This is a genomic window from Kouleothrix sp. 19917, assembly GCF_057073505.1.
Genome location: NZ_CP097099.1, coordinates 2,364,411 through 2,479,753 on the forward strand (window position 1 = coordinate 2,364,411; position 115,343 = coordinate 2,479,753).

The 115,343-nt window shown below is 62.0% G+C and carries 88 protein-coding genes and 1 pseudogene (2 of these 89 cut by a window edge); 39 read left to right on the forward strand and 50 right to left on the reverse strand.

Annotated elements, in window-relative coordinates; translation table 11 throughout:
* From ptsP to M1P90_RS09830, 13 genes are all read right to left on the reverse strand, one after another.
* Nucleotides 1-1,338: the 5' portion of a phosphoenolpyruvate--protein phosphotransferase gene (gene ptsP / locus M1P90_RS09770; protein ID WP_483702427.1), read on the reverse strand. The gene continues 717 nt to the left of window position 1, outside the view; 1,338 of the gene's 2,055 nt are visible here — the first part of the coding sequence; the start codon lies at nucleotides 1,336-1,338; the stop codon falls past the left edge of the window.
* A 161-nt stretch (nucleotides 1,339-1,499) separates the two neighbouring features.
* Nucleotides 1,500-1,943 carry a PTS mannitol transporter subunit IIA gene (locus M1P90_RS09775; RefSeq protein WP_483702428.1) on the reverse strand — a complete coding sequence of 148 codons (444 nt, stop codon included), beginning with the start codon at nucleotides 1,941-1,943 and terminating at the stop codon, nucleotides 1,500-1,502.
* A 2-nt stretch (nucleotides 1,944-1,945) separates the two neighbouring features.
* A complete protein-coding gene (locus M1P90_RS09780; protein ID WP_483702429.1) occupies nucleotides 1,946-2,269 on the reverse strand; it encodes a hypothetical protein in 324 nt (107 codons plus the stop codon).
* 66 nt (nucleotides 2,270-2,335) lie between these two features.
* Nucleotides 2,336-3,409: a mannitol-specific PTS transporter subunit IIC gene (gene mtlA / locus M1P90_RS09785; RefSeq protein WP_483702430.1), complete on the reverse strand. Its 1,074-nt coding sequence runs from the start codon at nucleotides 3,407-3,409 to the stop codon at nucleotides 2,336-2,338.
* A gap of 563 nt (nucleotides 3,410-3,972) precedes the next feature.
* Nucleotides 3,973-5,517 carry a BglG family transcription antiterminator gene (locus M1P90_RS09790; RefSeq protein WP_483702431.1) on the reverse strand — a complete coding sequence of 515 codons (1,545 nt, stop codon included), beginning with the start codon at nucleotides 5,515-5,517 and terminating at the stop codon, nucleotides 3,973-3,975.
* Nucleotides 5,518-5,903: 386 nt separating this feature from the next.
* Nucleotides 5,904-7,310 carry a phosphotransferase family protein gene (locus M1P90_RS09795; RefSeq protein WP_483702432.1) on the reverse strand — a complete coding sequence of 469 codons (1,407 nt, stop codon included), beginning with the start codon at nucleotides 7,308-7,310 and terminating at the stop codon, nucleotides 5,904-5,906.
* Between the two features lie 49 nt (nucleotides 7,311-7,359).
* The gene (locus M1P90_RS09800) at nucleotides 7,360-8,988 is read right to left on the reverse strand and encodes a phosphotransferase (protein WP_483702433.1); all 1,629 of its coding nucleotides are present in this window, start codon (nucleotides 8,986-8,988) and stop codon (nucleotides 7,360-7,362) included.
* Between the two features lie 45 nt (nucleotides 8,989-9,033).
* Nucleotides 9,034-10,500, reverse strand: coding sequence for an aminoglycoside phosphotransferase/kinase family protein (locus M1P90_RS09805; RefSeq protein WP_483702434.1), 1,467 nt, complete (start codon nucleotides 10,498-10,500; stop codon nucleotides 9,034-9,036).
* Nucleotides 10,476-14,588, reverse strand: coding sequence for an ATP-binding cassette domain-containing protein (locus tag M1P90_RS09810; RefSeq protein WP_483702435.1), 4,113 nt, complete (start codon nucleotides 14,586-14,588; stop codon nucleotides 10,476-10,478). Before M1P90_RS09810 ends, M1P90_RS09805 begins: the two co-directional genes overlap by 25 nt.
* Nucleotides 14,589-14,643: 55 nt before the next feature.
* Nucleotides 14,644-16,011, reverse strand: a complete 1,368-nt coding sequence (locus tag M1P90_RS09815) for a phosphotransferase family protein (RefSeq protein ID WP_483702436.1) — start codon at nucleotides 16,009-16,011, stop codon at nucleotides 14,644-14,646.
* A gap of 91 nt (nucleotides 16,012-16,102) precedes the next feature.
* Nucleotides 16,103-17,500, reverse strand: coding sequence for a glycosyltransferase (locus M1P90_RS09820; protein WP_483702437.1), 1,398 nt, complete (start codon nucleotides 17,498-17,500; stop codon nucleotides 16,103-16,105).
* Between the two features lie 14 nt (nucleotides 17,501-17,514).
* Nucleotides 17,515-18,687 carry a phosphotransferase family protein gene (locus M1P90_RS09825; protein ID WP_483702438.1) on the reverse strand — a complete coding sequence of 391 codons (1,173 nt, stop codon included), beginning with the start codon at nucleotides 18,685-18,687 and terminating at the stop codon, nucleotides 17,515-17,517.
* Between the two features lie 271 nt (nucleotides 18,688-18,958).
* A complete protein-coding gene (locus M1P90_RS09830; RefSeq protein ID WP_483702439.1) occupies nucleotides 18,959-19,660 on the reverse strand; it encodes an FHA domain-containing protein in 702 nt (233 codons plus the stop codon).
* 283 nt (nucleotides 19,661-19,943) lie between these two features.
* Between M1P90_RS09830 and M1P90_RS09835 the strand changes: the two genes are divergently transcribed.
* From M1P90_RS09835 to acpS, 13 genes are all read left to right on the forward strand, one after another.
* Complete coding sequence (locus M1P90_RS09835) at nucleotides 19,944-21,326, forward strand: protein kinase domain-containing protein (protein WP_483702440.1); 1,383 nt, start codon at nucleotides 19,944-19,946, stop codon at nucleotides 21,324-21,326.
* 165 nt (nucleotides 21,327-21,491) lie between these two features.
* On the forward strand, nucleotides 21,492-24,269 hold the full coding sequence (locus M1P90_RS09840) for a bifunctional serine/threonine-protein kinase/formylglycine-generating enzyme family protein (protein ID WP_483702441.1): 2,778 nt from the start codon (nucleotides 21,492-21,494) through the stop codon (nucleotides 24,267-24,269).
* A gap of 48 nt (nucleotides 24,270-24,317) precedes the next feature.
* Entirely contained in the window at nucleotides 24,318-25,133 is an 816-nt protein-coding gene (locus M1P90_RS09845; RefSeq protein WP_483702442.1) for a hypothetical protein, read from the forward strand.
* Between the two features lie 796 nt (nucleotides 25,134-25,929).
* Nucleotides 25,930-27,537, forward strand: a complete 1,608-nt coding sequence (locus M1P90_RS09850; protein ID WP_483702443.1) for an NAD(P)H-hydrate dehydratase — start codon at nucleotides 25,930-25,932, stop codon at nucleotides 27,535-27,537.
* A gap of 28 nt (nucleotides 27,538-27,565) precedes the next feature.
* Nucleotides 27,566-28,162: a GNAT family N-acetyltransferase gene (locus M1P90_RS09855; RefSeq protein WP_483702444.1), complete on the forward strand. Its 597-nt coding sequence runs from the start codon at nucleotides 27,566-27,568 to the stop codon at nucleotides 28,160-28,162.
* Nucleotides 28,163-28,358: 196 nt separating this feature from the next.
* Nucleotides 28,359-28,754, forward strand: a complete 396-nt coding sequence (locus tag M1P90_RS09860; protein WP_483702445.1) for an FmdB family zinc ribbon protein — start codon at nucleotides 28,359-28,361, stop codon at nucleotides 28,752-28,754.
* A gap of 78 nt (nucleotides 28,755-28,832) precedes the next feature.
* A complete protein-coding gene (locus tag M1P90_RS09865) occupies nucleotides 28,833-29,549 on the forward strand; it encodes a GIDE domain-containing protein (RefSeq protein WP_483702446.1) in 717 nt (238 codons plus the stop codon).
* A gap of 99 nt (nucleotides 29,550-29,648) precedes the next feature.
* A complete protein-coding gene (ftsY, locus tag M1P90_RS09870) occupies nucleotides 29,649-30,614 on the forward strand; it encodes a signal recognition particle-docking protein FtsY (protein ID WP_483702447.1) in 966 nt (321 codons plus the stop codon).
* 179 nt (nucleotides 30,615-30,793) lie between these two features.
* Nucleotides 30,794-30,991: a hypothetical protein gene (locus M1P90_RS09875; protein WP_483702448.1), complete on the forward strand. Its 198-nt coding sequence runs from the start codon at nucleotides 30,794-30,796 to the stop codon at nucleotides 30,989-30,991.
* Entirely contained in the window at nucleotides 30,984-31,415 is a 432-nt protein-coding gene (locus M1P90_RS09880; RefSeq protein ID WP_483702449.1) for a hypothetical protein, read from the forward strand. The genes M1P90_RS09875 and M1P90_RS09880 overlap by 8 nt, the downstream gene beginning before the upstream one ends.
* Before the next feature lie 46 nt (nucleotides 31,416-31,461).
* Nucleotides 31,462-32,796, forward strand: coding sequence for a glutamine synthetase family protein (locus M1P90_RS09885; protein ID WP_483702450.1), 1,335 nt, complete (start codon nucleotides 31,462-31,464; stop codon nucleotides 32,794-32,796).
* Nucleotides 32,797-32,838: 42 nt separating this feature from the next.
* Nucleotides 32,839-34,290 (forward strand): hypothetical protein, encoded by a 1,452-nt coding sequence (locus M1P90_RS09890; RefSeq protein WP_483702451.1) that lies wholly within the window; start codon nucleotides 32,839-32,841, stop codon nucleotides 34,288-34,290.
* Nucleotides 34,291-34,301: 11 nt separating this feature from the next.
* Nucleotides 34,302-34,703 (forward strand): holo-ACP synthase, encoded by a 402-nt coding sequence (gene acpS, locus M1P90_RS09895; protein WP_483702452.1) that lies wholly within the window; start codon nucleotides 34,302-34,304, stop codon nucleotides 34,701-34,703.
* Nucleotides 34,704-34,923: 220 nt separating this feature from the next.
* Here acpS and M1P90_RS09900 read toward each other — a convergent pair whose 3' ends face one another.
* Entirely contained in the window at nucleotides 34,924-35,850 is a 927-nt protein-coding gene (locus M1P90_RS09900; protein ID WP_483702453.1) for an alpha/beta fold hydrolase, read from the reverse strand.
* Between the two features lie 414 nt (nucleotides 35,851-36,264).
* On the opposite strand from M1P90_RS09900, the gene lpdA reads away from it, so the two are divergent.
* The 5 genes from lpdA (at nucleotide 36,265) to M1P90_RS09925 (ending at nucleotide 43,053) form a co-directional block, all read left to right on the forward strand.
* Nucleotides 36,265-37,680: a dihydrolipoyl dehydrogenase gene (gene lpdA / locus M1P90_RS09905; protein WP_483702454.1), complete on the forward strand. Its 1,416-nt coding sequence runs from the start codon at nucleotides 36,265-36,267 to the stop codon at nucleotides 37,678-37,680.
* A 168-nt stretch (nucleotides 37,681-37,848) separates the two neighbouring features.
* Nucleotides 37,849-38,208, forward strand: a complete 360-nt coding sequence (locus M1P90_RS09910) for a hypothetical protein (RefSeq protein ID WP_483702455.1) — start codon at nucleotides 37,849-37,851, stop codon at nucleotides 38,206-38,208.
* A gap of 305 nt (nucleotides 38,209-38,513) precedes the next feature.
* Nucleotides 38,514-38,969, forward strand: a complete 456-nt coding sequence (locus tag M1P90_RS09915) for a MarR family winged helix-turn-helix transcriptional regulator (protein WP_483702456.1) — start codon at nucleotides 38,514-38,516, stop codon at nucleotides 38,967-38,969.
* A gap of 185 nt (nucleotides 38,970-39,154) precedes the next feature.
* Nucleotides 39,155-41,056 carry an ABC transporter ATP-binding protein gene (locus tag M1P90_RS09920; RefSeq protein WP_483702457.1) on the forward strand — a complete coding sequence of 634 codons (1,902 nt, stop codon included), beginning with the start codon at nucleotides 39,155-39,157 and terminating at the stop codon, nucleotides 41,054-41,056.
* Between the two features lie 68 nt (nucleotides 41,057-41,124).
* Entirely contained in the window at nucleotides 41,125-43,053 is a 1,929-nt protein-coding gene (locus M1P90_RS09925) for an ABC transporter ATP-binding protein (protein ID WP_483702458.1), read from the forward strand.
* Between the two features lie 117 nt (nucleotides 43,054-43,170).
* On the opposite strand, the gene M1P90_RS09930 is transcribed toward M1P90_RS09925, so the two are convergent.
* Complete coding sequence (locus M1P90_RS09930; protein WP_483702459.1) at nucleotides 43,171-43,881, reverse strand: NADPH-dependent F420 reductase; 711 nt, start codon at nucleotides 43,879-43,881, stop codon at nucleotides 43,171-43,173.
* Between the two features lie 781 nt (nucleotides 43,882-44,662).
* Here M1P90_RS09930 and M1P90_RS09935 point away from each other — a divergent pair.
* Nucleotides 44,663-45,184: a DinB family protein gene (locus M1P90_RS09935; RefSeq protein ID WP_483702460.1), complete on the forward strand. Its 522-nt coding sequence runs from the start codon at nucleotides 44,663-44,665 to the stop codon at nucleotides 45,182-45,184.
* A 74-nt stretch (nucleotides 45,185-45,258) separates the two neighbouring features.
* On the opposite strand, the gene M1P90_RS09940 is transcribed toward M1P90_RS09935, so the two are convergent.
* The 5 genes from M1P90_RS09940 to M1P90_RS09960 form a co-directional block, all read right to left on the reverse strand.
* Entirely contained in the window at nucleotides 45,259-45,594 is a 336-nt protein-coding gene (locus M1P90_RS09940) for a hypothetical protein (protein ID WP_483702461.1), read from the reverse strand.
* Between the two features lie 417 nt (nucleotides 45,595-46,011).
* Entirely contained in the window at nucleotides 46,012-46,419 is a 408-nt protein-coding gene (locus tag M1P90_RS09945) for a hypothetical protein (RefSeq protein ID WP_483702462.1), read from the reverse strand.
* A gap of 408 nt (nucleotides 46,420-46,827) precedes the next feature.
* Nucleotides 46,828-48,324 (reverse strand): xylulokinase, encoded by a 1,497-nt coding sequence (gene xylB / locus M1P90_RS09950; RefSeq protein ID WP_483702463.1) that lies wholly within the window; start codon nucleotides 48,322-48,324, stop codon nucleotides 46,828-46,830.
* Between the two features lie 139 nt (nucleotides 48,325-48,463).
* Nucleotides 48,464-49,036 carry a DinB family protein gene (locus M1P90_RS09955; RefSeq protein ID WP_483702464.1) on the reverse strand — a complete coding sequence of 191 codons (573 nt, stop codon included), beginning with the start codon at nucleotides 49,034-49,036 and terminating at the stop codon, nucleotides 48,464-48,466.
* A 219-nt stretch (nucleotides 49,037-49,255) separates the two neighbouring features.
* Nucleotides 49,256-50,263: a helix-turn-helix transcriptional regulator gene (locus tag M1P90_RS09960; RefSeq protein ID WP_483702465.1), complete on the reverse strand. Its 1,008-nt coding sequence runs from the start codon at nucleotides 50,261-50,263 to the stop codon at nucleotides 49,256-49,258.
* A gap of 367 nt (nucleotides 50,264-50,630) precedes the next feature.
* Between M1P90_RS09960 and M1P90_RS09965 the strand changes: the two genes are divergently transcribed.
* The 4 genes from M1P90_RS09965 (at nucleotide 50,631) to M1P90_RS09980 (ending at nucleotide 54,289) form a co-directional block, all read left to right on the forward strand.
* The gene (locus M1P90_RS09965) at nucleotides 50,631-51,896 is read left to right on the forward strand and encodes an MFS transporter (RefSeq protein WP_483702466.1); all 1,266 of its coding nucleotides are present in this window, start codon (nucleotides 50,631-50,633) and stop codon (nucleotides 51,894-51,896) included.
* A 389-nt stretch (nucleotides 51,897-52,285) separates the two neighbouring features.
* Complete coding sequence (locus M1P90_RS09970; RefSeq protein WP_483702467.1) at nucleotides 52,286-53,362, forward strand: L-threonylcarbamoyladenylate synthase; 1,077 nt, start codon at nucleotides 52,286-52,288, stop codon at nucleotides 53,360-53,362.
* A gap of 1 nt (nucleotide 53,363) precedes the next feature.
* Nucleotides 53,364-53,837: a GNAT family N-acetyltransferase gene (locus M1P90_RS09975; RefSeq protein WP_483702468.1), complete on the forward strand. Its 474-nt coding sequence runs from the start codon at nucleotides 53,364-53,366 to the stop codon at nucleotides 53,835-53,837.
* 110 nt (nucleotides 53,838-53,947) lie between these two features.
* A complete protein-coding gene (locus M1P90_RS09980; RefSeq protein WP_483702469.1) occupies nucleotides 53,948-54,289 on the forward strand; it encodes a hypothetical protein in 342 nt (113 codons plus the stop codon).
* Nucleotides 54,290-54,563: 274 nt separating this feature from the next.
* On the opposite strand, the gene M1P90_RS09985 is transcribed toward M1P90_RS09980, so the two are convergent.
* The 5 genes from M1P90_RS09985 to M1P90_RS10005 all read right to left on the reverse strand — a co-directional run bounded on the left by M1P90_RS09985 (nucleotide 54,564) and on the right by M1P90_RS10005 (nucleotide 59,839).
* A complete protein-coding gene (locus M1P90_RS09985) occupies nucleotides 54,564-55,244 on the reverse strand; it encodes an IS630 family transposase (protein ID WP_483704598.1) in 681 nt (226 codons plus the stop codon).
* Between the two features lie 26 nt (nucleotides 55,245-55,270).
* Nucleotides 55,271-55,693 carry a helix-turn-helix domain-containing protein gene (locus M1P90_RS09990; RefSeq protein ID WP_483698560.1) on the reverse strand — a complete coding sequence of 141 codons (423 nt, stop codon included), beginning with the start codon at nucleotides 55,691-55,693 and terminating at the stop codon, nucleotides 55,271-55,273.
* A 222-nt stretch (nucleotides 55,694-55,915) separates the two neighbouring features.
* Nucleotides 55,916-56,848, reverse strand: coding sequence for a hypothetical protein (locus M1P90_RS09995; RefSeq protein WP_483702470.1), 933 nt, complete (start codon nucleotides 56,846-56,848; stop codon nucleotides 55,916-55,918).
* 211 nt (nucleotides 56,849-57,059) lie between these two features.
* The gene (locus tag M1P90_RS10000; RefSeq protein ID WP_483702471.1) at nucleotides 57,060-57,524 is read right to left on the reverse strand and encodes a hypothetical protein; all 465 of its coding nucleotides are present in this window, start codon (nucleotides 57,522-57,524) and stop codon (nucleotides 57,060-57,062) included.
* Nucleotides 57,525-57,973: 449 nt separating this feature from the next.
* Nucleotides 57,974-59,839: an AfsR/SARP family transcriptional regulator gene (locus M1P90_RS10005; protein WP_483702472.1), complete on the reverse strand. Its 1,866-nt coding sequence runs from the start codon at nucleotides 59,837-59,839 to the stop codon at nucleotides 57,974-57,976.
* A 500-nt stretch (nucleotides 59,840-60,339) separates the two neighbouring features.
* On the opposite strand from M1P90_RS10005, the gene M1P90_RS10010 reads away from it, so the two are divergent.
* On the forward strand, nucleotides 60,340-63,630 hold the full coding sequence (locus tag M1P90_RS10010) for a CHAT domain-containing protein (protein ID WP_483702473.1): 3,291 nt from the start codon (nucleotides 60,340-60,342) through the stop codon (nucleotides 63,628-63,630).
* Nucleotides 63,631-63,962: 332 nt separating this feature from the next.
* Here the strand turns inward: M1P90_RS10010 and pyrE are convergent, their stop codons facing one another.
* Complete coding sequence (pyrE, locus tag M1P90_RS10015; RefSeq protein ID WP_483702474.1) at nucleotides 63,963-64,592, reverse strand: orotate phosphoribosyltransferase; 630 nt, start codon at nucleotides 64,590-64,592, stop codon at nucleotides 63,963-63,965.
* A 13-nt stretch (nucleotides 64,593-64,605) separates the two neighbouring features.
* On the reverse strand, nucleotides 64,606-65,091 hold the full coding sequence (locus tag M1P90_RS10020; protein ID WP_483702475.1) for a DUF6174 domain-containing protein: 486 nt from the start codon (nucleotides 65,089-65,091) through the stop codon (nucleotides 64,606-64,608).
* A gap of 178 nt (nucleotides 65,092-65,269) precedes the next feature.
* Between M1P90_RS10020 and M1P90_RS10025 the strand changes: the two genes are divergently transcribed.
* Entirely contained in the window at nucleotides 65,270-66,631 is a 1,362-nt protein-coding gene (locus tag M1P90_RS10025; RefSeq protein WP_483702476.1) for an Hsp70 family protein, read from the forward strand.
* Nucleotides 66,632-67,004: 373 nt separating this feature from the next.
* The gene (locus tag M1P90_RS10030) at nucleotides 67,005-69,191 is read left to right on the forward strand and encodes a Calx-beta domain-containing protein (protein ID WP_483702477.1); all 2,187 of its coding nucleotides are present in this window, start codon (nucleotides 67,005-67,007) and stop codon (nucleotides 69,189-69,191) included.
* A 67-nt stretch (nucleotides 69,192-69,258) separates the two neighbouring features.
* On the opposite strand, the gene M1P90_RS10035 is transcribed toward M1P90_RS10030, so the two are convergent.
* The gene (locus M1P90_RS10035) at nucleotides 69,259-69,753 is read right to left on the reverse strand and encodes a 6-pyruvoyl trahydropterin synthase family protein (RefSeq protein ID WP_483702478.1); all 495 of its coding nucleotides are present in this window, start codon (nucleotides 69,751-69,753) and stop codon (nucleotides 69,259-69,261) included.
* A 152-nt stretch (nucleotides 69,754-69,905) separates the two neighbouring features.
* On the opposite strand from M1P90_RS10035, the gene M1P90_RS10040 reads away from it, so the two are divergent.
* The 8 genes from M1P90_RS10040 (at nucleotide 69,906) to hutH (ending at nucleotide 79,814) form a co-directional block, all read left to right on the forward strand.
* Nucleotides 69,906-70,220 carry a DUF4177 domain-containing protein gene (locus M1P90_RS10040; protein WP_483702479.1) on the forward strand — a complete coding sequence of 105 codons (315 nt, stop codon included), beginning with the start codon at nucleotides 69,906-69,908 and terminating at the stop codon, nucleotides 70,218-70,220.
* Nucleotides 70,221-70,609: 389 nt separating this feature from the next.
* Entirely contained in the window at nucleotides 70,610-71,920 is a 1,311-nt protein-coding gene (locus M1P90_RS10045; protein WP_483702480.1) for a hypothetical protein, read from the forward strand.
* Between the two features lie 276 nt (nucleotides 71,921-72,196).
* Nucleotides 72,197-72,913: a GntR family transcriptional regulator gene (locus M1P90_RS10050; RefSeq protein WP_483702481.1), complete on the forward strand. Its 717-nt coding sequence runs from the start codon at nucleotides 72,197-72,199 to the stop codon at nucleotides 72,911-72,913.
* A 273-nt stretch (nucleotides 72,914-73,186) separates the two neighbouring features.
* On the forward strand, nucleotides 73,187-73,972 hold the full coding sequence (locus M1P90_RS10055; RefSeq protein WP_483702482.1) for a GNAT family N-acetyltransferase: 786 nt from the start codon (nucleotides 73,187-73,189) through the stop codon (nucleotides 73,970-73,972).
* 244 nt (nucleotides 73,973-74,216) lie between these two features.
* Nucleotides 74,217-75,887, forward strand: coding sequence for a urocanate hydratase (hutU, locus tag M1P90_RS10060; protein ID WP_483702483.1), 1,671 nt, complete (start codon nucleotides 74,217-74,219; stop codon nucleotides 75,885-75,887).
* 190 nt (nucleotides 75,888-76,077) lie between these two features.
* A complete protein-coding gene (gene hutI / locus M1P90_RS10065) occupies nucleotides 76,078-77,346 on the forward strand; it encodes an imidazolonepropionase (protein WP_483702484.1) in 1,269 nt (422 codons plus the stop codon).
* Nucleotides 77,347-77,420: 74 nt separating this feature from the next.
* Nucleotides 77,421-77,939, forward strand: coding sequence for an OsmC family protein (locus tag M1P90_RS10070; protein WP_483702485.1), 519 nt, complete (start codon nucleotides 77,421-77,423; stop codon nucleotides 77,937-77,939).
* Between the two features lie 300 nt (nucleotides 77,940-78,239).
* Nucleotides 78,240-79,814, forward strand: a complete 1,575-nt coding sequence (gene hutH / locus M1P90_RS10075) for a histidine ammonia-lyase (RefSeq protein WP_483702486.1) — start codon at nucleotides 78,240-78,242, stop codon at nucleotides 79,812-79,814.
* A gap of 683 nt (nucleotides 79,815-80,497) precedes the next feature.
* Here the strand turns inward: hutH and M1P90_RS10080 are convergent.
* The 9 genes from M1P90_RS10080 to M1P90_RS10120 all read right to left on the reverse strand — a co-directional run bounded on the left by M1P90_RS10080 (nucleotide 80,498) and on the right by M1P90_RS10120 (nucleotide 90,905).
* Nucleotides 80,498-81,973, reverse strand: a complete 1,476-nt coding sequence (locus M1P90_RS10080) for an RICIN domain-containing protein (protein ID WP_483702487.1) — start codon at nucleotides 81,971-81,973, stop codon at nucleotides 80,498-80,500.
* A gap of 1,121 nt (nucleotides 81,974-83,094) precedes the next feature.
* Nucleotides 83,095-84,681, reverse strand: coding sequence for an aldehyde dehydrogenase family protein (locus tag M1P90_RS10085; RefSeq protein WP_483702488.1), 1,587 nt, complete (start codon nucleotides 84,679-84,681; stop codon nucleotides 83,095-83,097).
* A gap of 355 nt (nucleotides 84,682-85,036) precedes the next feature.
* Entirely contained in the window at nucleotides 85,037-85,549 is a 513-nt protein-coding gene (locus M1P90_RS10090; RefSeq protein WP_483702489.1) for an STAS domain-containing protein, read from the reverse strand.
* A 104-nt stretch (nucleotides 85,550-85,653) separates the two neighbouring features.
* Nucleotides 85,654-85,854: a hypothetical protein gene (locus M1P90_RS10095; protein ID WP_483702490.1), complete on the reverse strand. Its 201-nt coding sequence runs from the start codon at nucleotides 85,852-85,854 to the stop codon at nucleotides 85,654-85,656.
* A gap of 375 nt (nucleotides 85,855-86,229) precedes the next feature.
* Nucleotides 86,230-86,988, reverse strand: a complete 759-nt coding sequence (locus tag M1P90_RS10100; RefSeq protein ID WP_483702491.1) for a sulfite exporter TauE/SafE family protein — start codon at nucleotides 86,986-86,988, stop codon at nucleotides 86,230-86,232.
* A 2-nt stretch (nucleotides 86,989-86,990) separates the two neighbouring features.
* Complete coding sequence (locus tag M1P90_RS10105; RefSeq protein ID WP_483702492.1) at nucleotides 86,991-87,338, reverse strand: rhodanese-like domain-containing protein; 348 nt, start codon at nucleotides 87,336-87,338, stop codon at nucleotides 86,991-86,993.
* Nucleotides 87,339-87,458: 120 nt separating this feature from the next.
* Nucleotides 87,459-88,880 (reverse strand): rhodanese-like domain-containing protein, encoded by a 1,422-nt coding sequence (locus tag M1P90_RS10110; protein ID WP_483702493.1) that lies wholly within the window; start codon nucleotides 88,878-88,880, stop codon nucleotides 87,459-87,461.
* A gap of 280 nt (nucleotides 88,881-89,160) precedes the next feature.
* A complete protein-coding gene (locus tag M1P90_RS10115) occupies nucleotides 89,161-89,583 on the reverse strand; it encodes an OsmC family protein (RefSeq protein WP_483702494.1) in 423 nt (140 codons plus the stop codon).
* A gap of 125 nt (nucleotides 89,584-89,708) precedes the next feature.
* Nucleotides 89,709-90,905 carry an NAD(P)/FAD-dependent oxidoreductase gene (locus M1P90_RS10120; protein WP_483702495.1) on the reverse strand — a complete coding sequence of 399 codons (1,197 nt, stop codon included), beginning with the start codon at nucleotides 90,903-90,905 and terminating at the stop codon, nucleotides 89,709-89,711.
* Nucleotides 90,906-91,372: 467 nt separating this feature from the next.
* Between M1P90_RS10120 and M1P90_RS10125 the strand changes: the two genes are divergently transcribed.
* The 3 genes from M1P90_RS10125 to M1P90_RS10135 are packed head-to-tail and all read left to right on the forward strand — an operon-like array spanning nucleotide 91,373 to nucleotide 94,083.
* Nucleotides 91,373-91,987, forward strand: coding sequence for an RNA polymerase sigma factor (locus M1P90_RS10125; protein ID WP_483702496.1), 615 nt, complete (start codon nucleotides 91,373-91,375; stop codon nucleotides 91,985-91,987).
* Nucleotides 91,984-92,268, forward strand: coding sequence for an anti-sigma factor family protein (locus M1P90_RS10130; RefSeq protein ID WP_483702497.1), 285 nt, complete (start codon nucleotides 91,984-91,986; stop codon nucleotides 92,266-92,268). The genes M1P90_RS10125 and M1P90_RS10130 overlap by 4 nt, the downstream gene beginning before the upstream one ends.
* Nucleotides 92,269-92,283: 15 nt before the next feature.
* Nucleotides 92,284-94,083, forward strand: a complete 1,800-nt coding sequence (locus M1P90_RS10135; RefSeq protein ID WP_483702498.1) for an SLC13 family permease — start codon at nucleotides 92,284-92,286, stop codon at nucleotides 94,081-94,083.
* Between the two features lie 372 nt (nucleotides 94,084-94,455).
* Here the strand turns inward: M1P90_RS10135 and M1P90_RS10140 are convergent, their stop codons facing one another.
* Both M1P90_RS10140 and M1P90_RS10145 read right to left on the reverse strand, forming a co-directional pair.
* A complete protein-coding gene (locus M1P90_RS10140) occupies nucleotides 94,456-97,731 on the reverse strand; it encodes a hypothetical protein (RefSeq protein ID WP_483702499.1) in 3,276 nt (1,091 codons plus the stop codon).
* Between the two features lie 1,369 nt (nucleotides 97,732-99,100).
* A complete protein-coding gene (locus M1P90_RS10145) occupies nucleotides 99,101-99,247 on the reverse strand; it encodes a hypothetical protein (protein WP_483702500.1) in 147 nt (48 codons plus the stop codon).
* Nucleotides 99,248-99,420: 173 nt separating this feature from the next.
* Here M1P90_RS10145 and M1P90_RS10150 point away from each other — a divergent pair.
* A pseudogene (locus tag M1P90_RS10150) lies at nucleotides 99,421-100,636 on the forward strand (IS701 family transposase).
* Here the strand turns inward: M1P90_RS10150 and M1P90_RS10155 are convergent.
* From M1P90_RS10155 to M1P90_RS10165, 3 genes are all read right to left on the reverse strand, one after another.
* The gene (locus M1P90_RS10155; RefSeq protein ID WP_483702501.1) at nucleotides 100,611-101,225 is read right to left on the reverse strand and encodes a PQLLE family protein; all 615 of its coding nucleotides are present in this window, start codon (nucleotides 101,223-101,225) and stop codon (nucleotides 100,611-100,613) included. The pseudogene M1P90_RS10150 and the gene M1P90_RS10155 sit on opposite strands and share 26 nt — an antisense overlap.
* A gap of 247 nt (nucleotides 101,226-101,472) precedes the next feature.
* Entirely contained in the window at nucleotides 101,473-102,885 is a 1,413-nt protein-coding gene (locus M1P90_RS10160; RefSeq protein ID WP_483702502.1) for a DNA-processing protein DprA, read from the reverse strand.
* Between the two features lie 12 nt (nucleotides 102,886-102,897).
* Nucleotides 102,898-104,298 (reverse strand): helicase-related protein, encoded by a 1,401-nt coding sequence (locus M1P90_RS10165; RefSeq protein ID WP_483702503.1) that lies wholly within the window; start codon nucleotides 104,296-104,298, stop codon nucleotides 102,898-102,900.
* A 187-nt stretch (nucleotides 104,299-104,485) separates the two neighbouring features.
* Between M1P90_RS10165 and M1P90_RS10170 the strand changes: the two genes are divergently transcribed.
* Entirely contained in the window at nucleotides 104,486-105,988 is a 1,503-nt protein-coding gene (locus M1P90_RS10170; RefSeq protein WP_483698632.1) for a hypothetical protein, read from the forward strand.
* 18 nt (nucleotides 105,989-106,006) lie between these two features.
* Here M1P90_RS10170 and M1P90_RS10175 read toward each other — a convergent pair whose 3' ends face one another.
* The 8 genes from M1P90_RS10175 to M1P90_RS10210 all read right to left on the reverse strand — a co-directional run.
* Nucleotides 106,007-106,645, reverse strand: coding sequence for a DEAD/DEAH box helicase (locus tag M1P90_RS10175; RefSeq protein ID WP_483702504.1), 639 nt, complete (start codon nucleotides 106,643-106,645; stop codon nucleotides 106,007-106,009).
* A 942-nt stretch (nucleotides 106,646-107,587) separates the two neighbouring features.
* Nucleotides 107,588-107,926, reverse strand: a complete 339-nt coding sequence (locus tag M1P90_RS10180) for a hypothetical protein (RefSeq protein ID WP_483702505.1) — start codon at nucleotides 107,924-107,926, stop codon at nucleotides 107,588-107,590.
* 15 nt (nucleotides 107,927-107,941) lie between these two features.
* Nucleotides 107,942-108,898: a hypothetical protein gene (locus tag M1P90_RS10185; protein WP_483702506.1), complete on the reverse strand. Its 957-nt coding sequence runs from the start codon at nucleotides 108,896-108,898 to the stop codon at nucleotides 107,942-107,944.
* Between the two features lie 7 nt (nucleotides 108,899-108,905).
* A complete protein-coding gene (locus M1P90_RS10190) occupies nucleotides 108,906-110,126 on the reverse strand; it encodes an AAA family ATPase (protein ID WP_483702507.1) in 1,221 nt (406 codons plus the stop codon).
* The gene (locus M1P90_RS10195; RefSeq protein ID WP_483702508.1) at nucleotides 110,126-111,508 is read right to left on the reverse strand and encodes a DUF262 domain-containing protein; all 1,383 of its coding nucleotides are present in this window, start codon (nucleotides 111,506-111,508) and stop codon (nucleotides 110,126-110,128) included. The genes M1P90_RS10190 and M1P90_RS10195 overlap by 1 nt, the downstream gene beginning before the upstream one ends.
* A gap of 67 nt (nucleotides 111,509-111,575) precedes the next feature.
* Nucleotides 111,576-112,625 carry a DUF262 domain-containing protein gene (locus M1P90_RS10200; protein ID WP_483702509.1) on the reverse strand — a complete coding sequence of 350 codons (1,050 nt, stop codon included), beginning with the start codon at nucleotides 112,623-112,625 and terminating at the stop codon, nucleotides 111,576-111,578.
* Nucleotides 112,626-112,896: 271 nt separating this feature from the next.
* A complete protein-coding gene (locus M1P90_RS10205; protein WP_483702510.1) occupies nucleotides 112,897-113,283 on the reverse strand; it encodes an endonuclease domain-containing protein in 387 nt (128 codons plus the stop codon).
* Between the two features lie 483 nt (nucleotides 113,284-113,766).
* A protein-coding gene (locus M1P90_RS10210; RefSeq protein WP_483702511.1) for an Eco57I restriction-modification methylase domain-containing protein crosses the window boundary here: on the reverse strand, nucleotides 113,767-115,343 show its 3' portion. The gene runs 1,459 nt beyond the window's last position; 1,577 of the gene's 3,036 nt are visible here — the last part of the coding sequence; the start codon falls outside the window, past its right edge; its stop codon occupies nucleotides 113,767-113,769.

Consider the following 115,343-nt stretch of genomic DNA (forward strand, 5'->3'; position numbering starts at 1 on the left):
CGCCACGTCGCGGTAGATCGCGAACTGCTCTTCTTCGGTTGGCGCGGTTTTGGTTTCGAGGAAAATAAACTCGGTGCGGAACAGGCCCACGCCCTCCGCGCCATTATCGACCGCCGGCTTGGCTTCTTTCACGCCACCAATATTGGCCACGATCTCAACGCGGTGGCCATCGCTGGTGACGGCTGGCTCGCGCGCGGCCTGCGTGGCAGTGGCGCGGCGCTCGCGCTCTTCCTGCTGGGCCTTGCGCGCAGCATCCAGCACACCCGCGTCGGGCTCAACCGTCAGCGTGCCGGCGCTGCCGTCGAGAATGACCTCGGTGCCGACCGCAAGCTCCAGCACGCCCTGGCCGGCGCTCACCACAGCCGGCAGGCCCAGCGCGCGCGCCAGAATGGCAGTGTGGGCATTCGGACCACCGACGGCGGTGCAGAAGCCCAGCACGCGCTTGGGATCGAGCGACACCGTTTCCGAGGGCGTCAGGTCTGTGGCGACGATCACAACCGGGTGATCGGGCAGGGTTGGCGCGGGCGGGGCCTCGCCCACCAGCAGGCGCAGCACGCGCGCGCCCACGTCGCGAATATCGGCGGCGCGCTCGGCCAGCAGCGCATTCGAAAGCTCGGCCAGCTCGGCAGCCTGCTCGGCAGTTGCGTCCTTCCAGGCCACGGCGGCGCTGCGGCCCTCGGCAATCGACGAGCGGACATTATCGATCAACGCTTCGTCGGCCAGGATCTCGCGGTGGACGTGGAAAATCTCGGCTTCGCTGGCGTCGGCGCGCTGCGCAACCTCGGAGTGGAGCTTGTTCAGCTGCTGGCGCGCGGCGTCGATGGCTGCCTGCAAGCGCGCGTGCTCAAAATCGATGCCGCCAAAGCGCTCGTTCACCATCACCTCGGCGCGCTCGAAGCGGAACACCGGGCCGATTGCAATGCCGGGCGCGCCAGCAATGCCCTGCACCACACCGCCAGCGGATGGCGCATGGGCGGGCGGGGCAGCGTGTGGAACGGTGGCAGGAAGGGCATGGGCGGCAGAAGCAGTAGCCGGCGCGGCCTCGGCAGGCGCGGCGTGCGCGCCAGTATCGGGGCCTTCGCCCAGGCCATCGCGCACGGCATCAACAATCGCCGCAGCGGCGCTTTCCTCGTCCTCACCGTTCACTTCAACCTGAATTTGCTGGCCACGCGCTACGCCGAGCGTGAGTACTGAAATCAGGCTCTTGGCATTAACGAACTTACCGTTATAGCGAATTTTGATCGACGACTGATATTGCTTGGCGATATCAACAAAAACGCGCGCCGGCCGCGCGTGCAGCCCCGTCGCATTATGAATCACGAGATCAAGCTGTTGCATCTCACACTTCCTTGTGGCACTGCCTGCCGCGTGGCGAGGAAACGAGCAGCCGGCCCAGAGGCAGTGAACGAAAAAGCCACAGCGGCGCCACGAACACAAAGGGCTCGTTCCGCAAATCCTTCGTGCCCGGGCGCCGCTGTGGCTGAAAAATCACACGTTCGCTAGACTTCGGCCTCGCGGGCGCGGCCCAGGCGCTCGATAATCAGCGCCGGGTCGGAGGTGCGGGCCAGTTCGGCGGCGGCGTCCTCATCCTCGATCACCTCGGCCAGGTTCGCCAGCACGCCCACATGCTCGTCGGCGTTGGCGGCAATGCCGATCACAAGGTAGGCTTTCTCGCCCTCTTCCCACTCCACACCGTCGGGAATTTGCAGGACCGAGATGCCAGTGCGGATGACCTCGCTCAGGTTTTCGTGCTGGCCATGCGGGATGGCCACGCCATTGCCCAGGTAGGTCGACATGGTCATTTCGCGGTTGAGCATGCCCTGAACATAGTTGGGCTGCACACAGCCACCCTGCACCAGCAGCTCGCCAGCCTGGCGAATGGCATCCTGCTTGCTGCTGGCCGTCGCGCCCAGGCGCACCGTATCGCTCGATACAATTGCCATGGCTAGCGCGCCTCCATCAGATCGCCACCCGTCTTCAGCGACTCAACGATCTTATCAAACACCGGGTCGTTCAGAAACTGCGAAAAAGCAATAACCACAGCGTTAGGCGCCTGTTTACGCGCAAAATCGGCCAAACCCTTGTGCGCGACGACCACTTTGGCGCTGGCAGGCACCGCCCGCACGGGCTTGTGGATGACGTTCACGCTCAGGCCAGCCGCTTTGAGCTTCTTCTTCAGGGCGTTCACACCCATAATGCTGGAACCGATGCCGGCCTCACACGCGAAGATAATCGTGTCGACACTCGCTGCGGGGATAGATGTAGCCATACCAGACTCCTTTCATGGAGCGCGGGTGGCGCCGACATCCCTGAGGGCGCCACCCGCCAGCTTGTACTAGTTCGCGGCGGTAGCCGGAACCGGCGTGCCCTCGGCCTCAGCGATCTCGTCCTCATCCTCGGAGCGCACCGGGAAGACGCGCAGGATGAACGAGCCGACCAGGAACGACGCCACGACGCCGATCAGCACGCCACCGAGCACGGGGATGTGCTGGCCGAGCGGGATAACCGCCAGGTAAGCAAAGATCGAGCCAGGGGCGGGCGAAGCAACCACGCCAGCGCCAGTGATCACGAACCACAGGTCGGCCAGGATACCACCGGCCCACATCGCAACGATCATAATCGGGTGCGCCAGGATGTAGGGGAAGTAGATCTCGTGGATGCCGCCCAGGAAGTGGATGATCGCCGCGCCCGGGGCCGACAGCTTCAGCATGCCCTTGCCCGAGAACCAGTAGGCCAGCAGCAGGCCCAGGCCAGGCCCAGGGTTGCTTTCCAGCATGAAGTGGATGGCCTTGCCGTTCTTGGCAACTTCGGCCACACCCAGCGGAGCCAGAATGCCGTGGTTGATTGCGTTGTTGAGGAACAGCACCTTGGCCGGCTCAATCAGGATATCGGCCAGCGGCAGCAAGCGCGAAGCAATCAGGAAATCGACGCCAGCGCCCAGCGCATTGCTGAAAGCCTGAACGATCGGGCCAATGATGACATTCGCGATCAGCACCAGCGCCAGGATCAGGAAGCCGGCCGAGAAGTTGTTGAACAGCAGCTCAAAGCCAACCGGGATCTTGTCCTCAAGCGCCTCGTCGATTTTCTTCATCAGGTAGCCGCCGAGCGGGCCCATGATCATGCCGCCGAGGAACATTGGGATGTCGGCGCCGACAATCACGCCCATGGTGGCTGCTGCGCCTACCACACCACCGCGATGATCATAGATCATCTTGCCGCCAGTGTAGCCAATCAGGATGGGCAGCAGGTAGGTAATCATCGGGCCGACGAGCTTGGCGAAGCCTTCGTTGGGAATCCAGCCAACCGGGATGAAGAGGGCGGTAATCAGGCCCCAGGCAATGAATGCGCCAATGTTCGGGACCACCATCGCAGCCAGGAAGCTGCCGAAGCTCTGGATCCGCTGTCGCATGATGCGTTTCTCCTTTGAAGATCGTTTGTCGAACCTATCGCCGTTGATGGTGCAAGCCTTGCCGCATATTCGCGCCAGCGCCCCCGGGTAAGCCCTGGCGAATCAATGCGATGTGATCCCGAAATCCGGCCACGAGTATCCGACGCAGCGCATCACAGAGCGGTTTGCGGCTCTGCCGCAGTGCCCTGCCCGCCAAACGTTCGAGCGACGTGGATGAGAGTCTGTATTGCTTGCACCGTGTGTGATATGTATAGTATATGGGCTTTTACTAATTGTCAATAATGAAACGGCGCTTAAATCATATACCTTTTAGTACACCACTTATGACAAAAGTGTACTATTTGAAATGAACTCTTATGACGAGAACTACTGGCAACATGAGATGAAAAGGCGCAGAAATACCGTATCAATAGCATTCATGCTAAAGACACCGAATTGTTCGCTAATTCACAATTCCTCGAATAGAATCAGTTACTTCGTAAAGAAAACTATTAGCGCGGACTTTACACGTTCACTTGTGAGAAAATGCACGTTCCTTACCAAGCGAATATATTCGCGCCCAATTATGCCATCCATTGTGTCAAGCGCACAATATCGTCGGCACGAAGCATTGGGTGCACCTGAATGACATCAATATAGGCGTCGTCGGGCAGTATCAGCGGCACAGTCGAAATAATCAGGTCGGCGTTAGCCACGCGCGATGTTGTGATTTCACGCATTGGCAGCACTTCAAAGGTACCCAGGCGCGGGAAGCGCGCGCGCAAACGCGCCACCAGCAGCTGCGTGGTGGCCATGCCGCTCGGGCACACCACCAGAATATGGCGTGCGCGCTCGGGCCGGGCGCGCACAATCGCGGCGCGCAGAAGCAGGATCAGGTCGTCGTAGACGGCTGCGGGCAGTGGCAGGCCAGTAGCATCCTCAGCGTCGGCGGCGAGCTGGGCGGCTACAGTGCGCTCGGCAGTATAGCGATCGCCGTGCAGGTCGGCGCTATCGTTTGGCGGCGACCACAAACCGAAACGCTGGCGCACATAGGCTGGCAGCACATGCGCCTCGAGCCCGTGCTGCAACAGCGGGTCGGCGGCCAGCTCGGGCACACGGTAGGCTGCGGCAACCTGCGCCAGCATGCGGTTGATCAAGGGTGCAAACTGGGCTGCCACACCAGCCGTGCTTTGCCACGGCTCGTCGCGGGCACCTGCGGCAAGCTGCATTGCCAGCATGGCAGATTCGGCAGTGCGCGAAGGCGCGGGAAGGGCTGGCCAGAGGTCGGCGGCAAGCTGGGCCGCCACCGGCCACTCGGCCTGCGCCTGCGCCCATTCCAGCGTTGCAGCATTCAGCACTGCATATTGCCCGGCCTGAATGCGCTGCTGCTGCACAGCCCCGGTAACCGCCAACGCCGCCGCCGCAATATCGGAAAAGCGGCCACCAAGCGCTGTTTCGGCCAGCCCAACGATCTGCTGCGCGGTTGCGAGATCCCAACGCCGCACCAGATCGTTGACGCGCTGCACAATTGGCAGCAAGGCCTCGTCGCGCGCAAGCACAAACTCGAGGCGGCTGCCCTGGCGCACGCCCATAATCGGCCAGGGGAAGGGCACATCGCCCCATAGCAGCGCCGCCAGCGCCTGCCGCTGCGCCAGTTCCGCCCCATCGATCCAGCAGCCACGATGCTGACGCCGCGCAATCTCCAGGCCAAAGCTCGCCAGCCAGGGCTCGATCGCTTCGAGATCCTTCAGGATCGTCGCGCGCGCAACGCCAAGGTCGTTCTGAAACTGGCCAAGCGTCAGGGCAGAGTTGGAGGCAAGCAACTGAAGCGCCAGAAGCTGCTGGCGTTGCTCGGGCGTCAGCACCAGCTGAAAGCGCGCGTAGACATCAAGCTCGCGCAGCAGGCGCTGGCGCTGGTCGGCGGTGCAAACGATCTGCACGCCAACGCCGGGCGTGTGGCGCAGCATAATCAGCCGGCGATCCAGCCAGCCTTTTACATCGCGCAGCCCATATTGAACCTGGCGTTGGGTCAGGTGAAGCTGCTCGCCAAGCGCAGTCGCGCTGATCGGCGTTTCTAGCACCAGCAGGTGCTGAAGCAGATCGCGCTGCGCTGTCGTCAACGGCATCATACGCGCCACCGCGTCGTGGGGCATTCATTCCCCAAACTGAGCCAATACGAGCGACATGCCATTCACGCCCAGCCAAGCGGGGCTTGGCTGGAAGCAATGAACGCACTACGAGGCGAATTTATTCAATGAAGTGTAATGATTGCCGCTTGCCACTGTATGGTAGCGCCGCGATAGCGCAGAGTCAAGCGATGCGCGGCGAAACATTGATCCGACTTTCAGCAAGGAGGTTATGACAAAAGTAGATCATTTTTGTGAAGGCTGGCACATGCTATCAGCGCGTTGCGCCGACACAGCGCTGGGATGGGGTTTGAGATTTGTGTGCAGTTTTCTTCGTGGGGCGAAGAAAACTGCACACATGCAGAAGAGATACTGCTGCGAATACAGCGTTAGGCGTTTTGCGCCAGCGTTTGTGCTGGTGCGCTGGCCTCGGCCTGCGTAATCGCGCCTGCCGCCTGCGCAATCAGGTCGCTTACGCGCGCGGCCCACGCCGGGTCGAACAGCTTGACGCGCCGCACCGTCGATTTGGTGAGCACCAGCCCTTCGTACAGGCGCGCGCGGGTGATCTGCTCATCGCTGAGGTCGCCATAGCCAGCCAGAAATGCACGCTGCGCGTCTTCCGCGCCGGGCTGGCCGTAGCCCGCATACCAGAAGCGAATATCGGCCAGGAACTTACCCAGGTCGATCATCGGGTCGGAAAGGTAGCAGGTGTCGAAGTCGATCAGCGTCAGGCCGTCGGGCGTGATCCACAGGTGGTCGGCCTTGAAGTCGCCATAGGCGAAGGAGGGCGTCACTGCTGGCAAGCGCTCGTGCAGGGCCTGGGCGCGCGTCACCAGGTCTTTGATCGCCGCGCCGGTGTCGGGCAGCAGCGGGTGGACATACTCGGCCGCGCTGAGAATGCTTTTCACTTCTTTGGCGAAGCTGTGCGGCTGCAAGGCCACCAGCGACTCGGGCGTGGCGTGGAGGGCGCGAATCGCCGCGCCGGCCGAGCGCAAATGCGCATCGGTGGCCGGGCCGGGCGTGCGCAGCAGGTCGGAGAGCGGCGTGCCGGTGACACGCGGGTAGATCACCAGGTTGTCGGCGGGCAGGTAGGCCAGCGGGCGGGCCGCACCAATGCCAATATTCTGCTGCGCCAGCCAGTCGGAAACGGTGGTGGCGGTGCCAAAGGTGCGCGCGCCCTTGTCGCTGTTGTAGGTTTTGGCGAACAGCGTGCCGGCCGGGTCGCTCCCGCCATTCGCGTCGAGCGGGTCGTAGCGCAGGACATGGCGCTGGCCGGGCCGGTAGCGAATCGGCGTGATGCGGTAGCCCGCCGCATCGGATTGAACTGTTGGATCAGCCGCCAGCAGATCGCGCACATACGCCGGGTCGGCGAGGCGGGCGAGCTGCGGGTACTCGGCATCCAGCGGCGACACCTGCACCCAGATGCCCCATTCGGCATTTTCCCCTGCCAGCGCGCGAAATGGCGCGGCCAGCCCGCGCTCAGCGATCTCGCTCTGCATGGCTGGGCTCGTTTCGGGCGCGCCGCGTGGGTCGGGCTTGCCGGGCGGCAGCCAGTTCACCTCGATCAGGCGCGTGCGCGTGCCGGAAACATCAGTCAGTTCAACCGCGTAGTAGGCCTGCATGTAGCGGCCGGGCTTGTATTTGGCGCGGTCGAGCTTCATTGCGCCGATTTCTGCGCCCGGTTCGAGCATGCCGGCCAGGGTTGCGCGCAGCGCCTCGCGGGCGGGCGGCTCGTTCAGCAGCCACTGCACGCCCGCCAGCCCGCCCTGCCCCGAAAGCGCCGTCGTTATGTCCATGAGCCGCCCTCACCTTCTCGTCAAAGAAACGTTCCAGCGCATGCTGCGCCTACACAAACGGCAGCACCGCGCCCAGCAGCTCGGCCAGCTCGTCGGCCTTGACGGCAATGCCGGCCAGCAGCGCGGAAGCAAATGCCTGGTAGCGCGCGCTTGGGATGGCGGCACGGCGGCGCACGCGCTCGGCGTTAACCGCCACCTCGCGCAGATCGTTGGCCGGGAGCAGAGCCATGCCCTGCAGCTGGCCCACCAGCATAAGCAGACCGTTGTCGGGCTCGGCGGGCTTGGCCTTGATCCAGAAATGGAGTGTATCGCGCAGGTAGCTCCAGGCCTGCCACAGCGCCACGCGCTCGCGCGAGATCGGCGCGAGGCGCTCGTAGAAGGTCAGGAACACATCGCCGATCTGCTCAAGGCGGGCCAGCCGAGTGCGCCGCGCCGTCAGGTCGTGCGCCTGCTCATTGCTCAGCGCGTTCATGCCAATATCTTTAATCGCGGCGATAAACAGGCCCACATCCAGCGCGGGCTCGGCCATGCTGAAATCGTCGAAGTCGATAAAGCCGACATGCGGGCCGTCAATCAGCACCTGCTCGGGGTTGAACGTGCCGTGGGTTGGCACGGGCGCATCGGCGGCGCTGGCAGCGGAGCGCGCTTCGAGCGCGGCCAGCAGCGGCGCAAGCGCGCCGCTCAGATCGGGCACAGCCGTGCCGAGGCGGGCTTGCAAGTCGTGCAGCTCAGCCCACCGCTCGTCCAGCGTCACGGCTGGACCGTGAACAACGCCGGACTGATGGAAGGCGGCCAGGCCAGCAGCAGCGCGAATCATATACATGCTCAGCTGCGCATAGCTGTCGGGCGTGTCGTCGGCCAGTGCAGCTTTCAGCATATCTTCGAGCGACTCGTCGCCAGCGATTGGCCCCTGCACCATGACTTTGTGCTCGGGGATGTAGGCCAGCGGCTCGGCCATGCGTACAACCGTGCCCTCGGCCAGGTGTGTGCGCCACAGCGCCAGCATGCCTTCATAGGCATTGCGGCCCTTGCTGTCTTTGCGGTAGGTTTTGGCGATCACAGTGTCGGGCCAGCCGCGCGCAGCCTGCTCGGCCGGGTAGGAAAGATGGTAGCGCAGTGTGCAGCGGCTGCCGGGCTTGTAGCTCAGCACCTCGGGGCGGCTGCTCACGATCTGCATATCGGGGTGCGTGGAGGCGCGGATGCCGGCTTCGAGCATGGCGCGTGAGGCTTCGGCATCGGTCAGGAGCGGCATTGCGGCCAGCTCGCTCTCGGGCGGCTCGGGCACGAACTCCAGCCCAAGCGCGGGCAGCGCCAGCCGCCAGCCATCGGCCGCGAACGGCGTTGTTGGCGCCTGGGCTGGTGCAGGTTCGCCGCGCAATGCGGGTGGCGTAAAGGTGCCGCGCAGCGCCACCGACTGTGTGCCCTGTGGGCCTGCGGTGCTGAGCGTGTAGGTGCCAGCCCAGCGGCCATCGTCCTTCAGCAGCATGCGCTTGATTTTGCAGCTTTTCAGCTCCAGCGCGCCGCTGGCGAATTCGGGCACGGCGGCGCGCAGCGCGGCAGCCACGGGCTTGGCCTGCAGCGGGGCCAGCAGCCAGTCGGGCAGGGCCGCCAGCGCATGGAGGCCATCAACTGTGGGCGAGGCGGGCAGGCCGTCAAGGGTGCGGGATGTGGTTGCCATAGAATGCTCCTTCACGGGCAGGCTGCTGCGGGCAAGCACGGCTCGTTAGCTGTTCAGTAAGCCGCTCACCTCAAGGTGGCGTTCAAGCAGCGCCATGTTGGCAGGCAGGCGCTCGGGTTCGATCTTGGTCCAGCAGTACAGCACCAGCGTCAGCAGATCGAGCGTTTCCCACAGCGCGATGCGCTGGCGCGATGCCGGCGCATGGGTTTCGTAGCGCTGCAAAAAGCTTTCGCAGATCGCTTCCATCTGCTGCTGGCGGGCCGCGCCTTCCGGGCTGTTCGGGTCGACTTTGGCGGCATCCATGCCCAGCGCGCGGGTTTTGCGCGTGTAGCGCGACAGGTCGAGCGCCGGCTCGGACTGGCCGAAGCCGTCGAAGTCGATAAAGCCAATTGTGTCGTTGAACAAGAGCACCTGCGCCGGGCGGAACGCGCGATGCGCCGGCAAAATCGCGTCGGCGGGCGAAACTGCGGCGACGGCTTCAAGATGCTGCAGCAGCGGCTCGGCAGCGTCGGCCAGCTCGGGCACCATGCCAGCCAGGCGCGCGATCACCTCGCGCACCTCGGCCAGCTCGTCTTCCCAGGTGATCGTTTCGCCGTAGCGCACGCCCGAGGTGTGCAGCGCAGCCAGGCCGTCGGCAGTTTTGTTCATGAACCGCTCAAGCTCGCTCAGCATGGCGGGCGTGTTGGCAGAAACCGCCGACTTGAGCATGTCTTCCAGCGTCTGGTCTTCGTAGATCGGGCCCTGCACCAGCACCTTGTGCTCGGGCAGGTAGGCCAGCGGCTCGGCCAGCGTCACAATGTCGCCTTTGGAAAGGCCGGAATTCCACAGCGCAGCCATGCCCTCGTAGGCGTTTTTGCCCTTGCTGCCGCTATAGGTCTTCGCCACCATAATTGGCGGCCAGCCGCGTCCGGCGTGCTCGGGCGCATACTCAACGTCATAGACCACCGTGGCGCGGCTGCCGGGCTTGTAGCGCAGGTGGCGGATGGTCACACCGGCGATGCTGATATCGGCGTAGCTGGGCGAGCAGGCGCGCACACCATTTTCGAGCAGCTCACGCGCCTGAGCCGGGTCGGTTAGCAGCGGCAGTGCCGGCAGCGCCGGGTCGGCTGGCTGGTGCTGCAGCTCCAGGCGCAGCGCCGGCAGGTAGACATGCCAGTTCGGGCTGCTGAACGATGCGTCGGGCTCTGCAATAGCTGGCTCGGCAAAGCCCGGCGGCACCAGGCGGCCGGCCAGCAGGCTGGTGCGCGGCTCGGCGTCGCCCTGGCCCTGCACAACAATCTCGTACTGGCCGGTCCAGCCGTCCTGGCCCTTCTTCAGGCGCATGCGCTTGACGCTGAGCTTGCGGATCTGCGTGCTGCCATCGGCAAAAGCCGGCGTTGCGGCCAGCGCGGCGCGCACAGTATCGGCGTGGCCAGCTGGCCCAAGCCAGGCTGGCGCGTCCATAAAGCGGCGCAGACCCTCGAAGATTGCGCGCCGCTGGTCGGCAGCTAGTAGTCGAGCTGTGGTAGACACGCCATTTCCTCCTCAATGATTTCGAGCGCACTTTCCAGGCGGCTGCCCTTGAACTTCTGCCAGCTTCGCAGCGCGCGCCGCAGCAGGCTGATCATCTGGTAGATGGCGACCCGCACACGCAATCGCTCGATATCCTCAACGCGGGCGCCCATGGTGCGAATATAGGTTTGCAGGAACTGCTCGCGCAGATCTTCGACCAGGGTGTTGGGCGCGCTCGACGATGCCAGTGCCTGCGCCTTGCTGCCAGCCACGCGCAGGTAGGCCAGGAAGTGGCCCAGGTCGAGCGCGGGTTCGCCCTGGCAGACCGAGTCGAAATCGACCAGGCCAGCCTGTGTGCCTTCGAAAATAACCTGCGTGTACGTGTAATCGCCGTGGCAGAAGCCGGTTGGCAGCGCGTCGGACTGCTCGGCGTAGGTGCTGAGCTGATCGAGCCAGCCATTCAGGCGGCCAGCCAATTCGGGCGAATAGCGTTCCATGTCGGCGAAGCCCGCGCGCAGGCTGGTTAGCTCGTCGTCCAGCGAGCGGCGGCGGCCCAGCTTGATCGGCGCGGTGTGCATGGTCACGGCGATCTGGGCGCAAGCAGCGATCATTTCTTCCAGCGAAAGCATGCCCTGCGCCAGTGGTTTGCCGCGCAGGCGCGCTTTCAGCTGATCGGAAATCACCGGCTTGCCAGGGATGGCTTCCAGCAGCGACAGCTGCATGTCGGGGCGCCAGGCCAGCGCGTGCGGCACCGCGAACTTATAGCTGTTGCGCGGGTCGTTGGTCGCATCACGCAGCGCGCTCGTCACCGGGCCAGCCAGCGAGCCAATCGTGTCGTTGAAGACTTTGCCATACACGAGCTGGCGTTCGGCTCGGGCGCCGCCAGCGCGCTTGCCCTCGACGGTGTAGCGCAGCACCGAGCGGAAGCGGCGTGCATAATCAACCAGCTCGACCTTGCAGCGCTCGATTTCAAGACCGTTGTCGGTGGCTTCGGGCAGGGTCTCGCGAAACAATTCGGCCATGCGCTGCGGGTCGGTGGCAGGCACCAGCGCGGGCAGCTCGCCGTCGATCGGGAAGACGTGCAGGATCATATGCAGCGGCTCGATGATCGCGGCGGGCGTGCTGAACGGCGTGATCTCGGGGCGGCCGCGCATCAGTTCCACCAGCGGGGCCAGCTTATCGCGCATATACAGCGCGCAGGCGAGCTGGTTCGGGAAGACCATGCCAATCACAATCGGCTCGATGGTTTGCAGCGTAATGCGATCTTTCGCGCTCACTTCATAGCGCAGCGCCACGCCCTCGCCGGGCAGGTAGGTCGCCTGATCGAGCTCGCACTTCTCGATCACATAGTTCGTATGGCCTTTGCCAAACAGCGTGCCCTGGATCTGGTCGCGCATGCTCTGGGCGTCGAAGGCAGTGCGGATGCTCGGGAACTCTTCCTGAAAGGCCGGGCTTTGCAGCAGATCGAGCCGTTCGCCGCGCAGGCCTGAGCGCCCGGCCTGGCCGGCCTGCACTGCTGGCGTGTTCGGGCGCAAACCGGCGCGCAGGTCGCGCAGCTCTTCTTCGCCAAAGCGCATGGTCGAGCGGCCATCGACGCTGATCGCGGGCTGCAGCTCGGTGCGGCCCGTGGCGGCGGCTGGCGCGGCGGGTTTCGCTGGCGCGGCGGCCGGCTTGGGCGGCGCAACTGGCGGCTGCGCCACGGGCGGCTTGGTGTCGACCGGAGCCGCACCGGCCGCAAAGTTCACTTCTTTAGAAGCAGGCTCGGGAGCAGCCTCGGGGGCGCGGGCTGCCGGCGCGCTGCTGGCGGGCGTTTCGGGCTTGGCAGGCGCGGGTGCGCCAGGCGCGGGCGGCGGCGTAACCATGCGCATCACCTGGGCGTGGCGCGCCGAGGCGGGCGCAGCCGCTTGCTCGTTCGCGGCAGGCTTGGGCGCGGCAGGCGCGCTCGCCGCCGAGGCCACAGGTGCAGCCACAACAGCCGGCGCGCTCGCGGCAGGCGCGGCAGCAGCAGTTGCGGGTGGCGGCGGAACCACGGCCTGCATCATCAGGGTTTGGAAGGCTTTTTGCGACACCGGGGCCGGCAGGGCCTTGCCAATCAGTGTCTGGAAGGCTTTAGGCGTTACCTGCGGCATGTCGTCGTCATCGTCGTCTTCAAGCACTGCGGCGACCGCAGCGGGCAGCGGCGTTGGCGGTGGTACCGGCGTGGCCTTCATCTGGCCGCCTTGCTCCTGCACTACCTGACCGAACTGCTTGTTATACAGATCGGCATACAGGCCGCCGCGCTTCAGCAGCTCCTTGTGCGAGCCAACCTGCACGATCTCGCCGTCCTTGATCGCAATGATCTTATCGGCCTGGCGGATCAGGTTCAGATCGTGCGAAATAATCACCGTCGCCTTGCCGCGCATCAGCGAGCGCAGCGCCAGTTGCACCAGCTCGGTCGACTCCGCGTCGAGGCCGGTGGTTGGCTCATCGAGGATGAGGATGGGCGTGTTGCGAATAAAGGCGCGGGCAATGGCGATGCGCTGGCGCTGGCCGCCCGACAGGTTGCTGGCGCGTTCGCTCAGCACGGTGTCATAGCCGTCGGGCATTTTCTGAATGAAATCGTGGGCGCTGGCCTGCATGGCTGCCGCAATAATTTCCTCGCGCGTGGCGTTTTCGCGGCCATAGGCAATATTCTCAGCGACGGTGCCGGTAAAGAGAATCGCCTCTTGCAGCACCATACTCATCTGGCCGCGCAGCGAGTCGAGCCCAAACGAGCGAATATCCTGCCCATCAAACGTAATTGTGCCAGCGTGCGGGTCGTAGAGGCGCGGCAGCAATTGCACAATCGTGCTCTTGCCCGCGCCCGAGCCGCCCACCAGCGCCACCACCTCGCCCGGCGCAACCGTGAAGTTCACATCGCGCAGCGCCAGCCGCGGCTGCGGCGCCTTGCCGTCCTTCACATCTTCCGGCTCGGGCACATATGCAAAGCTCACGTGGCTGAACTCGATATAGCCCTGGAAGCGCGGCGCTGCCTGAGCATCCGGCCGGTCTTCCACTGCCGGCTTGCGATCCAGCACGTCGCCAATGCGCTCGACGCTGGCGATGATCTTGCCGACCTCATTCCACTGCTTGATCAGGCGCTTGGTTGGCTTGAAGGTGTTGGTAATGATGCCAACAAAGGTCAGCAACTGGGCCGGCGCAAACGACTGCGTACCCATCATGGTGGTGAAAATCACCGCCACCAGCACAATCGTCACGGCCTGCATCACGCCAAACACGCCGCTGAACACGGCTTGCAGGCGGGCGGCCTGCAGTGCCGTATCCATAGTCTGCCTGCTGATGTCGGCAAACTGCTTGAGCTGGTTACCGCCGCTGCCATAGGTCTGGATCACGCGAATCGAGGTGAGCATTTCCTGCGTGCTGGCGGCCAGTTCGCCTTCACGGGCGCGCACTTTCTTGGAAAGCGATTTAATGCGGTCGGCAAAATAGTTCGAAATGAGCGACAGCACCGGCACCATCAGCAGGGCCACAAACGCCACCAGCGGCGAGCCAAGCAGCAGCAGGCCTAGTGCCGAGATCAGCGTAAACACGCTGCCAGCGATATCTTTCAGCGAGTCGATCGCAAAGATTTCGATTGCGGCCACGTCGCTGGTGACGCGTGTGAGCAGATCACCAGTGCGCTGGCGGCCAAAGAAGGCCAGCGACAGCTTTTGCAGGTGGCCGAACAGCGAAGCACGCAGGTTGTAGCCAAGCTGGCGGCCGCCTTTGGAAAGGTAGATTTCCGAAAGCGAGTCGGTGACGCTGGAAAGAAAGGCCAGCAAAATCACCAGCGCGGCGATAAATGCCAGCGCGCTGTACCTGCTGGAAAATAGCCCGGCTATCAGCTGGCCGTTGAATGGCGCAGGCGGCACGCCTTTATCAAGAAACGCCACAAACAGCGGCAGCGGGTAGGCCGCCAGGTTATCCAGCAGCGAGTTCAGCGCCAGCATAACCATCGCAATCACGAATGTGACGCGATTACCGGCCAGAAAGCGGTTCAGCATCGACAGCACGCGCCGCAGATCGCTCTGCTGCTTGGCTGGTTTCTCGGGTTTGGCCTTGGCGGCCGGAAGTGCTTTGGCGTCGCTCATGGTCTATCTCTCTATCCCTTGTCGGCACGTGGCAGGCGCGGCGCAGAACGCGAGCCTACGCATTCCCCAGCTCGTGCAAAATCTGCCAGCCGGCATCGACCTGCGCCAGCGGCATGGGCGAGCGCGGCGCGCGCGAAAAGGCCCGCAGCGCCTTGCGCATCAGGGCCACGGCTTCGTACCAGCGGGCGCGGAAGTAGAACCCTTCGCCAAAGCCGCTGGCCGCAACATATTCATCCAGAAACGCGTCTTCCAGCCCGCGCAGCCAGGTCGCGCGCGCCGCCGCCGCCGCCGAGCCACGCGCCTTGAGCGACTGGTGGATGGCCATCTGGCGGAACGTCGCCAGATAGGTGCCAATGTCGGTGGCCGGGTCGGCCATGCCGCAGTGGTCCCAATCGAGGATCGCCACGCCCGCGTCGGTGAGCAGGCACTGGCTGTGCTTGCAATCGCCATGCACCAGCGTGATCTGTTCGCCCCATTCGGGCATGTGGTCGCGCCAGGCGGGCAGCGCCTCGGCCAGCGCCAGCAAGCGCCCGCCAGCGTCGGCGTCCACCGTGGCGGCCTGGCTGGCGCGCTTCACAAAACGCTTCAGCTCTTTGTCGATCGGGCGCTCGCGGTCGGTGGCGACGCCCGAGGTGTGCACCGCAGCCAGCGCCCCGGCCGAGCGCACCACGCCCGCCCATCCGCGCGGGTCGCCAGCCGTCACCGTGCCTTGCAGACCTTCGAGCAGCATCTCCAGCGATTCGCCTTCGATCGGGCCTTGCATCACCAGCATCAGGTCGGGCAGAAATGCCACTACCGGCGCAAGGATCACCCGGCCCGAGCGCACCGCGTCGGTGTCCGAAAGCATCTGCATCTCATGGAATACCGAGCTGGCCTTGCCAAGCTGGTGGTAGGCTTTGCCGTAGAGGGTGCGGCGGGCCAGCGCGCCAGCGGCATCGCGCTCCAGCAGGTCGAAGCGCATGGTGCAGCGCTTGCCGGGCCGGTAGCGCAGCGGCCGTGCGCGCACGCTCAGCAGCTCGCGTTCGCCGTCGCGATATTCTGGCAGGGCCTCGGCCAGCGCAGCGCGGATGCGGCGCGGATCGAGCGCCGTGGCCAGCCCGGGCAGCGCGGGGTCTTGCTCGAAGCTATACACCTGCATGCCCAGCGGCTCGATCAGGCGCGCGCTGGCGGGCAGTTCGCCCTCGACCTCGCCCCAGCGGAACGTGCCGATGACCATGCGCGGCCCAAGCTGGTAGAGCAGCGTGCAGTACTCGCCAACCTCATATTTCATATCAAGGATGCGGCAATCAGCGACATGGTCGGGGTGGTCGGGGAAGAAGATTGGCGTGAGATACTCCGCCATCTGCTGTGTGTTCTGGGCGATCTGCACCAGCCGATGCGTGTCGGCGCTGGTTGCAATCGGTTCGGTCTGCACGGATTGCATGGCGTCTCCCTCTCGCTGCCAGGCAACCCGGGCGGGCTGGCCGGCAAACGATTCAGGCAATCTTGCTACGAGTTTCTGGAACAACCGAACACTAAACGTTTGCGTGAGCTATTTTTGACGGGCTGGCCACGGCTTTTTCGAACAATTTAGCGATCTGCTGCGCGGCAGCTTGCAGATCGAAGTGCTCAACCACGGTGCTGCGGGCGGCACGGGCCATGCGCGCGCGCTCGGCCGGGTTGCGCAACAATTCGGCCAGGGCATCGGCCAGCGCTGCGACATCGCGCGGCGGCACTAACAGGCCATTCTCGCCGGTTTTGACAAGCTCAGGGATGCCCGCCACCGTGGTGCTCACCACGGGCAGGCCGCAGGCCATTGCCTCAACCAGCACATTCGGCACGCCATCGCGGTCGCCGTCGTCGGTCACAAACGAGGCCAGCGCAAACAGGTCGGCGCGCTGCAACTCGGGAATCAGCTCCTGCTGGCTGCATGCGCCCGGCAGCGTCACCACATCGGCCAGGCCGAGTGTGTCGATCAACGCGCGCAATTCGCCTTCCAGCGGGCCTTCGCCATAGATCGCGCATGTAAACGCCAGGCCAGAATCGCGCACGCGCGCGCAGGCGTTGATCAGGTCGGGAAAGCCCTTCTTTTCGACAAGACGACCAACCGACAGGATCCGTGGCACCGAATTCGACGCCGCCGAAATTTCCTGGCCCGCGCCAACCTCGGCCACTTGCGCCGCGCCGGTCCCTTCGCTCAGGCGGCCGGGAAGCGGCTGGAAGCCCGCCAGATTGACGCCATGATGGATGAGGCGCACTTTGGCCTGAAGTTCCGCCGGCATCACCTGATCGATATACGCAAGATTGGTGGCCGAGCAGGTGAGCATGGCAGTCGCACGCGCGGTGCGCTCGTTCAGCAGGTGCGCCGGGATCTGCACAAGGTCGCGGGCGTGCGCAGTAAACGAAAACGAAATGCCAGTCAGCTGCTGCGTCAGCAGCGCAATCAGGGCTGGGTCGTGCGCGAAGTGGGCGTGCAGGTGGCCGATTGGCCTGCCGGCGCGCGCCTCGCGCCGCAGCAGTGCGGCCAGGTACACCGCCATGTCGAAGCACTCGGCGCGGCTGGCCGACGTGTAGCCCTGGTCGAGATCGGCGCGGCGGGCAGCATAGGTGCGGGCGCGGGCATAGCGCGCGGGCGCGGCCCGCATGGCCGCCAGATGATCGGCCGCCAACGCAATCCGGCCGCGCCCACGCGCCTGCTCAAGGTAATCGACCGGCGCGTGCACCTGCCCCACCTGCGCCTGCACAATCGGCTCGTGCGGGTCGGTGATTGGGAAGAGATGCAAGGCGACACCCTGCTGCTCAAGCGCCAGGATCTCGTTCACAATGAACGTTTGCGATAGCCGCGGATAGCTGCGGATGATATAGCCGATACGCTGCATAGTTCCCAGGCCCAGGCGCTGCCGCCCAGGCGAAGCGCCGGGCGCAACACCCACGGCGCACTACCACACTACTTCCGCTCGGTATCGTTCATAATCATCGTGGCGAACTTGCTCGACAGCTTCTGGCGCGTGGCGTTGGGCAGCGAGCCAATGCCCTGGTCGAGCATCAGCTTGACCTGCTTGTGCTGCTCGTCGCCTTCGGGCCGGGGCCGCAAGCCGCGCACGCTGCACAGCTGCTTCATGATCTTCAGGCAGGTGTAGGCGTAGAAATACACAAAGCGCTCGTTCGGCTCCCAGTCGGCCACGCGGGCGTAGGCGCGCAGAAACGCACTTTGCAGCGTTGAGAACTGGTAGGGCGATTCTTTCACGCGGTAGGCCAGCAGGTGCAGGTTTGCGCAGAAGTGCGCCAGGTCGAAGTTCGGGTCGCCCAGGCGCATCTCGTCGAAGTCGATCACCTTCAGGCCGCGGTCGACCAGAATGTGCCCGTAGTGAAAATCCTTGTGAATGGGCGAGCGTGTTTCAAAGGCCATCTCGCTGGCGTGATCCTGCAGGTGCTTGGCGATATGCATGGCTTCGTCGGCAAACTCGGGGTATTTATGGCCCACCAGCACCGCCCAGGCCTGCACGTTCACCAGCTCGGTGGCAAGGCGGAAATGCTTTTCGATCTTCAGCGGGTAGGTGTGCAGTGTGCCTAACCACTCGCCGGCCAGATCGACATAGCGCAGTGCATTGTCGGCGCCAAACACATCGCCCAGCATCTCGCCTTCGGCCGGCACATACACCAGCATCGACATTTCGGGGATGCAGCCCAGCGCGCGCGGCACGCCCAGCAGCGGCGATTTTTTGAAGCAATCGTCGTGGAGCGATTGCATCGTTTGGCAGACGCGCTGCGCCTGGCTTAGCTCGGGGTAGAGCTTGCCATACACAATGCATGTGTCGCCATACTCGGTGCCGCTCACCTCGTAGTGGATGAGGCCGCGATTGCCCTGCTTGTAGGCCAGCAGCTTGGCATAGGTGACTGCCGGCTGCTGCCCAGGCCGCGCCAGTGCCGCCAGCAGCGGCTCAAGCTGTGCCGTCATCTTGTCGCAGTCGAGCGCAACTTCAAGCACTGGCAGGCGCGTTTTGATGAACGCCGTGGGGTGCTTGTGCATGCTCGTCGAGGTCATCACATTGACGATGCCGGTTTCACGCATGTTGTCGGCGCTGGATGGCTGCTTGGCGTCGTTCTGATCGTCTGACATAGCTTCCCGCTTCTCTGCTGGCGAGCCGACCGAGATCGGGCTCTGGCACGACTGCGGCAAAGGTCGCCGCTCCTGAGGCCGCTGCCACCGTATACTAAACGGGGCAGGCGGGCGTTTTTCTAGTCTGGTGGCTGGTATAGGTGCCACTATACCCGAAACGCATGTGAAACGAAATGCCCCCGCGCCGGGCAAAGTGATCGCTTATCCAACCATTGCCTAACTATATGCAAAAGACAGGTGGCAAGCCTGTCCTCGTGGGCCGACTATTGAGCTAGCTGACACTGCGCGCGATTGCGGGCCGCCCGCTGCCGGGCGCAAAACCGACTTCGGCATCGAGCCGAAAGCCCACGCGCTGCACCGTAGTGATCAATGGCGGCTCGTGCCCGGCGGACTCGGCCACGCTGCGCAGGTTGCGCCGCAGCTTGGCAATACACGCGTTCAGCGCGTCTTCGCAGGTGGCGTGGTCGTAGGGCTGCCCCCACACCGCCAGAAACGTGCCTTCGCGCGTACACACCGTGCCGGGGTTGTGCGCCAGATGCAGCAGCAGGCCGTATTCGAGCGGGCTGAGCTGGAGCGGCGCGCCATACACCAGCACAGTGCGCGCGTCTTCGTCGATAAACAGCGGCGCGGGCAGCGGGCTCGACTGCATCACCAGGGTTTCTTCCGGGTCGGAAAAGCGCAGAGCGACGTCATTCGAGCCAAGCCAGATTTCGTCGCTGGTGCTTAGCTGCGTGCCCTGCTCGATGCGCTTGCCGTTCACAAATGTGCCATTGGCGCTGCCCGCGTCGAACAGCACATAGCGGTCGTGCTGCAGCTCGATGCGGGCGTGCAGGCGCGAGATCACCGGCAGCGCGATCACCACGGCGCACGAATCCGAACGACCGAGCGTCGTTACGTCCTGGTGAAGCTTGATGCGCTCCTCGCCGCCATCGGCGCGACGATACGTCAAAATTCCCGGCGTTGCACGAGCCATGCGGGTTCCCGATATTGTTTGGATAACAGGGTATAGAGGCCATTGTATCACGCCTGAGAATGATTGACAACGGGTACCCAGGTGGTAAAATACAGTCATCCATTTGTGATCCAAAAGCTGACTGTTTGCTGACCACGCTGACTCTTCCCGCAAAATCGGTCGAAATGTATGGCAGCCAGACGAACAAAACACTGTTCTGCATCGTTTAATATATAGCACGTGTGGTGTTCTGCCCCGCAAATCACCTGCGACCGGCGGGCACAAGGGTGGAGAGGCGCTGTAGATGACTGAGCTGATCGATACGCGGCTGGGCCAGTATCAACTTATCGATATTGTGCGCCGCGGCGGGATGTCCACGGTGTATAAAGGGTATCAGGAAGCGCTCGATCGCTTTGTCGCCGTGAAGGTCTTGTCGTCGCACCGCGACCCGCAGTTTGCGGCGCGCTTCAAGCGCGAGGCGCGCGCAATCGCCGCGCTGCAGCACCACAATATCCTGCCGGTGTACGATTTCGGCGAGCAGGGTGATCTGCTTTATATCGTTTTGCAGTATGTCGAAAACGGCACCACGCTGGCCGATATGCTGGGCCGGCCGATGCAGCCCGTCACCGCGCTGCGCCTGACGAGCCATGTGCTCGATGCGCTCGATTACGCGCACAAGCGCGGCGTGATCCACCGCGACATCAAGCCCGCCAATGTGCTTATGCCCTCGCCCAACTGGCCCACCCTGGCCGATTTCGGCATTGCCAAGCTCATGAACGATAACCAGCAGCGCCTGACGCTCGCCAACCAGATCATCGGCACCGCCGCGTATATGGCGCCCGAGCAGGCAACTGGCCGCCCAATCGATGCGCGCACCGATCTGTATGCCGCCGGCGTGGTGCTCTACGAGCTGGTGACCGGGCGCGTGCCCTTCGACGCCGACACGCCCATGGCTGTGCTGACCAAGCATGTCTACGAAGCGCCGCCGCCGGCAGTCTCGCTCAACCCCGACCTGTCGCCGCTGATCGAGCGCGTGCTCGAGCGCGCCCTGGCGAAAGAGCCGGCCGAACGCTTCCAGAACGCCGCCGCCATGTCGGCCGAACTGCTCGATGTAGCCAGCCAGCTTGAGCACCAGCGCCAGTCGCGCGTGCAGATGACGGGACTGTATGAGTTTGGCCTGGAAGCATTTCAGCAGAAACGCTACAACGACGCGGTTGGCCAGCTGCGCAAACTGGTCGAGCTCGACCCTGAAAACGAAGACGCCAACGAGCTGCTGAACGCGGCGCTGTCGGCGCAGGAGCGCGATAAGATCGAGGCGCGCAGGAAATTCGAGCAGCTCAATCAGCAGCAGCTGGGCAGCCAGCCCGCGCCACAGCCAGCCAAGCCGCGCCAGCCTGCTGTCAACATGGCGACGATCCGCCTGCCGCAGATCGACGACGACATGCCGCCGCGACCAAGCGCCGCCGACATGGCGAAGCACGCGCCGACCACACCAATCAACGCGCCGCGCCCGCTCGACACAACGCCCCAGCCTGTGCCAGTTCAAGCTGCGGCGCCGCCCGCAACCGAAACACCCAGCGCCAAAGCTGGCGCGAGTGCTGGCAACCAGAGCGTGATGATCGCCTGGGTGATTGCTGGGGTGGTGGTGCTGGCGCTATTGGGCGCGCTGGTGGTGCTGCTGCGCTAGCTCGGTTCACTGTTGCGTGTGTTGTTCCGCGCCCGCTTTCACACAAAACCTTCGTACATTCGCAGCGTCGAATACCAGCGTCTTTCGGAGCACTGGCGGCCCACATCTCCACCGCCAGTTGCTGGCTTTGCTATGTCTTTCGCCAGATCGACCTCGGGGGCGGCTATGAGCGACTCACGTATCGGCAAGCGTTTAGGGCAATATCTTATCACCGATGTCATCGCGCAGGGCGGGATGGCCACGGTGTATCGCGGCTACCAGGAAAACCTCGACCGTCAGGTGGCGATCAAGGTCATGGGCCAAAGCGCCGACCGCCAGTTCGCCGAGCGCTTCAAGCGCGAAGCACGCGCTATGGCGGCGCTGCAGCACCCGAACATCCTGCCGATCTACGACTACGGCGAAGATGACAACATGCTCTTTCTGGCCTTGCAGTACGTCGACAATGGCCGCTCGCTGCGTGACCTGGTGGGAACGCCCTTGTCGCCTGCCAGCGCGCTCCAGCTCATTCAGCGCGTGTGCGATGGGTTGCAGTATGCCCACCAGCGCGGCATTGTGCACCGCGACATCAAGCCCGGCAACATCCTGCTGCCAACCGACACATGGCCCATGCTGGCCGACTTCGGCATTGCCAAGCTGGTGAATGAAGGCCAGGCGCGACTGACGCTTGCCAACCAGGTGATCGGCACTGCCGCGTATATGGCGCCCGAGCAGGCCACCGGCCGCACAATCGACGCCCGCACCGATTTGTATGCCACTGGCGCGGTGCTCTACGAGCTGGTTACCGGGCAGGTGCCCTACGACGCCGACACGCCCATGGCCATTCTGGCGAAACATATCTACGACGAACTGCCGCCTGCGCGCGCGCTGGTGCCCAACTTGCCCGCCCCAGTCGAGGCGCTGATTCGCCAGTCGCTGGAAAAAGACCCGGCCAAACGCTTCCAGAGCGCCGCCGACATGGCCGCTGCAATTGGCGAGGTGAGCGGCCAGCTCACACTGCACACTCAGCGCGACACGCTCTACGACACCGCCGTGAAGTCGTTTGAGCAGGCGCGCTGGGATGCCGCCATCGCCCAGTTCGACCGGCTGCTGGCGCTCGACCCCGACTACCCCGACGCGCGCGATCTGCGCGAAGCTGCGGTGGAAGCCCAGCAGAAAGCCCGCGCCACCGCCCAGCAGGGTATCGCGCAGATTCGCCAGCGTCAGCAAACCAGTACGTCGCTCGCGGAAGCCAGCGCGCCCAGCAATTCCCCTGTCGCCGCGACCGGCCCGCTTGGCACCGCGCCGCTTGCGACTGAACAAGCCCCAGGCACGCCAGCTGTGTCAAACGGCCAGCCGCTCACCCGCACCGCGCCAATAACACCGCCTGCTCCAAGCACCCAGCCACGCTCGCAGCGCAGCCGCCTTCTGCCGCCGCTGATTGTTGGCCTGGTGGCGCTGGTGGCGCTGGTCGGCGTGGTCTTCTGGCAACTTGGCCGCCTGGGCGGAACCGCTGCCACGCCAACTGCCGCGCCGCAACCTACGGGTGCTGGTGTTGGCATTGCGCAGGCCAGCAATCCCACCCGCGCGCCAAGCGCCGCGCCCGCGCCAACGGCTGGCGCAAGCAAACCCGCACCCATGCCCGAGCCGCTTGGCCAGCAAGTGAACAGCGACGACTTCAACGACCTGAACCGGCTCGACCCGAACGGCCTGGCCGACCTGCGCGGCGCCAAAGACTTCGAGCGCGGCTTTCATGCGCCCGGCGTTTTCCACATGAAGCTGCCAAACACAAACGACACCGAGGCCGTGCTGATGCCGCGCCAGATCTATGCCAACTTCAGCGTCCAGAGCGTGATGTGGGATAACAGCGACACCTCGGTGGGCAGCGTCTCGCAGGGCGTGGCTTTTCGCGCCAGCGATGCAACCCACTACTATGCGCTGATGATCGATCCGCGCAGCGGGCAGTATAGCCTGCGCCGCCAGGACGGCCCGGGCCAGCTGAGCGAACTGATCCCCTGGGCGCCTTCGCCGCTGATCAACCAGGGCAAAGAAAAGAACACCCTGCGCGTCGACGCCAACGGCCACACGCTCACTTTCTACCTGAACGGCGCGCTGCTCGCCACCCACAACGACGACGCCTACGAGCAGGGCATGATTGGCATGATTGTGGCGAATATCGACGCAGAAGCACCACACATGCACTTCGACGACCTGCAGATCTGGAGCATCGATCAGCCGCCCGCCGCGCCCGCCCTGCCCGCCGAGCGCAAAGACCCGAACGGCGATATGGTGCTCATCCCCGGCGGCGCGTTTGTGATCGGCAGCAACTTCAACCCGCACGAGCCGCCGCAAATGCTCAACCTGCCCGATTTCTACCTCGACCGCAATGAAGTGACGAATGCGCAATATCGCGCCTGCGTGACGGCCCAGGGCTGCACACCGCTCAGCACCGCAGCCTCGCCACGCCACCCCGAGTATGGCACCCAGCCCGAGTTCGACAAATTCCCGGTGATCAACGTGACCTGGCAGCAGGCAACGGCCTTCTGCGGCTGGGCCAGGAAGCGCCTGCCCACCGAGGCGGAATGGGAGAAAGCCGCCAGCTGGAAGGGTGCCACGCGCGAAAAAACCGTGTGGCCCTGGGAAGGTGATTTCAGCGCCAAGCTGCTGAACTCCGACGAAAGCGGGCTGGGCGATGCAACGGCCGTGGGCAGCTACCCAGCCGAGCTCAACGGCACCTTCGACATGGCTGGCAATGTTCGCGAGTGGACCAGCACCATCTATAAAGATTACCCCTACAAGGCCAGCGATGGCCGCGAAGATCAGGATGCACCCGGCCAGCGCGTATTTCGCGGCGGCTCGTGGGCACAAACAGCAGGCAAAGCCCGCGCCTTCGCCCGCGACGAGGGCGCGCCCGCCGATGTGCCATTTTACGAAGTTGGTTTTCGCTGTGCCGCGCCGGCACAATAAGCAGCAAGAAGACGTTCAGCAACTCACTGTTATGCAAAGGGGGCTGGTATGAAACACCTGGTGCTCGCTGGTTTGACGATCCTTGCCGCGCTGGCCCTGCTGCCCGCCGCAGCTGGTGCCGCGCCACCCACGCCCAAAGGCAAGCTGATGTTCGACGATGATTTTAGCGACCCAACCAAAAGCAAGCTTGAAAATAACCTGACCGCAACCGACTACTCGCGCGGCTTCCACGCGCCCGGCGTCTACCACCTGAAAGACCTCAAGGCCGGCGAAACGCACTGGTCGCTGCTGCCCGGCCAAAGCTACGGCGATGGCACGATTGAACTGGATGTGTGGGACAACAGCGACAGCTTCACTGGCGATGTGGCAGAAGGCGTGATAGTGCGCGCGCAGGACAGTAGCCACTTCTATGCTGTGATGCTCGACCCGCGCACCGGGCAGTACAGCGTGCGCAAAATGGCTGGCGCGGGTAAATCGAGCGACCTGATCGCCGCAACCGCTTCGCCGCTGATCAAGAAACTTTCGGATGTCAACCACCTGCGTGTGGACATGAGCGGCGACGCCTTCACGATCTACCTGAACGGCGAGTCGCTCAACAGCTTCAGCGACGCCGACTACAAATCGGGCGGGGTGGGCCTGATCGCCAGCAATGTCGACGCAAGCGCGATGCATATGCACTTCGATAATCTGAAGATCTATTCCACCAGCACCGCCGCTGGCGGCAGCTCCAACGTCACAAGCAACACCCCCGGCACGCTGCCGAAAACGGGCGCGCCCGGCACGGATGCCACGCCCGCGCTGATTCTCGCGGCGCTGGCGCTGCTGCTGCTGGGCCTGCGGCTGCGCCGCTCGCGCGCTGCGTAGCACGGGCTTTTCCTCTTCGGGAGTGCGAGGGCGTATCGCTCTCGCACTCTGCTTGTCTGGGCGGACCTGTCTGGGCGGACCTGTCTGGGCGGACCTGTCTGGGCGGACCTGTGTGGGCGGACCTGTCTGGGCGGACCTGTCTGGGCGGACCTGTCTGGGCGCCCTATTCTTTTGCGAGGGCTGCGCGCCCTCGCGCTCCGCGGTCGGGGCCTTGCCCCGAACCCCTTAAAGCACGTGGTACACCGAAGAAATAATTTGCGGTCATGCCTCCGTTGTGGATGGGGGCAAGGCATCGGACGAGATAGTGGCTGCCAGCTTGAATGCTCCCATAAACAACAATACTCTCATCGTCCGCTGCCAGCTTTTGGCACAACGGAGGCATGAGAAGCAATCTTATAATATCCCGACCACCTAAAATTTGGGGTTCGGGGCGATAGCCCCGACGCCGGGTGCCGGGGCGGCGCGAGCCCCGGCGGCCCTGCGGCCTGAGCAAGCTGGTTTGATGCAGGTACTGATTTGGGGTTCGGGGCGATAGCCCCGACCGGGGAGCTGGGGTGGGAACGCAGCGGCCCTGCGGCCCGAGCAAACTGGCTTGAAGCGGGTACTGATTTGGGGTTCGGGGCGCTAGCCCCGACCGGTGAGCTGGGGTGGGAACGCAGCGGCCATGCGGCCCGAGCAAACTGGCTTGATGCTGATACTGCCCGCAGCCAGCGACCCCAACCCTGCCCCTAGCCCTACCATCGCCGCGCCCGATCGTGTACAATGTGCCGCGCAGGCGAAAGGATCGGTCATCGCTATGAAACTCGCCACTACCCAACAGATGCGCGACCTTGAGCACGCCGCAGTCGACGCCGGGGCAACCTGGCCCGGCCTGATGGAGCAGGCTGGCTGGGGCGTGGTGCAGGCCGCCATGCGCCGGCTGGGGCATGTTGCCGGGAAGCGCGTGCTGGTGCTGGTGGGGCCGGGCAACAACGGCGGCGACGGCCTGGTGGTGGCGCGCCACCTGCACGATGCCGGCGCGCATGTCGAGCTGTACACCTGGCGGCGCGAAGCTTCGGCTGCCGACCCGAACTGGCTGCTGTGCCGCCAGCGCGGCGTCCCCGCCCACGCCGCCGCCAACGACCCCAGCACCACGCACCTGCGCGACCAATTGGCGCATGCCGATCTGGTGATCGATGCGCTGCTGGGCATGGGCATCAGCCGGCCGGTGGAAGGCACGCTCGCGGCGATTGTCGCGGCGGTGAACGCCAGCCCTGCGCCGGTGCTCGCAATCGACCTGCCGACCGGCGTGCATTCCGACAGCGGGGCCGTCCTGGGCAGCGCCATCCGCGCCACCGCCACGGTCGCCACCGGGCTGGCCAAGCGCGGCCTGCTGCAGCCGCCCGGGCGCACCTATGCCGGCACAATCGAAACGGCCGATATTGGCCTGGTTGCTCAACAAGTGGAGGCGCTTATGAGTGTTACGATCGATTCTGCGCTGGCGCGCTCGCTGCTGCCCGCGCGCCCTGCCGATGCCCATAAAGGCACCTTTGGCAAAGTCATGGCGATTGCCGGCTCGGCGCTCTACCCCGGCGCGGCCAGCCTTGCCACCACCGCCGCCGCGCGCGTGGGCGCAGGCGTGGTGACGCTGGCGAACAGCCGCAGCGCGCTGCTTGCGCCCGGCCGCGCCCCCGAGATCACCTTGCAGCTTCTGCCCGAAGCTGACTGGAATGCGCTTGGCGAAGCCGCCGCCGACGAGGCGCTTAGTCATCTCGATGAGTACAAGGCGCTGCTGGTCGGGCCGGGGCTGGGCCGCGAAGAAGCCACGCGCCTGTTCCTGGCGCGTTTGCTCGGCATCGACTCGCCGCGCCACCGGGGGCAGATCGGCTTTCGCATCGGCATGAGCCCCGAGAAGCCCGCCGAGCGCCAGCGCCCCGAGCTGCCGCCCACCGTCATCGACGCCGACGGCCTGACGCTGCTCAGCCAGATCGAGCAGTGGTGGGAACACACGCCCCGTGGCACCTGCGTGCTGACGCCACACCCCGGCGAGATGAAGCGCCTGCTCGGCACCGAGGAGCTTGGCGACGACCGCATTCAGGTGGCCGAAGAAGCTGCGCGCGCCTGGGGCCAGATTGTGGTGCTGAAAGGCGCAGCCACTGTGGTGGCGCACCCCGAGGGCCGCACCGCCGTGAACGACGGCGGCAACCCTGCGCTCGCCACCGCCGGCACCGGCGACGTGCTGGCCGGTGCGATTGCGGGCCTGCTGGCACAGGGCCTCGCGCCCTACGACGCAGCGGTGCTGGGCGTGTACCTGCACAGCGCGGCTGGCCGCCTGGTGCGCGACGAGATTGGCGACATGGGCGCGCTCGCGAGCGACCTGCTGCCGCGCCTGCCGCTGGCCATTCGGGCGCTCAAGGGCAAATAGCCCTCTATCGGCGAACATTGGAGGCGTGATGCTCGTGCGCTCGGTTAGGCAGAATGACGTTGAACCCGTAGTAGATGCCATAGTGAGTGCGTTTGCTGGTGATGCGCTGATTGACTTCTTGTTCGGAGATGGCTGGGAGCACGAGTCGCATGCTGGCGAGTTCTTTCGGATATTGCTTGAGGTGCGCGTGGCCCTGGGCATGCCGGCATTGTGCGCCGAGGAAGATGGCGCGATTGTCGGCGCTGCGATGGGCTACGACACCTCCCGCCCCGCGTGGGAACAAGCGCAAAATGAAAAGTGGGCGCGCCTGCTGGCTGCGGTGGATGGGCTGGAGGCGCGCTTGCGCGAGTATGAGATGCTCGCGGCACAATTCGAGCCTACGCAGCCGCACTCCTATCTCGGCGTTATTGGCGTTCGTGCAGGCAGGCAGGGCAGCGGGATTGGGCGCGCGCTGCTGGACACGTTCTGCGATGCTTCGGAGAAGGACGCAAAATCCAGCGGCGTGTACCTAGAAACGGCGAACGAGAGCAGCCTGCGTTTTTACCTGAAGAACGGCTTTGAACTGTGCGGAGAAGGAATCCTTGGCGAAAACACCCGATTGTGGTGCGTATTCCGCGCAGAATGAAACTCACAAATCGACACACCCGATCCTATAGTAAAGTGCAGAAGGATTAGGCCACAGAGAACACGAGGCTTCGTGTGAGCTTAGCCGAACGGACGCCGAGTTTTGCCTATCATCCTCAGTGGCATCTGTGCCCTCGGTGGCTCAACCGTTTTGCTCTCGGCTATAATACTTAAATTCTGACGACTGAGAAAACATTATGCCAATCTACGAATACTTTTGCCCGCAGTGCAACGGCCAGTTCCAGAAGCTGGTGCGCGGCTTCAGCGACCCGGCCGGGCTTGCGTGCCCGCGCTGCGCCAACACCGAAGTGCGCCGCGCCGTTTCGCGCGTTTCTGTCGTGAAATCCGAAGATGCGCGCTTTGAAAATATGGCCGACCCTTCCATGCTGGCCGGGCTGGACGAAAGCGACCCGCGCTCGATTGCGCGCTGGGCGAAAAAGCTCGGCAAGGAGCTGGGCGAAGAAGCTGGCGACGACTGGGACGAAATGGTCGACCAGATGATGGAAGAAGAAATGAGCGGCGACGGCGAGGATGGCGAGTCGGGCACACCCGGCGCGAAGCCCAAAAAGCCCGATAATCTCGGCTGGGCCTAAGCGCGCAACATGTGTCCGTGCGAATCGTATCTTCTTATGCATAGCGCGAGGGGTTCCGGCCATGCATGAGAGGAAGGTATGACCACAAATTTTGCGTTGCCAGTGTTTGTGCTGCTGATCGCGGCGCTTGCGCTGGCATTTCTGCTGTCGCGCCTGCTGCGCCTGCTGGCCCAGTATCGCCGTCTCCAGCGCGTCCCCGTCAGCACGGTTGCGCTTCTGCCCGGCAGTGGGCAGGCGGCAGTTGCGGGGAGCGTCAGCGGCGAGCACCTGAGCAGCCCGTTTGCCGCCATGCCATGCGCGTTCTGGAGCATCGAGGTGCAGGAATACCGCAGCACTGGCCGCAGCGGCAGCTGGCGCACCGTGCTCGCGCACACATCCGAGGCTCCGCTGCTGCTCGACGATGGCACTGGCTGGGTGCAGATCGAACCGGCTGGCGCGGCGCTCTTTCTTCAAGATCGTTTTAGCATGCAGCAAGGCTTGTTTGGCGGGCTGAACCAGAGCACGCTCGACGCGCTTGAGCGCCTGGGCGTCTCAACGCGCACCTGGCTGGGCACCACGCGCCGCCTGCGCATCCGCGAGCGCCAGATCCGCCACGGCGAGCGCGTGTTTGCGCTGGGCGAAGCTGCCTGGCATGGCGCGCAGGCGGCGCTGGTCTCCACACCCGACGCACCCCTGCTGCTGGGCGACCGCGACGCACCCGCGCTGACGCATGTGCTCACCATGCGTATGCTCCGCGTGCTGGCCCTGCCCGTGATTCTGGTGCTGGCGGCGCTGCTGATCGGCCTTCTCGCCTGAGCCAATTTGTACAAATCCGCGCTGAAAGGCTATAATACAGCCGCTTTATCGCGCCACACCGGGCCGGCCCGTGCCGCGCCCGCGTAAAGGATATACCGAATGTTCCGACGACTGTTTGGCCGCGGCCAGGACGCGCCGCGCACCGAAGAAGAAGCCCAGCAGGAAGAAGCGAAAATCGACCAGGCCACCGCCAAAGCGCGCAGCGGCTTGTTCGGCCAGATCTCGGGTCTGTTCGCGGTCGACGACCCGATCACCGAAGAGTTCTGGGACGATCTGGAAGCGCTGCTGATTCAGGCCGATGTGGGCGTGGAAACCACGCAATATCTCGTCAACCGCACCAAGGACCGCTGCAACCGCAACGGCGTGAAGCGCGTGCGCGAGGCCAAGGGCATGCTCAAGGCCGAAATGGTGCGCGTGTTTCAGGATCAGGTGCGCGCCCCGGCGCAGGCCAAACCCTATGTGCTGCTGGTGGTGGGCGTGAACGGCGCGGGCAAAACCACGCTGATCGCCAAGCTGGCGCACCGCCTGACGGTTCAGTACGGGAAAAGTGTGCTGCTGGCCGCCGCCGACACCTTTCGCGCCGCCGCCACCGAGCAGCTCGAAACCTGGGCCTCGCGCGCGGGTGTGCCGGTGATTACACGCGGCCAGGGCGCCGACCCGGGCGCAGTGGTCTACGACGGCGTCGAGGCTGCGCTGGCGCAAAACGCCGACGTGCTGATTATCGACACGGCTGGCCGCCTGCATGCCAAGGCCAACCTGATGCGCGAGCTGGAAAAACTGCGCAATATCATCCGCCGCCGCATTCCCGACGCCCCGCACGAGGTGCTGCTGGTGATCGACGCGACCACCGGGCAGAATGGCGTGCTCCAGGCGAAGTCGTTTATGCAGGCGGTGGAAGTGACCGACGTGGCCGTCACCAAGCTCGATGGCACCGCCAAGGGCGGGATCGCCTTTGCGATTGCGCAGGACATTGAGCGGCCAATTCGCTACATCGGCACTGGCGAGAAAATGACCGACCTTGCGATGTTCGACTCGCAGGCGTTTGTCGACTCGCTGCTGTCGTAACAAGAGTAACCTTAATCGGTGGGGTTTGGGGAGGCTTTGCCTCCCCAGGAAAATCTCTTCTGGCGCTGCCGGCCACAGCTGTGGCCGGCAGCGCCAGAAGAACGAACCGCCGAAGTGCCGGCTGCACAAGCCAAAGAACGCGTCCCTATTCAAACTCTGCAACTATACAGGAGGCCCCTTTGGGTATTGAATTCGCGACTTGCCCGGTGTGCAAGCAAAAGCTGGCGCTGCAAGGCTACGTTCTGGAAGGCAATGAGGTTGTGTGCGCCAACTGCGAAACCAACCTGCGTGTCGTCAAGCGCAGCCCGCTGCGCCTGGAGCAAATCCCGATCGAAGAAACCTATAACACCGACAGCCGGCCCGAATCGTATGGGTAGGCCAGCAGCGGGTTGGCCGGGCTGGCGCGCCGCTGCGCTGCTGGCGTGCTGCGCGCTGCTGCTCAGCGGGTGCATGCTCATGTCGGGCGCGCGCACCTCGTCGGATGTGCTGCCCGACGGCGGCAACATTAACGCGACGTTTGTTGGAGCCGATGGCCGCACCGAGCAAACGCTCGACACGGGCGCGCCGCGCGTCAGCATGAACGCGATTGCCATCGTGCAGGCCGAGCGCGGCGAGCTTCAGCTTGAGCTGCTGAACGCCGACGGCAGCGTGGCGCTGGCCGTGAAGGGCCGGCCCGACGAAGCTGTTTCGCGCTCGGGCACGGTGACGACCGACGCGCAGGGGCGGCTGCGCTACCGCGTTTCGGCCACGGGCGCGCGCAACGGCAGCTACCAGGTATTCTTCCAGCGCACCGCACCCTGACGCCAAAAATATCCTCGCGCCAGCATGCAAGAACTAGGATAGCGACATGCCCCGGACAAGCAACGACATTCGCGCCCTCGTTGGCGAGCAAAAGATCGAATTCATCAACCTTCAGTTCACCGACATTGTGGGCATGGTCAAAAACGTGACCATCCCGGTCGAGCAGCTCGACGACTGCCTCGACCACGGGGTCTGGTTCGATGGCTCGGCAATCGAGGGCTTTGCGCGCATTGCCGAAAGCGATATGTTCCTCGTGCCCGATATTGCTACCTACGCGCAGATTCCGTGGGACAGCAGCTCGGGCTACCCAACCGCGCGCCTGATCTGCGATGTGTTTACGCCCGATGGCAAGCCCTTTGCCGGCGACCCGCGCCACATCCTCAAGCTGGCGCTGGCCGAGGCCGAAAAGCTGGGCATGGGCTACAACGTTGGCCCCGAGCTGGAGTTCTTTCTGTTCAAAACCGACGCCAGCGGCCAGCCAATTGCCGACCCACACGATGTCGCCAGCTACTTCGACGTGTCGACCGACCTGGCCTCGCACATTCGCCGCCAGATGGTGCGCGCGCTTTCGGCCTTTGGCATCGAGGTCGAAGCCGCCCACCACGAGGTCGCCGGCGGCCAGCACGAGATCGACTTCAAGTACGGGCCGGCGCTGCGCACCGCCGACCATGCCGTCACCTTCCGCACCACGCTCAAGGCAATCGCCCAGCAGCAAGGCTTACACGCTACGTTTATGCCCAAGCCAATCGCGGGCATCAACGGCAGCGGCATGCACGTGCACCAAAGCCTGGCCGACCTGAAGACCGGGCAGAACCTGTTCTACGACGCGAACGAGCCCTATGGCCTTTCGGCAACCGCGCGCCATTTCATTGCCGGGCTGCTGGCGCACGCCAAAGGCATGATCGCCATTCTCGCGCCGCTGGTGAACTCGTACAAGCGGCTGGTTCCGGGCTACGAAGCGCCAGTCTACCTGAGCTGGGGCCGCACCAACCGCTCGGCGCTGGTGCGCGTGCCCCGCATCAGCCCGCAGCGCCCGCAGGCCACGCGCGCCGAGCTGCGCTGCCCCGACCCGGCCTGCAACCCTTACCTGGCCTTCGCCGTGATGCTCATGGCCGGGCTGGATGGTGTCAGGCGCAAGCTGCCGCTGGCCGAAGCCGCCGAAGAGGATTTGTACCATGTCGACCCGCGCGCGCGCAACCTCGAAACACTGCCGCGCTCGCTCGGCGACGCCCTGATCGAACTGCAGCGCGACGATGTGATTGCCGATGCGCTGGGCGCGCACGTGCTGGAGCGCTTCCTGGAGGCGAAAACCCAGGAGTGGGAGTCGTATCGCACCACCGTAAGCCAGTGGGAGATCGAGCGCTACCTGTCACTCTATTAAGTTTTGAGTTGCCGCAGCCCCACACTCAGAACTTAGGAAACTATGGCCGAAACCGCACCAACAATTAATTCGCCGCGCCGCCGTACCGACCCCGCCACAAGCGCGTGGATCGTGCTGCTGACTTTTTTCTTTGTGTTCTGCGTGGTGATCGGCAGCGCATGCTTCGCCGGCTGGTGGTACTACGCCAATGCCATGGTGAAGGGCACCGGCACGATCGTGCGCGTGCACGCGCCCACCGGCGTCAACTACCAGGCGCGCGACAGCACCAACCGCACCACGCCAACCAAGCCCTGCGCCACCGCGCCAAGCACGGAAAAATGCCAGGAACTGGCCGAAAACGACCGCGTACTGGCGGTGCCACAGGCCGGCTATGGCCCGGTCGCGTCGGTGCTGCTGCCCGACCGCACCCATATTCAGCTGTGGGCCTTCCCCACTGGCGCTGACCTCACACTCGCGCACTTCAAAGTCTCGCGCTGGTCGCACCGCCGCCAGGAAGTTACATTTGCGCAGCGGGCCGGCTACGCCCGTTACGACATCCCGCCCAGCGACGGCCAGACCTACGGCGAGATGAGCTACACCGTCACGATCTCAAACAACATCAACATCGATATGGCCGCAGGTGGCAGCTACAGCGTCGAAATCGCGCAAAAACACCTGGTGCAACCCACCACCGATCTGGGCACGCCGCTGATGGCCGAAATTGCGGTGCGCAGCGGCAGCCTTGTGGTGCATAACAGCGCGGGCGAGGTCGCGGTTCAGGCGGGGCAGAAGGTGCAAATAGATGCCGGCGGCATGCTGGGCGGCATTCAGCTGGCGCAGTGGAACCTGATTCGCGATGGCGATTTCGAGCAATACATGGCTGGCAAGCCCGCCGATGGCATTCAAACCTGGGCCGTCCACGGTTTCGATTTCGACAAAACCGTCAGCGACAGTGAAATGCAGGCTGCCAGCATGACGATGTACCGCTCGTGCCACCCAACCACGCCCTCGGCGTTTCTGTGCCCGAAAGAGCAAACGGTGCTGCTGGCACAGTTCGACCGGCAAGGCAACCAGAGCAAATCCTACGGCTATGGTATCGAGCAGGTGCTCGATATCGATGTTTCGGAATATCGTTCACTGCACTTCGTGATGTGGGCGCGCGTGATCAGCCAGAGCGTGCCAAACGCGGGCGTGACCAATAACGAATGCCCGATCACTGTGCGTTTCCAGTTCAAACGCGATAGCCCGGCCGACCCGCTGGAAGAACGCTACCTGTGCCTGTATCGCACCAGCGACCGCAAGCCCATTCCAGCTGGCGGCCAGTATGTGTACCAGGCGGTCAGCAACCAGGCGCTGTGGTATCGCATGGAATTCGACCTGCGCGACCCGCAGTACGACTTGCTTCAGTCGGCGCGCTATATCGAAAACGTGGCAATCTACGGCAACGGGCACGATTATATCTCGCAGGTGACCGATATTTCGCTGACTGCAAGCCAGCAAGCCCGGCGACCATAATAGGCATGGCAATGCTTTACACCGGCATCGACCTGATTGAAATTGCGCGGATCGAGCGGGCGGTGGCGCGCTGGGGTTCGCGCTTTTTGCAGCGCGTCTATACCGCCGCCGAGCTGCGTGTCTACGGCGAGCGAATGCCTTCGCTGGCGGCGCGCTGGGCCGCGAAAGAAGCGACCGCCAAGCTGCTGGGCGTGGGGCTGCGCGGGCTGGGTGGCGCAGAAAACAAGCCCGGCGAGTCGGTCGGCTGGACCGAGATTGAAATTCTGAGTGATGCACACGGCCGGCCCGTGCTGCACCTCCATGGCCGTGCTGCCACACGGGCGCAGGCGCTCGGCCTCGGGCCTATTGCAATCAGCCTTTCGCACACGCGCGAGCACGCCATTGCCAGCGCCGTCGCGCTGGTGGAACGCTAAACCCTCGCTTTTAGAAACCACGAAGGCACGAAGTACTCTGGAAAGAAAGTTCTTTCATACAACGGGCAAGCTTCCAGGAAGCTCATCTGGTTATCAGATTGAAGCAAAACTGGCTTGAGCTTCCTGGAATCTGAGTACAGGGAAATTTATTTTCCAGAGTACGAAAGCACGAAGAAATATTTAGATCTTCGTGCCTTCGTGTCTTCGTGGTTTGGTTCTCTCAAGCCCTCCCAAGGAAATCCAGCAGCAGCGTGTTTACCGCGTCGGGCTGCTCCTCGTGCGGCAGGTGCCCCGCGCCAGGCAGGATGTGCAAGCGCGCATTCGGCAGTGTTGCGGCAAGGCGCTGGCCGTCGGCGGCAGGAAACACCGGGTCGCGCTCGCCCCAGAGAATGAGCGTGCGCTGCGTGATGCCAGAGAGGCGCGCAGGCACGGGCGGCTCGCCGGGGCGATCTTTGGGCGAGCGTGCATGCCAGATCTGCGCCTGCGTCGAGCCGCGCACTGCTGCTGGCGCGGCATAGCCCTGCACCGCCGCATCCGTCAGCCATGCGCGCGAGCGCGAAACCATTTGCAGGCCGGGCCGCACCAGGCGCGGCGCTGTGGCGTAGAAGGCCAGCGCATAGCCTAAAATTGGCCACTCCACTACGCGGGCAACTGGCGGGCGGGCCGTTGCGTAGGCCTCGGGCGCGATCAGCGCCAGCGCCCGCACCCGCGCCGGCGCGTCGAGCGCAAGCTGCATTGCCACGCGCCCGCCATACGAGTGGCCAACGACCGTGGCGGCTTCGACTCCCAGCGCATCGAGCACGCCAAGCAGCAAGGCCGCCTGCTGCTGGGTGGTATACACCGGCCCAATCGCCCGCTCCGACGCGCCCGCGCCAAGCTGGTCGGTTGCAATCACGCGAAAGCCCGCTTCGAGCAAGGCGCGGCGCTGTGCCCGCCAGGTGAACAAACTCGCGCCAAAGCCGTGCGCCAGCAGCACCGGCGGCGCGTCGGCTGGCCCGTCGTCCTGGTAGTGAATGGCGTAGCCGCCGACCTGGACGAAATGCCCATCGCCGACAAACTCACGCGGGCTCAGCCGCTCGCGCAGTGGCGTGAGCAGATACGCGCCCAGCAGGGCAGCGCCCAGCAGCAGCGGCACAATCAGGCACATTGGTTCCTCCTTCTCTTCGTTGGGCGAACTCTACCCGCATGCGCGCTGCGCGTCAAATCCGTAACGTTTGGTCGGCTGCCGAGACTAAACCAGTGGCAAAGGTTCTGGAAGTGTATGCTTGATACGGTCGTTGGCCCAGCCGAGATGCGCCAGAGCTATAGCAGTTTGCAGTCGGCAGGATGCGGAAGGCAGCTATATTTTCCGCACTCTAACACGCTTCTTGCCAGTGCCTGAGTGCTCTATTGTTCTGCAAACGCCTAGAATATCATTGAAACGCAGAGTGAAATCATATCAAACCCGATCTTCGTGCCTTCGTGCCTTCGTGGTGTCGTTCCAAACGCACATCGATGCGAGCGCCCCGACGCGATGTGGTACAATAGGGCGGGTTTTTCCGCAGAAAGAAAGGCAACATCCGTGAGCGACACGCAGTATGATGTTGTAGTCATTGGTGCCGGGCCAGGCGGCTATGTCGCCGCCATTCGCAGCGCCCAGCTTGGGTTGAAAACCGCCGTTGTCGAGCGTGAGTACTGGGGCGGCGTCTGCTTAAATATTGGCTGCATTCCCACCAAAGCCCTGCTGCACAGCGCCGATCTCCTCGAAGAAGCGCGCGAAAGCAAGCAGTTTGGCATCGTCATCCCGCAGGCCGATGTCGATTGGGGCGGGCTGATGCAATACAAGGACAAGGTCGTCAAGCAGATGACCGGCGGCGTGAACTTCCTGATGAAGAAAAACAAGATCGACACGCACAACGGCACTGCCAGGCTGGCCGACCCCAACACGGTTGTGGTGGCTGGCCCCGACGGCAAGGAAAGCCGCATCACCGCCAAGAATATCATCATCGCCACTGGCTCGCAGCCGCGCGCGCTGCCACCAATCGGCGGGGTGTTCGATGAAGACCGCATCATTTCGTCCACTGGCGCGCTGGCCCTGCCCGCCCTGCCCAAGTCGATCATCATCGTTGGCGCGGGCGCGATTGGCGTGGAGTTTGCGTCGGCGTTTCGCGCATTTGGTGCCGAGGTAACGATCATCGAGGCGCTGCCGCGGCTGGTGCCGGTGGAAGATGAAGAGATCAGCGCCGAGCTGGCGCGCGCCTTCAACAAGCGCAAAATCAAAGTCTACACCGGCGCAAAGCTGACGCAAATCGACAAGGCCAGCGACAGCGTGACGGCGACCTTCACCGACGCCGACGGCAAGGAGCAGAAGCTGACTGCCGAGCGCCTGCTGCTGGGCATTGGCCGCGCGCCCAACACCAAGAACCTGGGCCTGGAAGATGTTGGCGTCGAGCTCGACCAGCGCGGCTTCGTCAAGGTCGATGCGAGTATGAAAACCAATGTGTCGGGCGTGTATGCGATTGGCGACGTGGCGATCACCACGCCCTGGCTGGCGCACAAAGCTTCGGCCGAGGGCATCATGGTCGCCGAGCTGATCGCTGGCCATCACGCGCCGCCGATCGACTACCGCAAAGTGCCGGGCTGCACCTACAGCAACCCCGAGATCGCCAGCGTCGGCCTGACCGAGGCGCAGGCGCGCGAGCAGGGCTACGATGTGAAAATCGGCAAGTTCCCGTTCTCGGCCAACGGCAAGGCCACAATCCTGGGCCAGCGCAACGGCTTCATCAAGGTCGTGTCGGAAAAGAAGTACGACGAGGTGCTGGGCATCCATATCATCGGCCCGCACGCCACCGAGCTGATTGCCGAGGGCGGTGTGGCGCTTTCGCACGAGGCTACCGCCGAGTCGCTGATGCGCACCATCCACGCCCACCCAACGCTCTACGAGGCGCTGGGCGAGGCCGAGCACGCAGCTGCCGAAGGCGCGGCGATCCATATATAGGCAGGAGGCTGTGGCACAGGCTACATGCCTACCAGAGCAAGGGCGAAGCATCTGCCATAACGAGCGCCGCGCTGTATTTGAGCGCGATGACATCACAGATGGCAAACCGCTGCCGAAAGCAGATGCTTCGCCCTTCACCCGCGCCATCGGAGATACCTGGAGCGACTTATGCCAGTAATGATCAATCTGACGACTGCCGAGCATGGCGGCACCAGCATGCAGTGCGGCGCCCACGAGGGCTGCGGCGTCAATTGCACATGCGGCTGCCCCTACACCGGCATGGTCGAAAAGGGGCGCGTCGAGCTGATTGCCACCATCGAGCAGCGCTACCCCGAGGAGTGGCTGGGCTTTGTCATCCCGCCCGGCGAAGACGAGTTCGCGCCCGAGCAGGGTATGCTGGTGGTACACAGCACCGACGACAACGAGGTGTGGGACGCGATCAGCCGCGTGACGCAGAATCAGGTCGTGCATGTGTATTACAACGGCTCGCTCGATCGCTACCTCGACTGGGCCGATCAGGCCGCGTAAAGCCGCTACGTGGGGAATTGAGTCACAGAGCACACAGAGATCAGGGAGCGTATAACAAAACTCAGTGTTCTCGGTAATCTAATACTTCTGCTCTAGAAAAACGAAACGGCGCAGGGCAAACGCCCTGCGCCGTTTTGCATTCCCGCTTACAATTCATGGTTCTCGGTCCTGATCTTGGTTCTGTGGTTCTGGTTGTTTCCTGCCTCACCCATATGGACAGGCCGCCTCGGTCGCAAGGCGGATTGTTGAAACACCCGTGCTGTGCTACGATAGCAATCGTTAGTTTCCCTAACTAATTTGAAGCCATGACGCAAACAACTGCTAATGCGCGCCGCCTGCTGAGCTTGTTTGAACGAATGCGTTCGAACAAAATGGATGGCGCAATCTCGCATCTGCATGCGCTGAACCTTTCGTTTTCGCACGTGCGCGCGATGCATATGCTGGCGGCCGCGCCGCACCTGCAAATGAAGGATCTGGCCGAGAAGCTGGGCTTCACGCCGCCTTCCGTCACTGCGCTGACGCGCCGGCTGGTTGCGACGGGTATGGTGCAGCGCCAGCCGCACGCCGACGATAGCCGCGTGGCGCTGCTTTCGCTCACCGACGACGGGCGCGCGCTGCTGAATGAGCTGTACGAAGAGCAGCTGCGCGGCATGGAACGCCTGCTCGAAGGCCTTGCGCCCGAAGAACAGACGCAGTTTCTCGACCTGATGGAGCGCGCCGTTTCAACGCTGGTGGAAGGTCGAGCATCGGGCAAGCACTAGCATTTTTGAGACGGAACCACCAGAGCACCAAGACACAGACGAACGATATTGGAGCGAGCGTTCCATCAGCCATCTTCAGTATCTTGGTGCCTTCGTGTCTTGGTGGTTAAAACGATCTTTCTGCCTTCGCGCCCGCCACGCCGATGTGCGCAGGTGCCAGCCCAAGCAAACAGGAGAATCAATTCGTGCAAGCATCCTCCGCACGCCCTTCCTGGGGCAGTCGCCGCGCCGCCGGCCCGCGCAATGGCGGTTTGGGCCGCGCAATGCGCTACCTGAGCAACCAGAAGCGCGCTGCCACATTCGCCTACGGCGCGCTGGTGGTCGCAACCATTGCGCAGCTGGCGGTGCCGCAGCTCGTGCAGAACATGATCGACGCCGTGACGCGCGGCGCGACCGCTAACGCCATTCTGACAAACGTGCCAGCGGCGCAGCAGGAAGCCGCCGCCCAGCGCGCCGGCAGCACGCTTGCCCAGCTGCGGCTCGACCAGACCAGCGCCGAGTCGCTGCTGATCAATGCGGCGCTGATTATCGTCGCCTTTGCCGTGCTGCGCGGCGTGTTCTCGTTTGTGCAGGCCTTCATGGCCGAAAAAACATCGCAGGGTCTGGCCTTCGACCTGCGCAACGAGATTTTTGCCAAGGTCCAGCGCCTTTCGTTCAGCTACTACGACCGCAACCAGACCGGGCAGCTCATGATTCGCGCCACCGACGATGTCGAGAAGGTGCGTATGTTCATTGCGCAGGGCTTGGTGCTGGCCGCGCAGGCCTTTCTGCTGCTCACGGTCGCGCTCGCCATCCTGTTCTGGACGAACTGGAGCCTGACGCTGTGGATTTTGCCGACGCTGCCGCTCGCGCTGATCCTGTTTATGATCTTTGGCGCGGTCAGCCAGCCACTGTTTGGCGAAGTGCAGCGCCGCCTTTCGGCACTCAACACGATTTTGCAGGAAAATCTGGCCGGCATCAAGGTGGTAAAAGCCTTCACGCGCGAACCCTACGAGTCGCAGCGTTTCGACCGCTCGGCGACCGACCTGATGGCACAGCAGCTGCGCGTCAGCCGCACCTTTGCCTTTCTGTTCCCGGTGGTCTTTCTGATTGCGCAGCTTGGGCAGGCGGTGATCCTGTACTTCGGTGGCCGGCAGATCATTGGCGGCACGCTCGACCTGGGCGAATACCAGAAGTTCAGCCTGTATCTGCTGTATGTGTTCTTCCCGCTCGGCCAGCTTGGCTTTATCATCTCGCTGATGGCGCAGGCTGGCGCGTCGGCCGGGCGCATTTTCGAAATCCTCGACTCAAAGAGCGATATCGTCGATAAGCCCGGCGCAACGGCGCTGCCGCCAATCGCTGGCAAGGTCGAGTTCAAAAACGTCACGTTTCGCTACTTCAACAGTGGCGAGGCGGTGCTGAAGAACGTGAGCTTTGTGGCCGAGCCGGGGCAGACGATTGCGCTGCTTGGCGCGACCGGCAGCGGCAAAACCACGATCATCAACCTCATCCCGCGCTTCTACGACGCCAGCGACGGCGCGATCACCATCGACGGGCACGACCTGCGCGACGTGACGATCGACAGTTTGCGCTCGCAGATTGGCATTGTGCTGCAGGAAACCAACCTGTTCAGCGGCACAATCCGCGACAACATTGCGTTTGGCCGCCCCGACGCGACAATCGAGCAGGTGCAGGCTACCGCACAGGCCGCCGCCGCGCACGATTTCATTATGTCCTTCCCGCAGGGCTACGACACGCCCGTCGGCGAGCGCGGCACGACGCTTTCGGGCGGCCAGCGCCAGCGTGTGGCGATTGCGCGCGCGCTCCTGCTCGACCCGCACATCCTGATCCTGGACGACTCAACCAGCAGCGTGGATTTGCAGACTGAACTGCGCATCCAGCAGGCGCTCGACAACCTGATGCACGGGCGCACCAGCTTTGTGATCGCCCAGCGCATCAGCACGGTGGTGAATGCCGACCTGATCCTGGTGCTCGACAAGGGCGAGGTAGTGGCACGCGGCACGCACGATGTCCTGATGGAGAACAGCCCAATCTACGCCGAGATCTACCACTCGCAATTGGTTGGCGACGCTGCCGTCGGTGTCTAATCGCTGTCAGCCCCCGCACAGTCAGGGCTGACCTGCGTGTCAGCCCCTAAAATCCCGGAGCAACGCATATGATGGGTGGACCCGGCGGGCCAGCCCGCCTGCTCAATACCGAAACCTCCAAGCCCCAGAATCTTGGCGCGACGATGGCGCGCTTTGGGCAGTATTTCCGCCCCTACTGGCTCGGCGTGCTGATCTCGTTCAGCATGGTTGTCGCCTCGGTGTGGACACAAGTGACCGCGCCGGATCTGATCGGCCAGGCGGTCGACTGCTACCTGTACCCGAACCCGGCCAACTGCTGGTACACCACCGCCAGCCTGACTGCCAGCGCCAGCGAGCGCATCGCTGGCATGGCCGGGCTGGTGGGCCTGCTCGTCGCGCTGTTCATTGCTGGCGCGCTGTTCGGCGGCGCGTCGTTCTACTCGATGAACTGGGCCGGCCAGCACGCGCTGCGCAAGATCCGCGAAGACCTGTTCGACCAGATTCATCGCCTGTCGCTTGGCTACTATGCGGAAAACGAAGCCGGCAACATCATGAGCCGCATCACCAGCGACACCGACACCATCCAGCAGGCGCTCGGTTTTGCGCTGATCAATGTGCTCAGCGGCGCGCTCCTGATCGTGTGGATTGTGATCAAGATGCTGCAGGCCAATGTCGTCTATGCGCTGCTGAGCCTGAGCGTGGTGCCGGTGATGGCGCTGGCGACGGTGTACTTCTCGGGGCAGGCGCGCAAAGCCTTTCGGCAAAGCCGCCGCGAGATGGGCAATGTCAACGCGGGCTTGCAGGAAAGCATTGCCGGCGTGCGCGAGGTGCAGGCCTTCAACCGCGAAGACGAGAGCATCGAGCAGTTCCGGCGCGCAAATGCCGCCAACCGCGACGCAAACGTGCGCGCTGCCAGCTTCACCACCGCGCTGAACCCGGTGCTCGAGGCACTTGGTTATGTCGCGCTGGCGATTGTGGTGGTGGTGGGCGGGCTTTCACTGCTGCGCGGCCAGCCGCTGTTTGGTGGCGCTGCGATTTCACTCGGCGTGGTGTTCGCCTTTTTGCAGTACGTGCAGCGTTTCAATCAGCCCATCCAGCAGCTTGCGGTGATGTGGACGAACGTGCAAAGCGCGATTGCTGGCGGCGAGCGTATTTTTGGTCTGCTTGAAATCGAGCCCGACGTGACCGACAAGCCGGGCGCGCAGACGATGCCGCCGATCAAGGGGCGCGTGGTGTTCGACAATGTGGCGTTTAGCTATGGGCAGGGCGCGGGAACAGCCACACAAGCCGCTCCAGACAGCAAAACCAACGCCAAGCCGCAGGTGCTGAAAGGCGTGTCGTTCACCGCCGAGCCGGGCCAGATGATCGCCATTGTCGGGCCGACTGGCGCGGGCAAAACGACGATCATCAACCTCATCCCGCGCTTCTACGACGTCTCGGGCGGCGCGGTGACGATTGACGGCCTGGATGTGCGCGATGTGAGGCGCGACAGCCTGCGCTCGCAGATCGGCATTGTGCTGCAAGATTCGTTCTTGTTCTCCGACACGGTGATGAACAACATTCGCTATGGCCGGCTCGACGCGACCGACGAGGATGTGATCGCGGCTGCGAAGCTCGCCTCAGCCGATGCGTTTATTGAACGCTTGCCCAATGGCTACCAAACCGTGCTGGGCGAGCGCGGCGGCGGCCTCAGCCAGGGCCAGCGCCAGCTGATCGCGATCGCACGCGCGGCACTGGCGAACCCGCACATCCTCATCCTCGACGAAGCGACATCCAGCGTCGATACGCGCACCGAGCGCCTGATCCAGCAAGCCTTCGATCAGCTGATGGAAGGGCGCACCAGCTTTGTGATCGCGCACCGCCTGAGCACCATCCGCAACGCCGACCAGGTGATGATGCTGAAGGACGGGCAGATCATCGAGCGCGGCACCCACAACGAGCTGCTGGCGCATCGCGGCGCATACTACGACCTGTACATGAGCCAGTTCCGCCGCGAAGAAGAGCCTGCGGCTGTTTGAGAAATCGAATTAACCACCAAGACACCAAGACACCAAGATAAGAAACCTTGGTGCCTTGGTGTCTTGGTGGTTCCGTCTCTTCTCTTCGTGTCTTCGTGCCTTCGTGGTTACGGAAATCTAGCCCTGCGCGGCGATGATCTCACGCGCCTCGGCGGGGCTGAGCATGCGCCCGAAGCCCGCCAGCGCCCCACCACCCGTCGCGAACAGCCGCCCACCCGCACGTAGCTCGCCCATGTCGAAGGGTTCGCCGCCAATCGCGCGGATGAGCTGCGCCACGGTTGCGCGCGCCTCAGGGTCATCGCCCGCGAGGAAGAGCGCGTTTTGTGTGGCGGGCGTGGGGCCAAGGTTTGTGCTGAGTGAGGGAATGGGTTGATGATTGAATGCCTTCACCACCCGCGCGCCAGGGGCCATTGCGGCAATCACCTCGCTGGAAGTCTGGTCGCCCAGGTCGTACACATCGCCGGGGTTGGGGCCAAAGCGATTGTTGGTTGTGTCGATCAGGATCGTACCGTCCCATGGCGCAACTGCGGCCAGCGCTGCGGGAGCCTGATCCCAGCGCGTCGCCAGGATCACAATGTCGGAGCCGCGCACAAGCTCGGCTGGCGTACTTGCCGCCGCCTGTGGCCCCAACTCGGCAACAAAATCAGCCAGCGAAGCCGGCCCACGCGAGTTTGCGAGCCGCACCGAGTAGCCCGCGCCAACCAGCAAGCGCGCCAAGGCCTGCCCCATGCGCCCCGCGCCCAAAATACCGATGTGCAGGGTACCTCTCACTCCGACCCATGACAGCTTACTTTCACAGAATACGCAGTTGCACCATTCAGGCACCACAGTTCCCTGTTTCAGCTGGCATATGGCTGAATACTCTGGAAGGAAAGTTCTTTTCTACAACGAGCAAGCTTCCAGGAAGTTCATCTGAGTATCAGGTTCAAGCAAAACTGTCTTGAGCTTCCTGGAAGCTGAGTGCAAGGAAATTTATTTTCCAGAATACTGAATACTCTGTCAACTAAGTTTCCTTGTACTCAGCTTCCAGGAAGCTAAAGCCAGTTTTGCTTCAATCTGGTGGCCAGATGAGCTTCCTGGAAGCTTGCCCGTTGTATGAAATAACTTATTTTCCAAAGTACTGAATTGTTTCACCCTTGTTCTGCGCAACAAGCATCATAGTGTACTCGTCACGCCAGCGCGCCCGCCACTCGATCAATTACCGCCCTGCACAAGCGTACAGGTCGCCAGCTCGATGTTGATTTCACCACTGAGACACGGAGGCACGGAGTTTAATTATTCGCATCTTCGTGCCTTTGTGCCTTCGTGGTTCGGTTCTCCCTCTCCGCGTTCTCCGCAGTCTCCGCGTCCCATATTTCTTACCCACCTTCGTGCCTTCGTGTCTTCGTGGTTCGGTTCTCCCTCTCCGCGTTCTCCGCAGTCTCCGCGTCCCGTATTTCTTACCCACCTTCGTGCCTTCGTGTCTTCGTGGTTTGGTTTCCCCCTGTATCTGTGTATTGACAGGGAACTATCAGATCGCGCGTCTTTACACATCAGCACACATGCGCGTATACTCGCTCGGGGCGAGGCCATAGCCAGCCTTGCAAGGAATAGAGAATGGAGCACAAGAATGACTGAGAACACAGCCGGCGATGCGAGCGTGCTGGCAACGCTATTTGCGCACAATGCCTGGGCGAACGTGAAACTGCTCGATTTCTGCGAGAAGCTCAGTGCTGAACAGCTTGGCACCAATGCGGTTGGCGGCTTCGGCACCATCCACGAAACGCTGATTCATATTCTTCGCGCTGAGCAGGGCTATGTCGAGCGCACCAATGGCAAAACACCACCGCAGCCGCTTGTGCGGGGGCAAGCACTACACTTCGATCAGCTGAAAGATGTGGCGCGCTGGGCCAGCGATGAGCTGCTGCAACTTGCGCTCGCCACCCGCAGCGACACGCTGGTGAAAGAAAGCGACGACAAATCCGCAATTGAGTACCCGCTGGCGAGCCTGCTCATGCAGTCGCTGACCCACTCGACCGAGCATCGCACCCAGATTGCGGCAATCATCACGCAGCTGGGGATGGAACCGCCCGACATGAGCGGCTGGATGTATATGGAGGAGCACAAAGAGCTTCGCGAGTGGGATTTGTAGGGGAGCTTTGGGCCACAGAGAGCACTGAGCGAAGTCTAATTCTCGGTGCTCTCCGTGCGCTCTGTGGCTATCACTTATCGCTTCCTGGTTTCTTTGCGCGGCACAATCGCCACCTGCAGATCATCGCGATACACAACCTGCGACTTGTGCGGGTTCTTCTGGCGAATGACTTTGACCACGCGCCCTTCGCGGCGGGCGTTCGCTGCCACAACCCTGCCAACCTGCTTCCAGCCAGCTTCAGTGAAATAAAACCGGGCGCGCGGATTCTCGAACCAGGGCATTGGAACATCGAAGCCTGAGATGCCGGCCATGAATGCGCCCATGAGGCGACCGCCTGGCATGGCCGTATATGTGCCATCGGGGCCTTCGCGCAGGTCGCTGGCAGAATTGCACAAAATACGGTAGATCATACACACTCGCATTCCTGTTCGATATGCCACAGAACTCAGGGCAAACCGATTGGGCCACAGAGCGCACAGAGATCACTGAGCAGAAAACCGAACGCTGTGGCTCATCTCATCTATTGTTCTCCATACAATAAAACGAGCGCGACGGTGATTTTTGCCCTGCGTGTACGATCCCACGTGCACTACCTTTCACACGAAGCAGCCGGAGCGTTTACCACAAAGGCACGAAGGCGCGAAGAGCTTTGAGCCTTCGAGTCTTTGTAGCTATCAGAGCAGTATCAACTCAACTGACGCACGGATCAACTCGCCTGACGCACGGATCAACTCAACTGACGCACGGATCAACTCGCCTGACACAGGGATCAACAGCCGGCTGTATGTCTGCGGCATCGGTGAAGCGCCTGAGAGGGCGGCAGCGCCCTAGCGGCGCTCGCGCAGATCGACCTCGATGCCGCCAACCAGCCCGGCCATCAGGTTGTAGCCCACCGTCACCAGCAGCGCCGCGCCCGCCAGCACAACCGCGCCCGCCAGCGTCAGCACCAGCGCGAAGATCACAAACGTTATGCCAAGCCGGCTGGAAAGCTGCGCAGTGGTTTGCGCGGCGCTGCTCAACCCCAGCAGCGATACAAGATCAATCGTGGCGATGCGCTGGCCGAGCACCTCGATATTAAACGCCTGGATCTGCCCGAGCGCGGCGCTGACGCGGCGCAAGACCTGCACCGCCACGCCTGCAAGGCACAGCGCCGGCAGCAAGGCCACCAGCCAGCCAAGCAGAAGCGCATTGCGCAGCGCCGATGTTACCGAGATCCGCCGAATCATGTAGCGCATTGGGGTGCCTCCCTGTAGCAAACGGACAAACGACGAAAGAAGGGGAATAAAAGACGAAGGACGAAAGACGAACGACGAAGGTGTGAGCATTCGTCTTTCATCTTTCGTCCTTGTTTTATGCTTGTTTCACCTATCAGCAGAAGCAGTGCTCGTTGTTTCTTTGTGTGCACTTTTTTCGTGCTTGCACGAAAAAAGTGCACACAGAAAAAATTGTTTCTACCATGCTGCCGCAGGCAAATTGCACGACGTCGCACTTCGGCAGGGTGGAAGTGTACCTATGCTATAGCCTTTTGCAGAACAATTGAACACTCATACGCTGGCAAGAAGCATGTTAGAGTGCGGAAAATGCAACCGCCTCCTGCCGACTGCAAACTGCTATAAAATCCGCACGCCAAACGCGCAGTTCGATTACCCCTCGAACGCGGCCAGCGCCGCAAACGCATCGCGCAGCGCCGGGTACATGCCGCGATACACCGGGTAGAGCCGCTCATAGTCGGCCACGGCGGCGGGCGCGGGCGTGCTGATGTCTTCCTGGCGGATCAGGTCGTTGCATGCGCTTGCCACATCGGGCCATGCGCCCGCGCCCACCGCCGCGAGAATGGCCGCGCCAAGCGCAGCGCCTTCGCTGCTGTTGATGGTGTAGAGTGGAATGCCAACAATATCGGTCAAAATCTGCCGCCAGACCGGGCTTTTCGACGCGCCGCCGCTTACTGCCGCTGTGGGGGGCACAACGCCCAGGCCACGCAACAATTCCAGGTTGTCGCGCAGGCCAAAGGCCACACCTTCCATCACGGCGCGCGCCAGTTGGCCCATATTACTACGCAGAGTCAGGCCAACAAACGCCCCACGCGCCAGTGGGTCGGGGTGCGGGTGGCGTTCGCCGGTGAGGTAGGGCACAAACACCAGCCCATCCGCGCCACGCGGCACCGCGCCAGCCAGCGCGCTGAGATCATCGTAGCTGCTGCCGGCCGCAACTGCGTCATGCAGCCAGCGCATGCCGCCCGCCGCGCTCAGCATCACGCCCATGTGGAACCACTGGCCCGGCACGGCATGGCAGAAGGTGTGCAGGCGGCCATCGGGTTCGGGCTGATACTGATCGTTCGCAGTAAACACCACGCCAGACGTGCCAACCGTGATGCTGGTTTGCCCGCGCTGCAAAATACCGCTGCCAATCGCGGTCGCAGGCTGGTCGCCCGCGCCGCCGACAACCGGCGTGCCCGCGCGCAGGCCCGTTGCGGCCGCGCCAGCCGCGCTCACGTGCGCGCATACCTCGGGGCCTTCGCACAGATCGGGCAAAAGCGCGCGCGGAATATCCAGCGCGGCCAGCAATTCATCCGACCACGCGCGGCGGCGCACGTCCATCAGCGCAATACCCGACCCATCCGAGACATCGGTGACATACGCGCCGGTCAGCAGCAAGCGCACATAGTCTTTGGGCAGCAAAATGTGCGCAGTGCGCGCAAAAGCCTCGGGCTCGTGCTCGCGCACCCACACGATCTTGGGCGCGGTGAAGCCCGGCAGCATCACACTGCCGATCTGATCGTACAGCCACTGCGCGCCAACGCGCTCGGTAATCGCCGCGCACTCCGCGCCGGTGCGCTGATCATTCCACAGGATCGCCGGGCGCACGATCTCATTGTTCGCGTCGAGCATCGTCAGGCCGTGCATCTGCCCGGTCAGGCCCACCGCCGCCACGTCGTCGGCGCTCACTTCCTGAAGCACCGCGCGCAGGCTGGCACAGGTAGCTGCCCACCACTGGCGCGGGTCCTGTTCCGACCAGAGCGGGCGCGGCGTTGAGAGTTCGTGCGGCTCGCCGTGCGACGCGACAACCGTGCCGTTCTCGTCAATCACCAGCGCCTTCGAGGCGGTTGTGCTCACGTCAATCCCAATGAAATAGCGCGGCATTGCGATGTCCTTCAATTACAAAACGGAAATAACCACCAAGACACCAAGACACCAAGACACCAAGATCTAATGCAATTCTTCGTGTCTTGGTGCCTTGGTGGTAAACGCTCTCCGCAAGCCTATTCAGAACGCTTTAGCTTTACCCGCGCAGCGCCCGCGCCTCGCGCGCCACCCGCTCGATCTGCGCAAGGTGCGCGTCGTCGTGCGAAAGGCCGCCAATAAAGCGCGCCACAGCGTTGTAGGTGCCACGCCCGGCATACGGCTCGTAGCGATTGTCGAGCGCGGGCTTGTCGGGCCAGGTGTCGAGGCTGGCGAGGCGCATGCGGCGGCTTTCTTCCAGGCGCGCGCGGCACTCCGCCACCGTCGTCACCACCTCCCACGGCACCTCGCTGCGCGAGCGCCCGTGGAACTCCACGCCGCGCGCCAGCTCGGAAGCCAGCGCCGCCGACTCTTCGGCCGACGCGGTGGCGTGCACAATCACATGGCCCAGCGTCCACGAAAGGCCAACCTCGTCGGGGTTGCTGGCGAAGGTGTCGTTGGCCTCGGGATCGGTCACCGGCGCCTGCACATCCTCGTCGGCCGAGTCGGCAATATAGCCCAGCATCGTGTCAATCATCTCGTTCGTCAGCCGCCGCAGATCGTCGATGGTGAGCGTGTCGGCAAGCTGCTGCATGGTTTGTTCGCGTGAGCGAACCTGGGTGAAGTCCAGCATGGGAAGTACCTTCTGTTGCTAAAAGAAACCGCGCCCTGTAGTATACTGCGCTTTGGCGAGAATGTTGCTGAACTTACACAACTTTCTGGCGCTTAACCAAAAATCGATGTTGCACGCCAGTGCAAAGTCAAAAGAGTGAGCATCCCGAGTAACGCGAAGCGTGTATCGAAGGGTGCGAACAGGTCTGGACGCACCCTTCGATACGACCTCTCGGTCTACTCAGGATGCGTCCATGGACATTACACGAGCCCTGAGTGTTTCTTCCGGGCATTCCTGCGTCTCGGCTAGCGCAGCAGCACGCGCCGCCAGCGCCCGCAGCTCGTCGCGCAGCTCGGCCGGCTGGCGCACCACGAGGTCGCAGTTCAGCCCCAGCACAATATGCGCGACCCAATCGAGATGCTGGACGTTGCAGCGCATCACTACGCCTTCGGGCACGGCCTCAAGCGTGGCAAACGTTTCTTCAATATGGCGCTGCGCATACTCCATGTCGGTGCGCAGCAATACCTCCACTGCCCATGCGCCGGGCGTGGTGGCGATCGAATGAATGACAAAGGAAAGAATATCGAAATTGGGCGGGCGGGCAAATGTTGCGTCGGCCAGCTGTGCCCCTTCCTGCACGCGATCAAGCCGAAAGGCGCGCAGATCGTGGCGCAGGTGGCAGTAGCCGGCAGTGTACCAGCGCCCATCGTAGAACACGATGCCGTAGGGATCGATTGCGCGCTCGGTCAGCTCGCCGCGCCACGAGCGGTACGCAAACTGCACGCGCCGCGACTGCTGCACAGCGGTGCTGAACGTCACCACCACGGCATTGTCGGGCGAAACGCGCAGCATCGGCATCTCAAGGCGCAGCGTCTGCTGAATTGCCTGCACGCGCTCGCGCGTCGCATCGGGCAGCACACGCTCAACTTTTGCCAATGCGCCTTCGGTGGCGGGCGCGGCAGCAGTGATGCCCAGGCGGCGCGCAGCAAGCAGGCCGAGTGTCAGCGCCACCGCCTCGTCGTCGGTAAACATGAGCGGGGGCAGCTTGAAGCCGGGACGCAATCGGTACGCGCCGCCGCGCCCGCGCTCGGCTTCGATGGGAATGCCAAGGTCTTGCAGCAGCGTGATGTAGTGGCGAATCGTGCGCACATTCACTTCCAGGCGCGCCGCAAGGTCGGGGCCATTCATGCGCCCATAGGTTTGCAGCAGCTCAAGCACCGTGAGCACGCGCGTGGTGGGATGGTACATGCAGCCCTCGTTCGTTGCGATGCGGCCTATTATAGCACTGAGGAGCGAGTTCACAGGTTTGCAGGTTTAAAGGTTGAATGTTGAGTGCTGAATGTTGAGTTGGCAGTGTGAAGAGGTGAAAGGGTGAAAGCGTGACAAGATGATAGTTACGAATTTTAGCGTAATCGCCAATCGTACATCCCAAATCTTTGCGTCCTTGGCGCTCTTTGCGGTTCATACTTCTGGTCGTCGTTCGTCCGTCGTCGGTCGTCATTCGTCGCATAATCTGCAATCTGCAAACATGCAACCTTACAACCTGTGAACGTGCAACCCGCCAGCGGTGGTATCATACCGTCCGGCTCAATCGTCCTATGGAGTTTGGCAGGCAATGAGTACCACATCCCCGTCCACCGGCGCTGCGCCGGGCCGGTTCGCCGCGCTTGAGGCGCTGCGGCATCGCGACTTCCGATTGCTCTGGTTTGGGCAGCTTGTTTCCACCGCCGGCTCGCAGATGCGGATCGTCGCGGTGAATGTTCAAGTCTACGAGCTCGCCAAACGCGGCGGGCCAGTCGACCCTGCGCTGGCGCTTGGCCTGATCGGTCTGGCGCGCGCGGTGCCGCTGGTGCTGACAGCGCTGCTCAGCGGGCTTGTGGCCGACCGCGCCGACCGCCGGATGATCCTGCTTGTCACCACCATCGGCGCACTGATCTCCTCGGCGGTGCTGGCCGTCGCCAGTGAGTTTGCCAACCCTTCGCTGTTGCTTGTGTACGCAATGGTTGTGCTGGCCGCCATTGTCGGCGCATTCGAAATGCCCGCGCGCCAGGCGCTGGTGCCTGCGCTGGTGCCGGCCAACATCCTGCCAAACGCGCTCAGCCTGAACATCATTGCGTGGCAGCTCGCCACCATCGTCGGGCCAACGCTGGCCGGCATTCTGATCGCCTGGCGCGGCGTTGCGCCAGTCTACTGGATCGACGCGGCCTCGTTTGTCGCAGTGGTGATCGCCGTGCTGATGATGCGTTTGCGCGTGCCACCGCGCCCAGCACAGCCAGTGACGCTGAGCGCGGCCTTTGATGGCCTGCGCTTTGTGCTCGGCAGCCCGCTGATCGCATCGACCATGCTGCTCGACTTCTTTGCGACCTTCTTTGGCGCGGCGATGACGCTGCTGCCATTGTTTGCCGATCAGGTTCTGCATGTCGGCGCGGTCGAGCTGGGCTGGATGTACGCCGCGCCGTCGGCAGGCGCGTTTCTTGCAGCAGCGGCATTAACTTCAGTGAAAATTAAGCGCCAGGGGCCGGTGCTGCTGTGGGCGATCGCTGTGTTTGGACTGTGCACAGCGATTTTTGGCATTTCGACATGGCTGCCGCTCACGCTGCTTGCGCTGGCCGGCACCGGCGCATCCGACACCGTGAGCATGGTGATCCGCCAGACCATCCGCCAGCTGATGACGCCCGATGAGCTGCGCGGGCGCATGACAGCCGTGAATATGATCTTCTTTGCGGGCGGGCCGCAGATTGGTGAATTAGAGTCGGGCGTAGCGGCAAGCCTGATGGGCGGGCCGGCGGCGGTGCTGCTTGGCGGCGCGCTGTGCGTGGCAATGGTTGGCTGGGTGGCGTGGCGCTATGCCGACCTGCGGCGCTATCAGGGGGCGGAGTGATTTTGCCGAAGGACGCCGTACAAGCGTATCGCATACGCACGGCCACGGACCACGGACCACTGACGAAGGACCGAGGACGATGGACGAATGACAACTAACCACCAACCACTGAGCACACTGTAATAAAGCAATTCTTTTCTTTCGTCATAGGCCCTTTGCGCTCTTTACGGTGAAAAGACTCGTCGTCGGTCGTCAAACTTTCGCGCTCTTCGATACGCACTTCGTGCTACTCAGGACGCAAACAGTCGTCGGTTGTCCGTCGTCGGTCGTCACAATCGCAAATCGCCATTCATCAACCCTTCGCGCCCTTTGCGCCCTTTGCAATTCATTCTTCTGATCGCTTTTTCGTCCTTCGTCTTTCGTCGTTCGTCGCTTAAAAAGAGCATGAATTGAGCAATTCCTACGACACAATTGTTCTGCCAGTCGATGCCAAGCGCCCCGAAGCGGCAGTGATCGCGCGCGCTGCCGAAGCAATTCGGCGCGGCGAGCTGGTGGCCTTCCCAACCGAGACGGTCTACGGCCTGGGCGCAAATGCGCTCGACGCGGGCGCGGTCGCGAAGATCTTTGCGGCCAAGCAGCGCCCTGCCGCCGACCCGCTGATTGTGCACATTGCCGCGCTGGAGCAACTGGACGAAGTCGCAACAGACGTTCCCGCACTTGCGCGCGAGCTGGCAGAAGCCTTCTGGCCCGGCCCGCTCACCCTGGTGCTGCGCCGCCAGCCAATCGTGCCACCGAATGTCTCGGCCGGGCGCGACACTGTGGCCGTGCGCATGCCCGCCCACCCGGTCGCGCGGGCATTGTGCGCCGCCGCAGGCGTGCCAATTGCCGCGCCAAGCGCGAATATGTTCACGCGACCCAGCCCCACGCAGGCGGCGCACGTGCTTGAAGACCTGAACGGGCGCATTGCGATGCTGCTGGACGGCGGCGCGACACAGATCGGCCTGGAATCGACTGTGCTCGACTTGACGCAATCGCCGCCGCAGCTGCTGCGCCCGGGCGGCGCGCCGCTCGAGGCGCTGCGCGGCTTGCTGCCCGGCCTGACCTTCACGCCGCGCTATGTCGAAACGCACACCGCCGAAGCGCAGGCCGCGCCGGGCATGCTGCTGAAGCACTATTCGCCGCACGCCGAGCTGCGTTTGTTTGTTGGTACGCCCGAGCGCGCGCTGGCGCGGCTGGTTGAAGCTGCCCACACCGCGCAGGCGAAAGGCCGCCATGTGGGCGTGCTTGCACCGGATGAAGATGCCGCAGCGCTGGCCGGCCTGGGCGCATTCGTCGCGCTTGGCTCGCAGGATGATCTCCCGCAGATTGCGCGGCAGATCTTTGCCGGCATGCGCACGCTCGACGCGCAGGGCGTTGATCTCATTCTTGCGCGCGGCGTCGAGCGCGCCGGGCTGGGGCTGGCGATCTGGGATCGGCTGGTGCGCGCCGCCGAGGGGCATGTTATCGATGCGGATGCGAAGGAGTAGCATGGAATTTCGGCACCTGGAAGCGCACGACCACGCGCCAATCACGGCGGTGGTGAACGACTGGTGGGGTGGGCGCTCGATGGCCGGCCTGCTGCCGCACCTGTTCTTCGAACACTTCCGGCCAACCAGCTTTGTGATCGAAGATGGCGGGCAGATCATCGCCTTTCTGGTGGGCTTTATCTCGCAGACCGACCCGCAGGAAGCCTATATTCATTTTGTGGGCGTCCACCCGGCCTATCGCGCGCAGGGCGTTGGGCGCGAATTGTACGAGCGCTTCTTCGAAATAGTTCGCGCGCGGGGCGTGGAAGCGGTGCGCTGCATTACATCGCCCGTCAACACGGCATCAATCGCCTTTCACACACGCATGGGCTTTGCGATCGAGCCGGGCGATGGCGAAGTCAATGGCATGGCGGTGGCGCGCGACGCCGACGGCCCGGGCGAGCACCGCGTGCGCTTTCGCAAAGCCCTTTCCTAAAGGCTCGCACCTGCATGGCACAGATTTCGCTACAAAGCTGGCGGCTGCCAAAAAGCGCACCCGTGCTATAATCACGCAGCTGTGGCTGATGGATACGCAAGGAGCAAGCAATGAACGAGCCAGAACGGCACGAAATGCAGCTAACGCGCACGCTCTCTAGCGGCGAAGAAGAGTGGTATTGCCCAACCTGCAGCCGGCGCTTTCTGATGCGCTGGTTCCCCAAATACGCCAAGCTGGTGCTCGAACCGGGGGACGAGTACGCGATGCACAGCGGCAGCAAGGGCGAAATGCTGCGCCTGGGCAACTACGACGACAGTGCGCCAGCTGAGCCGTTCCCAAGCACTGAAGCTGCCCAGCTCCAGCCTTCGTTCGAGGCACATGAGCAGGACGATGCGCCCGATTCGAGCGCGCTGCAGCCCTGGCGCGACTGGCTGGACAGCACCGAACTCTAGACCAAAACGAGCACAAATTTTCAAAAGGCTCTGCACGGCACGCGTGTGCCAGGCAGAGCCTTTTATTATTCTGCCTTTGTTTGCACTTGGGGTAAACGACCGAGCCACAGAGCACACAGAGGTCACTGAGTACTCTGTCAACTAAGTTTCCTTGTACTCAGCTTCCAGGAAGCTAAAGCCAGTTTTGCTTCAATCTGGTAGCCAGATGAGCTTCCTGGAAGCTTGCCCGTTGTATGAAATAACTTATTTTCCAAAGTACTGAGTACTCTGTCAACTAAGTTTCCTTGTATTTCTGATTTAGGGAATTGATACGAGTATAGTGCCGATTGAATTTGGCACGTGCCGCTTGGATGCCGAACTGCCAGTGGATCTTGATACCCTTGGTACTGCGTTCGTCAAGTAAGGCGAGCACTTCGCTGCGCAGGACTTCAATTGTCGCGATCCGTCGAGCCAGGCATTGGCGCGAGATTGCTGAAAACTCGCACTCGATCATGTTTAACCAACTGGCCCCTTTGGGTGTATAGGTGAACTCGAAGCGCTCAGTGAGCGCAAACGCTTCCTCGGCACTCAAGTGTTCATAGAACGACGAGGCATTGTGGGTGTTGAGATTGTCGAGAACCAATCGGATGCGCTTGGCTTGCGGATAGGCAGCCGCGATCTGCTGACAAAACTGCATGAACTCGCGCTTGGTGCGCCGCTCAGAGACCTGCCCAAGCCGTCGTCCCGTCAGCGGCTCGATCGCCGCAAGCAGCGCACACGAGCCAAGCTTTTCGTATTCATAGTGTTGTTTCTCAATCTCGCCTTTGCGCATCGGTCGCGGCAGCAAGATCTCGCCAATCAAAAAGCACGGTCGTTCATCAAAGCACACCACGGGATAGGCGGGATCATAGGGCAGCGCATACAGCGCCAGGATCTGTTCGAGATGCGCCAAAAAGGCAGCGTCAATACGACCAATGCACCAGGTGTCTTTAAGATGCGGTTTTAGTTCGTTTTTTTTAGGACATCAGCAACAAAGGTATGCGAAATCTGCTCGCACAGCCCGGCTTCAACCACCTTTTCGGCGAGCAGACGCAACGACCAGCGAGCATGACCCGCTGGCGCATCGCTACAGGCGAGCGCGGTGATTTTGGCACGCTGCGCGCCATCGATCAAGGTCGGACGACCAGAGCGAGGCGCGTCGTCAAGGCAGCGTAAGCCAGAGGTTTTGTAGCCGTCACGCCAGGCAGCCACTGCGTTGTAGGTCACACCGAGCGTGGACGCGGCATCTTGAAGCGTTTTACCACGATCAAGTTCAAGCAAGGCAGTGGCACGTTTGAACGTGCGAGCGCTCAAGCTGCCTTTCGACAATAGCGTTTCGAGTGTTGAGCGGTCGTCATCAGTGAGTGTCAGGTGCTGTTTTTTCATACGGTCAGTCTACCAAGACTGCCGGAAGAATGCAAGGAAATTTAGTTTACGAAGTACTGAGTGAGATAATACAATCGGCGGTCTCCGTGTTCTCTGTGGGAGGCATGTTTTGCTTTTTCTTAGCGTGGCATGTGAAGTAATAAAAATTTTCTCTACTACAGCGCGGCATTCGTTTGCGCCGCAAGTGGCAATACTCAGCACCCAACATTCAACACTCAGCACTTAATACACCTGCACCAGCCCGCCTTCCAGCATTGCGCTGCGCCGCGCCACCTGCCCCGATGCGCCTGGCACGCTCACCACCACCATCGCCTCGGTGCGGTACACGCCTGGCGGCAGTGGTGCGCCTTCCAGCAGCAGCGATGCGCTGCTGGCCGCCGTGAGCTGCCCCTGCGCCTGCGCCACAATCGTGCTGGCGCTCTGGCTCAGGTTGCGGGCATACACCAGTGCCTGGTAGGCAAGCTCTGCGCCATCTGCGCCAAGCTCCAGCGTTAGCCCAACGTCGAAGGGCGTGTCGTGGCGCAGCAGCCGCCCGGTGTCACCAGCGCTGCGTGGCAAAAACTCGAGCCGCCCCAGGCGCAGCATTGGCGCGGGCGGCGCAGCTACATTCGGCGGAAAAACAAGCGTCGGCTGGGCAGCGGTTTCGGCAATTGGGGCAGCCAGCACAACCACCGGCGCTGGGGCGGCAGGCTCGGGAATGGCGGGCGCAGGCGCCGGCGCTTCGGCCTGCAGGCCCGCCACCTCGGCAATTAGCTCGGCGAGGCGGGCAGAATCCCAGCCGGCCCAGCTTTGCTCGCTGCCCGACTGAACGTGTGTGACGCGGGTGCGCCGCGCATGCTGCGCTTCGTCCAGCAGCAGCTCGACGGTGAAGGTCGCGTAGCGCATGCGCGGCGTGGCTGCCGCTCCGTCGACGGGCTGGGCTGCCAGCCGCGCGCACTGGCCGGCCCAATCGTGCTGGCGAATGCGCTCGGGCGTCATGCCAACCAGACCGGCCAGAATTTCGGCCAGCTCGGCGGGCGAACGCGCGGCAAGCTGCTCGTAGCTCACAATCCCAGCCTCGTGCAGCCGCCGCTCGACCGCCGGGCCAACTCCGCGCAATACCCGAAAATCGGCACCGGCGGGCTGTGCCGCAGCCGGCGCTACAAGCTCACTCATTGCATCCTCCTCTATGGCAGAGAGCAACATGGTTAAGCCACAGAGTGCGCAGAGACCACTGAGCATCGATCTCAAACTCGGTGTTCTCCGTGTCCTCTGTGGCACAATGCTTCTGCGCGTTACCAGATTCGCGGAACGTCTGGCAAACACAAGCGGATGGCGGGCAAACCCACCATCCGCTTGCATGTTCGCCCAGGTTGCGGTGCTGCGACTACGGCGTTGTGGTGCCGGGATCGTAGAACTGCAGGATCTGACCCTCGACGAAGCCAGCCATCGGGCCGGGGCGGCCGCACTCGTTCAGGTAGGTCAGCGTCGTCACCAGCTTGTAGGGCGTCGAGCAGTGCTCGGGCTGGACGGTGCCGGCCGGAACCTTGAAGTCGTAGTGATACTTGCCGTTGCCGCACGGATCCAGCTTGATGTGCACTTCGCGGTTGCCCTCGAACAGGTCGAGCTCTTCGCCCTTGCCAATCGACTCCAGGTGGAGGTGGAGGCACCAGGTACCACACACCATCGACTTCAGCGAGCCAATCAGCTCCCAATCGATGCTCACCTTCCACGTCTCGTCGATGCGGATGATGTTGGTCGGGGCGACGCCACCCAGCTCGTACACGTCGGCGGCGATGGTGCCCGTCAGCAAATGCGGCGAGCCAGAAACTTCAAAACTACCAGCAGCCATTGTCTTTTCCTCCTCAAAACGCTATACAGATGTTTCATTTTGGTCGCGGCGCTTGGTGTGCTGCGACCGTGTGCCGATGTCTTGGAGGGGCCCGCTCGTTCATCGGCACGGCGCTACTGTAGCACTCACGAATTAATTGGCGCTGTGGATCAAGTTAATTTCGGCGAATTTTGCACTGAATTTCGGTTAATTTGCACATTTTCTGGTTTTTACTTGAAATACACAAATGAATGTGATGTTTCCCAGCTTAATATATCCCAATCTATAGCGTTTGTGCTTCGTTTCAAGGCCAAAAGTACGCAGATCGTCTGGGTGCAGTTTTTCCCTGCGTAGCGCAGAAAATAAAACTGCTTTCTGCATCCTGCCCACTGCAAACTGCTACAGGGATAAATGGGAAGCAAAAAAGCACAGCGCAAGCTGGCTGTGCCACAGAGCGAAGCTGAGGAAATTCAGACCGAGTCGCGCCGGCGCACGCGTTCGCAGAGCTGGCGGGTTGCGTCGTCGGGCTCGACGCCCAGCTCTTTCTGGAGGGCTTCCGCGCAGCTCTGATACTGTCGCAGCGCCAGGTGGTGCTGGCCCAGGCGGCTGTAGCAGCGCATCAGGCGGCAGTGCGCGTCTTCGCGGCAGGCGTCGTGCGTGAGCAGCTGGAGGCACAGCGTCACGCAGCGCTCGTACTGCTCGTGCGCAAAATGCAGCTGCCCCAGGCGGTCGAGCGTGTCGAGGTAGGCATCGCGCAGCTGTTCGCGCCGCACCACTGGCCAGTCGTCGGCCAGGTCGTCGGCCATGAAGTCGCCATTGTACAGGGCAGAAGCCTGCTGGTAGGCGGCCATTGCCGCCGCGCCATCGCCCGCTTCTTCCGCGCGGCGGCCAGCCTGCACCGCGCGCCGAAACTGGTCGACATCCAATTCTATGTGCAGCTCGGGCGCAAGCCGGTAGGCCGAGTCGCTGAACTGCACGACATTCACTGCTGTGGCGGCGCGGAACGCCTGCCGCAGGCCGTAGAGCGCTACGTTCAGGCTGTTGCGCGCTGACTCGGCGGTGGCATCGGGCCAGAACATTTCCATCAGCAGATCGCGCGGGATGGCGCGGTCGTGGTGCGCCAGCAGGTATTTGAACACTGCCCGCCCGCGCCCGCTGGGCCAGCTCTCGATCAGATGGCCATTGATCGCCACGCGAAAGGTGCCAAGCAGCTGAACATGCAAGCACGGCGGCGCGGGTGCCTGTGCAGCAGGCGGCTCTGGCTCAGCTGTTTCGGGCAGGTCGGGCACAGGCTCGGGCTGTGCTGCTGGCGCGGGGGCTTGCACCACTTCCTGCTCAGGAGCGGCTGGCACCTCCAGCAGGGTCGCGAAAGGCGGCGGCTCAGGTGCATCGGGCGCTACCGCCGGGATGGGCGATTCGGGCAGGGCGGCTGGTGCAGCCGCAGGCGCGTGCACCTCCTCGGGCAGCGCGCCCACCAGCGCCACCGTTGCGCCAGAAAATGGCCGCGCCAGCATGCTTGCGTTCGGCTCAGTGCGGCGCACTACATCCAGCCCCTCGGAAATTTCTGGCGCGGCGGCGTGTGTGAGCGGCTCGACATGCGCAAGATCATCGCCATATACCAGCCGCCGCCACAGCCGCCGCAGCCAGGCGCGCAAGCTCCCCTGTGCCGCGACGCTATCGGGCAATTCGAGCGCGGCCGGCACGGCAGGCAGCAGCGCCAGCAGCTCGCTGCCGTCGAGCGATTGCGGCAGAAACGGCACCATGCGCAGCGAGCCGGCCGCCTGGCTCAGGCGCGTCATCAGGTCGTGCTGAATTTCGGCAATCGCCGTCTCGGCGTCGCGCCGGCTGATCTGCTGGCGCTCGTAGCGCTGCTGCCAGCGCACAATCTCGTTGCAAAGCTGGGCCGCCGCTGCCAGCGTGCCGCCGGGCGGAGCCATGCCCACTGCGTCGAGCGCCAGCTGCGCCTGGTCGAGGTACTCGGCTGCACGGCGGTACTCGCCTTCGTCCAGCATCATATTGGCAATCTGCCAGGCCACGCAGCCCACCGCAAAGCCATCGTCGCTGTCTTCGGCGGCGCGCAGCGCAGCGGCAGCGCGTGCCAGCGCCAGCGCCGCCACGCCGTCGTGCCAGTGCAGCAGCGCCTGGCCAAGCAGCGCCCGCCACAGGCCCTGCGCGTCGTCGGCGCTGTGGAACAGCGTTTCGGCGGCAGCCAGCGCAGTCAGCGCGCCCGGCCAGCTTGCCTGCGCGATCAGATCAAGCGCACGCTGATATTCGGCCCAGCCTTCGGCAGGCGCATCGGCGATGCGTGCCTGGCTAAAAGGGTGGCGATTGAACATGCCCAAACGCTCCTCAACATCCTCCACCACTTCACCAGCCCACACTCAATCAAGCATGGGAAATTGGGGTTGCCCGCGCGTCGGCGCGAGCGAGGTGAGTGCCGGTGTTGCCCGGGCTCGGAAAAGATCACTTCATAGGAGTGAACGGGGGACGACAGTGGTTTTGGAGCGAAAAGCGAGTTAAGAACGTCAAGAAATGACGCCGCCAGCGAACGGGATACATTGTGGCGCGGAAGGCTCCCTGCTGCGCTGGAGTTTACTACATGGTAACGTAATTACATCTGGCTGCCGGCTCGCCAAACACCCGACCCAAGCCGGGCCTACCCCGCCGCGCAGCATTCCAGCCGGCAAATATCGCACAAATTACGTATATACACGCCCACCTATCTCGCGTAGTATATTCCTAACGTACTGCCAAAATCTTCTCGCAAACCTGCAAACGTTTCATCAAATAAGGCCGTTTTTACCCTCTTGCCGCTTCTTGAGTGGGTGATTGTGCTATGGATGATTTGAGCTATCTCGATTTCGATATCGACGTCGAGCGCGCTGGTGCGGCTTATCGGATCGTGATTAACTCGCCGGCTGGCCAGCTCACCCAGGCTTTTACTATTCCATTCTCCGATTTAGAGATTGAGAACGCCCTGCTGCGCTTTGGCCGCCCGCAGCGCGGCGTGCGGCGCATCGAATCGCCCGAGGCGGAAGCCGCCCGCACCTTTGGTGCACGCCTGTTTGGCGCGCTTTTCGACGGCGAGGCGCGCGCGTGTTTGCGCAGCAGCATCGACGAGGCCCAGCGCCAGAATGCCGGCCTGCGCGTGCGCCTGCGCCTGACCGGCACGCCCGAGCTGACCGACCTGCCCTGGGAATTCCTCTACAACCCCGCGCTCAACCGTTTTCTCGCGCTGTCTTCGCAAACACCGCTGGTGCGCTACCTCGAAATGCCCGAGCGCGTGCGCCCGCTGGCCATCTCGCCGCCGCTGCGCATCCTGGCCATCATTTCTAGCCCGCGTGGCTACCCGCCGCTCAATGTCGAAGACGAGTGGCAGAAGCTTTCGACCGCGCTGGCCGACCTGCAAACGCGCGGGCTGGTGCAGCTCGAACGACTGAAAGCGCCAACGCTGTCGGCATTGCAGCACCAGCTGCGGCGCGGCCGCTACCATATTCTGCATTTCGTTGGGCACGGCTCGTTCGATGAGCAGCAGCAGGATGGTGTGCTGCTGATGGAAGATAGCGAAGGTTATGGCGCGCGCGTGAGCAGCCGCGACCTCGGCGTGATTTTGCACGACCACGGCGCGCTGCGGCTGGTGGTGCTGAACGCCTGCGAGGGTGGCCGTTCCAGCCGCACCGACCCCTTTGCCGGCGCGGCGCAATCACTTGTGCAGCAAGGCATCCCGGCGGTAATCGCCATGCAGTTTCCCGTCACCGACGAGGCCGCAATCACCTTCTCGCAAGGCTTCTATGGCGCGCTGGCCGATGGCTACCCGGTCGATGGCGGCTTGGCCGAGGCGCGCAAGGAGCTATTAGCCGGCGGCGCAGGCACCGAGTGGGGCACACCAGTGCTGTATATGCGCTCGCCCGATGGCCGCATTTTTGATTTCACGGCGGCACAAGGCGAACACCGCCCGCGCTCGCGCAGCGACAATATGCTTGGCGAAGCCGAAACCGCCATGCAGCAAGGGCACTGGGCAGTGGCTACCGAAAAGCTTCAGGCGCTGCTGGTGCTGGCACCGGGCCACGCCCGCGCCCGTGAGCTGCTGCAAGAAGCTCAAAAACAGCAGAAGCTCGCAATCCTTTACAACCAGGGCCGCAAGCATGTGGCAGCCATGCGCTGGGCCGAAGCGCTTGAGGCTTTCAGGCAGGTGCGCGCGATTGACCCGGAGTATAAAGATGTGCGCGCGCTGATGCGCTCGATCTCGCGCTCCAGCACTGCCGCAAATCAGGCCATCGCGCCCGCGCTGATTGCGCAAACACCCCAAGAACGCGCCCCGGCGGTATCTGCCGACGCGCTGCTTGAGCGCATGCTTGGCGAGGCAAAGCCTGCTGCCGCACCCAAAGCCAGTAGCGCGCCCGCGCCGGCACCAGCCGCAGGGGGGCCCGCGCCTTTGCCGAGCCACCCTGCGCTGCGGCGCTGGATGTGGCTTGGCGCGGCCGGCCTGGCCGTGATTACAGTGGCTTTGCTGGGCGTGTGGCAGCTGCGTGGCCAGGCCAGCCCCACAATGCACCCAACCAGCGCGGCTGCCATTGTGCAAGCCAGCGCGCCCGCCGCCAGCCCCACGCCCGACGCCACCGCCAAAGTCGCGCCGGTCGCTCCCGGCAATCAGATGGTGCTCGTCGCGCAGCTTGAGCCAATCAATGGAGCGCAGGCCGATGCTACCAAAACGCGCTTGGTATTCGAAAACCTGAGGCGCAGCTACGAAATCGACAACCCCAGCGCGAAGCTGCAAATCCGCCTTTCGCCCGCGATCGTTCGCAGCGTGGAAGAAGCTCAGGCGGCTGCCGAGGCGAACGGCGCGCTGATTGTGGTGTGGGGAAATTATGATCGAGACAGCACGCTTGTGCATGTTGACGTTGGTGCGTTGAAGGCGCTGCCGGGCATCGCGTTCGATCATGCGCTGCTCGAGCGCACCGCGAATTTGGAAGTGACCCTCACCGACCTGCGCCAGCAATCGGTTGCGCCGCAGGTGCTGAATGCGTACCAATGGCTGGAAAGCGCGGCGGGCGATGGCTTCGCGATGTCGCGGATTGCGGTGCTGCTTGACCGCATGCAGGTCGCCAGCCCCGACCCGAACCCTGCAAACAAGAATGTTGCGGCGCATCTCTATCGCGCGCTGCGCTTCTACTACACCGAAACGCCGCGCGCCCTTGAAGAGATCACCACGGCACAAGAGCTCAACCCAACCAACTCGCTGATACTTGGCTTACGTGGTTTGACCTATGCCCGGCTTGGGCAATTCGATCTGGCCCTGCAAGATGCACAGCGCAACATGTACCTCGCGCCTGCCGAATGGGCAGGAGCGCCGATGCTCCAGGGCATTGCGTACTTTCTCGTGGGAAAATACGATCAGGCGATACCCTTCTTCAGTTCCGCAATAAAAGCGCGGCCTAACGATTGGTTCCCAGCCTTTTTCCGCGGCTTTTGCTACCAGCTCATGCGAAACTACCCGGCAGCGCGCGCCGACCTCGAAAACGCTGTTCGGCTTGGGCCTGAAGCAAGCTATCCCTACCTGTCGCTCATTATTCTCGACCTGCGTGAAGGCCGGCTGGACGATGCCAGAAAATCGCTCGCTGTTGTTCAGCAGGAATTCAAAGACCCCGACCTGGCAACCCGGCAGATGCGCGCATTCTTCGCCGCCGAAGGCGAACAAAACCTGTTTTCGCTTATGACATCTTCGGCTGGCAATCTTGCGCTTGGCAATTTCCCAAGTGTGGAGAAGTACACCGAAGCTGCATTAACCTTGCTGATGAAGGCAGGCAATGCCAATGCGTCGCCCGAAGCTGTTGCGCAGGCAGGCGGAATGATTGCCGACCTGAATGCTCAGCGCGGGCTTGCGCAGTGCAACGTACGGAAATATGCCGACGCCGAGCAGTCCTACAGCAATGCGCTCGCTGCCGATCCTTCCTTCACGCTGCTGTACCTGCTGCGCGCCGAGGTGCGGCTGCGCCAGGGCAACCAGGCGGGCGCGGCGGAAGATATGGCGGCGGCGCAGCAAAACGCGCCCAGCCCTGATTTTGCTGCAGTGCTGCGCGATGCTCAGGGCGGCCGGCTGAGCTGCGAAACGATGTTGGTGCCATAAAACACAAGCGCAGGCTATTATCAGCCTTGAAATAAAAACGAGATCTATCCGCAGATTCCGCAGATTACACAGAGATACGGTCTCTCATTACTCTGGAAAATAAATTTCCTTGCACTCAGCTTCCAGGAAGCTCAGGCCAGTTTTGTTTCAACCTGATACTCAGATAAGCTTCCTGGAAGCTTGCCCGTTGTAGAAAAGAACTTTCTTTCCAGAGAGAGTACTAATCTGCGTCATCTGTGGATAAATTTTGGGGCGTTGATATGACCTGAGGCAAGTACGGAGCGATTGACGTTCGTCTTTCGTCATAACCCAAGGATTTTCGAAACGCTGCGCTATACCCCGTGGCGCGCGGCCCAGCCCTGCGGATCGGCCACCCAGTCGTCCACCAGCGCGCGCTGCGGGCCGGCCAGCAGCCCCTGCTGCGTGGCGGCGTCGAGCAGGGCGGGCAGGGGCGTCAGCACCGTGAGCGGCAGGCTGGCGGCGGCAAAGGCCTCGCGGATCGACTGCCAGCCCCAGCTAAAGATGCAGACGCAGGCCAGCACTTCCGCGCCCTCGGCCCGCAGCGCCGCCGCCGCCGCCAGCGCGCTTTCGCCAGTGCTGATCGTGTCTTCCAGCAGCAGCACGCGCCGCCCCTGCACCGCTGCGCCTTCGATCTGGCGGCCGCGCCCGTGGCCTTTTGCCGCACCGCGCACATACGCCATTGGCAGGCTCAAGGCCTCGGCCACCCAGGCCGCCCAGGGAATGCCCGCCGTCGCCGTGCCAGCGATCACATCCGCGCTGGCGCAGGCCGCCGCAAAGGCCGGCACCACCACGCGCCGCGCCGCCACGTCGCCAATCAGCAGGCGATTATCGCAATAAATTGGCGAGCGCAGCCCCGACGCAAAGGTAAATGGCTCGTCGGGCCGCAGGTGCACCGCGCCAGCGCTCAGCAGCGCGGCGGCCAGTGTTTCGGGCGTGGTCATAGGGGCGTCCTCTCTACTTCACTTCCGCAAACTGCTCGACCGAGTAGCTCACTTCGTCGTCAACCGCATTGCTGATATGGTCGATCGAAATCCGGGTTGGGTAGCCCAGCGCCGCGTCGTAGCGCACCTCCACGCGGTCGGCGCCCTGGTCGATCGCGCGCTGGATCAGCACAAACAAATCGTCGAGCGTCGCAACGTCTTCGAAATCAGCCGTGGGCACGGCTGCGCCAGTTTCGGCATTCGCCATGCTCACCGCCGCGCCGTCGCGCACCTCGACGCGCACGGGCTGGGTGACAGTGGGCGGGCAGAAGCAGCCTTTCTGCACCACATAGCGGTAGGAAGGCGGGTGCTGCGCGGCCCAGCGCGCGCGGGCAGTTTGCAGCTGCAATCCGGCCCGAAACGCGCCAAACTGCCAGGCGGCCAGTCCAAGCAGCGCTGCCGCAAGCAGCACAAAACCCAGCACACGGGCGCGGCGCGGCGTTGCATCTTCTGATGACATAGGAACCCTGCAATCAGCGAAACCGCGCTATTATACCAAAACTCGGCCCAAAGGCGGATTGCGAAATTCCGGCGAGTGAGGTATTCTACCGCAGTGAATTGAAGAAAAAAACCTGCTCCCCGAAGTCGATGCGCCCATGCCATCGGCTCTTTTGCTGTGCCTCGGAAGGAGAAACGCCATGCACGTCGGCCTCGACTTTGGAACCACCAACTCCAGCGCCGCGATCTACGATGGCAAGCGCGTGCGCCTGCTCGATCTCGACCCAGTGAATAATGCGCCGTCGATCATGCGCTCGACGCTGTTTATTACCCGCGAAGGCGTGCCGTCGATCGGGCGGGCCGCAATCAACCACTTCACCGAAAGCAACGTGGGCCGCGAGATCGAGTACGAGTGGCGCTACCTGGGCGAACAGGAACTGACGCTGGCCGAAGTTGGCACCGTCATGCAGGCACTCTATGCCGTGGTCGACGCGAACACGCCCGGCCGCCTGTTCCAGTCGCTGAAAACGCACCTGCGCGACAGCTCGTTCACCGGCACGGATGTGTTTGGCACGCGCTATACCCTCGAAACGCTGATCGCCGTGGTGCTGCGGATCATCCTGCAGCGCATCGAAACCGAGATCGGCCAGCCGGTGACAAGCATGGTGCTGGGCCGCCCCGTGCACTATTCGACCGACGCGCGCCTCGACGAGCTGGCGATCGCGCGTATGCGCCGCGCTGGCGAAGAAGCTGGCCTGCCGCCCTTCACCTTCCTGCCCGAGCCAACTGCGGCGGCGCTTTCCTACGCCGCAACCGCCACGGGCGAGCAGAATATTCTGGTGTTCGACTTTGGCGGCGGTACGCTCGACGTGACCGTGATGCGGATTGACGAAAACGGGCGGCGCGATGTGCTGGCCACCGACGGCGTGCCAATCGGCGGCGACCTGCTCGACCGGCGGCTGGTGATGGGCAAGGTGCTGGCGCACTTCGGCGAGGGCGCGACGCTTGGCCCGCGCAAAATGCCGCTGCCGGCCGTGCTGCTCGACCACCTGAGCGAGTGGCAGACAATTGTCGAGCTGACGCAGCCGCGCTACCTGAACATCATCGACGAGGCCATTCGCATTGGGGACAAGACGACAGAGCTGCGCGCGCTGCGCACGCTTGTGCGCGAAAACTATGGCCTGCCGCTCTACGAAGCGGTTGAGCGCGCCAAGGTGCGCCTGAGCGCCGAGCCACGCACGACCATCGGCATGGATGTGCCGGGCATCCAGTTCAGCGACACAGTCGAGCGCTGGGATTTCGACCGGCTGATCGGCCCGGATGTGCGCGAAGTGGCCGCCTGCATCGACCGGGCGCTGGCCGCCGCCGGGCTCGCGCCAGCCGACATCAACGTGGTGCTGCGCACGGGCGGCTCGTCGCGCATCCCGCGTTTTGTGCGCATGCTCACCGACAAATTCGGCGCCGAGAAGCTGCACGAAATGGATGTGTTCACTGGCGTGGCGGCTGGCCTCGCCATCGCCGCCGCCGACCCGCGCCAGCAAGCACCGGCCAGCGGCGAATAATTCCAGCAGGAACAGCAAAACCGGCGCTCCATAGCGAAAGTGCGCTGATCAGTGCTTGAAAGCAGGCGAGCGGTATAGCTCACCTGCTTTATTTTGCGCTCGCAGCGACGCCAAGCCTGCGTTCAAACGCACCTGGAATGAACATATCGTCATTGCATATTACTTGACCATATATCACGAAGTGATACAATCTGTGGTAATCCAAACATCAGGAGTATGTTTACTGCGGCAACTACGGCGCCAGGCTTCACCGATCTGCATCATTTTTCCTGGCAGCAGCGAATTTTTGCTTCTTTTGTGCTGTTTTCGGCTTGGATCAAGTGCAGATCGCTGGCTCTGAAGCCACTAACCCACACCAAAAGGGGAATTTGGTATGAAATCAAAACGGCTACTGTGTATTGTTGTTTTCGTTTGTATGGGCCTGATTGCTGGCGTAGCCGCAAACGCCGCGCCCTCGCTGGCGCTGGCAATTCCCCTGGCGGCAGACAATCCTACCAAGATTACCATCAATGATGTCACCGTCACCGAGCCCGTTTCCGGCCAGTCGCTCGCCTCGTTCACAATCAGCGCATCGTCCGATATCACTCAAACGGTGAGCGTCGATTATGCGACCAGCGACGGCACGGCAATCGCCGGCAGCGATTATGTGGCTGTCAGCAGTAAAAGTCCTCTTACACTTTCAAAAACAAAACAATCAGCGGTCGTCTCAGTAACGATAAAAAGCGATACCAAGGCTGAAGGCAGCGAAACCTTCTTTGTGAACCTTTTCAATCCGCAAGGAGCCACAATCGGCAAATCGCAGGGCGTCGGCACGATCAATGACCCACTGCCCACGCTTTCGATTGGCGATCGAACGGTGACGGAAGGCAATAGCGGCACGGTCAAGGCCACGTTTAGCGTGAGCCTTTCCGCCGCCAGCAGCCAGCCCGTGAGCGTGGTGTATCAGACGGCCAGCGGCACGGCGATTGTCGGCAGCGATTTCATCACGACCTCGGGCACGCTGATCTTCCCGGCAAACAGCACCAGCGCGCAGAGTATTACCGTGCTGGTGAATGGCGACATCACCGATGAAGATAATGAAACCTTCTCGGTCGATCTGCACAACCCGACCAACGCAACCATTCTGAAAGGGCAGGGCGTCGGCACGATCACCAACGACGACAAAGCGCCCAAAATTTCGGTGAACGACGTGACGGTGGTGGAAGGCAACGCCGGCATCAGCAACGCCGTGTTCAGCCTTTCGCTTTCCGCGCCGAGCGGCAGATCGGTGAGCGTGACGTGTACCACCGCCAATGGCACAGCCGTCGGCGGCAGCGATTATGTGTCGCTGGGCGCAACTACGCGCGCGTTCCCGGTTGGCAGCACCACCATCACGGTTCCGGTCAGCATCATTGGCGATCTTTCGGATGAGAACGACGAAACTTTCCTGCTGAACCTGAGCAGCCCGATCAACGCGACGCTTCAGGATGGCCAGGGCGTCGGCACGATTACCAACGACGACCAGCCGCCCACGCTGACGATTACCGACGCGAGCGCGCCGGAAGGCAATAGCGGCTCGACCGACGCAACGCTCACTGTCTCGCTCAGCGTAGTGAGCGGCAAGCCCGTCAGCGTCGATATCCGCACCATCGACGGCACCGCCACCGCCGGCAGCGACTACACCGCAATCGCGCCACAAACGCTGGTGATTCCGGCGGGCACAACCAGCCAGAACATCAACGTGGCGATTATTGGCGACACCATCCCCGAAGATAACGAAACGCTGTTTGTTGCGCTGAGCAACCCGGTGAATGCAAGCCTGCTCGACAACCAGGGCCAGATCACGATCAACGACAACGACTCCGCGCCGCTGATTTCGATCAGCGATGCCAGCGTGACGGAAGGCGTGAGCGGCAACAGCAAGGCGCGCTTCACGGTTTCGCTCTCGACGCCGAGCGGGCGCAATGTCACCGCGCATTTTGCGACGGCAAATGGCACCGCGCTGGCCGGCGCCGACTACGCACCCGCTTCGGGCATGGTCAGCTTCCCGCCCAACATCACAACCCAGATCATTGAGGTGCCAATCACCAGCGACGCCATTGCCGAGAATCCCGAAGTGTTCTTTGTGAACCTGAGCAACGCCGTGAATGGCGTGATCAGCGACGGGCAGGGCGTGGGCACGATTATCGATGGCACCGGCCCGGTGATTACAATCGACAATGTGGTGGTTGGCGAAAGCGCCAGCGGAACGCGCAACGCCATTTTCACGGTGCATCTCTCGGCCGCGAGCCAGGCGCCCGTATATGTGAATTATGCGACCGCCGATGGCACCGCCCTGGCCGGCAGCGACTACGAGGCGCGCTCGGGGCAGCTGACGATCCCGGCCGGCGCGGTGGTTGGCAGCATCGCCGTGCCAATCGATAGCGATAGCATCACCGAGGCCAACGAGACGTTTTTCCTGAACCTCGGCAGCCCGGCGAATGCCACACTTGGCCGCGCCCAGGCAACCGCCACGATTGTGGATGTGGCTGGCGCGCCCGAGTATACGCTGTTTGTGCCGCTGGCGCGGCGCGGGCGCTAGCGCGTCTCCAGAACACAGCAGAGCGCCCGCCAGCAGGATATTCGCTGCTGGCGGGCGCTCTGCGTCCTTACACCAATACTTCGCGGTAAAACGCCGTCTGGCCGAAGCTTTCTTCCAGCGCAATTTCCACCGCCGTCAGGTGCGCCGCCTCGGGGCGCGCGGCCAGCTCTTCGCGCAGGCGGCCGCACAGATAGCGCGCCATCATCTCCACCGTGGTGTTCGGCAGGTCGAGCAGCACGACATCCTGGCGCGGGAAACGGTACCAGCGGTCGGCGGTGCGCACAATCACCCCGCCGTCGTCGCACTCCTCAATTGCGATCAGCGCGTTGTGGAGCGGCAAAAGCATATGGTGATCGAGTTCGTCGGTCAGGCGCTTCATGATGCGCTTCAGCGTGACGAAATTGAACACATAGGCATTGTCCTCGGTCGGGCCTTCCAGCGTCACGCCCAGGCGGTAGTTATGCCCGTGCAGCGGCTCGACCAGCGTGCCGTCGTAGGAGGCGAAATGCCCGGCGGCAAACATTAAGTTGTCGCGGCTGACGTGAATGCGATATGCGCTCATTGCTCCCTCTTTTGTGTATGCTTTGCCGGCTATTATACCCTGCGCCGATCAGCGCGCGATTTCTAACACTTCTCTAATTACTCGATTACACAATTACATATTTTCATGGTATACTCCCTGTGTCGACAGGCAATCAGAAAGTGAGGATCGACATGGCGAGCAAATGGGAGTATAAGGTCGTTTACGTCGCTGGCTGGAAGCGTATTTCGATTGAAGGCGAGGAAAGCTACCCCGAAGAGGGCGAGCGCACCAGCGGTTTTGCGCGGCGCTTCCTGAACGGGCTTGGCGCCGATGGCTGGGAGCTGACCGGCATCCAGCACACTGCGCCGGGCCAGGCCTACTATACCTTCAAGCGTGCGCTGGCCGACGGCGCCGAGCCGGATCTGTCGGTGGTGCGCAACGGCATTGTGCGCGAACAGCCACGCAACGACGCGGCCGGCAGCGGCCCGCAGGCCGTGGCGCTGTAATCATACGCCCGGTGGCTGTTCCCTCACAGCTGCCGGTACGATCTTCCCCAAAACGGCGTGCCACGGCTCAGGCTGGCGCGCCGTTTTGTGTTCCCCTGCTTTCGGCTGATACCACATCCGCCTTGCGGCCTCCGGCGAGTCATTCGCGCGCTGCATCACAGCCTACCCGAAAGCTGATATGCTATTTCACGAACGAATACGTGTTTGGGAAGCGATATCAGCCGAACGACCGACCTGCTCCATCTCCAGGCTGATTTTCTTCCACACACGCCCGGCCGCGCGCGAAACCCGCTGCACGAACCCGTTCAAGGACATGTGAATCGAACCCGGCACAGTGTGTGCCGCTGAATCAGCCAAGCGCCAGCGAGCGCTGGATATATGAGGGAACAATGAACCGCAGTTTCTTCCGCCGCCTGGGCGGAATTGCCCTGATTGGTCTCGCCCTGAGCGGCTGCATGAGCAGCCCAACGCCCGACGCGGCCCAGCCCACTGCCGCGCCGGCACCCGCCACCGCAGTTGCCGCGCCCACCGCCAAGCCCGGCCAGCCCACCGCCGAGCCGGCCAAACCAACCACCAAACCGGCGGCAACGCCTGTGCCAGCCAAGCCAACCGTTCAGCCTGCGCCCGGCCAGCCTACCGCCAAACCCGCGCCGGGCGTGCCAACCTTTAGCTTCACGCCGCAAAATGGTGGCCCCGGCACACGCGTGAGCTTAAACGGCTGGAACTTCGCCGCCAGCGGCCCGGTTGTGGTGCGCCTGGGCATGCCCAACCCGCTTGGCGAGGTGCTGGTTTCTGCCACGGTTAACGCGCAGGGCACGTGGGCCGCCGAGCTGGTGATGCCCGACCGCCTGCCGTCGGGGGATATTATTCCTGCGGGCAGCCTGAACCTGGTGGTGATGAACGACGCCAACCAGGCGCTGGCCGCCGCGCCGTTCGCTTTCATGCCTGCCACGCAGCCGGTTCCGCCGCGCAGCGCCGCCGTGCAAACCGTGCGCGACATGCTGAGCGCCCACAAGAGTGGCGGCGACACAGGCGCATTCGTGAGCGCCGACTTGTATGCCCGGCTGGTTAAGGGCGAAACGCTGCCCCAGGTGCTGGGCATGACGAACAGCGCGCTGGAGTCGTTCGACGTGGGCGAGCCGCTGGATCGCCCGGCCGACGCGCTGTTCGTCCCGGCGCAGCTGACGTTTAGCGACTTGCAGGAAGCGCGTGAGTTCACCGTGATGTTGCAGAACAATACCTGGAAGGTCGCGGGCTCGAACCGGCCGGTTGGCGATATGCCCCACCCAACGCCCGATGGCCAGGAAGTTCATATGGCGCTGACCGCCGATGTCAATAACGACGGCGTGATTGAGAACATCAGCTACCGCACCGGGCGCGTGAAAATCACCACGCCAACCGGCTTCAGCGACCCAAACATCGTCGCGGTGGTGGTTGCGCAGGAGCTGTTTGTGCAGCAGGGCACCCTGCCGAACACGCGCGGGCTGCTGTACCTCAACCCAATCGCGCTGAACAACGAGCACGAGCGGCTGCTGCTGATGGGGCAAGAGAATGAGCCGAATCCCGGTTTCCTGGTGATTGTGTACGGCGGCGAGCAGCACAGCCTGTACATCACCCCGATTGCCAGCGATGGCACGCCGGGCAACCAGTCGGTGCGGGCGGTGTGGAATGCGGAGGCGGATGCGTATGTGCTAGGCTAACGAGGGCCGACGACCGACGACTGACCACAGTCGCTTGGCGATACTATCCGGCTGACTATTTATGTCATCCACAGATTGCGCAGATTACACAGATAATGACCCCGAATCTGTGTAATCTGCGCAATCTGTGGATTAATTTTTGGGACTTCAATAGAGCATTCGCGTCTTCATTTTGCTGCTTGACTCTGAGCAATCTGTGTTGTACAGTTGTCTATACAACTTCCCAGCATCCCACCCACGGTATTCTTCCGAAACAACACGTCACAGGTTTCATGCATGCTTGCACCTGCCCGGCACACGCTTGCCAAATACCAGCAGCTTGCCGCCGACCTGCGGCGCGCGATTCTGGCGGGCGAGCTGGCCGCTGGCGCACAGCTGCCCACCGAAGACGAGCTGTGCCGGCGCTATGATGTAGCGCGCGGCACGGTGCGGCGCGCGCTGGCCGAGCTGGCCGCCGAGGAGCTGATCGACGCCGAGCACGGGGTTGGCTCGTTTGTGCGCGCGCCGCACAGCAACGCCGCGCCGTTTCGCTTTGTTGAAGAAGGGCAGGCCGACGCGCTCACCTACCGCGTGCTGGCGCAGGAAGTGCTGCCCGCCACGCCCGAGCTGGCCGCGCAGCTCAAGATCGTGCCCGGCGCGCCGGTGATCCGCGTGGCGCAGCAGGCGCTCGCCAATGGCGCGATACACTCCTTCAGCGAGCGCTGGCTGCCCGAGGCGCTCTGCCCCGCCCTCGCCACTGCCGACCTGGCGCGCGAGCCGGCGCACGCCCTGCTGGCGCGCAGCGCCGAGCCGCCCGTGCGCGCCGTGGTTGAGATCGCGGCGCAGCAATTGGGCGACGCCGATGCGCAGGCGCTGGGCGTATTGGCGGGCACGGCGGGCCTGATTGTCAGCCGAATGAGCTACACCGCGCCAACGCGCCCGGCGGTCTGGTTTCGTGGCGTGTTTCGCGATCACTATCAGCTTGGCGTCGAGCTGGCGAGTTTTGAGTTTTGAATGTTGAGTGTTGAGTGAGCAGGTGGCAGGAGCGCAGAACCGAGAACCGCAGAACCGCAGAACCGAACAGTCGGCAGGAAGCAGTTGGCAGTAAACCCCTTACCTGCGAACCTGTAAACTTGCAACCTGCAAACCTGGAACCTTCTAACCTGCAACCCGTAAACCTTCGCGGCCTTTGCGTTCTTTGCGGTTGTTTTCGCCCTTCGTCCTTCATAGTTTGCCGACGTTGCAATCGTCAATCGTCAATCGTAAATCATAAATCGTAAATCGCTTATGCTCACAGAACTGCCAATCGAACAGCTCCCCGCGCTTGCGGCGCGCTTGCCGGGCAAGCAGGCGGCCATGGTGATGGCTGCGATTCGGGCGGGCAATAGCCCTGGCCGCCTATGGGCGAGCGGCGACGCTGGCGTGCTCCTGTGGGACCAGGGCAACAACGTGCTGTACACGGGCGGGCCGCCTGCGCCCGAGCTTCACGCCACGTTTGCCGAGGTCATCCGCCCGGCCAGCCTGGCGCGCGGCCGATCGTACCTTGCATTCTGCGCACTGCCGCCGGGCGACGCCGCGCCGCCACTGCCCGAGTTCGAGCGCGAGCGCGCCAAGCTGTTTTACGCCTACCTGCACGCCCAAGCGCCCACCACGCAGGGGCCGCAGCTTGCCGGGTTGCGCTTTGCCGCGCTCGACCGGGCGCTGCTCGAAACGCCGCTGGCGGGCATGGACGAGGTGCGCGACGAGATCGGCGGCATGTGGCCCGCGCTGCATCAGTTCTACGCGCAGGGCGTGGGCGTGGTCGCGCTGCACGGCGAGCGCGTGCTGTGCTGGTGTACTGCCGAGTATGTTGGCTCGGCGAGCTGCGGGCTGGGCATCGCCACCGCGCCCGACGCGCAGGGCCAGGGCATTGCCACTGCCACGGGCGCGCATGCCGTCGCCGCCTGCCTGGCGCGCGGCATGGTGCCACACTGGGAGTGCGGGCGCGACAACCCGGCCTCGGCGCGCGTGGCCGAAAAGCTCGGCTTCGAACTGGCCGAAACCGCGACATTCTGGTACGCACGGCTTGGGTAGGCAAAGCCCTCGAAGGGCGCATTGCTATACGCCCAGACTGAGAACCACGGAACCACGGAACCGAACAGTTGGCACAAATAAAAGGGTAAAAGGGTGACCCGATAACAAGATGACAGGGGAGTATTTTCGCAACAACCCGCAACCTGCCAACTTGCAAACCTGCAACCTGCAACCGTAAAACCTGCAACCTGCAACTTTCTAACCCGCAAACTTGCCACCTGCAACCGTAAAACCGAGGAGCGACATGAAACGCGAAATTCACGCCCCGCGCGGCACCGAGCTAAGCTGCAAGAACTGGCAGATCGAAGCCGCCTACCGCATGCTGCAAAACAACCTCGACCCGCAGGTGGCTTTCGACCCTGACAACCTGATTGTGTACGGAGGGCGTGGCCGCGCGGCCCGCAACTGGGCGAGCTTCGACGCGATCCTGGCGGCGCTGCGCGCGCTCGAGCCCGACGAAACGCTGCTGGTGCAGTCGGGCAAGCCGGTGGCCGTTTTTCGCACCCACACCGACGCGCCGCGCGTGCTGCTGGCGAACAGCAACATTGTGCCGAAATGGGCCACGCAGGAGAACTTCGACCGCTGGGAGCGCGAAGGGCTGATGATGTACGGCCAGATGACTGCCGGCAGCTGGATCTATATTGGCACGCAGGGCATTCTGCAAGGCACCTACGAAACCTTTGGCGCGCTGGCGCGCCAGCACGGCTGGGGCACGCTCAAGGGCAAGCTGGTGCTGACGGCGGGCCTGGGCGAAATGGGCGGCGCGCAGCCGCTGGCGATCACCATGAACGGCGGCGTTGGCGTGCTGGTCGAGATCGACCGCTGGCGCGCCGAGCGGCGGCTGGCGCTGCGACAGGTAGACGCGATCTGCGACGACCTGGAAGACGCCATGACGCAGGCCGAAGAGGCACGCGCCGCCGGTCGCGCCAAATCGATTGCGCTGATTGGCAATGCCGCTGAGCTGCTGCCCGAGCTGCTGCGGCGCGGCGTGCTGCCCGACGTGGTGACCGACCAGACCAGCGCGCACGATGTGCTGTATGGCTACATCCCGGCTGGCATGTCGCTGGAGCAGGCGGCCGAGCTGCGTGAACGCGACCAGGCCGAGTACGAGCGCCAGGCAATGGCCTCGATGGCGCGGCATGTCGAGACCATGCTGGAATGGCAGCGGCGCGGCGCGGTCGTGTTCGACTATGGCAACAACCTGCGCCAGCGCGCCTTCGACTATGGTGTGAAGAACGCCTTCGACTACCCCGGCTTTGTGCCGGCCTACATCCGCCCGCTGTTCTGCGAGGGCAAGGGGCCGTTCCGCTGGGTGGCGCTTTCCGGCGACCCTGAGGACATTTATGCGACCGACCGGGCGGTGCTGGAGCTATTCCCCGAGAATGAACACCTGCGCCGCTGGCTCGACATGGCGCGCGAGCAGGTGGCCTTCCAGGGCTTGCCAGCGCGAATCTGCTGGCTGGGCTATGGCGAGCGCGCCCGCGCAGGGCTGCGCTTCAACGAGATGGTTGCGAATGGCGAAGTGAAAGCGCCGATTGTGATCGGGCGCGACCACCTCGACAGCGGCTCGGTTGCTTCGCCCAACCGCGAAACCGAGGGCATGCGCGACGGCTCGGACGCAATTGCCGACTGGCCGCTGCTGAACGCGCTGGTGAATGCCGTCGGCGGCGCGACCTGGGTGAGCCTGCACCACGGCGGCGGCGTTGGCATCGGCTACAGCATCCACGCCGGGCAGGTGATCGTTGCCGACGGCACGCCCGAGGCTGCCCGCCGCCTTGAACGCGTGCTGACGACCGACCCGGGCATGGGGGTGGTGCGCCACGCCGACGCTGGCTACCCCGAGGCGATTGGCTTTGCCCGCGCAAACGGCGTGAAGATCCCGATGCTGGGCGCAGAAGGCGCAGACCCGATGTAAGCGCGCAGCAGGCACACGCTCGATGTAAGGGCGCAGCAGGCAGAAACTCGATGTAAGGGCGCAGCAGGCAGAAACTCGGTGCAGCAAAATCAGCTCTCGGCCTGCTGCGCCCCAACGCAATCAGCTCTCGGCCTGCTGCGCCCCAACGCAATCAGCTCTCGGCCTGCTGCGCCCCAACAGGACAACTCTGATGATAGATCTACTCATCCATAGCGCGGCCCAAGTCGTTACCTGCGCGAGCGCGGGCGGCGCCAGGCGCGGCGCGGCTATGCGCGACCCGGGCATTATCCCCGGCGGCGCGGTTGCGGTCGATGGCGGGCTGGTCGTCGCCGCCGGCCCGAGCGATGCGCTGCACGCGGAATATCAGGCTGCGCAGGAGATCGACGCGAGCGGCAAGGCCGTGTGCCCCGGCTTTGTCGACCCGCACACGCATGTGGTGTTTGCCGGCGACCGCGTGGCCGAGTTCGAGCAGCGCATTGCGGGCGCGAGCTACCTGGAGATCATGGCAGCGGGCGGCGGCATTGCCTTCACCACGCGCGCAACCCGCGCCGCCAGCGTGGCGCAGCTGGTGGCCGAAACGCGCCCGCGCCTCGCGGCAATGCTGGCGCTTGGCACCACCACTGCCGAGTGCAAAAGCGGCTACGGGCTCGATACCGCGAGCGAGCTGCGCATTCTGGAAGCGATCGCCGCGCTCGATCAGGCGCAGCCAATTGAGCTGGTGCCGACGTTCATGGGCGCGCACGCGCTGCCGCCCGAGTATATCGGCCGCGCCGATGATTATGTCGATTTAGTAGTGAATGAGATGATCCCGGCTGCCGCAGCGTGGTACCATTCTTCGCACTTCGCGGCGCGTGGCACGCCCTTCTTCGCCGACGTGTTTTGCGAGCAGAATGCCTTCGACGTGGCGCAGTCGCGGCGCGTGCTCGTGGCGGCGCAGGCGGCGGGCATGCTCGTGAAGGCACACGTCGATGAGTTCACCGCGCTGGGCGGGCTTGATATGGCGCTGGAACTGGGCGCAACCTCGGTCGACCATCTCGACGCGACGGAGAAGGAAGGGATTGCGCGGCTGGCGGCTTCCGACGCGGTTGGCGTGGTCATCCCGGCAGTGAACTTCAACCTGGGCAGCACGCACTTCGCTAACGCGCGCGCCATCATCGACGCCGGGGCGGCGCTGGCGCTCACCACCGACATCAACCCCGGCTCGGCGCCCTGCCCCAGCATGCCGCTGGTGCTGGCAATCGCCTGCCGCTACCAGCGCCTGCTGCCAGCCGAGGCGCTCGTCGCCGCGACGATCAACGCCGCGCACGCCATCGGCCTGGGCGCGCGGCTCGGCTCAATCGAGCCCGGCAAACAAGCCGACCTGCTGCTGCTCGCCGCGCCCGACTACCGCCACCTGGCCTACCAGTTCGGCGGCAACCTCGTCGAGCGGGTGATCAAGCGTGGTCAACTCATCGTCTAGCGTAAGGGCGAAGCATTGACCTTCCGTTGGCAAAGCAACGGAAGTCCAATGCTTCGCTCCAATGGGAGGATAAGATGAACGCCGACAATCTGCGCGCGCTGCAAGCACCACTGAAGGAACAGTACCGCGCCACCCCCGATGCCGCGCTGGTCACGCTCCGTGCCGAGGGAAAGCTGGGCGAAGGCGTGACGTGCAAGGTCGCCACGGGCCGGGCGCTGGTGGAAGCCGGGCTGCATCCCGCCACCGGCGGCGACGGGCTGGCGGCCTGCTCGGGCGATATGCTGCTGGAGGCGCTGGTGGCCTGCGCGGGCGTGACGCTTCAGGCCGTTGCGACGGCACTGGGCATCGAGCTGCGCGACGGCACCGTGCGCGCCGAAGGCGATCTCGATTTCCGCGGCACGCTGGCAGTTGCGAAAGACGCGCCGGTCGGCTTGCAGCGCATTCGCCTGCACTTCGCGCTCGACACCGACGCCGCGCCCGAGCAGCTTGCCACGCTCATCCGCCTGACCGAGCGCTACTGCGTGGTGTACCAGACATTGCGCACCCCGCCCGAGTTCGCGATTGATTACAGCCACTCGACGACCAACCACTGACAACCGACAACTAGGATTATTTTTCAGAAAAATAAATTCCCTTACACTCAGCTTCCAGGAAGCGAAGCCAGTTTTGCTTCAACACGGTAGCCAGATGAGCTTCCTGGAAGCTTGCCCGTTGTATGAAATAACTTATTTTCCAGAGTAATTATTCACCGCAAAGAACGCAAAGGGCGCAGAGAGATTCAGGTTACAGATTGAAAGGGCGCAGATTCCTGCTCCTGCCCGCTGCCGACTGCCACCTGCAAACCTGCAAACCTGCAAACCTGCAAACTCGCAAACTGCTATAAGGGCCAAGACATGATTCACCAGGATACCATCCTGCTCGACGGCGAGTCGCTGACGTTCGACCAGGTGCTGGCTATCGCCTACAGCCGGCCCGGCCACCCGCGCGTGGCGCTTGCGCCCGCCGCGCAGGCCAGGGTTGCGCGCGCGGCGGCGGCGGTGCAAACCCTGCTGGAGCGCAAAACCATCGCGTATGGCATCACCACCGGCTTTGGCGCGTTCAAAGACCGCATCATCGCGCCCGAGCAGGTCGAGCAGCTCCAGCACAACATTCTGGTGAGCCACGCCGTCGGCATGGGCGCACCCTTCGACACGCCCGCCACCCGCGCGATCATGCTGATTCGCGCGAACACGCTGGCGCGCGGGCACTCGGGCATTCGCCCGGCCACGCTGCAACTGCTGCTCGACATGCTCAACCAGGGCGTGCACCCCGTCATCCCGTGCAAGGGCTCGCTGGGCGCAAGTGGCGACCTGGCCCCGCTGGCGCATATGGCGCTGCCGATCATTGGGCATGGGCAAGCCGAATATGCCGGCGAGACGCTTCCCGGCGACATGGCGCTGCGCCGGGCCGGGCTGGCGCCCACCACCCTGGCGGCGAAGGAAGGGCTGGCGCTGACCAATGGCACGGCGGTGATGTGCGCGCTGGGCGTGCTCGAAACCGCCCGCGCTGAGCGCTACAGCCAGACCGCCGACATCGCGGGGTGCCTGAGCCTGGAAGCACTAAACGGCACCGATCTCGCGTTCGACGAGCGCATTCACGCGCTGCGGCCTTTCCCGCGCCAGCAGGAATGCGCGCGCTACCTGCGCAGCCTGCTGCACGGCAGCCAGCTTACGCGCCCGCACTCTTCGACGAATGTGCAGGATGCCTACACGCTGCGCTGCATCCCGCAGGTGCATGGCGCAGTGCGCGACGCGATTGCCTATGCGCGCTGGGTGTTCGAGATCGAGCTGAACGCCGTGACCGACAACCCGCTGCTGTTTATCGACGAGGCCAGCGGCGCGATTGATGTGCTCTCGGGCGGCAACTTCCACGGCGAGCCGCTGGCGATTGCGATGGACTACCTGGCTTTTGCCGTCAGCGAGCTGGGTAATATTGCCGAGCGGCGGCTGATGCGCCTGACCGACGAGCACTCGAACACGCACGTCCTGCCGGCCTTCCTCACCAGCGCAGGCGGGCTGAACTCGGGCTTTATGATCATGCAGTACACGGCGGCGGCGCTGGCAACCGAGAACAAGGTTTTATCGCATCCCGCCAGCGTCGACACCATCCCAACCTCGGCAAATGTGGAGGATCATGTGAGCATGGGCGTAACGGCTGCGCTCAAGCTGCGCGATGTGCTGACGAATGTCGAGGGCATTCTGGCGCTGGAGCTGATGGCCGCCGCGCAGGGGATCGACTTCCGCCAGCAGGCCGAGGGTGGGCTGCGCGCGCTGGGCCGTGGCACCGCGCCGGCCTATGCGCTGCTGCGCGGGCACATCCCCTTCATCGAACACGACCGGGTGATGAGCGAGTTTATTGAGGCGGCGCGCCAGCTCGTCGCGGATGGCTCGATTGTGGCGACGGTAAACCGGGCGGTTGGCGCGCCATAGTGAGGGCTGCGCGCCCTCGCGCTCTGCGTGTCTGGCCGATCCTGTGTCCGCCCCAAACCTATGCGAGGGCTGCCCGCCCTCGCGCTCCGCGTGTCTGGCCGGGCCTATGTGTCCGCCCAAAACCTATGCGAGGGCTGCGCGCCCTCGCGCTCTGCGTGTCTGGCCGGGCCTATGTGTCCGCCCCAAACCTATGCGAGGGCTGCGCGCCCTCGCGCTCTTCGGCAAAGGGCCGCCCGCGGCCCTCTGCACTCCCCGGCCGGGACTGCGTCCCTGGACCCTGCAAAGAACGTGATTATCTTGCAAAATGCTCGTGGTCATGCCTCCGTTGTGGATAAAGGCAAGGCATCTGTCAAGATAATCATCGTCAACGAAAATGCGCTGTAAATTGGTTTGACATCGCTTGTCTGTTGCCAGCAGGTAGCATAACGGAGGCATGACATATAGCATTCAATGCGACGACCACGTAAAATTTGGGGTTCGGGGCGATAGCCCCGACGCCGGGTGCCGGGGCGGCGCGAGCCCCGGCGGCCCTGCGGCCTGAGCAAAGTGGCTTGAAGAAGGTACTGCTTGCGGCCTGAGCAACAAAACAAAAGGTCGGACACATAGGTCTTGGGGGCCGACACATAGGTCGGCCCGAACAGTAGAAAGCTGTTCGGGCCGACCTATGTGTCGGCCCTTACCATTTACTGCACTGCTTCGATGCGCCAGCGCTGATTTGCGCCATTGTGGCGATCCCACTGGATCAGCGGCGCGCCATTGTCCTGCCGCGCGCCAAAGACGTCAGCGGCCTTCTGGCTGTGCTTCACCACTATTACCACCGCGCCCTCTACCTCGTCCAGCCGCCATTTCTGGTTGTCGCCTCCCGCGCAATCCCACTGCTGCAAGGCCGCGCCGCTGTCGGGCGAGACGTCGCGTACGTCGAGGCATTTGCCGCTATGCACGGCGCGAATGGAGTAGTAGCCCGCGCCGGCATCCTGAAAGAACCACTTCTGGTTCTGGCCGCCCGCGTAGTCCCACTGATGCACAATCGCGCCGTTGTCCTGGCGCGCACCTTCCACGTCCATGCTCTTGCCGCTGTTCACCGAAATGATGCGATAGATCTTCTGCGGGTCGGGAAAGAAGCCGCTGCCGCCAGCGCTGCCAACGCTCACCGCCGTGCGCGCAGTGCCATCCTGCTCCCAGTGGTTGCACTCCTGCACCACGCCAAGCCACACATTCGTGCTGCGCGGCGTATTCAGGCGAATGTAGCCGCCCAGCGTGCGCGTCGCGCCGGGCAAGAGCGTGTCGTCCACGCCGAAGCGGTAGGGATGATCGACCAGCGCGCCATCACGCCCGTCGAAGTCAAGGCCGATGCGCCACTGGCCGCACGCGCCGTCGCGCCAGCCCGCGCCATTCTCGTCGTAGGTGATGTTGTCTGGCCCGCTCAGCGCGATTGGCGTGCCGCCGTCGTTTACCACATCGACACGCACTTCGAGGCTCGCGCCGGGCTGAAGCTGCGTTGCGCCAAAGCGCACATTGGTGATCTGCAAGTGGCCAGGCCGCGCATTGCCATTGGTCGAGGTGAAAGTGCGCCAGTGATGGAGGTCGCGATCCTGCGCGAGGTTGGCGGGCGGGTCGAAAGCAATGCCTTCGAGGCTGTGCGCACCATTAAAGGGAACGGCGGGTTTGCTGGCGTCGCGGTTGCGATCATCGAGGCTCAGGTGAATCCACGAGGTGCTGCGCATGCCAAGCACATCGCCGCGCGCCACCGTGGCAAGTTTGGCGACCTTGAACTGCGCAAAGTGGCACACGTTCAGGTTAAGGCCGTCCTGGGTGCGGATGCCCAGGCAGTTGCCCTCAATCCAGGCAATCTGGCCCGGCAGCGGCGCGAGAATCTCGCGATTGTTCTGGTCGCTCGGCACCAGGTCGAGCGCGAACTGCTGGTTGCGGCAGTGGTCGCTGGCGCTGCCAATAATGCACGTTTCGCCGGGCAATGGGTCGTTGTAGCCGTGAACGACGGTGAGCTGCTGGCCGGCCGCAACCGGCGCAAGCAGCGCCACGTCGGCCTGCTGGGAGGGATGCGCCCATGCTGGCACAATTGCGCCCAGGATCATCAGATTGGCAACGGCAAACAGCAGCACGGCGGCGCGGCGAATACGAAACAGAAAAGATTGGTTCATAGCTCTAGCTTTCCTTTGCAAACTCATATATTCATTGTCATTCAATCGTCATCTTCGGCAAGCTTATTCTTTCTGGCTATAACATCATCATTTCTCGCTTTCGTTCTAAAACGCCCTCGTACAAGAAGACACTATCCTCAATTTTTCGTATCTACGAATTTGGTGCGTATTCAGGCAAATATGCTGAGATACGACGCGAAATTCTATGTGTACCGCTCTGGGCGCCTTTGGGTCGATCGCGGCTTGCATCGTGCATTGGTTAGCATGCCTTGTGCATCCCTCCGACCACCCTCGCGTACCTCTCCGATCACCTTTGTGCATTACCCCGACAACCCTCGCGCACCCCTCCGATCACCTTTGTGCAACGGCCGGCGTGCCTTGCGTCCCTCTCCGATCACCTTTGTGCAATGGTCGGCAGCCCTTGCGTCCTCCTCCGATCACCTTTGTGCAACGGTCGGCAGCCCTTGCGTCCTCCTCCGATCACCTTTGTGCAACGGTCGGCAGCCCTTGCGTCCTCCTCCGATCACCCTCGTGTACCACTCCGATCAGCCTTGTGCAACGGTCGGCCTGCCTTGTGCAAAGGTATGGTTTCACATGGTTAAGGCTGCCGAGGCCCTCTGCACTGCCCAGCCGGGGCCTTGCCCCGAACCCCCTTAATGAGCGTGATTGGCCTGCGAAGTGCACGTTGTCGTGCCTCCGTTGTGGATAAAGCAAGGCATCGGGCGATGGAGTGCGTGCCAGCTTGAATGTTTCCATAGACAACGATACTTTGATCGTGCGCTGCCAGCTTTTTGGCATAACGGAGGCATGAGAGGCAATCGTATAATGTGGCGACCACGTAAAATTTGGGGTTCGGGGCGATAGACCCGACGCCGGGTGCCGGGGCGGCGCGAGCCCCGGCGGCCCTGCGGCCCGAGCAAAGTGGCTTGAAGAAGGTACTGCTTGCGGCCTCGGCAAGAGGGCCGGGGCGGACACGCAGGTCCGCCCAGACAGAGGTTCGCCCAGACAGAGGTTCGCCCAGACAGAGGTTCGCCCAGACAGAGGTTCGCCCAGACAGAGGTTCGCCCAGACAGAGGTTCGCCCAGACAGCCGGGGCCTTGCGGCCCAAGCAATACAATGCCTTAGACGCCGTCGATCTCGCCCACGCTGAACGGCGACTTGGGCGCAATATAGTCGGTATCCATCTGCGCCAGCTGCAGCTTGCCGCTGATATCGTCGTTCACTGCGTGCCAGTAGGTATAGCTCTCGATCACCCAGATGCCGCTTTCGCGGGTGCCATTGCCCGAGCCCTTCACGCCGCCAAACGGCATATGCGCCTCGGCGCCGGTGGTCGAGTTGTTGATGCTGGTCATGCCCGCCTGAATGCGCTCCTTGAACTGGTAGGCCCACTCGCGGTTGTTGGTGTAGCAGGCCGAGCTGAGGCCGTAGTCGACACTGTTGGCCGCCTCGATCGCTTCGTCGATGCCGTTCACGCGCACCAGGTTGATGGTTGGGCCAAACACTTCTTTCTGGAAGATCTGCATGCCCGGCCGCACATCGGCCCAGATCGTCGGCCAGCCATAAAATGCCGCGCTCGGGTCGCCCACGAAGCCGCCCGGCTTGCGCTCGGCGGTGATGCGCCCCTGGCCATACAGCAGCGTCGCGCCATCGGCCTTGCCCCAGTCGTAGTGCTGCTGCCACGAGTTGAAAAAGCGCTCGTTGATGAACGGGCCGTACAGCACATCGGGGTGTTTGATTGGGTCGCCAATGCTGATCCCCTTGGTGGCGGCCAGAAAGCGCTGCGTGAACTCGTCGGCAATCGGCGCGTCGAGGATGATGTTGCCCGCGCTGGTGCAGCGCTGCCCGCCCGTGCCGAAGGCCGCCCACAGCGCGCCGCCGACGGCATTTTCCAGGTCGGCGTCGGCCATCACCACCAGCGGGTTTTTGCCGCCCAGCTCCAGCGTCGGGTGCAGCAGGTTGCGGCCAGCGATCTCGCCGATCTGGCGGCCCACCGCCGTGCTGCCGGTGAAGGCAAACTTGTCGAGCCGCTTGCGCCCGCGCTCGTCGCGCTCGTCGATCATATCGACCAGGAACTGGCCGGCCGCGCCCGCGCCGCCGCCAAACACCACGTTCAGCACGCCGTCGGGCAGGCCCGCTTCTTCGATCAGCTTCACAAAGGCGTAGGACGAGGCCGGGCAGTCTTCCGAGGGCTTCCACACAATCGTGTTGCCGGTCACCAGCGCGGGGATGATCTTCCAGCTCGGCACCGCAATCGGGAAGTTGCCCGCCGTGATGATGCCCACGACGCCCAGCGGGCGGCGGTAGGTCATCAGCTCTTTGCGGTGCATTTCCGAGGGCACGGTCTGGCCGTACAGCCGCCGCCCTTCCGACTGGAAGAAGTGGCAGGTGTCGATCGCTTCCTGCACGTCGCCGCGCGCTTCTTTCAGGGTCTTGCCCATTTCACGACTCACCAGCCGGCTCAGGGCTTCTTTCTCGCGCTCGATTGCCTTGCCGATCGAGCCAATGATCTGGCCGCGAATCGGCGCGGGCGTGCGGCCCCAGGCCTCGGCGGCGCGGCGCGCGGCCACGCAGGCGTCGCGCACCTGATCTTTGCTGGCTTCGGGGAATTCGCCAATCACGTCTTCGAGGTTGCTGGAATTGCGCGACAGAAAGGTCGCCGCGCTACTGGCGGGCCGGCCGCCGATGATATTCGTAAAACGCCGGGTCATACAAGCTCCTTTGCTGTAAGATACTCGCTCGGGCGCGCCAGACGGCACGCGAACCTTATCTTACCACAGCGCGCTGGAGCGCCGGCAGGAGGCAGTGGGCAGGAGGCAGGTGGCAGGAGGCAGGAGGCAGGTGGCAGGAGGCAGGAGGCAGGAGGCAGGAGGCAGGAGGCAGGAGGCAGGAGGCAGGAGGCAGGTGGCAGGAGGCAGTGGGCAGGTGGCAGTGGGCAGGTGGCAGGAGGCAGTGGGCAGGAGGCAGTGGGCGAGAACCTGCAACTTTCAAACCTTTAACCCGCCAACCGCTTTGCGCCCTTTGCGCTCTTTGCGGTTCAGTCTTCCTGTCATCCTTCGTCGGTCGTCAGTCGTCGTTCGTCGGTCGTCGGTTCTTTGCCACGTCCGGGTTGAACGCCTGCACATAGCGCATTTGCCCCTGCGCCAGGCCGCGCCGGTCGGCCAGTGGCAGGCACGCGGCAAGCGCTTCGTCGAGGCTGGTGTAGATGTCGAAGAGCGTGGTGAATTTCACGCGCTCAAGGGTTTTGAGCACCTGAGGCTGGGGGTTGAGCAGTTTGAGGTGGGGGCTGGAGGTTTCGGCGGCTTCGTCGGCGTGGCGATGCAGCGCCTCCCAGCCGGCGTCGGGGTCGGGAACTGTGCCATCGGCAAGCAAGGCCGCAACCGCCTGCAGCGCCATAAAACCTGCGCTGCTGATGTACGAAAGCCCGGCCAGGTCGAGCACGATCTTGCGCGCGCCATCGCCGAAGAGGCGCTTGCCAGTGTCGATCAGGGTGGTGTAGGTCGTTGCATCAAGCCGCCCGTTCAGGCGCAGCACCGAAAGCACAACGCGCCCGTGGTAGGTCGTGACGTGAAGCTCCATAACCCCACCTCCTGCGTATAGTTAGGTCGCAGCCGATAGAGCTATTGTAGCGGCTTGCCCACCGCAGTGGTGCGAAGCGTTTCACATCCGGCCTGTGAACTATCTTACATCGTAGAAGGCGCGGCTTCGTACACGCGCAGCTCGATCGCCTGGGCGTCGAGTGTGTCGAGCGCATAGCCAATGATCTGGTCGATCAGCTCGCCCTGCGCATCAAGCTCGCTGCTGTCGATCTCGGCCCGGTAATAGCTTCCTGCAAGCTCCGACGCCTCCGGCTCGGCCTGAACCGGCTCTGGTGCCCACGGCATGGCCCGGCTCCTTTACTCGTGTTGCTTGGGGGTATGCAGCAAGTATATCAGCCGTGCGATGCACTGTCAGCAGCCTAAAGACCGAGATTGTATACGGTATTTTGACGAGAAGCGGTAGTAGGTTGCAGGTTAGAAAGTTGAAGGTTAGAACGTAATCGGGGCGTATTGCATACGCCTATGCGTTGCAGGATAGAAGGTTGCGGGTCGCACTCGGCACTCGGCAGTCGGTATCCTCTTTCTTCCAAAACTTCGTGCCTTCGTGCCTTCGCGGTTCCGTACCCCAAAACCCTGCGCTCTTGCGGTGTATTCTCGCAGCCAGCGCATCAGAATACGATATGCGTCCATCGTAAATCGCAAATCGTCAATCGTAAATACCTAACCGACCATCGCCGGCACATTCGCAATCAGCAGCGCCGCGCCCAGCACCACCACCAGCATTGCAAAGCCCTGGCGCAGCCGCGCCACCGGCAACTCGCGCGCCAGCCGCGCCCCAACGAGCAGGCCCGGCACGCCGCCCGCCAGCAGCAGCCCGATCAGCACCCAGTTCAGCCCGCCGTCGCCCAGGTGGCCCAGCAGGCCAGCCACACTGTTGATCGCAATCACCACCAGCGAGGAACCGACAGCGTCGCGCATATCCATGCCCAGCAGCAGCACCAGCGCCGGCACAATCAGGAAGCCGCCGCCCACGCCCAGAAAGCCCGTGAGAAAGCCGACTGCCACGCCGCCAAGCAGCACGCGCCACCAGATCGGTTCGCTGGCAGCGGCGGCTGGGGCGGCCTTGCTGCGCAGCATCGCGCCTGCAATCACCAGCATCAGCACGGCGAACAGCACCAGCAGGGTTGGGCCAGCGAGCAATCGCGACAGGCGCGCGCCGGCAAAGGCCGCCAGCATGCCGGCAGCGCCAAACAGCAGTGCCGAGCGCAGGCGCACATGCCCGGCGCGCAGGTGCAGTGTCGCGCCAAGCACGGCGTTCGCGCCCACAATCACCAGCGACGAGGCAACAGCGCCGTGCGGGTTCTGGCCCAGCAGGTACACCAGCGCAGGCACGGTCAGGATCGAACCGCCGCCGCCGAGCGTGCCCAGCGAAAGGCCGATCAGCGCGCCAATCAGCGCAGCCAGCAGCAAGGAAAGCATGGCTACTTCCCCCGCCTGGTTGGCAGGCCGCTGCGTGCCCAGCTCATCATGCCGCCGCGCATGTTCAGCACATTCTCGAAGCCAGCGCGCTGCAGCACTGTTTGCCCCACGCCGCTGCGGTTGCCCGAGCGGCACACCACCACAATTGGTCGGTCGTGCGGGAGCTTGGCGGTGCGCTGCGCCAGCTGGCCCAGCGGGATAAGCGTACTGCCGGCGATATGCCCCTCGGCGTACTCGCCCGGCTCGCGCACATCGAGAATAAAGAGTTTTTCGCCAGCCGCCTGCCGCTGGGTCACTTCCTCGGGGGTGATCGTCGTGGTGTCGTCGGAGCGCTTGAAAAAACCAAACACAGTGTTTCTCCTTATGTTTATGGGTTGAAGAAATTTTCGGTTATGTCAGCGCCGGCTCGGCGCTAGAATTTCAGACAACAATACGTGGCCAGCCGCACCCTTCGATACGGCCCTGCGGGCCTACTCAGGATGCAGCGCTGAAGAAGTTACTTCATCATGAACTCTAAGCGCCTGCCAGCCTGCGTAGCCGTCGTGCATTTCCACAAGCTCGCCCCAGCCGTGCGCCTGCAAAATGCTGGCGGCAATCGGCGAGCGGCTGCCGCCCTGGCAGTGCACCAGCGTGGTGCCGCGCTGTGGCAGCTCGGCCAGGCGCTTTGGCAGCTGGCCCAGCGGGATGTTGACGCTGCCGGGCAGGTGGCCCGCCGCATACTCGGCGGCAGTGCGCACATCCAGTACCAGCGTGTCGTCTGCTGCGGCCAGCGCGGCAGCCTCGGCGGCGCTCATCCGGCTGTAGCGCGCCAGCGCGCGGCCCGCTAATGCCGCCGGTGCCCAGAAGCCCGCCAGATTGTCGATGCCAATTAGCTGCAGCTCGCTGCGCAGGGCTGCGGCCTGCTCGGGCGCGGCAATCAGCGCAACTGGCCGGTCGTAGGGCAGCAGCCAGCCCGCCCAGCTCAGGAAGCTGCCGCCAGCGGGGAGATTGAGCGTGCCGGGAAGATGGCCGGCCGCGTACTCGTCGGCGGGGCGCGTGTCGACCACCACCATCGCGCCTGCCAGCGCGGCATCGAGCTGCGCGGCGGCCAGTTCAGGCAACGGCGCGGTTGGGCGCGTCGCCGGGCCTTCTTTGTTGATGCGCTTCATCTGCGCGAAGTAGGGCGGCGGCTCGGGCTGGCCGGCCAGCACGGCGCGCACAAACGCCGGCTCCTCGCGAATGTCGAAGGCCCAGTTGATCGCCTTCTCGTAGCCCACGGTGCTTTGCGGCACCGCGCCCAGCGCCTTGCCGCAGGCGCTGCCCGCGCCATGCCCAGGCCAGACCTGCAGGTAGTCGGGCAGGCCGCGAAAGCGTTGCAGCGAGCCAAACAGCTGGCGGGCCGCGCCTTCCATGGTGCCGCTTACGCCGGCCGCGCGCTCAAGCAGGTCGGGCCGGCCAACATCGCCCACAAACACGAAGTCGCCGCTCAGCAGACCCATGGGCAAGCTGGCATTGGCTGTGTCGGTCACCAGAAAGGCCAGATGCTCGGGCGTGTGGCCGGGGCTGTGCAGCACTTCCAGGCGAATATTGCCGATCATAAAGCGGTCGCCGTCGTGCAGCAGCACTGCGCCCGCCTCGGCGGCGTAGGCATATTTCCACGCGGCAGTGCCCATGTCAGAAAGGTAGAGCTGCGCGCCTGTGCGCGCCGCCAGCTCGCGTGCGCCCGACACGTAGTCGGCGTGGATGTGCGTCTCGGTGACGGCGGTGATGCGCAGGCCGGCGCGCTGCGCCAGCGCACTATAGTGCTCGATGTTGCGGTTCGGGTCGATCACCAGCGCCTCGCCGGTGGCCTGGCAGCCGAGCAGGTAGCTGGCCTGCGCCAGCTCGTCGTGGTAGATCTGTCGTAAAAACATGGTTCCTCCGCGTTGCCGCTGCTGTGTGGCATCGCATCGCCACAATCATCTGATGCAGCAAGCTGGCGGGAGGTTACATGCGCAGGGGTCAGGGGTCAGGAGACAGAAGTCAGGAGTCAGAAGACAGAAATCAGGAGACAGAAGTCAGGAGGCCGATGGCGTTGCGAGTCTTCACAGAAACATGTTTGGCAGCTCGCACTACACAGCGGGCGCATACCGTGATACGCACCCGCTGTATAGAGATGCGCCCGCAGTTCGGAAAGGGCTTGCTGCCTACTGCCTACTGCCCGCTGCCCTCGTCGGGGTCGAGAATTTCCGCATCGAAGGTGACGGCGATGGCGGGCGAGAGGGAAGCCCGCACCGAGCAGTAGGAGTTCAGCGCGAGGTCGATGGCCCGTTCGAGCTGGCGCGGCCTGACGCCGGGAGCCTGCACCTCAAAATGCAGATGGATCTGCTGGTAGGCCCACGGCGCCTCGCTCGCCTGCGTCGCGCTCACGCGCACGGCCAGCCGCTGCAGGGGCAGGCGCTGCTTGCGCACAATCTCAACAACATCGTGCGCGGCGCAGGCCGCCAGCGAAATCAGCAGTGTGTCCGAAGGCTTCACGCCCACGTCGTTCGGCGGCGAAAGCACCACGCTATGCCCGCTGCTGTCTACCCCGAGAAAGCGCTGCTCGTCGATCCAGGTCAGGTCGATCTGTGGCATTGTGACCTCAATACTACGGCTACCCACGTTCCAATAGAACTACGCACTACGCACGACGTTCTTTTATAGAAACGCAGTGCGTAGTGCGTAGCACGCCATTCATTAGCTATCATCCACACATTCGGTCACACGTGGCCGTGCTTGCGCGTGTACAGGAAATATTTCTCGAAGGCCAGCTTGGCCCAGTGCGCCTGCGGCCCGGGGATGATGAACTCCAGATGCCGCGCGCCGAGCATATGGTCGCCAAGAATGAGCATGCCCATGTTGCCCGTGTCCATAATACAGTAGGCATGGATCATTGAAAAGGGCATGGTTTTATGCTCGCCGCCCGTGATGTCGGCCGCAATATTCGCCGCCGCCGTTTTCGCCATGACCTCCGAGGGGTAGCCGGTCTTCGGCACGCCACAGGGCACCGCCGTCTCGCCCACGGGCGGCACGTACACCGCCACGCCCGCCGCAAAAACCTCGGGGAACTGCTTGTGGCGGTAGCCGTCGTCGGTTTCGATAAAGCCGTTGGCATTGCCCAGGCCGGGGGTGTTGCGAATGGCGTCGATGCCCAGGAAGCGCGGGATGATCATGGTGAACTTCGAGGGCAGCACTTCGCCGCTGCCCAGCACCACGCCATCGGGCCGCACTTCCTGCACGGTTGCGTCGGTGCGCCAGGTAATGCCCTGCATGCCGAAAAATGTTTCCGACAGGCTCTTGGCGTTGCCCAGCCCGCCAATGCCGAAGTGGCCCAGGAATGGCTCGGCGGTGACGTAGGTCAGCGGCACTTTGTCGAGCAGGTGGTGCTTCTTCAGCTGGTAGCGCAGGTTGAACAGGAACTCGTAGGCCGCGCCAAAGCAGGCTGCTCCCTGCGACGCGCCAATCACAATCGGGCCGGGGTCGTGCAGAAAGCGCTCCCAGGCCTGGCGCGTTTCTTCGGCGTGCGCAACATTGCAGATCGACCAGGAGTTCTGCTTTGGCCCCAGGCCCGGCACGCTGGCAAAATCGACTTTCGGGCCAGTGGCGATCAGCAGGTAGTCGTAGGGCAGGTCGGCGCCGCTGGTCTTTACCAGCCGCTGCTGCAAATCGAAGCCAGTGACCTGCGCCTCGACAAAGTGAATATGGTGCTCGGCGTACACTGGCCGAACGTCGAAGGAAATATCGCTCTTCTCGCGCAGGCCGAATGGATACCAGATCAGCGAGGGAATAAACACGAAATCGTGCGTGTTGGCCACCACCGTGATGTCGTGCTCGTCGCCGAGCAGCTCGCGCAGCTCAAGCGCGCCAGTGTACCCGGCGAAGCTGGTGCCAACCACAACAATGCGCTTGCGTTCCATTGCATCCTCCCGTGATGTGCGCCGGCTGCGCGACAGTGGGCAGCCAGCCAGCTCGATACCCCCCTCCCGTATCCCCTTTCAGCCATAGTGTAGCCGATCGGGCCGGCGCACTTAGAGAATGAGTTGATCTTGCTGGTGAAGGTTTCTTACCGCATATGCGGGATTGGCGTCTGGGCGTATAGCTATACGCCCGTTCGGTTGCAGGTTTGCAGCCGAGGCGTATTGCTATACGCCCGTTCGGTTGCAGGTTTGCAGCCGAGGCGTATTGCTATACGCCCGTTCGGTTGCAGGCCGTCATTCATTTTCTTTGCGCCCTTTGCGCCTTCTGCGGTGAATAGTCTCGTCGTCATTCGGCCTGCCCTGTAACCTCGCGCCCGGCCCGCGCATCAAACCGGCAGGCGCGTTCGACACGGCTGGCAATCATGGGTACAATGCACACAGCTTCTTCCCACGCAAAGGAGTGCGCTGTGCCCGGACCAACCATCGAGCTGAGCGTGTATGCCGACGAGGCCGCGCTGCTGGCCGGGCTGCGCGCCGGCGAGCCCGACGCATGCACCTGCCTGGTCAAGCGCTTTGCGCCGCTGGTGTATGCCAAGGCTCTGCGCATCGTGGCCGACCCCGACGAGGCCGAGGGTGTTTTGCAGCTGACGTTCATCAAGGCGTGCGAGAAATTCGCTAGCTTTGAAGGGCGCAGCAGCCTGGGCAGCTGGCTCTATCAGATCGCCACCAACGAGGCGCTGATGAAGCTGCGCCGCCGGCGGCCGGGCGGCTCGCTCGATGAGCTGGGCGAGGCGATTGCGCCCGAAGAATTGCCAACCAACCTGCGCCCCTGGTCGCGCGACCCGGCCAGCGCCGCGCTGGATGGCGAATTGCAGCGCCAGCTTGAACGCGCGCTGGCCGCGCTGCCCGAAAGCCTGCGCGTGGTGTTCGTGCTGCGCGAGCTGGAAGGGCAAAGCACCGAAGAAACCGCCGCCGCGCTGGGCCTGGGCGCGAGCGCGGTGAAAGTGCGCCTGCATCGCGCGCGGCTGCGGCTGCGCGAACTGCTGGCGGGCTACCTTGCCGGCGAAGGAGCGGAACCATGACCCACGAGCATTCGCAGGACGACCTGCCACGCTGCCGGGTGATGCTCGGCCAGCTGAACGACTACCTCGATGGCGACCTGGCTGCCGAGCTGTGCCAGGCGCTTGAAGCGCATATGGCTGGCTGCCACGATTGCCAGATTGTGCTCGACACGCTTGGGCAGACGGTGCACCTGTACCACAGCCTGGACGAAGCGCCGGCCGAGCTGCCCGCCGCGATTGAGGCACGCCTTTTGCAGCACCTTCAGGAACGAATTGCATCCGCCGCTCGCACCGAGCACTAGCACCGAGCGACCACCATGCCCACGCTGTCCTGGCCCGAGATCACGCTTCTCCTGATCGCCGGGGCAGCCTTTGCCCTCATTCTCTCCAATCGCATTCGGCCCGACATTGTCGCCGTGCTGGTGCTGCTGGGCCTGGGCGTCAGCGGCATTCTTGCGCCCGAGCAGGCGCTGGCGGGCTTCAGCAAGCCGGCCGTCATCACCATCGTCGGCCTGTTTGTGATCACAGCGGCGCTGGAGCGCACTGGCGTGGTGCAGCGCCTTGCCACCGGGCTGGCCTACCTGAGCGGCACCAGTGAAATTCGCATGGTGGCGGTGTTTATGGGCGCGGGCGCGCTGCTTTCGCTGGTGATGAATAACATCGCCGCTGGGGCCGTGCTGCTGCCCGCCGCCGTCAGCGTCGCCCGCCAGTCGAATGTGCGCGAGTCGCGGGTGCTGATGCCGCTGGCCTTTGGAACGCTGCTGGGCGGCATGGCCACGCTGTTCACCACCGCCAACATTATCGTCAGCGGCAGCTTGCAGGCGCAGGGCCAGCGCGGCCTGACCATGCTCGATTTCCTGCCCTCGGGTGGCGCAATGGTGCTGGCAGGAATGGCCTACATGCTGCTGGTTGGCCGCCGCCTGCTGCCTAACCGCGAGTCGGTTGGGCGGGCGATGGTTGCGCGCCCAAACCTGTCGCAAACCTACCAGCTCGACGAGCGGCTGTGGGAAGTGCGCGTGCATCCCGGCTCGCCCATGGCCAACCACCCCCTGGCCGAAAGCGTGCTTGGCGCGCAGCTTGGCCTGACGGTCGTGGGCATCTGGCATGGCCGCGAGGCCAAAATCCCGCCCGCCACCGATGAAGTTATTGCGCCCGAAGATATTCTGCTGGTGACGGGCCGCGAAGAGCGTGTGCGCCAGCTGGAAGCGCAGCACACCACCATTGGGCGCTTTGGCTACCACCGCAACGCCTCGCCCAACCTGGCAGTTCACCTGACCGAGGTGCTGATCGGGCCGCGCTCGCCGGCCATTGGCCAAACGCTGAAAGACCTGCGTTTCCGCACCAAGTTCGGCCTCACCACCGTGGCGCTCTGGCGCGAAGGGCGCAGCTACCGCACCGACGTGGGCGATTTCACGCTCCAGGCCGGCGACGCCCTGCTTATGGTCGGCGCGCCCGGCCGCATTCGCCTGCTGGCCGAAGAGCCGGGCTACATCGTGCTGGGGCACCCCGAGCCGCCCGTGCCAGCCGGGCGCGGCATGAAACGCGCAATTGTGATCACCGCGCTGGCGCTGCTGCTGGCCGCGCTCGGGCTGGTCGCCACCTCCGAGGCGATGCTGGCGGGCGCGGTGGCGCTGGTGCTGACGCGCTGCCTGAGCGCGGAAGACGCCTACCGCGCCATCGAGTGGCGCGTGGTGGTGCTGATCGCGGGCATGCTGCCAATTGGCACCGCGCTGGTTTCCACCGGCCTGGCCGCGCAGATCGGGCAGGTCTTCACGCTTACGCTGGCCTCGGCCGGGCCGCTGGCGGTGGTTGCCGGCCTGTATCTTTTCACCGCGCTGCTGGCCCAGCTGGTGGGCGGGCAGGTCGCTGCGCTGATCATCGGGCCGATTGCGGTGAGCGCGGCAGTGCAATTGGGCGTGAACCCAAGCGCCGTGGGCGTGGCCGTGTCGATGGCCTGCTCGGCGGCGTTTCTCACGCCAATTGCCCACCCGGTCAACGTGCTGATGATGGCGCCGGGCAGCTACACCTTTGGCGATTTTCTGCGCGTTGGCGCGGGCATGATGGCGGTTTGCTTTGCCACGCTGCTGCTGGTGCTGCGCCTGTTCTGGCAGATCTAGCGCGCTTTCAGCGCGGGGGGCGGTGAATGGGGTATGGCGACGCACTATCGTGCTCGACATATGAAATTCCCGTGCTCATGCCTTTGTAAACAGCGATGCTTTCATCGTTCGTTGTCAGCCTTTTCGCATAACGGAGGCATGAGAAGGCAAGCTTCCAGGAAGCTCATCTGGTTATCAGGTTGAAGCAAAACTGGCTTGAGCTTCCTGGAAGCTGAGTACGCGGGGTGTGGGAACCCCAGCGGCCCTGCGGCCCGAGCAAACCAAGCGGGCGGACACGTAGGTCCGCCCAGACAGCCTGCGGCCCGAGCGACACAAACGGGCGCGCAGGGATGCACTCCCCGCGCGCCCGAACAAGCAGGATAAACGCCGAAGCTACATCCCGCAGCTTGCCGGCCAGGCCAGCCCTTCTACGTCCTTGTAGGGCATGGTAATCCGCTTCTCCTTGATCTCCTTCTTGGCGATGGGATCGTAGGCATACAGCGTCTTCGAGCCATCGACCGCCATCGCCAGCAGGCCATCGGGCCGCAGGCTCAGCGCCTCGACATTGCCCGGCAAGCTGCTGGTGATCTTGGTCAGCTTCTTGGTGGCCGGGTTGTAGCTGTACAGCGTCTTGTTCTCAGCGATGTACAGCGTCTTGCCATCCTTGCTCCACGCCATGCCCTCGGCATCCATCTTCGACGAATACACCACCGTGGCCGCGCCAGTGCTGGTGTTGATCGTCACCAGGCCTTTGTCGTAGCCCCAGCCCCACAGCACATTCGTGGCAGGGTTGAACGCCAGCGCCTCCAGCTCTTTCATGCCGGTGCTGCCCACAAACGTTGGCGCGCCCGTGCTGGTGTTGATCGTGTAGAGCGCGGCGCGCTGCTTGTACTTGTTGGTATCGCCCGAGCCAGCGTAGAGCACGCCGGTGGTGGGGTGCAGCGCCAGCGACTCGATGTTGTAGCCCTTGGCCACGCCACCCAGGTTGCTGAACGTGGGCGTGCCGCTGCCAACCGTCATGGTGAAGAACTGGTCGTCCGAGCTGTTGACTTCGTTCACGCCATAGACTTTGCAGGTGGCCGGCGCGTTGGCGGCGTTGCCCAGCAGCACGCTTGCCGTGCCGCCCGCCGTCACTGTCGCGGGCTTGCAGCCGCTGCCATCGCTCGGGTCGGTGTTCGTCCAGCCGCTCTTAAGCGTCTCGCAGACGGTGTAGCTGCCCGCCGCCACGGTGAACGTCGCGTTGCCGTTCGAGCCGGTGGCGTCGCTCGCGATGGTCGTCGCGCCCTGCTTGACCGTGATCGTCCAGCCGCTCAGGCCCGGCTCGTTCAAGTCTTTCGCGTGGTTCTTATTCAGGTCGTTGTACTTGGTGACGGTCAGCGTGCCGGTGGGCGCGGCACAGGGCGAGCTTGCCGGGTTGGGCTGGAAGCCCGTGGCGTTCGACGTGTCGGTGCCGCTGCACAGCCACGGGTCGAAATCGACATTGCCGGTGGCCTTGTCGCCAGTGCCGGTTGGGTTGCTCGCAGCCGTCGGGCCGGTGTTGGAACCCCACCAGTTGCGCTCGGCATCCAGCGTCGGGTCGCTCGCGCCAGTGATCACGCCATTGGCACTGTTGCCCGTGATGCTGTTCAGGTTCACCTTCAGCGTTGCGCTGCTGGCAAGCCCGCCATAGGCGTTCGCCACGAAGTCGTACACCGCCACGCCATTGCTGAAGTTTTTCAGGTAGTTGTTTGCGACGGTGATCGCCGCGTTTGCGCCAAGCGGGCCATTGGCCGAGTTGCTGCGGATGAGCACAGCGCTGCTCGGCGGGGTGCTACTGCTGGCAACATTGCCGCCATTGAACTCGTTGTTCGTGATGGCGACCGTGCCGGTGCCGCTGCCGCGCACGCCCACCGCGTAGGTGGCGCTGCCGCCGGCCGCATAGCTGCCCGAAAGCGTGACCGTGTTGCCATCGACGGTATTGCTGCCGTTCACATCGCGCAGGTCGATCAGCGAATAGTTATCGACCTGGTTGGCAACCGTGGTGTTGATGGTGTTGCCGGTGATCGTCATTGCGCTGTTCGGGCCATAGCCAAAGCCGCCGTCGAAGATCTGAATGGCGGTCGACTTCAGGCTCGCGAAGCTGTTGCCGCTGATTGTCACCGTGCGATTACCGCCGCCCAGCCAGATCCGGCTGGTCGAGTAGGCGCCGCCGGTGATTGTGTTGTTGCGGATGGTGGCGTTGCGCATGTTGAAGAGGATCATGTCGTCTTCAACCGCGCGATTGTTTTCGATCAGGATGTTCTGATGGCCGTCAGGGGTTGCATCCTGGGTCGAAATATTCGAGTTGTAGTTGCGGTAGCTGTCGTTGTTGCGGTAGATCGCGTCCGTCGAGCTGCCGGCCAGGAACACGGCGTGCTGACCGAGCGCATTGAAGTAATTCCCTTCGACGGTCAGGTCGTCGTGGTTGGACATGTACATGCCGCCGGGGAAGGTGCCATTGCCGGGGTTGCCCTTGAACTCGTTGTTCAGAATGGCAACCTTCTCATAGCGCCCATTGCCCGGCCCGCTCAGCGCGGTGATGATCCAGGGCTGGCTGGTGGCTGCGCTGCCGTCGAACACAAAGCCGTCAATTGTGACATTGTCGGCCTGAATGTTGACGGGAACCGAGCTGTTCAGCGCCTGCACCACCGACTGGCCGCCTGCGCGGCCTTTCGCCAGCACGCCGTGCTGGTTGCCTTCCAGCGTCAGCGGTTTGCCGATCACCAGGTTCTCGGCATACACGCCATCCTTGACATGCACAGTGCCGCCCGAGGATACCTGGTTGATGCCGGCCTGAATATGCTGCTTGGCATCGGCAAAGCTGGTGCCGCCATTCGCATCGTTGCCGGTGTCGTCATCCACATAGCAGTCGGTTGTGCACTGCACGATCACCGGGTTCGGCTCGAAGTTGGCGGTCACGCTGTCGCTGCCGAAGCTGATCGCGACATTGTCGACGAAGCCGCGGAAGGTGTTGCCCCAGCCCGAACCAACGCCGACCTCGATACCAATAATGTTGGTGTCGGGGCCAAGCTGGTGCGAGCCGTTGAACGTCACGCCGCTTTGCCATTCGGCCAGCGTCACATCATATTCTGTGACGGTGAAGCCCGGATTGAACGTGCGCATCCAGAAGTTGCCGGCCAGAATATCGTTCGCGAGCCACTGGTTGGTCGGCACGGGGGTGTTGATGCTGCCGCCGTTGTAGACATTCTCCCAGATCAGGTAGCCCGTCTTTGGCGTGGGCTCGTTGGTGGAGTAGGCCAGGCGAAAGGCTGGTGCCAGGTGCTGGGCCGCGGTGCTGCTGCTGTCGCGATAGAACTCGTAGCTCAGCGCGCTGATGTTGCTGAGCGTGCGGCCACTCACCACGCCCCAGTATTTCGCATAATCGGCTTTATCCGTGGACGTGCTGCTTGTAAATTCAAGCGAGCCGAGGTTGTTGGGCGCATCGCCGCGCGGCTTATCTGTCGTTATAGCAACAGTGCCGCTGTTTCGAAGATTCATAGGCTGCCAGCCGTCGGGGTTGTTTGGCGTAACAACGGTATAGGGCGTGGCGGCCGCCGCGCGGCCAAGCGTCACCAGGAGCAAGGCCATAATGGCGAGCAGGGCGGTGGGCAGGGTGATTCCACGCCACAAGGTGGAGTGCCGGGTGTGCATAGCGAAACCTTTCTTCCGAAAGCCTATGGTACTCATGCCATACTGCTGCGTTGTGAAACAGGGGCTGCAAACAATGACCTTGCGGAAGAAACAAAAAAAAGACGCACCCGGCGCGCGCACTAACGAAAATACCTCCCTTCGGGGGCAGGCATCGGGCGCAAATATATGAGTACAAACAAAGCGGGTTAGGTTTATTGTGGCATTCCATGCATAATATTGTCAATATATAAGCTTATGGATTTGGATAACGATTATTTCATCAATATTTTCAAAAGGCTTTTTATTTTTCAACAAGTATGTTTCTTTAATGAAAGTAATACACCACGTAGCAGATCGTGCCTTTGCATTATTCATGCGCTCTGTCTGGGTGGATTTATGTGTGCGCCCACCGTCAGTCGGGGCCTGTGCGGCCCCGCGCCCCGCAGCAAAGGCATTTTCCTGTGCAAGGTCAGTCGGGGCCTGTGCGGCCCCGTGCCCCGCATCATTTGTCTGAGCGGACCTTGTCTGGGCGGACCTGTCTGGGCGGACCTACGTGTCCGCCCTCTATCTCTGTCGGGGCCTGTGCGGCCCCGCGCCCCGCAGCAAAGGGCCGGCCGCGGCCCTCTGCACTCCCCGGCCGGGGCTCCGCCCCTGGACCCCGAATTTTAGGTGGCCGACTCACGAAATGCTGCTGTGTCATGCCTCCGTTGTGGATGCAGGCAAGGCATCAGACGAGAGAACCAACCTCGTTGAGGCAGCGCCGCAAACTGGTTTGACATTATTGTTCGCTGCCAGCGGCAAGCACAACGGAGGCATGACATGTAAACATCACAAACGATACCGACATCAAATTTGGGGTTCGGGGCGATAGCCCTGGCCGGGGTGCAGGGGCGGGTAGCCCCTGCGGCCTTGCGGCCCGAGCAAACTGGTTTGAAAACAGTACTGATTTGGGGTTCGGGGCGATAGCCCCGACGCCGGGCGGGTACCCACGAAGTGGGTGGGAGGCGCAAGCCCCGGCGGCCCTGCGGCCTGAGCAAACTGGTTTGAAAACAGTACTGATTTGGGGTTCGGGGCGATAGCCCCGACGCCGGGCGGGTACCCACGAAGTGGGTGGGAGGCGCAAGCCCCGGCGGCCCTGCGGCCTGAGCAAACTGGTTTGAAAACAGTACTGATTTGGGGTTCGGGGCGATAGCCCCGACGCCGGGCGGGTACCCACGAAGTGGGTGGGGCGGCGCGAGCCCCGGCGGCCTTGCGGCCTGAGCAAACTGGTTTGCAGCCAGCACTGCTTGTGGCCCGAGCAAACAAAAAGGGCGGACACATAGGTCCGCCCAGACAGCAAACGCGCCGGGGCGTATTGTATACGCCCCGGCGCGCCGAAACAAAAAGAACCCTACCCAAGCGCAACGCGCGCAATCGCCCGGAAATCGCGCATCCAGGCCCGCAGCTCTGCCAATGCCTCATTGCGCTGCTCCGTCATTGCCCGCGCATCGGCACGCGCCTCCTGCTGAGCCACGAGCTTCGCGGCAACGGCCGCCACCAGGTTCTGCCCCTCGCTCAGCTGCGCCGACGTGAGGCCGAACGGAGCGAGCTTCTGCGCGATTGCCCTGCTGCCCAGCGCGTTGGCGTAGAACTGGACTTTTGCAGATTTGCGGCAACAAGCTTCTGAGCATATGATCAGGCGAGCGTTGGTCTACCAGTTGGGAGGCACAGGTGCCAGCAATTGTCGCGATACCACAGGTGGTCGAGGAACTGCTGGTCCAGTTCGCCGACCTGTTTCCAAATGAGCCTTCACGCCGCCACTTTGCCGAATACCTGACCGGGCTGTTTGTAGCGGAGCACAAGACCGTGAGCGGTATCACGCGAGAGTTTGCCGCCCCACCCGACCAATCCACTCTCAATCGATGGTTGACTGAAGCGCCCTGGGATGTCCAGCGCATCAACGCGCACCGGCTCGAATGGCTTCAACAGGACGCTGCAACGCGCTATCGTCACGACGGCGTTATCGCGATCGATAACACTTTGATAGATCATGACGGCAAACTGATAGAGGATGTCGGCTATTTCTGGGACCATGCCGACAAACGCCACCTGATCGCCCACGATTACCTGTTTGCCAACTACGTCAACCCGAGTGGGAAACATTATCCGCTCGATTTCCGGCGCTTCCGCAAGCGCGAGCAGTGCGACGACGAGCGCCCGTTCAAGAATCACACCGACCTCGCTAAGGAACTGATCGATTGGGTTGTCGCTGAGGACATACCGGGCGACTTCACCTTCGACAGTTACTTCACCAACGCGCCAATTATGAACACCCTCCACGCCAAAGGTCGCAGCTACATCGGTGATTTGAAAGCCAACCGAGTGATTGTAGTCAGCGGGAAGCAGACCAGCGTGACTGAGTGGGTCAAAACGCTCACGCCGCTTGTTCGCACCAAGTTTACGGTCGGCGGTCACACGCAATGGTAAGCTCACCAAGTCCGTTCGTCTGCCCAATGTCAACCACCCAGTGCGTATTCTGGTGTTGTGGTCAGAAGCAGAAGCTGCGACGCCACGCAAGATCCTGATCAGCAACCGAACCCAGTGGGAAGCTCATCGCATTTTGAAGGTCTACAAAAAGCGCTGGACAGGGACGGAGACCTTTCATCGGGACGGGAAGCAGCATTTGGGCATGGGCGAGTGTCAGCTCAGGGACGGGATGGGCCAGACCAGGCACATGCACCTCGTCGTCCTGGCGTACACGGCTCTGATGCGCCAATTGAAGCATGATCGTGCCTTCGAATGGGCTCACACACGCCTGATGACCATTGGCGAGTCCTGTCGCACCATCGCTCGCGAGACCTTGGGCAAAACGCTTGCTTGGGCCATCGAACAATCGCACCAAGGCATGACTCTGTCCGATATCAAGCTCCGTTTGGCTTTACCCTGAGCTTTCGCCTATTTCTGCAAAACCTTAGGTAGAACTGCTGCGCCTGCGCCAGCCAGCTGGCCTGGTCATATTTGCGCGCCGATGTCATCCCCAACGACTGCGCCGCGCCGCGATCCTTGCGCAGCGCCACGCGCGCAACCGCCAGATGTCGCGCAAACATTGCTTCGGCCTGCTCCTGGGCGGCATTGCGCGCATCGACGGCAGCGTAGCGCTCGCCGCGGCCAGCCTGCTGCTGCTGAAAGAGCGCCAGCGCGCGCTCGTAGAGCGCCCGGCCCGCCCGCATGCGCTCGGCGTCGTAGCCATACTGCGCCAGCGCCGCCTGCATGGCCGCGTTGCCCAGCACCGTCTCTATGGCAACGCGCGCGGCGAACAGCTGGCCCTCGATCCTGGCCGAGGCGCTGGCGCGCAGCGTGGGCGTGGGTGCTTCGTCGGCTGAGGCAGCGGGCGGCGCGGGCGCGTCGCTGTCGAGCAGGGTGAACGTCACGGGCGCGTCGGTGTCGAGCAGGGTGGCCGGGGTGGTGCGGGGCGGCAGAGGTTCGCTGAGGACAGCGCCATTGGTCGTTGAAGAAGCCTTTCCGTTGCGTTGCATAGAGACTACTTCCTTTGCTAGGTGATTGAGCACCAGTGTGCCCAACGTTCAAGAACGTGCTAGCGATTATAGTAGGCTCGCAGCGGAAAGTGAAGCGCGCTTGTGTGCAAATCGGGAGCGGAACGGCGACCGTTTGGTGGCAAAACTCTTTTTTGCTAATGCACAGGAGAAGGCAAAGGGTATGTCGTAAGATTAAAGAGAAAGCCAGGAATAAACATAACGCTAATAGAAGCGTGATAAGGTGGGGTTAAAGTTTGAATTGGGTTTGTGTATGGGCTAAATAACGTCTAGGTTTTGCAAGTTTTTGAACCAATCCTTCATCTACCGCGCGCTGTAGCCATTTGTATGCTTGGCCTAATTCGATGCAAAGAAGCTCTGCTACTTCGCGCTCTGTTTTTGCCGTTTTTAATACGTGCATAAGAGATGGTAATATTTTGGGAAACAAGTCATATTCAGCTTGTATCAATTGAGAATTTTGATAATTATCGGAAATCCTCTGCGATATTTGCTTGATGCTATCATCAATAGATACTGGATGCTCTTTTGCAACTTTAAATAAGTATGTTGAAATTTCTTCTTGAATTCGCCTCGGCTCAACTTCTAGAGTTGTTGCTTCGCTCAATTGCATTTTCGCTTGCGCTTGCTCAAGAGGTAAATCATCGTGTTGAATATTTTCTCGGCCAACAGTATTGTTTATTAATGTTGGGTCTGCATGTTCACTAAACCAATCTGTAAGGTCTAGATCTTTATGTAGTAATAGAGTATTGTGAAAACCTATGCCACCTATCTCTAGTAGTTTTTGATTTGCCTTTGGAACGCCGTCACCTGTTTGAATAAAAAGTGGAGTTTTCTGGCCGGAAAGGTTTTCTACCGCACCTGCCCATGTTCCACCTTTTTCCGCACTTGTACTCACTACTAGAGCATAATCACTTAAGCAATAGATATACTTATTTCGGCTCATGGCGTTCCCAACGTTAAACCCCGCATCTGGGTAATAGGGCGAAACAAGGGCAAGATTTTGAGACCGTAAAGCATCTCGATATACTTTAGCTACAGCCCATCTACTTAAACTGTCGGCAAGAATACCAACGACTGTCCCGCCGTATTCGAGTGCAGTACGCATACTTTCGCTATCAACACCGCGAGCCCCACCAGAAACTACCTGAATACTCTGCTTGGCGCATAGTTTTGCAAGTGAATGCGAAAACTCAATACTCTTCTCATCAATATCGCGTGAGCCTACAATTGCCAGCCCTCCGTTGGATAATAGCTCTTGGTTCCCGACCCCGTACAAAATAGGTGGCGCCTTGCTTGCGAGCCGGGCTTTAATGCGCTGTGGGTAAGCTGTATCGCTGCGGCTAAGAATCCATAATCCCTTATTTGCCCAGTGTTCAACAATCATGGCAAGCTCAGCCCCACGACCAAGGAGCTGAGATAATCGATCCAGATCGAAAAGCAGTTCGCCACCTGCATTGCGTATGTCATCAAAGCTTCCAGGCTGAAGCATATCTCCTGGACGCAGCTGATGGCTATGCAACCACAAGGCTAGACGATGATACTCGGACTGTGATAGAACTGCATCACCTGTACGTGTTTTCCCAAAATTACCAGTGAGAAGTAAGATCGCTTGAGTATCAGCGCTCAACATATGTGACATCATACTGCTCATCCCTTAACTTGCTTGAGCCCATGCAAGCGCTACAGGGTATACAGGCCCGCTCCCAGCTTCTCTAAGTAAGGCTGCAACAACGGTTAAAGTCCACCGCGAATCACAAATGTCATCGACAAGCAGTACTGGGCTAGTAATACCACGCCACACTTTGGTTTGGAATACTTGTGACAGGTTGCGAGCCTGCTGATAGGTGTTACGCATGTATTTCTGTTCACCAGTCTGCCGTACTTTGCACATACTGTCGACAAACGGGAGATTCAGTCGTTGCGATAATCGTTTTGCTAAATCTGGCACCAATTTTCGATGCCTCAACGAAGGCACACAGGTTACCCAGGTAGGAAATGGAGCAGGCATCCATCTTTTGCAAATCATTTCGGCCAAGCCTTCAATGAGCTCATCATCAAAACAACCATCCATCTGCTTCCCACGCTTTATCAGGTTACCCCAGCCAGCATCTCCCCAAACACAAAGTGCGCGGCCTTTTTCTGCACGTAGCTCTTCAGGAATTTTTCCAGTCCAGCCATGTGCTGCAAGAGCATCTCCTGGCCACTTCAGCCTTGGCTCAATCACCTGCTCGATTCGGCGAAGAAAAGCCAGCGCTTTCTGCTCAACATCCGCGCAATATTGGGGTGAAACGAGCGGCCTGCCAATGCAAACAGCACAACGACCACAATTTTCCTGGCATTCATCATCCAGTTCGCGGGCCAGAAAGGCCATCAGGCACGTGTCGCTGTGCAAATATTCTTGCATGCGTGCTTGCTCGGCCTGACGAATCTGCGTGAGCTGTGCAACTTTTTCTGTATTCGGTGTATAGATAATTGGGTTCGCATACCAGTTGGCTCCCTGCTTGCTCACTGGTGAAGGTGATTCCAACAGTAGTTGTTTCAGAACCTTGTCGATTTCGCCGCGTGAAAGATTCACGCGGCCTTGCATTTGTGAAATGCTAAGCCCACTATCGGCCCGCTCAAGCGCGTTTAGTATTTCAGAAGTATGCGCTTCCGGGGGAAAAGCTGTGCGGATAAAATAGTCGCTGATCTCTTGATCTTCATCGCCGCTTAGCATAATACCGTATGCCACATCTATGGCTCTACCAGCTCGCCCAACTTGCTGATAATAATGAACAACTGATCCTGGGCGCTGAAAATGAACGACAAAGCCAAGATCTGGTTTGTCAAAACCCATGCCCAATGCCGTGGTCGCAACCAAGACCTTGAGGCGATTATCTAGCAGCCGCTGCTCTAATTCTTGGCGCTTGTTATTTGGTAGTTCGCCCCAATATCCTTCTGCATCAATTTCGTTGAGCCTCAGCCATGCAGCAACGCGTTCAGCATCGCGCACAGTTAGCGTGTAAATAATACCACTCCCTGGCAATTGCGGCAGATGCTCGACAAGCCAGGCCATACGAGCCGATTGGCTTGGCAGGTGTATGTTTTGCAGATGCAAGCTATCACGCCGAAGATTTCCGCGAATAAGACATGGTTTCAGGCAGACCAAGCCAGCTTTACAGTCTTTCCCTGCCTGCTGACAGACAAACTCCCTAGTGGTATGGTTGAAGGGCCAACCACAACCAATCACTAGGGAGAACCCAATGGGTCGCACACATCCTAGCACGCCCGAGATGCGTGCACAATCCGCAGCGCTGCTGCTGGCACATCAAGGCGAGTATGGTATCGTGACACGCCTCAGCCGCATACATCACGTCTCGCGCCCGACCTTGTATGCTTGGCGCGAGCACGCCCGACGCGCCATCACGGCTGCCTTTTCGCCGCCGTCTGCTCACGCGCCTGCCCGCTCCAGCGCTCGCCACATTCTGACGCTGTGGATCGCGCATGCCTCTCAGCGTGGCATTCAAGCCGCGACCCAGGAATTGCTCGGACAGGGCCTCAGTTTGCCCACCATCGTCGCAGTCCTGCACCAGGCTCAGCAGCGCGCTCTGACCTGGATGCACACGCACCTTCCTTCTTCCACTCGCGCCTTGGCGCTCGACGAAATCTTTCCCGCTCACGGTCGAGCCGCCTATCTGAACGTGGTCGATGTGCACAGCGGCGCAGTTTGGGCCTCTGAAGGACCGCTGGCGGTCGATACCGAGAGTTGGACCTTGCTGTTGTGGAGCTTGCAGGAGCGTGGCCTGCGATGGGAGCGGGTTGTGATGGACGATGGCGCACCCATGCACAGTGCCTGCCAGCACGTCACGCCCGATGTGCTGGTGCAACTCGACCACTGGCATCTGTTCCAAGCCTGCTCGCTGGTGCAGGCTCGCCTGCAGCGCCGCCTGAGCCAGATGCACGCGCGTACAGCGGCAGTTGAGCGCCAAGCTGCCTGCCTCGAGCTTGGGACACGTCAGCGCGGTCGGCCGACCAAGCGCACGCTTGAGAGCCACAGCCAGGAATTGGCGGCAGCGACCGATGGTGTCGCTGCGCTGGCCTATTTGACCGACGAGTTGCATCGATTGCTGGCGGTGGTGGTGGTCGGGCGCAAGCGGTTGCTGAGCTTGGCCGAGCGGCAAGACGAACTGGACGCGCTGCTGAGCTTGTTGGACGAATTGGCAGAAAGCAGCGCGGGAGAGCAGCAGGCCGAACTGGGGCGCCTGGCGCGCCGCATTCGGAGGCAAATGCCAAAGCTGCTGAGTTTTGGTGCCCAGGTGCAGCAGGTGCAGCAGGAGCTGAGTGGAGTGCTGGCAGCCGAGCGGCAAGCGCTGCTGGGATGGGCTTGGCTGAGGCGGAAGGAATTGGCGTGGACCGATGCGGAGGTGATAGCGGCGGTGCCAGTGGACTGGCGTGCGGCGGCGCGAGTGCTGCTGACAGCCTGGCAGGAGGCGGTGCAGGTTTCGAGCGCGGTGGAGCGGTGGCATAGCATCCTGCGCCCACATCTGGCGGTGCGGCGAAGGCTGACAAACGGTATGCTGGCGTTGCTGGCAGTTTGGCACAACCATCGTGTGTTTACTCGTGGGAAGCATAAAGGTCAGAGCCCGCTGCATCTGAGCGGGATGCGCGATGCGCCGACTGACTGGCTGGTGGCATTAGGCTATCCACCAGCCAGCACGGAGCATTCACCAGCGCATCTGATGCCTGAGTGGACGCTGGCCGCCTAATCACAAACTGTAAAGTACCTACAAACCATGTCTAACTTGAATATTCTTTCCAATCTGTGCTATCACGTCGGCCACAACGCGATTATTTGCGGTGGCAGTTGTTGCAAGAACTGGCATGTTTGGTGGCAGCGCCTGGAGGATGCGCACAATACGCTGGTAATCGGGGCGGAAATCGTGCCCCCAGTCCGAAATGCAATGCGCTTCATCAACGACAAATAAGCCAATTTTGTCGGCAATGGGTAGAAAATATTGCTCACGAAATTTATCATTTGCCAGGCGTTCCGGCGAAATGAGGAGAATATCGATAGCGCCTTCGTGTAAGCGTTTCTGTATTTCCGGCCATTCATCAGTGTTGCTGGAATTAATGGTTGCAGCACGAATACCCAAACGTTGTGCGGCCAGCAATTGGTTTCGCATCAGTGCAAGCAAAGGAGAGATCAGTAGTGTGACACCAGCTTTACGATCGCGTAGTAGCCGCGTCGCGAGAAAATAGACGACGCTTTTGCCCCACCCTGTACGTTGGACAACTAACAAACGAGCTGATTGTTCCACGAGTAGCTCGATCGCCTGCCACTGCCCTTCGTGAAAATCGGCGCATGGATTATTGAGCGCCTGGCACAAGAGTTTCCTTGCATGGGCTTTGAGATTACTTGTCATGCTAAAACGTCCTCCTGCAATGGAAAGTGGGTTGTTTGTTAATACATCTCCTGCTGGTTTTGTTTGGGTACATAATAAGGCCAAGCCTATCGGCCTGGCCTTATCAGCTATGCATCAAATCGGTGACTGATTATCTCAAAACCGTTCCCGTTCGGATGCAATACCAAATTTAATTGAATACTTACAAGATTATGCGCTGCTGTGGCCCTCACCCCCAGCCCCTCTCCCATTGCGATGGGCGAGGAGAGCACACGCTTCCGAAGGCTGCAACTTTAGTTGAATACTTACAAGATTATGCGCTGCTGTGGCCCTCACCCCCAGCCCCTCTCCCATTGCGATGGGCGAGGAGAGCACACGCTTCCGAAGGCTGCAACTTTAGTTGAATACTTACAAGATTATGCGCTACTGTGGCCCTCACCCCCCAGCCCCTCTCCCATTGCGATGGGCGAGGGGAGCACACGCTTCCGAAGGCTGCAACTTTAGTTGAATACTTACAAGATTATGCGCTACTGTGGCCCTCACCCCCAGCCCCTCTCCCATTGCGATGGGCGAGGGGAGCACACGCTTCCGAAGGCTGCAACTTTAGTTGAATACTTACAAGATTATGCGCTACTGTGGCCCTCACCCCCCAGCCCCTCTCCCATTGCGATGGGCGAGAGGAGCACACGCTTCCGAAGGCTGCAACGCTGTAGGCAGGCCATCTAACGCTTCTTGTGCGATGCAGAAGAACAGACCAGTGCATTGTTGAGGAGTTCGCAACGCTGTGGAAACAATAGACGTCGTGCGTAGTTGTATGTGCGCACTTATAGCGGTTTGCAGAACAACTGACCACTCACGTGCCGGCAAGAAACGCGTTGGAGCGCGGAAAATACAACTGCCTTCTGCATCCTGCCGAGTGCAAATTGCTGCAGTATGACTGACTAGACAGCCGAGTTATGAGCTTTACGCCGCTGATATTCTGAAGTCTTCCGCTACAGGAGGCTTCATACCATACCAGTTATGCGCATAAACATTTTCACGCCCTGCATCAGCATCCTCGGATCCATGAAACCCATGGCTTGGCTTTCCAATGTGTTTGCGCACAACCAGTACGGTTAAAGGAGGAAGGCTGCGCGCTGCACAGAACTGCTGAATATTTTCTAGGTGCCCAGCCAGTCCCTGCTGTGGTACACCAACGTATTTACTCAGCAGTTCGTATGTGAGTGTCTGCCGATTATGCGCCGCTGCCACCAGCACCTGATAGATCTGCAGCGAACGTTCGTAGGTTGTCATTGTTGCCATTGTTAGCCTCATTACTTATTGTCTGGTTAGCTTTGGTCCAATGTAGGCAATATACAGAGGTTGATCCGGCGTAATTGGGCTAAAGTGAATACGGAAAAAGCGATGAGTGATTTTGCCGTGCCAGAAGCATTCAAGCGGTTCGCCAGTTGGCAGCTGGAATGTCATTGCTTTACGAAATACGTCGGTATTTTTTTCGGTATCCGAAGCATCGCTGAAAAAATTGCCACGGCGGAAAAAGTTCTCGGTGAGATCCTCACCTTCTTTGGTGCGTTCGCCAGTCGAAGTATAGCTTGTTTTGAGCCGATTAAGGATGTCGAGCAGGAAAAAGACGCGTTGTGCGATTGTTGTACTGAAAGGTTCGCCAGCGAGATGCTCTTCCATACCATCAAAAAATGCCAGATTTGTATAGCGTGTTCTGGCGCGCGAAAGCATTTCTGACCAATTTTGCACATCCGACTCATGCTGTTCGAGATAGCTTTCTAATTGCGTGCGATCCCAAAAGTTATCTAAATCACCGCGTTCCTGTTTATCATCTGCACGATGCCAGACAACAGTGAGCGGCGATTGCGTAAAGTCAGATGGGGCAATACTTACCAGCCCGGCAGGACGCTCGGCAAAGTGTCGCGCCGCTACCTCGCCAAGCACTTCCGCAGTCACAATATGGTCTTCGTCCCGAAACCAGTAATACTCACCTTCATCGCGGGTCAAAACATCATCGACGAATGGCCCCTGGCGATCAATCCACCCCATTACCAGGCGAGTCAAATTCATGTCCCCCATGCCGCGCACGGCCTGTTGGAATGTCGTGTTTGCGCCGACCATACGGCTTGAGATGCTTCGTGGAACATAGAAGGCGCGGTTGAACGACCGAGCACATGTATGGCAGTGCAGTAGTTCTTGTAGTGCAGGCCGGAATGTAGACGGTGCTTGAAACTGAGCATGGAGCGAGAGATCGTTGACAAAAAGTTCCATTGTGAACCTACCAATCAATGAGTGAGGCGGTATCCTTATCGAACTGATCAAAGAAACCTTCGGGCCAACTGTCGATCGTTCCGTTCTGGTCAATCAGTGGCGAAATTACCTGAGGGCGCTGGCCAGAACTGTCACGCGGCTGGAAAAAGTGGATGGCCACTTGTTCAGGCTTAAGAATTGGCTGATTACCGATGCCCTTGACAGCACGGCGAATACCATTCAAAACATGGTCGCTATGAGTTTCGATAATGAGCTGTGCCCCTGCCGCCGCTGCACGGGCAAGAAAAACACCCATTTCAGATTGCCCAGCAGGGTGCAGATGAAGCTCGGGATTTTCGATTAGCACAAGCGGAGCAAGGCGTTTTTCTTGCTGGGCAAAACCAACCGCACCAAGGCAAGCTGTGATCACGGGCAAAACGTGGCTAAGACCATAGCCAACATTTGAGGGGCGGTGGTAACGCGTTTCTTCACTGGTGCGCAGACGCATAACATACTGATTAGTCCGTTCGATTGCTAAGATCTCAAACGCGCCACCTGGGAAAAACCAGGACAACCAGGCTTCAACCTGGCGCTTGAGTTGTTGTGGCGTGCCGCGGCACATTCCCGCTGGAATTTCGAGATCTTCGTTTTGCTGAATGAACCATGGAGTGAATTCGCCACGCGCGCCAACGCCTGTTTGCTGTGTATTACTACTTGCCGGGTAGATCTCACGAGGGCCGATACGATCGGCAGAGATGTATGTCAGGGTTCGTATAGTTTGCAGAAGTGGTTCGTAGATTTTAATCATTGTATCGCTTGAAGCAAGATCTTTAAGCGGAATGAGTTGATACGTTGTGCGATATTCGCCTGCATGAATCGCTTCAGTGCTATCAGTTGAAAAGTCTCGGCCGATAAATCCGGTGAGCGGCGCGATCATGGCATCATCATCATCAATGCCGAACTGCCATAGTGCGCTCGTTTTGTCATTCTCAAAGCCAATAGAAAAACTATCGCGACCGCTGATTTTGTCAACCAAATCATCGGCTGAACCAAGCGAAACATTATTACCATTCAAGATTAGGTTGGTACTGCCGGGGTTTTCGGTCAAGGTCTGATGCATGAGCGTTAGCGACTGAATAGTCGTTGATTTACCTGATGCATTCAAACCCGAAAGCAAGGTAAGCGGGGCCAGTGGCAGTTTAAGAAGCTCAAAACACTTAAAGTGTTCAAGCTGAATGCGCTGAAGCATTAGGCATTCTCCACATCAGCAGGAAGATCTGCATGTTGCTCTTCGATCAATCGGAAGCGAGCCTCGACCCGACGGGCATCGTTCGTTGAATACGTTATAGCAGCGCTGAATTCAGTATTTTCTTGAAGCGCATAGAAGCGCCGATAGAATTCTTCTATGTTCGCGGCGACAAAGGCTTCCGAGTAGCGGGTCATGAGCATGGAGTAAACATCGAATAACGCGATATTGAGCACTGTGCGGCCGCCATTAGGATCGGTATGTTTGCGAAAAGCATGGCGACCAAAGATCGTGTAGTTATTGCGCATGCTGCGCTCAAAAGCCGGCGTCAGGCGCTGATCGATCTGGGCACGCCCCATGGTGTTCATTGTGCGCAACGTTGCTGCAAGGAAGTCGTCCATGTTCCCGCCATTACTGCGGTAGCCCTGAACGCCCGACAACATAAAGGCACAGAAGCGGTTGATAGCTTCGCGGTCGCGCATGGTCTGGCTATTCAGGCCGCCGCCAGTGGCTTCGCGGAACACGTCGCTCTGGGCTCGCTCTTTCAGCCAGCGAGTTGCATCACCAACATACAGGCAATTACGCATCTGCTGGCGGCTAAGCGCCACACCGCTATTCACACGCTCGAAAATATCGAGCCGGGCGCGGTCGGGTACTTTTGAGTCGATTAGATAGAGCACGAGCTGTGTGTCTTCTAGGCGGTTTTGCAGCTTGGCATCAAGATCGTTAAAATATTTCTTATTTAGCTCGGCGCTGCTGCCAGTTAATCCTCGGAGGGCCAGCTTTCCTTCGAGAAAGCGTTGAAATGTGCTAAGCCGCTGCAACCCATCGACGACAACGACTTTGCCATCGGTGTTTTCGGCTAAATAAAATACTGGCAGTGGGATGCGCATAAGCGCTGACTCGATCAGCTTGCTTTGTTTGGCTTCATCCCATACAAAATCACGCTGGAAATCAGGATCGAGCACATACTGTCCCCGGCCCATGCGCCGAACGACATCGTAGACGGTGCGATGATCAGCGCGAATGAGCAAGCTGTCGATTGGGTATTCGCCCATGTCGAAGCTGGCTTCGTCGGTGCCTTCGGGTGGTGCCAGTTCGGTGATATAGGTGCGTCCACTGTCGGTGATGCGCCATGGCGCGCGCTCGCCATTGGCCGGGTGAACCCAGCCATTTTGTACTGCCGTGCGGCTGATTAACGATCGTAGGGTGTCGCGGCCTTGCTGCGAAAGCTTAATTCCGTTCATATTGCTTTCAACAGCAGTGTAGATTTCAGCGCTGGCGGCTTCGCCACGTTCGAGCATTGTTTGCAGGGCGATTTCGATCTGACGCTGGCTGCTGATACCGGCTTCTGCACCGGTTAGTTCCTGAATGTTGGTGCTCACGTACTCTTCTTCTCCTCGAAATAGCATATTCAGATTGCGCCCATGATACGATGTGGCAGGCATTATTTTAACCCAATATCTGGCGCAGCAATTTGTCGACGGTGCCGAAACGTGTCACGATGCTTTGCCGATCACTGGCTCCAGGCTGGATCGACGCCAAAAACGCGGCATCGTTGGTCATCGCCGCAGTGGATGCTTTAACAATGGCCTCTTTGATGGGCTGAGATTGCACGGTATCGAGGGAATAGCCGCACAAAAGCACACTCCAAACTTCACACAGTGCCTTGCGAAACGGGCCAGTTTCCAGCTGCTCTTGAACTTCACGGAAAGCCAGGTCTTCAAAGATCATGTGCGCCTTGCCCATGCTGGCGTGAAAATCCTCGGCGTACTGGTTGCGCATTGTCGCGGTAGATTGGTTCAGATCGTCCATGGTCTGGTTGAGCAGATCATCGAATGTTGTGGCATCATCGAGCGCGACATCGTAGGGATTGAGGCGGAAGGCGACAAAGCGCAGCACGCATTCGCGATCGTCCATGCGGGCGGGGCTAACCTGATTATTGGTCGCAGTCAGAAATTCAGGCGACTCAGCAAGCTCGCGCAGAAAGTCGCGGGCTGGGCCTTCGTAGATTGCGTGGCGAATTTCCTGATCATTGAGGTTGATACCACCTGTGTTGATTCGGCGGAAGATCAAAAATTTTACGTTGCGCGGCGTGCCGGGCTGCACAGCAATGATTGTGAGCTTCGAATCCTCAATTGTGCGTTGCTCAGCCGCCGATAGATCATCGAAACGCTTGCCATTCAATTCGGTGAGAAATTCAAGATCTTGTAAATAGAGTTCTTGTTTTTTGCAAAATGCCTGCAATGTAGACAGGCGTTGCAGCCCGTCGACTACCTGCATACGGTTTGCATCGGTTGCATCAAGATAAAAAGTCGGCAGGGGAACGCCCATAAGAAGCGACTCGATCAGGCGACTCTGGCGCACTTTGTCCCAAATAAATTGGCGTTGAAAATCAGGGTCTAATTGAATATCTTTGCGCTCGATCCGGCGCAAAATATCGTGCACCGTGTATGGAATAGGATCAATTTTGATGCTGGCTGGGTTGAATGGTAAGCTCATGCTGTTCTCCTTTAGCCCTCACCCCTGGCCCCTCTCCCATTGCGATAGGAGAGGGGTGTTTATTGAGGCCTTCACCCCTGGCCCCTCTCCCATTGCGATAGGAGAGGGGTGTTTATTGAGGCCCTCACCCCTGGCCCCTCTCCCATTGCGATAGGAGAGGGGTGTTTATTGAGGCCCTCACCCCCAGCCCCTCTCCCATTGCGATAGGAGAGGAGTGTTTATTGAGGCCCTCACCCCTGGCCCCTCTCCCATTGCGATAGGAGAGGGGTGTTCACGTCTCTTTCAATTCATCGCTTGCCTGAGAATTATGCAATTGCGTAAGCAGACGTTGCAGGACGTTTGGTAGGTCAGTGGCTATTTCCGTGTTTGTGATACGAACAATAGAATAACCGTGTATCTTTAATGCTTCCTCCCGCGCCTGATCGTGCTCGTGTTGCTGATCATGGATAGATCCATCGACTTCGACGATCAATCGACGCTCGGCACAGTAGAAATCAACGATGAAGCGCCCAAGCGGATGCTGCCGTCGAAACTTGAAGCCGCCGAGCCGGCGATCGCGCAGATGTTCCCACAGGTGCGCTTCCGCTGCGGTCTGCTCCTGGCGCAGTTGCCGGGCGCGAACCTGTATAGGCTGAGTTGTGCGTCGTCGCTGTGGCATAGTTGGCCTCCTTCTCCCGCTGGCCCTCATCCCCCCGCCCCCTTCTCCCGCTGCCGCAGGAACCGCTGGCCCTCATCCCCCAGCCCCCTTCTCCCGCTGCCGCAGGAGAAAGGGGTTCTTCTCCCTCGCCCATCGCAACAATCCCACCTCCCCTCGCCCATCGCAATGGGAGAGGGGCCGGGGGTGAGGGCCATTTCTCTGCTCACCTGTTGGCCCTCATCCCCCCGCCTCCTTCTCCCGCTGGCCCTCATCCCCCAGCCCCCTTCTCCCGCCGCGGCAGGAGAAAGGGGTTCTTCTCCCTCGCCCATCGCAACAATCCCACCTCCCCTCGCCCATCGCAACAATCCCACCTCCCTCGGCGATGGCAACAATCCCACCTCCCCTCGCCCATCGCAATGGGAGAGGGGCCGGGGGTGAGGGCCTTCATATGCCTCCCACCTCCCCTCGCCCATCGCAATGGGAGAGGGGCCGGGGGTGAGGGCCCTACCTCCCCACACTCTCCTCGATCATTCGCACCTCCTCCGGCCGCAAACCATACAACGCATACACTCGCTCATCGATCTCGCGCTCCCACCCGCCCACATCCGCGCGTGCATCGACGGCTTTGGCCGCAAGGATCTGCTCGACGAGCGCTTCGATTGGGGCCGGGTTGCTTGTACTTGCAACAGGAACTTGTTGAACATATGGCCACTGCATTTGATAAGCGCCGCCTTGAAGCTTCGTTACTATTTGGCCCAAGAAATACCAACTAATCTTCGCATTGAGAATGCCAAGCAGATATGATTTTGCTCCAGGTAGCATAAATACTTTGTTAATAACGTAGTAATTCTCATTATCAAAAGCGAACGAGTGAAATGTGGCAATTTCTTGGTAAATAATTTTTTGTTTCTCAAATTCGTCCCAATACGCACAAGCGCGAAGCTCCCAAAAGTACTTGCCTTGATCACCTCTGTTGACAAGGCTTTGTCGATGAGAGTCAAACCAGAAATGTATAGCAGGAAATTTATGCGAAAAAATACGTTCTGCTTCGCGCTCATTCTTTCCTGTCCATGCATGTCTTTTGTTAACTGAAGACTCAATTTTTATGATGTATTCTTGGCCAAACTCAGCTTTCCACCGTTTTATGTTTTCTCCGCGCAAAAACGGCTTCAGTACCTCCGCGCTGGAAGGGTGCTCGGCGATCAAGCGGTCGCGGGTCGCGCGATCGACAACAAAGGCCTCGTTGAAGCCTGTTTTAATCCCATAGTAAAATCGTCCCCCTACATACTCCCCCAGTGGCTTGCCGGCGTGACGCAGCTTGGCGAGCAGTTTCTGCGTAGCCGGGCCTTCCAGCCGCCAGCCGTCGGGCGTCAGCGTTCGTTGCAGAATAAGCGGCGCGGAAGGGGCGTGATCAGCGGCGGCGCGGCGAGCCTCGGCAACGATCTGCGGGAAATCGGCAACGCGGGCGGAGGGGTTCCAGTTGAGGGCGAGGAGCGAGTGGCCCTCACCCCCCGGCCCCCTCTCCCGTTGCGACAGGAGAGGGGGAGAGGTGTCAGGGGTGCCTTTCTGGGCGACGATGATGCTGGGGTAGGCGATGGCTGTGAACACTGGCGCATCGCCAAAGTCGATTAGTTGGGCGATGGTCATCTTGCTGGCCAGCAGATCGCGCAGCTTCTGGCCGTAGCCCGCGCGGAAGTATTTGTTGGATGAAATAAAGGTTAGCACGCCGCCGTCGCGCAGTAACTGTACGGCGCGGGCATAGAAGTAAACATACAGATCGGCGACGCCGGTGTAGACCTCGGGGTAAAATTTCGCAAGCCAGTCTTTGTCTTTCTTGATCTGCTCCTGGCGCACATACGGCGGGTTTGCGATTACGATATCGAAGCCGCCCGTCAGGCCAAACATCCATTCGGGATCGAAGAACTTGGCCTCGTCGTTCTGGCTGTATGGGTTCCAGCCGGCCAACAGCCTGGCCGTCGCGCCATTCCAGCCGTCGCGCTCGAGCGCCTGGGCCAGTTCGCCGCGCAGCGCAGCGTCGCGCTCGCGGTAGCGCTGCTTGGTGCGCGGCGTGCGGGCGCTGA

Coding starts and splice junctions, on each gene's coding strand:
- M1P90_RS10095 (WP_483702490.1), bottom strand. CDS start 85,854: ATGCCGTGGGCACCAGAGCCGGTTCAGGCCGAGCCGGAGGCGTCGGAG.
- M1P90_RS09915 (WP_483702456.1), top strand. CDS start 38,514: ATGACGCAAACAACTGCTAATGCGCGCCGCCTGCTGAGCTTGTTTGAA.
- M1P90_RS10005 (WP_483702472.1), bottom strand. CDS start 59,839: ATGTTCAATCGCCACCCTTTTAGCCAGGCACGCATCGCCGATGCGCCT.
- M1P90_RS10050 (WP_483702481.1), top strand. CDS start 72,197: ATGCTTGCACCTGCCCGGCACACGCTTGCCAAATACCAGCAGCTTGCC.
- M1P90_RS09890 (WP_483702451.1), top strand. CDS start 32,839: ATGGCCGAAACCGCACCAACAATTAATTCGCCGCGCCGCCGTACCGAC.
- M1P90_RS09855 (WP_483702444.1), top strand. CDS start 27,566: ATGCTCGTGCGCTCGGTTAGGCAGAATGACGTTGAACCCGTAGTAGAT.
- pyrE (WP_483702474.1), bottom strand. CDS start 64,592: ATGACCACGCCCGAAACACTGGCCGCCGCGCTGCTGAGCGCTGGCGCG.
- M1P90_RS09800 (WP_483702433.1), bottom strand. CDS start 8,988: ATGGCAACCACATCCCGCACCCTTGACGGCCTGCCCGCCTCGCCCACA.
- M1P90_RS10155 (WP_483702501.1), bottom strand. CDS start 101,225: ATGCAACGCAACGGAAAGGCTTCTTCAACGACCAATGGCGCTGTCCTC.
- M1P90_RS10000 (WP_483702471.1), bottom strand. CDS start 57,524: ATGGCTGCTGGTAGTTTTGAAGTTTCTGGCTCGCCGCATTTGCTGACG.
- M1P90_RS10115 (WP_483702494.1), bottom strand. CDS start 89,583: ATGCCACAGATCGACCTGACCTGGATCGACGAGCAGCGCTTTCTCGGG.
- M1P90_RS10025 (WP_483702476.1), top strand. CDS start 65,270: ATGCACGTCGGCCTCGACTTTGGAACCACCAACTCCAGCGCCGCGATC.
- M1P90_RS09880 (WP_483702449.1), top strand. CDS start 30,984: ATGGGTAGGCCAGCAGCGGGTTGGCCGGGCTGGCGCGCCGCTGCGCTG.
- M1P90_RS10020 (WP_483702475.1), bottom strand. CDS start 65,091: ATGTCATCAGAAGATGCAACGCCGCGCCGCGCCCGTGTGCTGGGTTTT.
- M1P90_RS09955 (WP_483702464.1), bottom strand. CDS start 49,036: ATGCTGGACTTCACCCAGGTTCGCTCACGCGAACAAACCATGCAGCAG.
- M1P90_RS09815 (WP_483702436.1), bottom strand. CDS start 16,011: ATGCAATCCGTGCAGACCGAACCGATTGCAACCAGCGCCGACACGCAT.
- M1P90_RS09910 (WP_483702455.1), top strand. CDS start 37,849: ATGCCAGTAATGATCAATCTGACGACTGCCGAGCATGGCGGCACCAGC.
- M1P90_RS10100 (WP_483702491.1), bottom strand. CDS start 86,988: ATGCTTTCCTTGCTGCTGGCTGCGCTGATTGGCGCGCTGATCGGCCTT.
- M1P90_RS09995 (WP_483702470.1), bottom strand. CDS start 56,848: ATGAGTGAGCTTGTAGCGCCGGCTGCGGCACAGCCCGCCGGTGCCGAT.
- M1P90_RS09975 (WP_483702468.1), top strand. CDS start 53,364: ATGGAATTTCGGCACCTGGAAGCGCACGACCACGCGCCAATCACGGCG.
- M1P90_RS09960 (WP_483702465.1), bottom strand. CDS start 50,263: ATGTACCATCCCACCACGCGCGTGCTCACGGTGCTTGAGCTGCTGCAA.
- M1P90_RS10080 (WP_483702487.1), bottom strand. CDS start 81,973: ATGAACCAATCTTTTCTGTTTCGTATTCGCCGCGCCGCCGTGCTGCTG.
- mtlA (WP_483702430.1), bottom strand. CDS start 3,409: ATGCGACAGCGGATCCAGAGCTTCGGCAGCTTCCTGGCTGCGATGGTG.
- acpS (WP_483702452.1), top strand. CDS start 34,302: ATGCTTTACACCGGCATCGACCTGATTGAAATTGCGCGGATCGAGCGG.
- M1P90_RS10205 (WP_483702510.1), bottom strand. CDS start 113,283: ATGCCACAGCGACGACGCACAACTCAGCCTATACAGGTTCGCGCCCGG.
- M1P90_RS10120 (WP_483702495.1), bottom strand. CDS start 90,905: ATGGAACGCAAGCGCATTGTTGTGGTTGGCACCAGCTTCGCCGGGTAC.
- M1P90_RS09885 (WP_483702450.1), top strand. CDS start 31,462: ATGCCCCGGACAAGCAACGACATTCGCGCCCTCGTTGGCGAGCAAAAG.
- M1P90_RS09850 (WP_483702443.1), top strand. CDS start 25,930: ATGAAACTCGCCACTACCCAACAGATGCGCGACCTTGAGCACGCCGCA.
- M1P90_RS10200 (WP_483702509.1), bottom strand. CDS start 112,625: ATGAGCTTACCATTCAACCCAGCCAGCATCAAAATTGATCCTATTCCA.
- M1P90_RS09845 (WP_483702442.1), top strand. CDS start 24,318: ATGAAACACCTGGTGCTCGCTGGTTTGACGATCCTTGCCGCGCTGGCC.
- ftsY (WP_483702447.1), top strand. CDS start 29,649: ATGTTCCGACGACTGTTTGGCCGCGGCCAGGACGCGCCGCGCACCGAA.
- M1P90_RS09775 (WP_483702428.1), bottom strand. CDS start 1,943: ATGGCAATTGTATCGAGCGATACGGTGCGCCTGGGCGCGACGGCCAGC.
- M1P90_RS10030 (WP_483702477.1), top strand. CDS start 67,005: ATGAAATCAAAACGGCTACTGTGTATTGTTGTTTTCGTTTGTATGGGC.
- M1P90_RS10010 (WP_483702473.1), top strand. CDS start 60,340: ATGGATGATTTGAGCTATCTCGATTTCGATATCGACGTCGAGCGCGCT.
- M1P90_RS09810 (WP_483702435.1), bottom strand. CDS start 14,588: ATGAGCGACGCCAAAGCACTTCCGGCCGCCAAGGCCAAACCCGAGAAA.
- M1P90_RS10035 (WP_483702478.1), bottom strand. CDS start 69,753: ATGAGCGCATATCGCATTCACGTCAGCCGCGACAACTTAATGTTTGCC.
- M1P90_RS10070 (WP_483702485.1), top strand. CDS start 77,421: ATGAACGCCGACAATCTGCGCGCGCTGCAAGCACCACTGAAGGAACAG.
- M1P90_RS10085 (WP_483702488.1), bottom strand. CDS start 84,681: ATGACCCGGCGTTTTACGAATATCATCGGCGGCCGGCCCGCCAGTAGC.
- M1P90_RS10090 (WP_483702489.1), bottom strand. CDS start 85,549: ATGGAGCTTCACGTCACGACCTACCACGGGCGCGTTGTGCTTTCGGTG.
- M1P90_RS10040 (WP_483702479.1), top strand. CDS start 69,906: ATGGCGAGCAAATGGGAGTATAAGGTCGTTTACGTCGCTGGCTGGAAG.
- M1P90_RS10110 (WP_483702493.1), bottom strand. CDS start 88,880: ATGTTTTTACGACAGATCTACCACGACGAGCTGGCGCAGGCCAGCTAC.
- hutH (WP_483702486.1), top strand. CDS start 78,240: ATGATTCACCAGGATACCATCCTGCTCGACGGCGAGTCGCTGACGTTC.
- M1P90_RS09790 (WP_483702431.1), bottom strand. CDS start 5,517: ATGATGCCGTTGACGACAGCGCAGCGCGATCTGCTTCAGCACCTGCTG.
- M1P90_RS10185 (WP_483702506.1), bottom strand. CDS start 108,898: ATGGAACTTTTTGTCAACGATCTCTCGCTCCATGCTCAGTTTCAAGCA.
- M1P90_RS09835 (WP_483702440.1), top strand. CDS start 19,944: ATGACTGAGCTGATCGATACGCGGCTGGGCCAGTATCAACTTATCGAT.
- M1P90_RS09940 (WP_483702461.1), bottom strand. CDS start 45,594: ATGATCTACCGTATTTTGTGCAATTCTGCCAGCGACCTGCGCGAAGGC.
- M1P90_RS10170 (WP_483698632.1), top strand. CDS start 104,486: ATGGGTCGCACACATCCTAGCACGCCCGAGATGCGTGCACAATCCGCA.
- hutI (WP_483702484.1), top strand. CDS start 76,078: ATGATAGATCTACTCATCCATAGCGCGGCCCAAGTCGTTACCTGCGCG.
- M1P90_RS10160 (WP_483702502.1), bottom strand. CDS start 102,885: ATGATGTCACATATGTTGAGCGCTGATACTCAAGCGATCTTACTTCTC.
- M1P90_RS09865 (WP_483702446.1), top strand. CDS start 28,833: ATGACCACAAATTTTGCGTTGCCAGTGTTTGTGCTGCTGATCGCGGCG.
- xylB (WP_483702463.1), bottom strand. CDS start 48,324: ATGCCGCGCTATTTCATTGGGATTGACGTGAGCACAACCGCCTCGAAG.
- M1P90_RS10135 (WP_483702498.1), top strand. CDS start 92,284: ATGCCCACGCTGTCCTGGCCCGAGATCACGCTTCTCCTGATCGCCGGG.
- M1P90_RS09990 (WP_483698560.1), bottom strand. CDS start 55,693: ATGAAAAAACAGCACCTGACACTCACTGATGACGACCGCTCAACACTC.
- M1P90_RS10130 (WP_483702497.1), top strand. CDS start 91,984: ATGACCCACGAGCATTCGCAGGACGACCTGCCACGCTGCCGGGTGATG.
- M1P90_RS10175 (WP_483702504.1), bottom strand. CDS start 106,645: ATGACAAGTAATCTCAAAGCCCATGCAAGGAAACTCTTGTGCCAGGCG.
- M1P90_RS09830 (WP_483702439.1), bottom strand. CDS start 19,660: ATGGCTCGTGCAACGCCGGGAATTTTGACGTATCGTCGCGCCGATGGC.
- M1P90_RS09860 (WP_483702445.1), top strand. CDS start 28,359: ATGCCAATCTACGAATACTTTTGCCCGCAGTGCAACGGCCAGTTCCAG.
- M1P90_RS10190 (WP_483702507.1), bottom strand. CDS start 110,126: ATGCTTCAGCGCATTCAGCTTGAACACTTTAAGTGTTTTGAGCTTCTT.
- M1P90_RS10140 (WP_483702499.1), bottom strand. CDS start 97,731: ATGCACACCCGGCACTCCACCTTGTGGCGTGGAATCACCCTGCCCACC.
- M1P90_RS09840 (WP_483702441.1), top strand. CDS start 21,492: ATGAGCGACTCACGTATCGGCAAGCGTTTAGGGCAATATCTTATCACC.
- M1P90_RS10165 (WP_483702503.1), bottom strand. CDS start 104,298: ATGGCCTGGCTTGTCGAGCATCTGCCGCAATTGCCAGGGAGTGGTATT.
- M1P90_RS09935 (WP_483702460.1), top strand. CDS start 44,663: ATGACTGAGAACACAGCCGGCGATGCGAGCGTGCTGGCAACGCTATTT.
- M1P90_RS10045 (WP_483702480.1), top strand. CDS start 70,610: ATGAACCGCAGTTTCTTCCGCCGCCTGGGCGGAATTGCCCTGATTGGT.
- M1P90_RS09945 (WP_483702462.1), bottom strand. CDS start 46,419: ATGCGCTACATGATTCGGCGGATCTCGGTAACATCGGCGCTGCGCAAT.
- M1P90_RS09925 (WP_483702458.1), top strand. CDS start 41,125: ATGATGGGTGGACCCGGCGGGCCAGCCCGCCTGCTCAATACCGAAACC.
- M1P90_RS10055 (WP_483702482.1), top strand. CDS start 73,187: ATGCTCACAGAACTGCCAATCGAACAGCTCCCCGCGCTTGCGGCGCGC.
- M1P90_RS09900 (WP_483702453.1), bottom strand. CDS start 35,850: ATGTGCCTGATTGTGCCGCTGCTGCTGGGCGCTGCCCTGCTGGGCGCG.
- M1P90_RS09795 (WP_483702432.1), bottom strand. CDS start 7,310: ATGGACATAACGACGGCGCTTTCGGGGCAGGGCGGGCTGGCGGGCGTG.
- hutU (WP_483702483.1), top strand. CDS start 74,217: ATGAAACGCGAAATTCACGCCCCGCGCGGCACCGAGCTAAGCTGCAAG.
- M1P90_RS09825 (WP_483702438.1), bottom strand. CDS start 18,687: ATGTCAGACGATCAGAACGACGCCAAGCAGCCATCCAGCGCCGACAAC.
- M1P90_RS10180 (WP_483702505.1), bottom strand. CDS start 107,926: ATGGCAACAATGACAACCTACGAACGTTCGCTGCAGATCTATCAGGTG.
- M1P90_RS09780 (WP_483702429.1), bottom strand. CDS start 2,269: ATGGCTACATCTATCCCCGCAGCGAGTGTCGACACGATTATCTTCGCG.
- M1P90_RS09965 (WP_483702466.1), top strand. CDS start 50,631: ATGAGTACCACATCCCCGTCCACCGGCGCTGCGCCGGGCCGGTTCGCC.
- M1P90_RS09980 (WP_483702469.1), top strand. CDS start 53,948: ATGAACGAGCCAGAACGGCACGAAATGCAGCTAACGCGCACGCTCTCT.